117 protein-coding genes, 3 tRNA genes, 3 pseudogenes and 1 riboswitch (1 of these 124 cut by a window edge) are annotated in these 111,880 nt (G+C 57.4%); of the genes and pseudogenes, 57 read left to right on the top strand and 66 right to left on the bottom strand.

The window, feature by feature from the left end; all coding sequences use genetic code 11:
• A protein-coding gene (locus J3R80_RS06195) for an efflux RND transporter permease subunit (RefSeq protein WP_275392894.1) crosses the window boundary here: on the top strand, positions 1–1,508 show its 3' end. It extends 1,543 nt beyond the left edge of the window; 1,508 of the gene's 3,051 nt are visible here — the last part of the coding sequence; its start codon lies off the left edge, out of view; it ends in the stop codon at positions 1,506–1,508.
• 29 nt (positions 1,509–1,537) lie between these two features.
• Here the strand turns inward: J3R80_RS06195 and J3R80_RS06190 are convergent.
• Positions 1,538–1,611: transfer RNA gene (locus J3R80_RS06190), tRNA-Gly, on the bottom strand.
• Positions 1,612–1,649: 38 nt separating this feature from the next.
• Positions 1,650–2,438 (bottom strand): ABC transporter permease, encoded by a 789-nt coding sequence (locus J3R80_RS06185; protein ID WP_275392893.1) that lies wholly within the window; start codon positions 2,436–2,438, stop codon positions 1,650–1,652.
• Between the two features lie 104 nt (positions 2,439–2,542).
• Between J3R80_RS06185 and J3R80_RS06180 the strand changes: the two genes are divergently transcribed.
• Positions 2,543–4,615 carry a 4Fe-4S binding protein gene (locus J3R80_RS06180; RefSeq protein WP_275392892.1) on the top strand — a complete coding sequence of 691 codons (2,073 nt, stop codon included), beginning with the start codon at positions 2,543–2,545 and terminating at the stop codon, positions 4,613–4,615.
• A gap of 17 nt (positions 4,616–4,632) precedes the next feature.
• On the opposite strand, the gene J3R80_RS06175 is transcribed toward J3R80_RS06180, so the two are convergent.
• On the bottom strand, positions 4,633–5,532 hold the full coding sequence (locus tag J3R80_RS06175; protein WP_343075816.1) for a transporter substrate-binding domain-containing protein: 900 nt from the start codon (positions 5,530–5,532) through the stop codon (positions 4,633–4,635).
• 18 nt (positions 5,533–5,550) lie between these two features.
• The gene (pedF, locus tag J3R80_RS06170) at positions 5,551–6,234 is read right to left on the bottom strand and encodes a cytochrome c-550 PedF (RefSeq protein ID WP_275392891.1); all 684 of its coding nucleotides are present in this window, start codon (positions 6,232–6,234) and stop codon (positions 5,551–5,553) included.
• Between the two features lie 183 nt (positions 6,235–6,417).
• Between pedF and J3R80_RS06165 the strand changes: the two genes are divergently transcribed.
• From J3R80_RS06165 to J3R80_RS06145, 5 genes are read left to right on the top strand one after another with little or no spacing between them, the layout of a single operon-like run.
• Positions 6,418–7,584 carry an ABC transporter substrate-binding protein gene (locus tag J3R80_RS06165; RefSeq protein WP_275392890.1) on the top strand — a complete coding sequence of 389 codons (1,167 nt, stop codon included), beginning with the start codon at positions 6,418–6,420 and terminating at the stop codon, positions 7,582–7,584.
• Position 7,585: 1 nt separating this feature from the next.
• A complete protein-coding gene (locus J3R80_RS06160; RefSeq protein ID WP_275392889.1) occupies positions 7,586–8,542 on the top strand; it encodes a YVTN family beta-propeller repeat protein in 957 nt (318 codons plus the stop codon).
• Positions 8,543–8,563: 21 nt separating this feature from the next.
• Positions 8,564–9,010 carry a hypothetical protein gene (locus tag J3R80_RS06155; protein ID WP_275392888.1) on the top strand — a complete coding sequence of 149 codons (447 nt, stop codon included), beginning with the start codon at positions 8,564–8,566 and terminating at the stop codon, positions 9,008–9,010.
• On the top strand, positions 9,007–9,729 hold the full coding sequence (locus tag J3R80_RS06150) for an ABC transporter ATP-binding protein (protein ID WP_275392887.1): 723 nt from the start codon (positions 9,007–9,009) through the stop codon (positions 9,727–9,729). The genes J3R80_RS06155 and J3R80_RS06150 overlap by 4 nt, the downstream gene beginning before the upstream one ends.
• Entirely contained in the window at positions 9,726–10,517 is a 792-nt protein-coding gene (locus J3R80_RS06145) for an ABC transporter permease (protein ID WP_275392886.1), read from the top strand. Before J3R80_RS06150 ends, J3R80_RS06145 begins: the two co-directional genes overlap by 4 nt.
• A gap of 5 nt (positions 10,518–10,522) precedes the next feature.
• Here the strand turns inward: J3R80_RS06145 and J3R80_RS06140 are convergent, their stop codons facing one another.
• Positions 10,523–11,176 (bottom strand): ATP-binding cassette domain-containing protein, encoded by a 654-nt coding sequence (locus J3R80_RS06140; protein WP_275392885.1) that lies wholly within the window; start codon positions 11,174–11,176, stop codon positions 10,523–10,525.
• 2 nt (positions 11,177–11,178) lie between these two features.
• Complete coding sequence (locus tag J3R80_RS06135) at positions 11,179–12,156, bottom strand: ABC transporter substrate-binding protein (protein ID WP_275392884.1); 978 nt, start codon at positions 12,154–12,156, stop codon at positions 11,179–11,181.
• 154 nt (positions 12,157–12,310) lie between these two features.
• Here J3R80_RS06135 and J3R80_RS06130 point away from each other — a divergent pair, with 154 nt between their 5' ends.
• The 6 genes from J3R80_RS06130 (at position 12,311) to J3R80_RS06105 (ending at position 20,664) form a co-directional block, all read left to right on the top strand.
• Positions 12,311–12,733, top strand: a complete 423-nt coding sequence (locus J3R80_RS06130) for a c-type cytochrome (protein ID WP_275392883.1) — start codon at positions 12,311–12,313, stop codon at positions 12,731–12,733.
• A 235-nt stretch (positions 12,734–12,968) separates the two neighbouring features.
• The gene (locus J3R80_RS06125; protein WP_275392882.1) at positions 12,969–14,735 is read left to right on the top strand and encodes a PQQ-dependent methanol/ethanol family dehydrogenase; all 1,767 of its coding nucleotides are present in this window, start codon (positions 12,969–12,971) and stop codon (positions 14,733–14,735) included.
• Between the two features lie 178 nt (positions 14,736–14,913).
• A complete protein-coding gene (locus J3R80_RS06120; RefSeq protein WP_275392881.1) occupies positions 14,914–15,609 on the top strand; it encodes a response regulator transcription factor in 696 nt (231 codons plus the stop codon).
• Positions 15,610–15,638: 29 nt separating this feature from the next.
• Positions 15,639–16,817, top strand: coding sequence for an FIST N-terminal domain-containing protein (locus J3R80_RS06115; RefSeq protein WP_275392880.1), 1,179 nt, complete (start codon positions 15,639–15,641; stop codon positions 16,815–16,817).
• Positions 16,810–19,035, top strand: coding sequence for a PAS-domain containing protein (locus J3R80_RS06110; RefSeq protein WP_275392879.1), 2,226 nt, complete (start codon positions 16,810–16,812; stop codon positions 19,033–19,035). Before J3R80_RS06115 ends, J3R80_RS06110 begins: the two co-directional genes overlap by 8 nt.
• Before the next feature lie 105 nt (positions 19,036–19,140).
• Complete coding sequence (locus J3R80_RS06105; RefSeq protein ID WP_275392878.1) at positions 19,141–20,664, top strand: aldehyde dehydrogenase family protein; 1,524 nt, start codon at positions 19,141–19,143, stop codon at positions 20,662–20,664.
• 62 nt (positions 20,665–20,726) lie between these two features.
• On the opposite strand, the gene J3R80_RS06100 is transcribed toward J3R80_RS06105, so the two are convergent.
• Positions 20,727–21,557 (bottom strand): alpha/beta hydrolase, encoded by an 831-nt coding sequence (locus J3R80_RS06100; protein WP_275392877.1) that lies wholly within the window; start codon positions 21,555–21,557, stop codon positions 20,727–20,729.
• 3 nt (positions 21,558–21,560) lie between these two features.
• Positions 21,561–23,183, bottom strand: a complete 1,623-nt coding sequence (locus tag J3R80_RS06095; RefSeq protein ID WP_275392876.1) for an alpha/beta fold hydrolase — start codon at positions 23,181–23,183, stop codon at positions 21,561–21,563.
• A 314-nt stretch (positions 23,184–23,497) separates the two neighbouring features.
• On the opposite strand from J3R80_RS06095, the gene J3R80_RS06090 reads away from it, so the two are divergent.
• On the top strand, positions 23,498–23,782 hold the full coding sequence (locus tag J3R80_RS06090; protein WP_275392875.1) for a hypothetical protein: 285 nt from the start codon (positions 23,498–23,500) through the stop codon (positions 23,780–23,782).
• Between the two features lie 48 nt (positions 23,783–23,830).
• Here the strand turns inward: J3R80_RS06090 and J3R80_RS06085 are convergent.
• Positions 23,831–23,917: transfer RNA gene (locus J3R80_RS06085), tRNA-Leu, on the bottom strand.
• 140 nt (positions 23,918–24,057) lie between these two features.
• Here J3R80_RS06085 and J3R80_RS06080 point away from each other — a divergent pair.
• Positions 24,058–25,044 carry a complex I NDUFA9 subunit family protein gene (locus J3R80_RS06080; protein ID WP_275392874.1) on the top strand — a complete coding sequence of 329 codons (987 nt, stop codon included), beginning with the start codon at positions 24,058–24,060 and terminating at the stop codon, positions 25,042–25,044.
• A gap of 48 nt (positions 25,045–25,092) precedes the next feature.
• On the opposite strand, the gene J3R80_RS06075 is transcribed toward J3R80_RS06080, so the two are convergent.
• Positions 25,093–25,896, bottom strand: a complete 804-nt coding sequence (locus J3R80_RS06075; protein ID WP_275392873.1) for an undecaprenyl-diphosphate phosphatase — start codon at positions 25,894–25,896, stop codon at positions 25,093–25,095.
• A gap of 221 nt (positions 25,897–26,117) precedes the next feature.
• Between J3R80_RS06075 and J3R80_RS06070 the strand changes: the two genes are divergently transcribed.
• From J3R80_RS06070 to queG, 5 genes are all read left to right on the top strand, one after another.
• Positions 26,118–27,551, top strand: coding sequence for an NAD(P)-dependent oxidoreductase (locus J3R80_RS06070; RefSeq protein ID WP_275392872.1), 1,434 nt, complete (start codon positions 26,118–26,120; stop codon positions 27,549–27,551).
• A gap of 58 nt (positions 27,552–27,609) precedes the next feature.
• A complete protein-coding gene (gene gltB, locus J3R80_RS06065) occupies positions 27,610–32,148 on the top strand; it encodes a glutamate synthase large subunit (protein ID WP_275392871.1) in 4,539 nt (1,512 codons plus the stop codon).
• Between the two features lie 104 nt (positions 32,149–32,252).
• Positions 32,253–32,993, top strand: coding sequence for a monofunctional biosynthetic peptidoglycan transglycosylase (mtgA, locus tag J3R80_RS06060; protein ID WP_275392870.1), 741 nt, complete (start codon positions 32,253–32,255; stop codon positions 32,991–32,993).
• Positions 32,994–33,047: 54 nt separating this feature from the next.
• A complete protein-coding gene (locus J3R80_RS06055; RefSeq protein WP_275392869.1) occupies positions 33,048–33,713 on the top strand; it encodes a glutathione S-transferase family protein in 666 nt (221 codons plus the stop codon).
• Positions 33,710–34,747 (top strand): tRNA epoxyqueuosine(34) reductase QueG, encoded by a 1,038-nt coding sequence (gene queG / locus J3R80_RS06050; RefSeq protein WP_275392868.1) that lies wholly within the window; start codon positions 33,710–33,712, stop codon positions 34,745–34,747. The genes J3R80_RS06055 and queG overlap by 4 nt, the downstream gene beginning before the upstream one ends.
• Here queG and J3R80_RS06045 read toward each other — a convergent pair.
• Positions 34,744–35,181 (bottom strand): hypothetical protein, encoded by a 438-nt coding sequence (locus J3R80_RS06045; protein WP_275392867.1) that lies wholly within the window; start codon positions 35,179–35,181, stop codon positions 34,744–34,746. The genes queG and J3R80_RS06045 overlap by 4 nt on opposite strands.
• 65 nt (positions 35,182–35,246) lie before the next feature.
• Complete coding sequence (locus J3R80_RS06040) at positions 35,247–36,113, bottom strand: branched-chain amino acid aminotransferase (protein WP_275392866.1); 867 nt, start codon at positions 36,111–36,113, stop codon at positions 35,247–35,249.
• 177 nt (positions 36,114–36,290) lie between these two features.
• Here J3R80_RS06040 and J3R80_RS06035 point away from each other — a divergent pair, with 177 nt between their 5' ends.
• Genes J3R80_RS06035 through dxs form a run of 6 tightly spaced genes read left to right on the top strand, consistent with a single transcriptional unit; the run spans position 36,291 to position 41,522 of the window.
• The gene (locus J3R80_RS06035; protein WP_275392865.1) at positions 36,291–36,797 is read left to right on the top strand and encodes a MarR family transcriptional regulator; all 507 of its coding nucleotides are present in this window, start codon (positions 36,291–36,293) and stop codon (positions 36,795–36,797) included.
• Entirely contained in the window at positions 36,790–37,491 is a 702-nt protein-coding gene (locus J3R80_RS06030; RefSeq protein ID WP_275392864.1) for a response regulator, read from the top strand. Before J3R80_RS06035 ends, J3R80_RS06030 begins: the two co-directional genes overlap by 8 nt.
• 58 nt (positions 37,492–37,549) lie before the next feature.
• A complete protein-coding gene (locus J3R80_RS06025) occupies positions 37,550–38,485 on the top strand; it encodes a histone deacetylase family protein (RefSeq protein ID WP_275392863.1) in 936 nt (311 codons plus the stop codon).
• Positions 38,482–38,724, top strand: coding sequence for an exodeoxyribonuclease VII small subunit (locus J3R80_RS06020; protein WP_275392862.1), 243 nt, complete (start codon positions 38,482–38,484; stop codon positions 38,722–38,724). Before J3R80_RS06025 ends, J3R80_RS06020 begins: the two co-directional genes overlap by 4 nt.
• A complete protein-coding gene (locus J3R80_RS06015) occupies positions 38,725–39,579 on the top strand; it encodes a farnesyl diphosphate synthase (protein WP_275392861.1) in 855 nt (284 codons plus the stop codon).
• A gap of 14 nt (positions 39,580–39,593) precedes the next feature.
• Complete coding sequence (gene dxs / locus J3R80_RS06010) at positions 39,594–41,522, top strand: 1-deoxy-D-xylulose-5-phosphate synthase (protein ID WP_275392860.1); 1,929 nt, start codon at positions 39,594–39,596, stop codon at positions 41,520–41,522.
• Here dxs and J3R80_RS06005 read toward each other — a convergent pair.
• A complete protein-coding gene (locus tag J3R80_RS06005) occupies positions 41,519–42,352 on the bottom strand; it encodes an SDR family oxidoreductase (RefSeq protein WP_275392859.1) in 834 nt (277 codons plus the stop codon). The genes dxs and J3R80_RS06005 overlap by 4 nt on opposite strands.
• Before the next feature lie 95 nt (positions 42,353–42,447).
• Between J3R80_RS06005 and ade the strand changes: the two genes are divergently transcribed.
• The 6 genes from ade (at position 42,448) to J3R80_RS05975 (ending at position 48,316) form a co-directional block, all read left to right on the top strand.
• A complete protein-coding gene (gene ade, locus J3R80_RS06000) occupies positions 42,448–44,253 on the top strand; it encodes an adenine deaminase (RefSeq protein WP_275392858.1) in 1,806 nt (601 codons plus the stop codon).
• Positions 44,253–45,737 (top strand): AMP nucleosidase, encoded by a 1,485-nt coding sequence (locus J3R80_RS05995; protein ID WP_275392857.1) that lies wholly within the window; start codon positions 44,253–44,255, stop codon positions 45,735–45,737. The genes ade and J3R80_RS05995 overlap by 1 nt, the downstream gene beginning before the upstream one ends.
• A gap of 139 nt (positions 45,738–45,876) precedes the next feature.
• Positions 45,877–46,164 carry an HU family DNA-binding protein gene (locus J3R80_RS05990; RefSeq protein WP_091427903.1) on the top strand — a complete coding sequence of 96 codons (288 nt, stop codon included), beginning with the start codon at positions 45,877–45,879 and terminating at the stop codon, positions 46,162–46,164.
• An 84-nt stretch (positions 46,165–46,248) separates the two neighbouring features.
• Positions 46,249–47,124: a DMT family transporter gene (locus J3R80_RS05985; RefSeq protein WP_275392856.1), complete on the top strand. Its 876-nt coding sequence runs from the start codon at positions 46,249–46,251 to the stop codon at positions 47,122–47,124.
• Positions 47,125–47,181: 57 nt separating this feature from the next.
• Complete coding sequence (locus tag J3R80_RS05980; RefSeq protein ID WP_275392855.1) at positions 47,182–47,895, top strand: cytochrome c biogenesis CcdA family protein; 714 nt, start codon at positions 47,182–47,184, stop codon at positions 47,893–47,895.
• A gap of 13 nt (positions 47,896–47,908) precedes the next feature.
• Positions 47,909–48,316, top strand: a complete 408-nt coding sequence (locus tag J3R80_RS05975) for a thioredoxin family protein (RefSeq protein ID WP_275392854.1) — start codon at positions 47,909–47,911, stop codon at positions 48,314–48,316.
• Between the two features lie 66 nt (positions 48,317–48,382).
• Here J3R80_RS05975 and aroC read toward each other — a convergent pair whose 3' ends face one another.
• A complete protein-coding gene (gene aroC / locus J3R80_RS05970; protein WP_275392853.1) occupies positions 48,383–49,492 on the bottom strand; it encodes a chorismate synthase in 1,110 nt (369 codons plus the stop codon).
• A 63-nt stretch (positions 49,493–49,555) separates the two neighbouring features.
• A complete protein-coding gene (locus J3R80_RS05965; RefSeq protein ID WP_275392852.1) occupies positions 49,556–50,512 on the bottom strand; it encodes a DMT family transporter in 957 nt (318 codons plus the stop codon).
• Between the two features lie 97 nt (positions 50,513–50,609).
• A riboswitch (TPP riboswitch) is annotated at positions 50,610–50,715 on the top strand.
• Positions 50,716–50,751: 36 nt separating this feature from the next.
• Between J3R80_RS05965 and J3R80_RS05960 the strand changes: the two genes are divergently transcribed.
• The 3 genes from J3R80_RS05960 to J3R80_RS05950 all read left to right on the top strand — a co-directional run bounded on the left by J3R80_RS05960 (position 50,752) and on the right by J3R80_RS05950 (position 54,016).
• Positions 50,752–51,738 carry a thiamine ABC transporter substrate binding subunit gene (locus J3R80_RS05960; RefSeq protein ID WP_275392851.1) on the top strand — a complete coding sequence of 329 codons (987 nt, stop codon included), beginning with the start codon at positions 50,752–50,754 and terminating at the stop codon, positions 51,736–51,738.
• A gap of 81 nt (positions 51,739–51,819) precedes the next feature.
• The gene (locus J3R80_RS05955; protein WP_275393256.1) at positions 51,820–53,307 is read left to right on the top strand and encodes a thiamine/thiamine pyrophosphate ABC transporter permease ThiP; all 1,488 of its coding nucleotides are present in this window, start codon (positions 51,820–51,822) and stop codon (positions 53,305–53,307) included.
• Positions 53,294–54,016 carry an ATP-binding cassette domain-containing protein gene (locus tag J3R80_RS05950; RefSeq protein WP_275392850.1) on the top strand — a complete coding sequence of 241 codons (723 nt, stop codon included), beginning with the start codon at positions 53,294–53,296 and terminating at the stop codon, positions 54,014–54,016. Before J3R80_RS05955 ends, J3R80_RS05950 begins: the two co-directional genes overlap by 14 nt.
• Here J3R80_RS05950 and J3R80_RS05945 read toward each other — a convergent pair.
• The 9 genes from J3R80_RS05945 to dapF form a co-directional block, all read right to left on the bottom strand.
• Positions 54,013–54,396, bottom strand: a complete 384-nt coding sequence (locus tag J3R80_RS05945) for a DUF6547 family protein (protein ID WP_275392849.1) — start codon at positions 54,394–54,396, stop codon at positions 54,013–54,015. The two genes, J3R80_RS05950 and J3R80_RS05945, sit on opposite strands and share 4 nt — an antisense overlap.
• 119 nt (positions 54,397–54,515) lie before the next feature.
• Positions 54,516–55,313 (bottom strand): cytochrome c1, encoded by a 798-nt coding sequence (locus J3R80_RS05940; protein ID WP_275392848.1) that lies wholly within the window; start codon positions 55,311–55,313, stop codon positions 54,516–54,518.
• A 14-nt stretch (positions 55,314–55,327) separates the two neighbouring features.
• Positions 55,328–56,641 (bottom strand): cytochrome b, encoded by a 1,314-nt coding sequence (petB, locus tag J3R80_RS05935; protein ID WP_275392847.1) that lies wholly within the window; start codon positions 56,639–56,641, stop codon positions 55,328–55,330.
• A gap of 11 nt (positions 56,642–56,652) precedes the next feature.
• Entirely contained in the window at positions 56,653–57,216 is a 564-nt protein-coding gene (petA, locus tag J3R80_RS05930; RefSeq protein WP_275392846.1) for a ubiquinol-cytochrome c reductase iron-sulfur subunit, read from the bottom strand.
• 218 nt (positions 57,217–57,434) lie between these two features.
• Entirely contained in the window at positions 57,435–58,037 is a 603-nt protein-coding gene (locus J3R80_RS05925) for a glutathione S-transferase (protein ID WP_275392845.1), read from the bottom strand.
• Between the two features lie 3 nt (positions 58,038–58,040).
• Positions 58,041–58,319, bottom strand: coding sequence for a hypothetical protein (locus tag J3R80_RS05920; protein WP_091427927.1), 279 nt, complete (start codon positions 58,317–58,319; stop codon positions 58,041–58,043).
• 78 nt (positions 58,320–58,397) lie between these two features.
• On the bottom strand, positions 58,398–58,736 hold the full coding sequence (locus tag J3R80_RS05915) for a hypothetical protein (RefSeq protein ID WP_275392844.1): 339 nt from the start codon (positions 58,734–58,736) through the stop codon (positions 58,398–58,400).
• Between the two features lie 20 nt (positions 58,737–58,756).
• Positions 58,757–60,019 carry a tRNA (N(6)-L-threonylcarbamoyladenosine(37)-C(2))-methylthiotransferase MtaB gene (gene mtaB, locus J3R80_RS05910; protein WP_275392843.1) on the bottom strand — a complete coding sequence of 421 codons (1,263 nt, stop codon included), beginning with the start codon at positions 60,017–60,019 and terminating at the stop codon, positions 58,757–58,759.
• Position 60,020: 1 nt separating this feature from the next.
• Positions 60,021–60,857, bottom strand: a complete 837-nt coding sequence (dapF, locus tag J3R80_RS05905; protein WP_275392842.1) for a diaminopimelate epimerase — start codon at positions 60,855–60,857, stop codon at positions 60,021–60,023.
• A 110-nt stretch (positions 60,858–60,967) separates the two neighbouring features.
• Between dapF and J3R80_RS05900 the strand changes: the two genes are divergently transcribed.
• A tRNA-Lys gene (locus tag J3R80_RS05900) sits at positions 60,968–61,043 on the top strand.
• A 123-nt stretch (positions 61,044–61,166) separates the two neighbouring features.
• On the opposite strand, the gene J3R80_RS05895 is transcribed toward J3R80_RS05900, so the two are convergent.
• Positions 61,167–61,844, bottom strand: a complete 678-nt coding sequence (locus tag J3R80_RS05895) for an SOS response-associated peptidase family protein (RefSeq protein WP_275392841.1) — start codon at positions 61,842–61,844, stop codon at positions 61,167–61,169.
• Positions 61,845–61,968: 124 nt separating this feature from the next.
• Here J3R80_RS05895 and J3R80_RS05890 point away from each other — a divergent pair, with 124 nt between their 5' ends.
• The gene (locus J3R80_RS05890) at positions 61,969–62,271 is read left to right on the top strand and encodes a hypothetical protein (RefSeq protein WP_275392840.1); all 303 of its coding nucleotides are present in this window, start codon (positions 61,969–61,971) and stop codon (positions 62,269–62,271) included.
• Between the two features lie 675 nt (positions 62,272–62,946).
• Here the strand turns inward: J3R80_RS05890 and J3R80_RS05885 are convergent.
• From J3R80_RS05885 to J3R80_RS05870, 4 genes are all read right to left on the bottom strand, one after another.
• Positions 62,947–63,336 (bottom strand): hypothetical protein, encoded by a 390-nt coding sequence (locus J3R80_RS05885; RefSeq protein ID WP_275392839.1) that lies wholly within the window; start codon positions 63,334–63,336, stop codon positions 62,947–62,949.
• 101 nt (positions 63,337–63,437) lie between these two features.
• Complete coding sequence (locus tag J3R80_RS05880) at positions 63,438–63,677, bottom strand: hypothetical protein (protein ID WP_275392838.1); 240 nt, start codon at positions 63,675–63,677, stop codon at positions 63,438–63,440.
• The gene (locus tag J3R80_RS05875) at positions 63,674–63,883 is read right to left on the bottom strand and encodes a hypothetical protein (protein WP_275392837.1); all 210 of its coding nucleotides are present in this window, start codon (positions 63,881–63,883) and stop codon (positions 63,674–63,676) included. The genes J3R80_RS05880 and J3R80_RS05875 overlap by 4 nt, the downstream gene beginning before the upstream one ends.
• Before the next feature lie 175 nt (positions 63,884–64,058).
• A complete protein-coding gene (locus J3R80_RS05870; RefSeq protein ID WP_275392836.1) occupies positions 64,059–64,643 on the bottom strand; it encodes a hypothetical protein in 585 nt (194 codons plus the stop codon).
• 97 nt (positions 64,644–64,740) lie between these two features.
• Between J3R80_RS05870 and J3R80_RS05865 the strand changes: the two genes are divergently transcribed.
• Both J3R80_RS05865 and J3R80_RS05860 read left to right on the top strand, forming a co-directional pair.
• Entirely contained in the window at positions 64,741–64,980 is a 240-nt protein-coding gene (locus J3R80_RS05865) for a hypothetical protein (RefSeq protein ID WP_275392835.1), read from the top strand.
• Positions 64,970–65,170: a hypothetical protein gene (locus J3R80_RS05860; protein WP_275392834.1), complete on the top strand. Its 201-nt coding sequence runs from the start codon at positions 64,970–64,972 to the stop codon at positions 65,168–65,170. Before J3R80_RS05865 ends, J3R80_RS05860 begins: the two co-directional genes overlap by 11 nt.
• 270 nt (positions 65,171–65,440) lie before the next feature.
• Here the strand turns inward: J3R80_RS05860 and J3R80_RS05855 are convergent, their stop codons facing one another.
• The 24 genes from J3R80_RS05855 to J3R80_RS05740 all read right to left on the bottom strand — a co-directional run bounded on the left by J3R80_RS05855 (position 65,441) and on the right by J3R80_RS05740 (position 86,958).
• On the bottom strand, positions 65,441–65,695 hold the full coding sequence (locus J3R80_RS05855) for a DUF1902 domain-containing protein (RefSeq protein ID WP_275392833.1): 255 nt from the start codon (positions 65,693–65,695) through the stop codon (positions 65,441–65,443).
• Positions 65,696–66,545: 850 nt separating this feature from the next.
• On the bottom strand, positions 66,546–67,106 hold the full coding sequence (locus J3R80_RS05850; RefSeq protein ID WP_275392832.1) for a hypothetical protein: 561 nt from the start codon (positions 67,104–67,106) through the stop codon (positions 66,546–66,548).
• Complete coding sequence (locus J3R80_RS05845; RefSeq protein WP_275392831.1) at positions 67,090–69,003, bottom strand: hypothetical protein; 1,914 nt, start codon at positions 69,001–69,003, stop codon at positions 67,090–67,092. Before J3R80_RS05845 ends, J3R80_RS05850 begins: the two co-directional genes overlap by 17 nt.
• On the bottom strand, positions 69,000–69,467 hold the full coding sequence (locus tag J3R80_RS05840) for a hypothetical protein (protein WP_275392830.1): 468 nt from the start codon (positions 69,465–69,467) through the stop codon (positions 69,000–69,002). The genes J3R80_RS05845 and J3R80_RS05840 overlap by 4 nt, the downstream gene beginning before the upstream one ends.
• Complete coding sequence (locus J3R80_RS05835; RefSeq protein ID WP_275392829.1) at positions 69,464–70,138, bottom strand: hypothetical protein; 675 nt, start codon at positions 70,136–70,138, stop codon at positions 69,464–69,466. Before J3R80_RS05835 ends, J3R80_RS05840 begins: the two co-directional genes overlap by 4 nt.
• Entirely contained in the window at positions 70,139–70,396 is a 258-nt protein-coding gene (locus tag J3R80_RS05830; protein ID WP_275392828.1) for a transcriptional coactivator p15/PC4 family protein, read from the bottom strand.
• Positions 70,386–70,523, bottom strand: coding sequence for a hypothetical protein (locus J3R80_RS05825; protein WP_275392827.1), 138 nt, complete (start codon positions 70,521–70,523; stop codon positions 70,386–70,388). The genes J3R80_RS05830 and J3R80_RS05825 overlap by 11 nt, the downstream gene beginning before the upstream one ends.
• Positions 70,520–70,876, bottom strand: coding sequence for a hypothetical protein (locus J3R80_RS05820; RefSeq protein ID WP_275392826.1), 357 nt, complete (start codon positions 70,874–70,876; stop codon positions 70,520–70,522). The genes J3R80_RS05825 and J3R80_RS05820 overlap by 4 nt, the downstream gene beginning before the upstream one ends.
• A 105-nt stretch (positions 70,877–70,981) precedes the next feature.
• Positions 70,982–71,170, bottom strand: coding sequence for a helix-turn-helix domain-containing protein (locus J3R80_RS05815; protein ID WP_275392825.1), 189 nt, complete (start codon positions 71,168–71,170; stop codon positions 70,982–70,984).
• 103 nt (positions 71,171–71,273) lie between these two features.
• Positions 71,274–71,969, bottom strand: a complete 696-nt coding sequence (locus J3R80_RS05810; protein ID WP_275392824.1) for a hypothetical protein — start codon at positions 71,967–71,969, stop codon at positions 71,274–71,276.
• Positions 71,970–71,971: 2 nt separating this feature from the next.
• Positions 71,972–73,195 carry a site-specific integrase gene (locus J3R80_RS05805; RefSeq protein WP_275392823.1) on the bottom strand — a complete coding sequence of 408 codons (1,224 nt, stop codon included), beginning with the start codon at positions 73,193–73,195 and terminating at the stop codon, positions 71,972–71,974.
• An 882-nt stretch (positions 73,196–74,077) separates the two neighbouring features.
• Complete coding sequence (locus tag J3R80_RS05800) at positions 74,078–75,439, bottom strand: hypothetical protein (protein ID WP_275392822.1); 1,362 nt, start codon at positions 75,437–75,439, stop codon at positions 74,078–74,080.
• 307 nt (positions 75,440–75,746) lie between these two features.
• The gene (locus J3R80_RS05795; RefSeq protein WP_275392821.1) at positions 75,747–76,586 is read right to left on the bottom strand and encodes a M48 family metalloprotease; all 840 of its coding nucleotides are present in this window, start codon (positions 76,584–76,586) and stop codon (positions 75,747–75,749) included.
• Between the two features lie 403 nt (positions 76,587–76,989).
• The gene (locus J3R80_RS05790; protein ID WP_275392820.1) at positions 76,990–77,619 is read right to left on the bottom strand and encodes a hypothetical protein; all 630 of its coding nucleotides are present in this window, start codon (positions 77,617–77,619) and stop codon (positions 76,990–76,992) included.
• Complete coding sequence (locus J3R80_RS05785; RefSeq protein WP_275392819.1) at positions 77,504–78,079, bottom strand: hypothetical protein; 576 nt, start codon at positions 78,077–78,079, stop codon at positions 77,504–77,506. The genes J3R80_RS05790 and J3R80_RS05785 overlap by 116 nt, the downstream gene beginning before the upstream one ends.
• Before the next feature lie 219 nt (positions 78,080–78,298).
• Positions 78,299–79,588 (bottom strand): L-fuconate dehydratase, encoded by a 1,290-nt coding sequence (locus J3R80_RS05780; protein WP_275392818.1) that lies wholly within the window; start codon positions 79,586–79,588, stop codon positions 78,299–78,301.
• Positions 79,588–80,430, bottom strand: coding sequence for a fumarylacetoacetate hydrolase family protein (locus J3R80_RS05775; protein WP_275392817.1), 843 nt, complete (start codon positions 80,428–80,430; stop codon positions 79,588–79,590). The genes J3R80_RS05780 and J3R80_RS05775 overlap by 1 nt, the downstream gene beginning before the upstream one ends.
• A gap of 19 nt (positions 80,431–80,449) precedes the next feature.
• Positions 80,450–81,199 carry an SDR family oxidoreductase gene (locus tag J3R80_RS05770; protein WP_275392816.1) on the bottom strand — a complete coding sequence of 250 codons (750 nt, stop codon included), beginning with the start codon at positions 81,197–81,199 and terminating at the stop codon, positions 80,450–80,452.
• A 5-nt stretch (positions 81,200–81,204) separates the two neighbouring features.
• Complete coding sequence (locus J3R80_RS05765; RefSeq protein ID WP_275392815.1) at positions 81,205–81,537, bottom strand: L-rhamnose mutarotase; 333 nt, start codon at positions 81,535–81,537, stop codon at positions 81,205–81,207.
• Positions 81,534–82,646 carry a mandelate racemase/muconate lactonizing enzyme family protein gene (locus J3R80_RS05760; RefSeq protein WP_275392814.1) on the bottom strand — a complete coding sequence of 371 codons (1,113 nt, stop codon included), beginning with the start codon at positions 82,644–82,646 and terminating at the stop codon, positions 81,534–81,536. The genes J3R80_RS05765 and J3R80_RS05760 overlap by 4 nt, the downstream gene beginning before the upstream one ends.
• 4 nt (positions 82,647–82,650) lie before the next feature.
• Positions 82,651–83,745: a sn-glycerol-3-phosphate ABC transporter ATP-binding protein UgpC gene (ugpC, locus tag J3R80_RS05755; protein WP_275392813.1), complete on the bottom strand. Its 1,095-nt coding sequence runs from the start codon at positions 83,743–83,745 to the stop codon at positions 82,651–82,653.
• A gap of 4 nt (positions 83,746–83,749) precedes the next feature.
• Positions 83,750–84,613, bottom strand: coding sequence for a carbohydrate ABC transporter permease (locus J3R80_RS05750; protein ID WP_275392812.1), 864 nt, complete (start codon positions 84,611–84,613; stop codon positions 83,750–83,752).
• A 5-nt stretch (positions 84,614–84,618) separates the two neighbouring features.
• Positions 84,619–85,512: a sugar ABC transporter permease gene (locus tag J3R80_RS05745; protein ID WP_275392811.1), complete on the bottom strand. Its 894-nt coding sequence runs from the start codon at positions 85,510–85,512 to the stop codon at positions 84,619–84,621.
• Between the two features lie 69 nt (positions 85,513–85,581).
• Positions 85,582–86,958: an extracellular solute-binding protein gene (locus J3R80_RS05740; protein WP_275392810.1), complete on the bottom strand. Its 1,377-nt coding sequence runs from the start codon at positions 86,956–86,958 to the stop codon at positions 85,582–85,584.
• An 80-nt stretch (positions 86,959–87,038) separates the two neighbouring features.
• On the opposite strand from J3R80_RS05740, the gene J3R80_RS05735 reads away from it, so the two are divergent.
• The 3 genes from J3R80_RS05735 to J3R80_RS05725 are packed head-to-tail and all read left to right on the top strand — an operon-like array spanning position 87,039 to position 89,690.
• Positions 87,039–87,833, top strand: coding sequence for an IclR family transcriptional regulator (locus J3R80_RS05735; RefSeq protein ID WP_275392809.1), 795 nt, complete (start codon positions 87,039–87,041; stop codon positions 87,831–87,833).
• A gap of 1 nt (position 87,834) precedes the next feature.
• Complete coding sequence (locus J3R80_RS05730; RefSeq protein ID WP_275392808.1) at positions 87,835–88,857, top strand: aldo/keto reductase; 1,023 nt, start codon at positions 87,835–87,837, stop codon at positions 88,855–88,857.
• The gene (locus J3R80_RS05725; RefSeq protein ID WP_275392807.1) at positions 88,854–89,690 is read left to right on the top strand and encodes an amidohydrolase family protein; all 837 of its coding nucleotides are present in this window, start codon (positions 88,854–88,856) and stop codon (positions 89,688–89,690) included. Before J3R80_RS05730 ends, J3R80_RS05725 begins: the two co-directional genes overlap by 4 nt.
• A gap of 288 nt (positions 89,691–89,978) precedes the next feature.
• On the opposite strand, the gene betI is transcribed toward J3R80_RS05725, so the two are convergent.
• Positions 89,979–90,557, bottom strand: a complete 579-nt coding sequence (betI, locus tag J3R80_RS05720) for a transcriptional regulator BetI (RefSeq protein WP_275393255.1) — start codon at positions 90,555–90,557, stop codon at positions 89,979–89,981.
• 36 nt (positions 90,558–90,593) lie between these two features.
• Here betI and J3R80_RS05715 point away from each other — a divergent pair, with 36 nt between their 5' ends.
• From J3R80_RS05715 to J3R80_RS05670, 10 genes and pseudogenes are all read left to right on the top strand, one after another.
• Positions 90,594–90,986 carry an alpha/beta hydrolase gene (locus J3R80_RS05715; protein ID WP_275392806.1) on the top strand — a complete coding sequence of 131 codons (393 nt, stop codon included), beginning with the start codon at positions 90,594–90,596 and terminating at the stop codon, positions 90,984–90,986.
• Positions 90,920–91,570, top strand: coding sequence for a choline ABC transporter permease subunit (locus J3R80_RS05710; RefSeq protein WP_275392805.1), 651 nt, complete (start codon positions 90,920–90,922; stop codon positions 91,568–91,570). The genes J3R80_RS05715 and J3R80_RS05710 overlap by 67 nt, the downstream gene beginning before the upstream one ends.
• Positions 91,571–91,573: 3 nt before the next feature.
• Positions 91,574–92,626 carry a choline ABC transporter ATP-binding protein gene (gene choV, locus J3R80_RS05705; RefSeq protein ID WP_275392804.1) on the top strand — a complete coding sequence of 351 codons (1,053 nt, stop codon included), beginning with the start codon at positions 91,574–91,576 and terminating at the stop codon, positions 92,624–92,626.
• A 36-nt stretch (positions 92,627–92,662) separates the two neighbouring features.
• Positions 92,663–92,824: pseudogene (locus J3R80_RS05700) on the top strand (betaine-aldehyde dehydrogenase); the annotation flags it as partial.
• 12 nt (positions 92,825–92,836) lie between these two features.
• On the top strand, positions 92,837–93,316 hold the full coding sequence (locus J3R80_RS05695; RefSeq protein WP_275393254.1) for a nuclear transport factor 2 family protein: 480 nt from the start codon (positions 92,837–92,839) through the stop codon (positions 93,314–93,316).
• 195 nt (positions 93,317–93,511) lie between these two features.
• Positions 93,512–94,708, top strand: a complete 1,197-nt coding sequence (locus J3R80_RS05690) for a glycosyltransferase family 2 protein (RefSeq protein ID WP_275392803.1) — start codon at positions 93,512–93,514, stop codon at positions 94,706–94,708.
• Positions 94,709–94,727: 19 nt separating this feature from the next.
• On the top strand, positions 94,728–95,735 hold the full coding sequence (locus J3R80_RS05685) for a lysylphosphatidylglycerol synthase transmembrane domain-containing protein (RefSeq protein WP_275392802.1): 1,008 nt from the start codon (positions 94,728–94,730) through the stop codon (positions 95,733–95,735).
• On the top strand, positions 95,732–96,676 hold the full coding sequence (locus J3R80_RS05680) for a glycosyltransferase (RefSeq protein WP_275392801.1): 945 nt from the start codon (positions 95,732–95,734) through the stop codon (positions 96,674–96,676). The genes J3R80_RS05685 and J3R80_RS05680 overlap by 4 nt, the downstream gene beginning before the upstream one ends.
• A 1-nt stretch (position 96,677) precedes the next feature.
• Positions 96,678–97,304 carry a class I SAM-dependent methyltransferase gene (locus J3R80_RS05675; protein ID WP_275392800.1) on the top strand — a complete coding sequence of 209 codons (627 nt, stop codon included), beginning with the start codon at positions 96,678–96,680 and terminating at the stop codon, positions 97,302–97,304.
• 91 nt (positions 97,305–97,395) lie between these two features.
• Positions 97,396–98,811 (top strand): glycosyltransferase family 39 protein, encoded by a 1,416-nt coding sequence (locus tag J3R80_RS05670; protein WP_275392799.1) that lies wholly within the window; start codon positions 97,396–97,398, stop codon positions 98,809–98,811.
• A 502-nt stretch (positions 98,812–99,313) separates the two neighbouring features.
• On the opposite strand, the gene J3R80_RS05665 is transcribed toward J3R80_RS05670, so the two are convergent.
• Positions 99,314–99,529 carry an SDR family oxidoreductase gene (locus tag J3R80_RS05665; protein ID WP_275392798.1) on the bottom strand — a complete coding sequence of 72 codons (216 nt, stop codon included), beginning with the start codon at positions 99,527–99,529 and terminating at the stop codon, positions 99,314–99,316.
• On the opposite strand from J3R80_RS05665, the pseudogene J3R80_RS05660 reads away from it, so the two are divergent.
• Positions 99,437–99,649 (top strand): annotated as a pseudogene (locus J3R80_RS05660) (transposase); the annotation flags it as partial. The gene J3R80_RS05665 and the pseudogene J3R80_RS05660 sit on opposite strands and share 93 nt — an antisense overlap.
• A gap of 738 nt (positions 99,650–100,387) precedes the next feature.
• Here the strand turns inward: J3R80_RS05660 and J3R80_RS05655 are convergent.
• The 6 genes from J3R80_RS05655 to J3R80_RS05630 form a co-directional block, all read right to left on the bottom strand.
• Positions 100,388–100,558 (bottom strand): hypothetical protein, encoded by a 171-nt coding sequence (locus J3R80_RS05655; RefSeq protein ID WP_275392797.1) that lies wholly within the window; start codon positions 100,556–100,558, stop codon positions 100,388–100,390.
• Positions 100,559–100,754: 196 nt separating this feature from the next.
• Complete coding sequence (locus J3R80_RS05650; protein WP_275392796.1) at positions 100,755–102,230, bottom strand: phospholipase D-like domain-containing protein; 1,476 nt, start codon at positions 102,228–102,230, stop codon at positions 100,755–100,757.
• Between the two features lie 296 nt (positions 102,231–102,526).
• Positions 102,527–102,919, bottom strand: coding sequence for a hypothetical protein (locus J3R80_RS05645; RefSeq protein ID WP_275392795.1), 393 nt, complete (start codon positions 102,917–102,919; stop codon positions 102,527–102,529).
• Positions 102,919–103,215 (bottom strand): hypothetical protein, encoded by a 297-nt coding sequence (locus tag J3R80_RS05640; protein ID WP_275392794.1) that lies wholly within the window; start codon positions 103,213–103,215, stop codon positions 102,919–102,921. Before J3R80_RS05640 ends, J3R80_RS05645 begins: the two co-directional genes overlap by 1 nt.
• A gap of 36 nt (positions 103,216–103,251) precedes the next feature.
• Positions 103,252–103,458 (bottom strand): hypothetical protein, encoded by a 207-nt coding sequence (locus tag J3R80_RS05635; protein WP_275392793.1) that lies wholly within the window; start codon positions 103,456–103,458, stop codon positions 103,252–103,254.
• 127 nt (positions 103,459–103,585) lie between these two features.
• Positions 103,586–103,741 (bottom strand): DUF1328 domain-containing protein, encoded by a 156-nt coding sequence (locus tag J3R80_RS05630; protein WP_275392792.1) that lies wholly within the window; start codon positions 103,739–103,741, stop codon positions 103,586–103,588.
• A gap of 149 nt (positions 103,742–103,890) precedes the next feature.
• Between J3R80_RS05630 and J3R80_RS05625 the strand changes: the two genes are divergently transcribed.
• Positions 103,891–104,085, top strand: coding sequence for a CsbD family protein (locus tag J3R80_RS05625; protein WP_275392791.1), 195 nt, complete (start codon positions 103,891–103,893; stop codon positions 104,083–104,085).
• 99 nt (positions 104,086–104,184) lie between these two features.
• Here J3R80_RS05625 and J3R80_RS05620 read toward each other — a convergent pair whose 3' ends face one another.
• From J3R80_RS05620 to J3R80_RS05605, 4 genes are all read right to left on the bottom strand, one after another.
• Positions 104,185–105,249, bottom strand: a complete 1,065-nt coding sequence (locus tag J3R80_RS05620) for an AI-2E family transporter (protein ID WP_275392790.1) — start codon at positions 105,247–105,249, stop codon at positions 104,185–104,187.
• Positions 105,250–105,435: 186 nt separating this feature from the next.
• Positions 105,436–106,263, bottom strand: a complete 828-nt coding sequence (locus tag J3R80_RS05615; RefSeq protein ID WP_275392789.1) for a PRC-barrel domain-containing protein — start codon at positions 106,261–106,263, stop codon at positions 105,436–105,438.
• 65 nt (positions 106,264–106,328) lie between these two features.
• Complete coding sequence (locus J3R80_RS05610; RefSeq protein WP_275392788.1) at positions 106,329–107,108, bottom strand: Crp/Fnr family transcriptional regulator; 780 nt, start codon at positions 107,106–107,108, stop codon at positions 106,329–106,331.
• 65 nt (positions 107,109–107,173) lie between these two features.
• Positions 107,174–107,437: a hypothetical protein gene (locus J3R80_RS05605; protein WP_275392787.1), complete on the bottom strand. Its 264-nt coding sequence runs from the start codon at positions 107,435–107,437 to the stop codon at positions 107,174–107,176.
• A 328-nt stretch (positions 107,438–107,765) separates the two neighbouring features.
• Here J3R80_RS05605 and J3R80_RS05600 point away from each other — a divergent pair, with 328 nt between their 5' ends.
• Positions 107,766–108,314 (top strand): sigma-70 family RNA polymerase sigma factor, encoded by a 549-nt coding sequence (locus J3R80_RS05600; protein WP_275392786.1) that lies wholly within the window; start codon positions 107,766–107,768, stop codon positions 108,312–108,314.
• 115 nt (positions 108,315–108,429) lie between these two features.
• Here J3R80_RS05600 and J3R80_RS05595 read toward each other — a convergent pair whose 3' ends face one another.
• Entirely contained in the window at positions 108,430–109,497 is a 1,068-nt protein-coding gene (locus J3R80_RS05595) for an AraC family transcriptional regulator (RefSeq protein ID WP_275392785.1), read from the bottom strand.
• A gap of 81 nt (positions 109,498–109,578) precedes the next feature.
• Between J3R80_RS05595 and J3R80_RS05590 the strand changes: the two genes are divergently transcribed.
• Together J3R80_RS05590 and J3R80_RS05585 are read left to right on the top strand one after the other, a co-directional pair.
• Positions 109,579–110,592, top strand: a complete 1,014-nt coding sequence (locus J3R80_RS05590; protein WP_275392784.1) for a hypothetical protein — start codon at positions 109,579–109,581, stop codon at positions 110,590–110,592.
• Between the two features lie 1,122 nt (positions 110,593–111,714).
• Positions 111,715–111,880 (top strand): annotated as a pseudogene (locus J3R80_RS05585) (integrase); the annotation flags it as partial.

Here is a 111,880-nt window from a genome sequence, read left to right as displayed (position 1 = left end):
GATCCCTGACTTTCCGCTGGCCAGTGATTGCGGGGTTGGTTGCCATCACGATGGTTTGCTTTGTCGGCTTCGGGTCAGTGAAACAGCAGTTCTTCCCAAATTCGAACACGCCGCTGTTTTTCGTCTATTACAAACTGCCGCAGGGCAGTTCGATCCAGCAGGTTTCGGACGATCTTGAGGTGATGGAAGACTGGTTGCTGAACGAGGAGAACGTCACCTCGGTTGCCTCCTATGCGGGGCGCGGGGCGGTGCGGTTCATGCTGACCTATGACGGTGGCAAGGACAATCAGAGCTATGGCCACCTGATCATTCGCACCGAGGCGTTGGATGACATTCCCGACATCCATGCGCGGCTGGAAACGTTCGGGAAGGAAAACTTCCCCGAAGCTGAATTCCGTGTGCAGCGGCTGGTCTTTGGTCCCGGTGGCGGCGACCCTGTTCAGGTGCGTTTTTCGGGCGCTGATCCAGCCGTGCTGCGCGAGCTGGCGGATCAGGCCATGCAGGTCATGGCTGACAGTTCTGAAAACCTTCTGAACCTCCGCACAGATTGGCGCGAGCAGGAACTGGTGATCGAGCCGATCTATGCCACCCAGCGCGCCCAGACGGCCGGGATCAACCGGGATGATGTGGCGGCCTCGCTTCTTTATGCAACGGATGGTTTGCGTGCGGGCGTGTATCGCGAGCGGGAACGGCAAATCCCCATCATCATGCGCCGGCCCCAACCTGACGAGTTCAACCTGAACGACCAGCTTGTATTCTCGCCGATCACGGGCACCTATCTACCGATTGAACAGCTGATCGAAGGTTTTGACTATCGCGTCGAAAACACCTTGGTGCAGCGGCGCAATCGGGTGCCGACGATTTCGGTTGGTGCGGATGTCGCGACAGATGTGACGGCCGCGCAGGCGCATACCGAAATTCGCGCTGCGGTCGAGGCAATCGAGCTGCCAGCCGGATATTCGATGGAATGGGGCGGCGAGTTCGAAAATGCGTCGAAAGCGCAGGCCAGCCTTGGGGCGCAACTGCCGCTGAGCGCATTGATCATGGTGATGATCTCGATCCTGCTGTTTAACGCGATCAGGCAACCCATCATCATCTGGCTTCTGGTGCCGATGTCCGTGAACGGGGTGGTTGTCGGCCTGTTGGGCACGGGATTGCCGTTCAGCTTTACCGCCTTGCTTGGGTTACTGAGCCTGTCGGGGATGTTGATCAAGAACGGTATTGTGCTGGTCGAGGAAATCGACCTTGTTCGCGCCGAAGGTGTGCCCTTGCGACAGGCGATCATCGAGGCATCCGCGTCAAGGGTGCGCCCGGTCGTCCTGGCCGCCGTGACCACAATCCTTGGCATGGCCCCGCTGTTGTCGGACGCGTTCTTTGTGTCGATGTCGGTGACGATCATGGGCGGTCTGGCGTTTGCCTCGGTCCTGACCCTGGTCGCTGCGCCAGTCTTCTACTACGTGTTTTTCAAACGTGACGAGGCACGGGAACTGGCGGCGCAACCAGCTTGACGGTGTGTGTTCAGAGTTCGGAAAATGACTGGAGCGGGCGGCGGGAATCGAACCCGCGTCATTAGCTTGGAAGGCTAAGGTCTTACCACTACACAACGCCCGCCCAGTAGGATGACGACATATGTCATGCGCATTTGGGCGTCAAGTCTGTGCGACGCTTGTTTTCGCCGAAAAGGGCCGCCGCGACCGCCCCTCAAGCGGCACCAGAATTGCGTATTCAATCAGCAGCATCACCGCGACAAACGACAGCGAATAAGCCATGACATAGCCCGTCTCGAACAGCTGGAAATACATGTGGATTTGGAACCCGATGCCATTGCCGCGCCCCAGAAACTCGACCACCAGAACAATCTTCCAGATCACCGCCAAACCGTTGCGCGCACTGGCCGAGATATAGGGGGCCAGTTGCGGCAGGATGACGTGACGCAGGATGGTCAGCCGCCGCATCTTGAACACTTGCGCCATTTCGCCAATCGGGCGGCTTAGGTTCTGGGTGCCTTCGCGCAGCATGACGACCACCATCGCGGTTTTGTTAACCGACACCGCGATCAGCGCCGCCACTTCGTTTAACCCAAGCCACAGGTAGCAAAGAACGATAACAACAAGAGCAGGGACGTTCAGAAACACCACAATCCACGGGTTAACCCACCGGTTCAGCCGGGGTGACAGGCCAAGGGTGATGCCCAAAGCCATGCCGATCACCATTGCCAGAAAGAACGCGATCAGAACGCGGCCAAGGGTGGCGGCAAGGTGATAGGGCAGAGCACCGGAAAGTGTTTGGTCCCACATGATCCGCAGCACCGCCATGGGTGTGGGCAGGACCGTCGGGTCTGCCATCATCCATGCCGCAAGCGCCCACATTGCGACCAGTGATGACAAGGACAGGGCGACGACACCCGTGTCAGATATATGTCCCTTGTTTCCCTGCATTCCAAAATCAAACGCGCCCTTCTTGAACCTGTCAACGTCGAACACAGGCGTTTGCGACCAACGTCGTATGTCGCAAGCGCGGGCACGCAACTAGTTTGAAAGACATGATCTATCGGTTGCTCTTTGGACTTCTTTTGACCCTGTGCCTGCAAACCACCGCAGCGCAGGCAGGGCCGATGGAACGGGCCGAGCTTGAGGGCTATATCGTGCCGCCGTTTTCACTGGGTGATCCTCTGAACGATAACGGGGTTTGGTCGCTTCTAAACTCCGGTGGGGCAGAGGCGGGGTATGTGTTTGAAACCGAACCTTTGGCGCCTTTGCCGGGGTTTTCAGGAGCCGCGATCAATGTTCTGGTGATGCTGGATCTTGATGGCCGGTTCATGGATGCCCGGCTGATCAACCATAACGAGCCGATCTTTGTTTCGGGTCTGGGCGAGGCGCCGTTTCACCGGTTCTTCGAACAATATGCAGGGCTGTCGATCTCGTCTTCAATGGTGGTCGGGTCACCATACGGCGGCGGTTCGGGTGCGTCGTCGCTGGTTTATCTGGATGGAGTGACCAAAGCCACCGCCAGCGTGCGGATCGCCCATGAATCTATCATGGCCGCGACGCTGGCCGTGGCACGGGAAAAGATGCAGGGGCTGGCTGCGCGATCATCCGCCGCCCCAGACCCGGATTATGATGAGACGCTGACATGGCAGGATCTGGTGGATCAGGGGATCGCTACGCATCACGTGGTATCGAACGCCGAGGTGGACGCGCAGTTTGCGGGCACGCTTTGGGCGGATGACGACCCGGATGGGCGGGCTGATCCGGACGGTGCCTATCTGGACCTCTGGCTTGTGGATATCGGCCCGCCGTCGATTGCGCGGGCGGCGTTGTCATCTGACACGTTCGACGAATTGCAGGCGTTCCTGCGCATTTCGCCCGAGGCCGAGCCTATCTTGCTGATAGAACGGGCGCGGCACGGGTTGGTGTCCGAGGATTTCGTGCGCAATACCTCGCCCGATCTGATCCTCGCGCAACAGGATGGATTGCCGATTGCCCTGCGAGACGCCGATATTCTGGTTGAACTCGCCGCTGATGTGCCGGACGGCACCGCGCTTATCCTGCGTACGGACCGGCGGTTGGGGTTTGACCCGACATCCGAATGGGTTTTGCAGCTTCAGGCGCAGCGCAGCCACGGGATGTTTCAGCCCGAAATTGGCGCAGTGACGCTTGAGGTTCCGCACGCCACCGACGCGCGGTTCTTTCATCGCCCGGACGAAGTCAGCATTACTCCGCCATGGCTGGATGCGATCCGCAATCGGCAAGGTGATCTGATCGTTCTGGGAGGCTTCCTGACGCTGTTGGTGGGGGGGCTGGCGCTGGCCCAAAGCCCGTTGGCGGGTCTTGCAGCCTTCACGCCCCTGCGGCTGACCGTGTTGGCGTTTGTCACCGGTTTCATCGGCTGGTGGGGGCAGGGTCAGCTGTCCATTGTCACCGTGTTGGCCAGCTTGCGCACCTTGGTCGAGGGCGCCAGTTTCGCCTATCTGCTCTATGATCCGTTCTCGCTTCTGGTCTGGGGCGTGGCGCTGGTGGGGTTGATCCTGTGGGGCCGTGGATTTTTCTGCGGCTGGCTGTGCCCCTTCGGGGCGTTGCAGGAGTTCATGCACCATATCGGGCAAGCTCTGCGCCTGCCGCAGGTCGAGCCGTCCGCCCCTTGGGATCGGCGCTTGAAGCGGGTGAAATATGTGCTGCTGGCCGGGTTGGTGGCCACCGTCTTTATCGCCCCCGATCACGTGGATACCGTGGCCGAGGTCGAGCCGTTCAAGACCGCCATCACCGTCTTCTTCGTCCGCGACTGGTATTACGTGGTCTATGCTGCGTTCTGGTTGGGTCTGGCACTTGTCACGTTCAAGGGGTTCTGTCGCTATGTCTGCCCCTTGGGGGCGTTCATGGCGTTGGGCGGGGTGCTGCGGGGCCGGGACTGGATCCCGCGTCGCGTGGATTGCGGCAGCCCTTGCCAGCTGTGCAAGGTGCGCTGCAAATACGGGGCCATCGAGCGTAGCGGCGACGTGACCTATAGCGAGTGTTTTCAATGTCTGGATTGTGTCACCATCCATGACGATCCGGCACAATGCGTACCGCTGATTCTGGCGCGGCGGCAAGCCGAGCGGCGGCAGGCGGCCGAGTAACGGGAAGGCGTCTTCGATCAGCGCAGTTCTGGGGGGGAAAAGGTCAGCCCGTAATCGGCAAAGATCCGGGCCATTCGACCATCGCTGATCGCCGCCTGGATGGCGTCATCCACACTATAGGCCAGCGGGCGATACGCAAAGTGAACGCCGACGCCCAGCGTCCACTTGCCCACACCAAAGCCCGGCATCGGTGGTTCGTGAACGACGCTGTCACCGGTCAGCCCATATTCCAACTGGCTGCGTGGCCCCATGGCGGCACCGATCTGCCCGTCCGACAGGGTCGCCATCGCATCGCCCATTGTGGGAAAGCGGTGGATGTTCGGTCCGGCCTGCGGCCCCAGAAGATTGGTCAGATAGAAATCGGCAATCGTGTCATTTTCCACCGCCACCTGATCATATCGGAAATAGGCCGGCACCGGCGCGTCGTCGGGATAGACATCCTTGCGATAGGCGATGGCGATGCCTTCAACGTGATACTGACCGGTGAATACCACCTGTTCAACACGGCAGGCATAGTTGCTGTCATAGGGGACATGCAGCATCACATTGGCGACGCGACCGCTTATGATTGGACCTTTCCAAACCCAATTGCGCAGATCCTCGTCCAGATTTTCGCCAGCGGCGACCAGGTTGAACCGTGCGTCGACACCAAGGTATTCAGCGATCACTTTGCCGATCTCGATGTCGACTCCGGTGGGTTTGCCATCCTTTTCAAACGACCAAGGGGGGAAGTCGCGATAGGCGGCAAACTCGATGAAACCGCGCTCGACGATCGTGTCCAGATCGGTGCCGACAATATCGCGCGCGGTGTTCTGAGGTTTGGCTTGGGGCACATGATCTTCACAACGCGCATGGGCAGCACCGCCCAGGACCGTGAACACGGTCGCCATCAGGCAAAGGCTCAACCCATTGCGCATCATATGCTTCACCCCATCTTATTCGGCTGCGGACAACCCAATGGTCAGGGTCTCGGCCGCCTGCTTGAATTTTGGCTGATCGCCAGAAATAAGCGCCGCCGCACGATAAGCGACGCTGTCAGCAATCGGGGCGCCGGATCCGGTTTCAACCTTTGCGGCAATTGCCGCCAGCTCTTCTTGCAGCTGAGATACCTCGTTAGCTTCCGGGGCGTTGTCCGACCACGCCGCAAGCTGGTCGCGGAAGGTCTTCAGCCGATCCTCAAACTCATCCAGCGCGCCGTCATCCGGGCGGGCTTCGATATAGGTTCGGATGGCCCACGCGGCTTTCTGGCCCAGCAATTCGCCAAACGCAGGCATCTTGGTGATTCCGTTCTGGGTCATACCGTGCTGGAATCGCTCAACGTACCATTCATCACCATATTCCGCCGCTTCCAGATAGCGCAGATCGGGGGCCAACCCGCCCGACACGACACCCAGCCCATGACAGCGCGCGCAGTTCTGGGTATAGCCACTGTTGCCGATATCGACGGCCAGTTGCCAGACCTCGGGTCCGGCATCGCGATACGGGTTTTCGATCAACCATTCCTCGCCCACATCTGGCAAAGCGTCGGTGTCAACCGGCTGCGGTGCAACGTCACCATGCGCATAGGCAAAACCAGCCAGCGCGATAAAACCGATGGTCAGCAAATGCTTGTTCAGCATCTTCTTGTCCTCCCAAATTCTCGTTCATTCGAGATTGTTTTACCGCTGGTGTCATTGCCCCGGTATTCGACCTTGGTTTTAGGTCCACGCCCGCGCCGGCTGGAATGGGACCTTGGTCGTATGTCGGGGGGCAATTGCCGCTGCTAACGTGGGTGTTGAACACTCTTTCGGTAGGAAAACACCATGCGGCTGATTGCTTACACCAGCGTCATTTTCTGGCTGTCGGTTTCGTCATTGCAAGCCGAGGTTTCGGTCAAGGTGGGCTATCTGCGCCAGATGCTCGACCGGCCACCTGTCTTGTCGAATCTCGATCCGGTGCCGGACGATCTGGGGCTTGCGGGTGCGCAGGTGGGTTTGGCTGACAACCAGACGACGGGTGGCTTTCTGGGCCACGAATACACCCTGAGCCATACTGATGTGCCGGTGGGAGGGGATGTGCTCGCCGCTGCTCGGGATATGTTGGCAGTCTCATCGCTCTTGATAGTAGACGCGCCTGCTGCCGCGCTGCTGCGAATTGCCGATATGCCCGAGGCGCAAGGTGCAATCCTGCTGAACGTGGCGGCTGCGGACGTGGCGCTGCGCAATGCCGATTGCCGCGCCAATGTGTTTCACACGCTGCCATCAGATGCGATGCGCGCGGATGCCCTGATGCAGTTTCTCGTAAAGAAGAAATGGGTGCGGTTGGCGATGATATCGGGTGCCCATGACAAGGATGCGGCGCTTGCAGATGTGTTTCGTGCATCAGCCGAGAAATACGGGCTGAGCATCGCGGCCGAGAAAGCGTGGAACTTTGATACTGACATGCGTCGCAATGCCGCCCAGGAAGTGCCCGTCTTTACGCAAGACCTTGGCGATCACGATGTGCTTTTGGTGGCAGATACGCGCGATGATTACGGGCGGTACATTCCCTACAATACATGGCTTGCACGGCCTGTTGTCGGCACCGAAGGCGTCGTTCCGGCGGCGTGGTCCCCGGTGGTAGAGCAATGGGGCGCGGCCCAGTTGCAAAGTCGCTTCACAGATGGTGCAGGGCGCACGATGCGCCCACAGGATTATGCCGCATGGGCCGCCATCCGCACGATTGGCGAGGCTGTGACGCGCACCGGAAGCGCCGCGCCAGATGTCCTGCGGGCCTACATTCTGTCTGATGAGTTCGAATTGGCGGGTTTCAAAGGCCGCTCCATGAGCTTCCGTAAATGGAACGGCCAGCTGCGCCAACCCATTCCCTTGTCCACGTCCCGTGCGCTGGTTGCCCAAGCCCCGCTAGAGGGGTTTCTGCACCAACGCAACGAGTTGGACAGCCTGGGTCTGGACCAGCCCGAAAGCCAATGCACCGCATACGAGGACTAGTATGAAAAAGACACTAACCTTGCTTGGAATGCTTCTGGCGACCCCTTCATACGCTGAAGAAATTTGGGTCACGAACGAGAAGGACGACACGATCAGTGTGATTGATGTCGCCACGCTGGAAGTCACGCGCACCATTCCAACCGGTGAACGCCCGCGCGGTATAACGTTCTCGCATGATTTCAGCCGAGTCTATATCTGCGCGTCCGACAGCGATGCGGTTCAGGTGATGGACCCCGAGACCGGGAAGATTCTGAATGATCTGCCCTCGGGCGAAGATCCCGAACAGTTCGTGCTGCACCCTGATGACCGTCACCTTTACATCGCCAACGAAGACGACGCCGTCACCACGGTTGTGGACGTTGAGACCCGGAAAGTCGTGGCCCAGATCAATGTGGGGATTGAGCCTGAAGGGATGGCGGTGTCGCCCGATGGCAGCACCGTGATCGCGACTTCTGAAACCACCAATATGGCGCATTGGATCAACACCGAGAGCCACGAGATTTTCGCCAACACGCTGGTCGAAAGCCGCCCGCGCCACGCCGAGTTCACACATGACGGCGCGGCGCTCTGGGTCAGTTCTGAAATTGGCGGCACGATCTCGGTCTTTGATACGGAAACGCAGGCCGAATTGGCAGATATGAAGTTCGAGGTCCAGGGCGTGCATCTCGATCGGGTGCAGCCCGTGGGGTTTGAATTTACCGAAGACGGCAAGACCGCCTTTGTCGCCCTTGGGCCGTCGAACCACGTCGCGGTGGTCAACGCCGAAACCTATGAGGTCGAGGATTACATCCTGGTCGGCCGCCGGGTCTGGCACATGGCGTTTTCCGCAGACAAATCCCTGTTGTTCACCACCAACGGCGTGTCGGGTGACGTCACCGTCATCGACGTGGCCCGCCGTGAAGCCGTCAAATCCATCAAGGTCGGGCGCTTTCCGTGGGGTGCAGCCCTTCGTCCATGAGAATTTTGAAAGGAACCCATCATGCGTATCTCCACTTTCTTGCTGTCCGCGTGCCTCGCCGCCTCCCTCGGCGGAGCACGGGCGTGGGCGGATCAGGACAGTTTCGGTCTTGCCGGGGTCTTGTCCGCGAATAACAAAGAAGACCTGCCGCCGATTCAACTGTCGTCTGGCATGCCCTTGGCCGATGCGCCTTTGCTGTTGAAATCCGGCACCTATTACGAGATCGAGATCGAGGCGGATGGCAGTCAGGAACTTGCCCTTGAAGGCGCTGGCTTCTTTCGCGCAATCTGGATTGATGAGATCGTGATCGAAGGGTTGGAAATCCGCCCATTGGGCCTTGATAGTGTCGAATTCGATGAAGCTGGCACCATGGAAATAGGTTTCCTAGCCATCAAGCCGGGGCGCTACGCGCTGTCCGTTCCGGGGTCTTCCGGTGACACACAGAGGCTGGATATCACCATCGAATGAACGGTCTCAGGGTTCATAACCTGAGCCATCACTACGGCCAAAAGCAGGCGTTGAAAGACGTCTGCTTCTCGGTTGAACCGGGCGAATTCTGTGCGCTTCTCGGGCCGAACGGGGCAGGCAAATCCACGTTGTTTGGCCTAATGAGCCGACTGTTCACCACTGATCGGGGGCGGATCGAGATTGCTGGCTTTGATCTGGGGAAAAACCCGCGCGCGGCACTGGCGCAGATCGGGATCGTGTTTCAGCAACAGACGCTGGATCTTGATCTGACGGTGCGCCGAAACCTTCACTATTTCGCCGCGTTACATGGGATTGGGGGTCGGGACGCCGCGCGGCGTACCGATGCGGCGCTGGATCGTCTGGGCATGGCTGAACGGGCGCAGGAACGGGCCCGTGATCTGAATGGTGGCCACCGCCGCCGGGCCGAGATTGCCCGCGCATTGCTGCATGATCCGGCGGTGTTGTTGCTGGACGAACCCACGGTTGGGCTGGATGCGGCGTCGCGTAACGGGATCGTAACTCACGTGCATGAGCTGGCTGCGGAAAGCGATTTGACCGTTCTCTGGGCCACCCATCTGACGGATGAGGTTTGGACGCGGGATCGGTTGGTGATCCTTGATCGTGGGCAGGTGCGCGCGGAAGGGCAGGTTTCAGATGTCACCTGTGGCCGCCCGCTGAAAGAGGTGTTTCTTCAGATGACGGGTGAGGAAGCAACATGACCCCCGCCCTGATCGCCCTGCGGGCCATCGTGCTCCGCGAAGCTCTACGATTTGTGCGGCAGCGGGGGCGGTTCATCTCGGCCCTTGTGCGCCCGCTGATCTGGCTTTTGGTTTTCGCCGCCGGGTTCCGCGCGGCGCTGGGCCTGTCGATCAGTCCGCCCTATCAGACCTATATTACCTACGAGGTTTATATCGTGCCCGGTTTATGTGGCATGATCCTGTTGTTCAACGGCATGCAATCGTCTCTATCCTTGGTCTATGACCGCGAAATGGGGTCGATGCGGTTGCTTATGACGTCGCCTTTGCCACGCTGGTGGCTGCTGACATGTCGATTGATCGCAAGTACTTTGATCTCGATCTTACAGGTCTATTGCTTTCTGGCGATCGCCGCTGTTTTCGGCATTCAACTGCCGATGCTTGGTTATGCGTTGGTGTTTCCAGCTTTAATCGTTGCCGGGATGATGCTGGGCGCACTGGGGCTGGCGCTATCCTCTCTGATCAAGCAATTGGAGAACTTCGCGGGTGTGATGAATTTCGTTATCTTCCCGATGTTCTTCCTATCTTCGGCGCTGTATCCTCTGTGGAAGATGGCCGAAAGTTCGCGGGTTCTGCACGATATCTGCGCCGTGAACCCGTTTACTCATGCGGTCGAGTTGATCCGCTTTGCCCTTTACGCACAATTCAATCTGATGGCGGCGGTATGGACCGCTGTGGCGGGACTGGTGTTTCTGTTGCTTGCGCTTTGGGGTTATGACCCTGCGCGTGGGATGATCCGGCGGAAGGTCTAGTCGATCTACACAAGCAATGCCGGCGATCCGTGCAAGGTCAAGATGCGGTCGGCCAATCTGTGTGCCTCGTTTGTTGTGTGTGTCACCAGCACAGTTGCCACATTTGACCGGGCGCGGAGACGTTCGAACACCCGCATCATCTCGTCGCTTAGGTCTGGGTCAAGCGATACGAAGGGTTCATCCAACAACAGGAGCTGTGGGCGCAGTGCGAAGGCACGCGCCAGTGCCACGCGCCGCTGCTGGCCAAGTGACAGCTGATCGGGCTGCCGGTCGGCGCAATGCGACAATCCGACATCAGCCAGGGCCGCGTCAGCTTCTTCGGTGCTGATCTGAGTGGTCAGCACAAGGTTGTCCCGCACCGACCGCCACGGCAACAAGATTGGTTCCTGAAACACGAAGGCCAGACGGTCGGGCGTGTTAATCTCACCGCAAAAACCAGTCTCTAATCCACCCAGAATACGCAAAAGAGTAGACTTTCCGATACCGGATGGCCCGCATATTGCCACCGTTTCATGGGGTTTGAGCCGCAGTTTAATTTTGCCCAGAACTTGCGTGCTGCCATAGCTGGCAGATGTCAGATCCAAAGACACGACGTCGGCGCCAGAAGGCGTAATTGCCCCCTCTGTGCTGCCGAAGACAGCGTGATCCGCCGCGGTCATGGTCAACTTCCCGGCGTCAGGAACACCCCTGCCGGTAATGATTCGACATCACCCAACAGGTCCGTTCCGCCCAGCTTGGCCATCAGGCGCAGAATCTTGTCAGCGGCGCCTTCATCGACCGGGCCGGGGTCGGGGATGCCAGCGCGAAATCCGGCGATCAGTGCTTTGAACTGTGCATCCGTTTTGGCCCGCATCCGTTCGCGCAGTGGTTCCCACGCCGCGTCTTGCATCAAAAGCTCTTTCGCCGCCCGGGATGCAGCAGACAGACCAGCGACCAAATCGGGGTTCTCCCGCGCCATGTCACCACGCAGCACATAGCCCAGTAGGGGCGTGTTAGGGTCTAATCCAAGCGCTTCAGCGGCTTCAGAGACGGACACCAGCTGGCGCATCCCTCCCGCTTCCATCTTGGCCATGAAGTGCCAGAAGTTGATCGCACCGTCGTAGTCGCCGGAGGTGGCGGTTTTGAAAATCAGGGGCGGCGCACCGAACACTTGCTCGGTTTCTTCCACAAGATCCAGCTCGTATTGCTGATCCGCATAGGCGCGCAGGATCAACCAGCTTTTGTCCAGCGGACCACCCGCGATGCCGATCTTGCCACCTTTAAGGTCGGCCAGGGTCTGCGCGGTGCTGTCTGCTGGCACCATCAATCCGCCAACCGCTTTGGAATAGGGCAGGAACACAAAGTCACGTCCTGCCGCTCGTTGCCGGGCAACCCACAGCCAGTCGGATACGATGACATCTGTCTCGCCTGCTTCAAACGCGACCTTGGCGGCGGCACCCCCTGCGACACCCGTCACCTCCAACGTGAAACCGTTCGCGGTGTCCAGCCCGTTAGACTTGATTGTATCAAGCTCCCAATTCACGGTCCCAAACTCCAGAACCGACGCCCGAAGGACATCGGGTCCGGCAAAAGCGGGGGACAGCGCGGTGGTCAGGGCGACCGAGAGCACGGCGGTCATTCTTTGCAAGATGGTTTTCATGGAATCCTCCCAATTGGGACAAGGATACCGACTTCGCGCAGGTCACAAATACGACCAAAGCACGATATGCAAGCCGTCTGTGTTGCTGTTCTACATCGGATGAAAGCGCGAATAACAAACCGGCTCTGCCGGGTGATGCATATTGGAGATTGATATGAAGCAAACCCTGACCTCGTTGTTATTTGGCGTCGCGCTTGCTGGCGGGGCACCCATCGAAGCGGCGGCGGAGTCCGCATTCGACGACATCAAGATCGAAGCAGGAGAAAAACTGTTTGTGGCCGAGTGCCGACGATGTCACGCCCCGGATGCAGATCACGACAGCTATGGCCCGCCGTTGGAAAACATTCTGAATCGAGCCGCAGGCAGCTATGACGGCTATGATTACTCGGTCGCGCTTGAGGCGTCCGGCATTGTCTGGACGCAGGCTGCATTGCGCGCGTGGATCGAGGATAATGACGGGTTCATGCCCGGAACCAAGATGCGTCACGTCGGAATTGAAGATCGGACCGTACAGGATTTCATCCTGGCTTACTTGGACAGCATTTCAATGCGCGATGGGACTGCGATTTCCGAATAGCTGCCCGGATAATTGTAATATTGGGCTTGATTAGTCACTAGTTCAATGGGGAACCGGAGCAGCTGCTATCGGTTCCCTTACCCTTGGTTGCACGGAAAGTCGACGGGTGCCGCTCACCTCTACGACCTTTGTGCAATTTCGCTGCTGCACATCACTTCCAATAATACCCGCAAGCCGAAAGCCGTGCGGTCGCAAGGTGGATCCGGCTGGCTTGGAATGGACCGGGAGGAAAGACATGAACAAGTTTTTAACAACTGTCACGGTTGGCCTGATTGCGGCGGGGATCGCGCAGGCCGAGGTGACCGAGGATGATCTTCGAAATGATCAGACGATTACCAACCAGATCGTCACCAACGGTATGGGGCGGCACCTTCAACGCTATAGCCCGCTGGATATCCTGAACAAGGACAACGTCAATAACCTGGTGCCCGCCTGGGCCTTTTCGCTGGGTGGCGAGAAGCAGCGCGGTCAGGAAACGCAGCCGCTGATCTATGACGGGGTGATGTACATCACCGGGTCATATTCGCGGCTCTACGCGATTGATCTTTTGACAGGGCAAGAGCTTTGGCAGTACGACGCGCGTCTGCCCGAAGGCATTTTGCCCTGCTGTGATGTTGTGAACCGCGGTGGTGCCATTTATGGCGACAAGATCTATTTCGGCACGCTGGACGCCCGGATTGTGGCGCTGGACCTGAAAACGGGTGATGTGGCGTGGAACAAGAAGATCGCCGACTACAAGGCTGGATATTCCTATACGGCCGCCCCATTGATCGTGAACGGTTTGGTTATTACCGGCAATTCCGGCGGTGAATTCGGCGTGGTTGGCGAGGTTCAGGCACGCGATGCCGAAACCGGTGACCTGGTCTGGACCCGTCCGGTGATTGAAGGTCACATGGGCACGTTGAATGGTGAAGAAAGCACCATGACCGGCGAACTGAATGCCACATGGCCCGGCGATATGTGGAAAACCGGTGGCGGGGCAACCTGGTTGGGCGGATCCTATGATGCGGACACCGACACGCTTGTGTTTGGCGCAGGCAACCCGGCCCCATGGAACAGCCATTTGCGCAACGCAGGCACCCCGGTGGAAGGCAACAAGGGCGATAACCTCTATGCCGCCAGCCGCCTTGGTATTGACCCCGCAACCGGCGAGATCAAGTGGCATTTTCAGACAACCCCACGTGAAGGCTGGGATTTTGACGGTGTGAACGAGGTCGTCGCCTTCACCGGTCAGGATGGGAAGGACTATTTCGCCACTGCCGACAGGAACGGGTTCTTCTATGTCCTGAACCGCGAGGATGGGTCGTTCGTGACGGCCAACCCCTTCGTCAAAGACATTACGTGGGCTTCGGGTATCGATGAGACCGGGCGTCCGATCTACAACGAGGATAATCGCCCCGGTGATCCGACGGCCGCGACCGAAGGCAACAAAGGCGAGACAATCTTTGCCGTTCCGTCCTTCCTTGGCGGTAAGAACTGGATGCCGATGGCGTTCAGCCAGAAGACCGGGCTGTTCTATGTGCCGTCAAACGAATGGGGCATGGATATCTGGAACGAGCCGATTTCCTACAAACAGGGCGCGGCCTATTTGGGCGCGGGCTTCACCATCAAGCCGCTGTTCGAGGATCATATCGGGTCGCTGAAAGCAATTGATCCGCTGAGCGGTGAGATCAAGTGGGAGTTCAAGAACCCGGCACCGCTTTGGGGTGGTGTGATGACCACGGCGGGTGGGCTGGTGTTCACTGGCACACCGGAAGGCAAATTCATCGCGTTCGATGATGAAACGGGCGAAGAGCTGTGGTCGTTCCAGACCGGATCCGGCATCGTCGGTCAGCCTGTGACCTGGGAGCAGGATGGCGAGCAATATGTCTCGGTTATTTCCGGCTGGGGTGGTGCTGTGCCGCTCTGGGGTGGCGAAGTGGCGAAAGAGGTCAGCTTCCTGAACCAAGGCGGAATGCTCTGGACTTTCAAGCTGCCACGTCAGTTGGCTGCCGCCAACTGAGCACTAAAAACTATGACAATCAGGCACGCGTTCGGTCTCCGAGCGCGTGTTTTTCGTTCAAGCCCCGACCGAGGCGGTGCATAGTGAGGCTGGGCGGTCCCTACTTCTTTGGTCGCAAGGCGGGAAAAAAAGAACTGTGTTAGCATTGAATGAAGCACCCTAAGAAGGAGCCGGTTCCATGGCGTCTATTCAACCAATTCACCGTCCTGCGTTGAAGGAGGTTCTGGTTGTCGATGATCACCCCCTGTTTTGCGAGGCGCTGTCGATGACCTTACGCGGCGCGTTGTCGGTGCCAGAAGTGATTATGGCCAACAATCTGACCGAGGCTCTGAGCCTTCTCAAAGGGCGGGACGCCCCGGATATCGTGTTGTTGGACCTGAACTTGCCGGATGTCGATGGTCTGGACGGGCTGGTGCGCCTGAAATCAGCCATTCCGGATACACCGGTCATTGTCGTCTCGTCCCTGTCGGACAGCGCGATCGTCACAAGTGTTCTAAGCGCCGGTGCTTCGGGCTTTATTCCCAAGGATTCTGACAAGGCAATGATTACCGAGGCATTTCGACAGATCCGCGATGGTGGCATCTACACACCTGCCGACTACATCGCTCCTGTCGATAATGACGGGTCGGACACAGATGACGCGCCGGCCCGTCTTGCATCCCTGACCCCGCAACAAGCCTGCATTCTGCGCCTGATTTGCGAAGGCAAGCTGAACAAACAGATCGCCTATGACCTGTCGATTGCTGAAACCACGGTCAAGGCGCACATGACCGCCATCCTGCGCAAGCTGGGTGTGCACAGTCGGACTCAGGCGGTTCTGGTCGCGCAGAAAGCCAAGTTCGACACGATCGCGAATTCGGATAAGGTGGTCTGATTGAAAGACCACAACGGAGGCGGGTGGCCGTGATAGCACCGCGTCAAACACAATCTGCGTTGCCCGACTTTGGCCGTTTGGTGCAAAAGGCGTCTTCCGATAAAACCGACAGCCTTGCCGCCGTGCAGGATCTGCGCACGCAATTGGGCGATGCCACCTTCGCCCTTGTCGCTGTGTTTTTGTCGCCCGAATTTCTGAACCAGGATACTGCTGATGCGCTGAACAGTGTTTTCGAAGGGGTGAAAGTCATTGGGTGCACCACCGCCGGAGAGATCACGCCGGACGGTATTTCAGAACATCAGATCGTCGCAGTCGGGTTTCCCGCCGCGCATTTCTGCGCCTCGGTCCAGTTTTTCGATCATACAGAAAAGGACGCCCAAAGTGCGGTGCCGCTGCGTGTACTGGATCAGTTGAATGATGTGGCGCGGCAGGCCCCGGATTGGACCAGCGAGTTTGCATTTCTGTTGAATGACGGGTTGGCGCGCAACGAAGACAGGATTGTGTCTTTGATCAACCCGGCGCTGGGCACCGTACAACTGTTTGGCGGGTCAGCCGGGGATGGCCTGAACTTCACCGAAACCGCGATTTTCCATGGTGGGAAATTCCACCAGCGGGCCTCGATCCTGACGGTGTTTCGCACGCGCTGCCGCATCAAAGTCTTCCATTTCGACCATTTCCTGCCAACGGACACGCGGATGGTTGTCACCGGTGCCGACCCGGAAGCACGGTTGGTGCGCGAAATCAATGCCGAACCCGCTGCGGCAGAATATGCGCGCATGGTGGGCAAGGATCCCGGGCAGTTGTCGCCGTTCGTCTTTGCCGCCAGCCCTGTGATGGTGCAGGTCGGTGGGCGTTATCACGTTCGGTCGATCCAGAAGGTCGAAGCGACCGGCGAGCTGCGGTTTTTCAGCGCCATCGACGAAGGGCTGGTGCTGACCGTTGCGGTGGCCGATGACATCGTGGCGCATCTGGAGCGCGAGATGGCGAAGCTTTCTGAGAATGGCAAGCCGGATGCCATCATCGCCTGCGAATGTATCCTGCGGCGGCTTGAGATCGACCAGATTCAGGCAAAGGGTAAGATTTCGTCGATCCTGTCTGACAACAATGTCATCGGATTTCACACCTATGGCGAACAGATCAACATGCTGCACGTGAACCAGACTTTCACTGGCGTGGCGATTTATTCTGCGGATCAACCGGATGACTAGCGGCCTGTCCCCCGTCCCGCTTCTGCGGCCCGACGATGGGGCCGAGCGCAAGTTGGAAAAACTTCAGCGTATCGTTGATGTTCTGATGCGCCGTGTCGAAGCTGGGGGTGACGAGAGTTTTGACAGCTATGCCTATTTCCAGGCGGCGGTTGAATTTGAAGAGCAGGTCAAGGCGCGCACGCAGGATCTGGAAGTCGCGCTTGCCCAGCTGAACCAGTCCAAGGCGCATCTGGCGGATGCGAAGGTTGAAGCCGAAAACGCGCGTGCCGATTTGGCGGGCGCGCTTGAGGCCGTCAGGGAAGGGTTTGCGCTGTTCGATGCCGCTGGCCGCTTGATCCTGTCGAACCAGCGGTTCGCCCGCATGTTTCCCGACGTTGTGTCAGATATCGCGCCGGGGCTGACGCTGGATAGTTATTTCGAGAAAGTGTCGAACAGCTCGGCTTTGGTGCTTGCAAAGGATGTCACCCCTTGGGTCTGGCGTCGCGACAGGGCGACGAAGCTGACCCAGAAGCACGCGGATTTTGTTGTCGAGATAAAGGGCGATCGCTGGGTTCAGATCAGCCAGCAGCGCACACCCAATGATGGCACGGCCATTCTTCAGACCGAAGTGACTGACATGGTTCGGCAGGCGCGGCAGGAGCGTGACAAACTTCTGGACGATCAGGCCAAGATCGTGCGGGCGACTTTGGACCATATCAATCAGGGTGTGTGCATCTTCGATGAGGAAGATCGGCTTGCCGGGTGGAACGCCCGCTTTCAGGATCTGATGAGCCCACCGATGGAGTTGATGCGGGCTGGAACCAGCTTTGAACGGTTCGTGTCTTACTTTGCAGACACCCAGGGGTTTGCAATGCCCAAAGCGCCACAGACGCTGGTGCAATGGGTACAGAACCGCCGGACCCGCGATCCATTGAAAGTCGAACTGCACCGCGCGGATGGCACGATTCTGGATGTGTTCAGCGATATGACCCCCGACAACGGGTTCGTGATCAGCTTTACCGATGTGACGGACGAACGCGCCACGACCGCTGCCTTGCATGAAATGAACGAGACGCTGGAACTGCGCGTCCAGGAACGCACGACCGAGATGCAAAAGGCCCGCGATGCCGCCGAGCGCGCGAACACGTCAAAATCGCGGTTTCTTGCGGCCGCGAGCCACGATCTGTTGCAACCCTTGAATGCAGCCAAGCTGTTCATTTCGTCGCTTGAGGAAGCCGATTTGAACCCAGAGCAGTCACAGATCGCAGGCCGTGTGAAAAGTGCTTTTGACAGTGTCGAAACCATTCTGGGCGCGCTTCTGGACATCTCCAAACTGGACGCGGGCACGCAGGCAAATATCTCGGTCTTTCCGCTCAGCCGGTTGCTTGTGCCGTTGCGTGAAGAGTTTCAGGCGCTGGCCCGCGCCAAGGGGGTACAGTTTCATGTGGTTGACTGTGGTCTTGATGTCGAAAGTGACCCGGCCTTCTTGCGCCGGATCATCCAGAATCTGGCGGCAAACGCGGTGTCATACACGGACAGGGGCAAGGTTCTGGTTGGGGTGCGCCGTCGGGGAACGGACGCATTGATCGAGGTGATTGATACCGGGCAGGGCATACCCGACGACCAGCATGACCGGGTGTTTCACGAATTTCACCGGATCAAGCGCCCGGCCGAGACCGCACCGGGCATGGGTCTTGGTCTTGCCATCGTGCGCCGGGCCTGCGATTTGCTGGGGCATGATCTGACACTGCAAAGCGTCGAGGGTGTGGGCACCCGCTTTACCGTTCGTGTTCCCTTCCACAAACCGCAAGGCGCGGCAGATGTTGCCCCGCCGGTCGAGCCGGGCATCGACCGGGTGGCCTTGACGGACATGATCCCCCTTGTCATCGAAAACGAGGCTGCGGTCCGGCTTGGCATGATGACCCTGCTGGACAGTTGGGGCGCAAGCCCGATCGAAGCTGAGAATCTAGAGCAAGCGGATGTAATCATACAGGAAATCGGCGTGGTCCCGGATGTCATTCTGGCAGATTATCATTTGGACAACGGATATACCGGTATGCACGCGATCCGTGCTTTGCGCGCCGCTCATGGTCAAATACCTGCCGCCTTGATCACCGCCAATCGGTCGGATCACCTTGTGACAAAAACCGCCGAGGAAGACGTGAAGCTGTTTTACAAGCCGCTGCAACCGAAATTGCTGCGCGAGTATCTGGCACGATTGAAGACGCCCTCCGCTTAACACGTTCGGCGACGTATTAGCCTAAAGTCGCACAGACACATGCCCTCTGACGCGTCAAATTATGACGTAGCCCGATGGAGGTTTCGGGAATCAAGGAGGACAATCATGAACGACATGACTCATACCGAGGCAGGCACCTATGTGTCGCCTTTCGCTGACCGCTATGACAATTTCATCAACGGGAAGTTCACGCCGCCGGTAAACGGGCAGTATTTCGACAATGTGACCCCGATCACGGGCGAAAAGATTTGCGAATGTGCACGCTCTGACGCTGCTGATATTGAACTGGCTCTGGATGCCGCACATGCCGCCAAAGACGCATGGGGCGCAACCTCGGCGGCCGAGCGGTCGAACCTGATCCTGAAAATGGCCGATGCAATCGAGGCCAATCTGGAGCGTCTCGCCCAAGCGGAAACATGGGACAACGGCAAGCCGATCCGCGAAACAATGGCCGCAGATATTCCGCTGGCGGTGGACCATTTCCGCTATTTCGCTGGCGTCCTGCGCAGTCAGGAAGGCAATATGTCCGAGATTGACTCGGACACAATCGCCTATCACTTCCACGAACCGCTGGGTGTTGTTGGCCAGATCATTCCGTGGAATTTCTCGATCCTGATGGCGGCGTGGAAGCTGGCCCCGGCTTTGGCGGCTGGCAACTGTATCGTGCTGAAACCCGCCGAACAAACCCCGGCAGCGATCATGATCCTTGCCGAGATCATGAATGAATTCCTGCCAGCCGGTGTTCTGAACATCGTCAATGGTTTCGGTGCCGAGGTCGGCGACGCACTGGCCCGCAGCAACCGTATTGCCAAGATCGCCTTCACCGGCTCGACCGCAACCGGTCGCAAGATCATGGAGGCCGCAACGGTCAACCTGATCCCCGTGACGCTGGAGCTGGGCGGAAAGTCCCCCAACATCTTCTTCTCGGACATCATGGCCGAAGACGACGCTTTCCTTGACAAGGCGGTCGAAGGCTTCGTGCTGTTTGCCTTCAACCAGGGTGAGGTCTGCACCTGCCCGTCGCGTGCGCTGATCCAGGAAGACATCTATGACGAGTTCATCGCCCGCTGCATCAAGCGCGTCGAAGCGATCAAGCACGGCGATCCGCGCAACCCGGAAACCATGGTTGGTGCGCAAGCCTCGACCGAACAGCAAGAAAAGATCCTGTCCTATCTGACCATCGGTCGCGAAGAAGGTGCAGAAGTGCTGACCGGTGGCGATGCGGCCCGTTTTAACGGTGAACTTGCAGGCGGTAACTATATCCAACCGACGATCCTGAAAGGCCACAACAAGATGCGCGTCTTCCAAGAGGAAATCTTTGGCCCGGTCGTTTCCGTGACCACGTTCAAAGATGAAGAGGAAGCCCTGGCGATCGCCAATGACACGATGTACGGCCTTGGGGCTGGCGTCTGGTCGCGCGACGCCAACCGTTGCTATCGCTTTGGCCGTGCGATCGAAGCCGGTCGTGTCTGGGTGAACAACTATCACGCCTATCCGGCACATGCGGCCTTCGGCGGCTATAAGCAATCGGGCATCGGACGCGAGAACCACAAGATGATGCTGGGTCATTATCAGCAGACCAAGAACATCTTGATGAGCTACAACCCCAACAAGCTGGGCTTCTTCTAAGCCAACCGGAAGACCGCGCAAACAACCTCTCCGCCTTTCAATAAGGCGGGGAGGTATTCGTTTCAGCCGCCCAGAAATGCGCCGATGGTCACGCCCACATCCTTGCGCTGGGAATACATCAGCAAATGCCCGGCGGGATAAACCTCAAGCCGGGCATTCTGCATCATGTTGGCCAGCAGGATTTGGTTGGTGATCGGGATCAGCCCATCATATTGCCCCGCGATGATCAGGGTTTTTTGCGACAGCTGGCGCAGCCATGGCAGGCTGGTCCAGCTGCACATGGCGCGCACCTGCGTGAAATACCCTTCCGGGCTGGGCGCGATGGCGTGTTTTGAGTATTCGCGGAAATCGGCGGGGGCAAAGATCGCCTCGCCCCCATACATCAAAGGACCGATAAAGTTCCCGTAGGTTTTGCTGATATAGCGCATCGGAAACATGATTTCAGACAGGGCAATGGGGGTGCCCCACCAACTGCCGATACCACCCGCTGATGTGATCGCCAGCACCAGCTTGTTCACGCGGCTGGATGCGTCTCGCGCCAATTGCTGGGCAACCGCACCACCCCAGGAAATACCAAGCACATCGAAAGTTTCGATTTTCAGTTCGTCCAGAAGGCGCAAGGTAAACTTGGCATAATCGGGAATTGTGGTGATATCCTCGATCATCGGGGTGCGCCCGATGCCGGGCATGTCGAAGGCGACGATGGAGCGGTCTTTCAACTCGTCGATCAGCGGCAACAGAACTTCTAACGACTGGCCCAGCCCGTTGAAAATCAACAGGGGCGGTGAACCCGCCACACCGTCGCGCTGCAAATAACGGACAGAGGTATCGCCGACCGTGACGGTGTTGAATGTGATGTCAGGATGCGCGCTGGGGGCGTTCAGATCTTTCATGCGTCACACATCCTCAAGCACATATGTGCCGGGGGCCGGGTCCATCGGGGCATAGGTCTTGTTGCCAAGCGCTTTGGGCTTCGCACCGCGTTCCGCCGGGTTCTGTGCATCCAGCCAGTCCAGCCAATGCGGCCACCAGCTGCCGTCCGTCTGCTTTGCCGTGTCCTGCCAGTTTTCAGCATCGCCCGTTGTCTTCCCGCCTGTCCAGAACTGGCGCCGGCTTTTGGCAGGGTGGTTGATCACCGTGCCAGAGACATGGCCACCGGTGGTCAACACGAACTCGGTCGGACCCGAAACCAGTTTGGTCGCGGTGTACGAGGTCTTCCACGGCACGATATGGTCGCCATCTGCGGCAAGGAAATAGCATGGCAGGTCGATGTTGCGCGTATCAACGGGCGTGCCGCACAGGGTCAGCGCGCCCGGGTCTTTCAGCTTGTTCGCCATATACATTTCCTCGACGAAATAGCTGTACCATTTCGCGGGCAGGTTCGAGGTGTCGGCGTTCCAATACAGCACGTCAAACGGCGCAGGGGATTTCCCCATCAGATAGTTAGACACCACGAAGTTCCAAATCGACTCGTTGACATGAAGCATTGCCATCGCATTGGCGATATCTCGTCCGGGGGCGAGTTTTTCCGCCTTCAGGCGTTGGTCATAGGCTTTGACCTGCGGTTCGTCGATGAAGACCCTGATCTGACCGGGATCGGAAAAGTCGATCAACGACGACAGGAAGGTCGCTGTGCCCAGCTTGGATTTCAGATTCTTCGGCATGACGGCCAGGGCGGCGGTCAGCATCGTGCCGCCATTGCACCAGCCCAGAATGTCGATGGACTTGGATTTGCTGACAGATGATGTGACCTTTATCGCTTCGAATATCCCGTCCGCGATATAGTCATCCCAACTGTGATCCCCCATCTCGGGGCCCGGATTGCGCCAGGCGATGGTATAGACGCTCTGCCCTTGTTCCAGCAGATAGCGGATCATCGACTTCTTCTCACTCAGGTCGAAGATATAGAACTTGTTGACGCAGGGCGGCACGATCAGGATCGGGGCCTTGCGGGTCTTGGCGGTCATCGGCTCGTATTGGACCAGTTCGATCAGCTCGTTGCGGTAAATCACCGCACCGGGTGTTGTCGCAAGGTTCTTACCCACCTCGAATGCTTCTTCATCCGTGGTCGAGATATAGCCCTTCTCAAGGTCGGACAGCAGATTCCGATATCCATCAAACAGGCTCTGCCCACCGGTTTCTTTTGCAAGCTGCTGGGCTTCGGGATTGGTCAGAAGGAAGTTGGACGGCGCCATATTGTCAGCCGCAATCCGGGCATAGAAGCTGAGCTTCTCTTGTTCCTGATCGGGCAGTCCGGCCTTATCGGCCATATCCACCATCGCCTTGGATGTCAGCTCGTATGAATGTCGCAGAAGCGGAAAAATCCCTTCGTTCCATGCCTCACCTCCAAATCGACGGTCGCGTGTTTCTGCGGCGGCGGCTTCCCCATGCAGGGCGGCGCCCATCCACAGTTTTGCCATGTCATTCTGGTATTTGAGCATTGTGTTGGCCCAGTCTGCAAAGGCAGAACCGTTCGTTTTGCTCATCGCTTCGAACAGTTTGAAGAGATCTTTGGACATAGCTTCCACCTTTCCGCGTGCACCTTGGTCGCGCGCGACCTTGTCAGGGAAATGCTTCACGAATTTTGCAAGCCCCGCAACTGCGCGCGGTTTTTTGTATCAGCGACGTGCGGAAGAAAGAAGGCAACAGACATCGTCAAGACACAGAGGGTCGGTGGCAGCAAATCGTCGTGTCAGGGGCAGAAAGGGCAGCGATCCGGAAATGAACGAGCCGGTCGGAAGCTATCATTGAGATGTGATGCAATACCAGGCCGACTGTGTTTCAATTGGGCCCAAAGCCTTTGTGACATTTCCATTTCCGAACCGGAGACCTCATGATGACGATCCTGAAAATCAACCGCTGGCCCTCATTCCTTGTCTTCTTGCTTGCAGGCTGCACGGCGACGGTCTTTGCCTTCGTGTCGATAAACCTGTTCTCACAGTCGATGGCCAGCTTTGAATTTCTCAGCAATTTTGGGCGTGAGGCGGTTCGGCATGGTGTGCTTTGGCAATTGCTTGAATTGTTGGTCTGGGGGCTGCTTTCCCTGTCATGCTGGGTTCTTTTCAAGATCTGCGAGCATGAACTGGTGGACCGCTACACAGTTTGGGCGACGAAATAGCCAACCGCATTCAATGCACTGGGTTCCAACTGAATGATCTTGGGGAAATGGTGCCCAGAAGAGGACTCGAACCTCCACGTCCATACGGACACTAGCACCTGAAGCTAGCGCGTCTACCAATTCCGCCATCTGGGCACGGTTGGTGAAGCCGCGATGTAAAGTGCGTCGCCGATAGTGTCAACCGGATTCACGGGGTTTTTGCGAATTCGGTTTGCGCCTTGCTCTGGGCGGCTTGGAAAGCTATGCAATCGTCAAGGTTTTCAAGGAGAGCTACCATGTCCAAGCTTGTCACCATCTATGGCGGTTCGGGCTTTGTCGGGCGCTATATCGCGCGCCGCATGGCCAAGCAGGGGTGGCGCGTGCGCGTTGCGGTGCGTCGGCCAAACGAAGCCCTGTTCGTCAAGCCCTATGGCGCGGTCGGACAGGTTGAGCCGATTCTCTGCAACATCCGCGATGACGCTTCTGTGCGGGATGCGATGATGGGTGCGGATGCGGTGGTCAACTGCGTGGGTGTCCTGAACTCGATCGGCAAGAACAGCTTTGACGCGGTGCATCACGAGGGTGCCGAGCGTGTGGCGCGGATTGCGTCAGAGCAGGGCGTGGCCCAACTGGTGCAATTGTCGGCCATCGGCGCTGACGTGAACAGTGACAGCGAATATGCGCAAACGAAGGCGCAGGGTGAAGAAGGTGTGCAAGCGGCATTCCCGGGCGCTGTGATCCTTCGCCCGTCGGTCATTTTTGGGTCCGAGGACGAGTTCTTCAATCGGTTCGCCGGTATGACACGCTTTGGCCCGATCCTGCCGATCACGGGTGGGGATACGAAGTTCCAGCCGGTGTTTGTCGACGACGTGGCCGCCGCCGCCGAAAAGGCTGTTCTGGGGCAGGTTGAGCCGGGGATTTACGAGCTGGGTGGCCCGGATGTAGCGACCTTGCGCGAACTGATCGACGAGATGCTGGAAGAGGTTCAGCGCCGCCGCGCCGTTATCAATCTTCCATTCGGGATAGCGAAGCTGCAAGCGGCTGTGTTCGACTTTATCCAGTGGATTTCGGGCGGTCTGATCAAGGCTCCGCTGACCCGCGATCAGGTGCGGTCGCTGGCCCACGACAATGTGGTGGCTGACGATGCCAAGGGTTTTGCCGAACTGGGCATTACCCCCACGGCGATGGAGGCGATCCTGCCGGGTTACCTTTGGCGGTTCCGCCACAATGGTCAGTATGCGGCGATCCAGAATTCGGCCAAGAACCTGCGTGCCAACGGGTGATATCTGGCGGTATGAGATCGGAAAGGCGCGGCATGGTCCGCGCCTTTTTTATTGATAGGCAATGAACAGAAGTACGGCCCCAAGCACAATCCGATAGATCACATAGGGTGTGAAACTGACGGATTGCAGCAAGCGCATCATCAGGCTGAGCGCCAGAAGCGCCGATACGAAGGCCAGCACCGCTGCGATGGCTCCATCCTTGGCGACCTGCATGTTGGCGGTCGCCACGACCTCGGACCCCAGCAGGACGCCCGAGGCAAAGATCGTCGGGATTGACATCAGCATCGACAGTTTTGCCGCGTCATGGCGCGCGTATCCCAATGCGCGGGCGCCCGAGATGGTCGCGCCGGATCGCGAAGTGCCGGGGATCAGGGCCAGCGCCTGCCAAAGACCCATGACGATCGCATCCCGAAGCGTCCAGTCGTCGGCTTTCTTTTCCGCAGGGCCTTTCTGATCGACCCAATACAGCACCAGCCCGAACAGGATCATCGTCCAGGCGATGACTTTCACAGACCGCATGGCGTCGTTCAGCCCGGTCAGTTTCAGAACCAGGCCGATTGCGATGGCGGGGATCGTCGCGATGGCCAGCAGGAAGGCGAGTTTCGCGCCGGGCGTGTCAATCCGCCCGGTCAACATGCGCGGCACGCCTGCAAGCCCCATCCGTACGTCCTGCCAGAAGAACAGAACCACCGCTCCCAAAGTGCCCACATGCACGGCGACATCAATGGTTTGCCCCTGATCCGGAAGGTTGGTGAGGTGCGGGATCAAGGCAAGGTGCCCTGACGAGGAAACCGGCAGAAATTCAGTGATTCCCTGTATCACGGCAACAAGAAACAAATGGGCAAGGGTCATGCGCGGGCCTTCTGAAATGCGTTGTGGCGCAAGCTAAACAAGCCGTCTGGAAAGGAAAGGGGGATAAAAGGTAAATGATACTGACTTATAATTTGACATTCTTTAGCGGGATTGCGTAAAAAACTTCCTGAGAAAGGCATATAGGTCAGTAATACTGTCTTTTAATGTGCGAGCGCCTTCATTACAAGCGCAGGACCGAGCCAAATTGACGGAGAGCCAGGATGGCCAAGCAGCCTATGTTGAAATTTGTGGATGTCGCGCGGGATATGCCCGAAAAGCGGGCGGCTGACGACCGCAAGGAAGACTTCCACGAAATCTATGCCGAGTTTGCGGCGCAGAAAGCTGCCGAGCAAGCCAGCCGGTGCAGCCAATGCGGTGTGCCCTACTGCCAGACGCATTGCCCCTTGCACAACAATATCCCTGATTGGCTGCGCATGACGGCGACGGGCCGTCTGAAAGAAGCCTATGAGCTGAGTCAGGCAACCAACACCTTCCCGGAAATCTGTGGCCGAATCTGTCCTCAGGATCGCCTGTGCGAAGGCAATTGCGTTATCGAACAATCGGGCCACGGCACCGTCACCATCGGCGCGGTTGAGAAATATATTACCGACACAGCATGGGATAATGATTGGGTTGAGCCGATCAAACCCACCGCAAAGCGCGACGAAAGCGTCGCGATCATCGGGGCCGGTCCGGGTGGTCTGGCCGCGGCGGATGTTCTGGTGCGCGCTGGCGTGAACGTCACCGTCTATGACCGGCACGACCGGGCGGGCGGCTTGATGACATACGGCATTCCCGGCTTCAAACTTGAGAAAGATGTCGTCTTGCGCCGCGTGAAGCTTCTGGAAGATGCCGGGGTTGAGTTTGTTTTGAACTGCAATGTCGGAAAGGACATCAGCTTTCAGGATATTCGCGCCATTCATGACGCCGTATTGCTGGCGACCGGCGTTTACAAAGGCCGCGATCTGTCTGGTCCGGGGGCAGGTGCCAAAGGCATTGTGCCCGCTCTGGAATACCTGACCTGTTCAAACAAGCTGGGATTCGGTGATGCGGTGCCTGCCTTCGACAGCGGAGAGTTGAACGCCGAGGGTAAGAATGTCGTGGTGATTGGCGGTGGCGATACGGCGATGGACTGCGTGCGCACGGCGATCCGTCAGGGCGCCAAATCGGTGAAATGCCTGTACCGTCGCGACCGCGCCAACATGCCGGGCTCACAACGCGAGACACAGAACGCCGAAGAAGAGGGCGTGGAATTTGTCTGGTTGTCTGCACCAAAAGGGTTCACGGGTGATCCGGTCACGGGCGTGGTCGTGCAGAAAATGCGCCTTGGTGCGCCCGACGCCACGGGCCGTCGCAGCCCCGAGGTGATTGAAGGATCGGAATATACGGAAGAGGCTGATCTGGTGATCAAGGCGCTGGGCTTTGAACCCGAAGACCTGCCGACCCTGTGGGGCGAGCAAGCCCTTTCCGTCACCCGCTGGGGGACCGTTAAGGCCGCGTTCGAGACGCATCAGACCGAACTTGAAGGCGTCTGGGCTGTTGGCGACATCGTGCGCGGTGCCTCGCTTGTGGTCTGGGCCATTCGCGACGGGCGCGAAGCCGGGGCCAATATCCTTGCCTCGCTGAACGCTGCCCAAGCGCTTGCTGCCGAATAACGAATTTTCCGGGCCAGCCGGGTCACAGCACCCCCGCCCGTCCGAGAGGAGAACCGAGATGACGAAATATGATGCCGATTGGGTCCGCCGCGAGGAAGCCAAGCGCAAATTCATGGCCGAACACAGCCTGTATCGCGAAGAAGACGAGCACAGCTCGTGCGGTGTGGGTTTGGTTGTCTCGGTCGAAGGTAAAGCGTCGCGTGATGTGGTCGAAGCAGGGATCGCTGCCTTGAAAGCCATTTGGCACCGTGGTGCCGTGGATGCCGATGGCAAGACCGGCGATGGGGCAGGTATCCACATTCAGATCCCGGTTCCGTTCTTCTATGATCAGATCCGCCGCACCGGGCACGAACCGCATGAAGACCAGCTGATAGCGGTTGGTCAGGTGTTCCTGCCACGCACGGATTTTGGGGCGCAGGAAGCCTGCCGGACCATCGTGGAATCCGAGATTCTGCGCATGGGCTATCACATCTATGGCTGGCGTCACGTTCCCGTGGACATCACCTGCCTTGGTGAAAAGGCCAATGCCACGCGGCCCGAGATCGAACAGATCATGATCTCGAACTCGAAAGGCGTCGATGAAGTCACGTTCGAGCGCGAGCTTTACGTGATCCGCCGTCGGATCGAGAAAGCCGCCGCGGCGTCGCAGATCAATGGGCTGTATATCGCATCCCTGTCCTGCCGCTCGATCATCTACAAAGGCATGATGCTGGCCGAACAGGTTGCCGTTTTCTATCCCGACCTGATGGACGAGCGGTTCATTTCGACCTTCGCGATTTATCACCAGCGTTACTCGACCAACACGTTCCCGCAGTGGTGGCTGGCTCAGCCCTTCCGCATGCTGGCCCATAACGGCGAGATCAACACGCTGAAGGGCAACCTGAACTGGATGAAAAGCCATGAAATTCGCATGGCGTCGTCCGCTTTTGGCGACCTGGCCGAAGACATCAAACCGATCGTGCCCAGCGGGTCGTCTGACTCGGCCGCTTTGGACGCTGTGTTCGAGGTTCTGGTGCGCGCCGGTCGGTCCGCCCCCATGGCAAAAACCATGTTGGTGCCCGAAAGCTGGTCGAAGCAGGCGGTCGAACTGCCCGAGGCGTGGAAGGACATGTATTCCTACTGCAACTCGGTAATGGAACCGTGGGACGGCCCTGCCGCCCTTGCCATGACCGATGGGCGCTGGGTTTGCGCCGGGCTTGACCGGAACGGCTTGCGCCCGATGCGGTATGTCGTGACAGGTGAAGGGCTGGTGATCGCGGGGTCCGAAGCTGGAATGGTGCCGATCGACGAGGCCGGTATCGTGGAAAAAGGTGCTTTGGGACCGGGGCAGCTTCTGGCCGTCGATACGGTCGAGGGCAAGCTGTACCATGACACCGAAATCAAGGATCGTCTGTCCGCGTCCCAGCCATTCGGTGAATGGGTCGGTAAAATCAACGACCTGGACGAAGTGTTTACCGGGGTCGAAGAAAAGCCGATCTACTCGGGCGAGGAACTGCGCCGGCGCCAGTTGGCCGCAGGTTACACGTTAGAGGAGTTGGAGCAAATCCTTGCGCCGATGGCCGAAGATGGGAAGGAAGCCCTGGCATCCATGGGCGACGACACACCGTCTGCGGTGCTGTCGACGAAATACCGACCGCTCAGCCATTTCTTCCGCCAGAACTTCAGCCAGGTGACGAACCCACCCATCGACAGTCTGCGCGAATTCCGTGTGATGTCGTTGAAGACCCGCTTCGGCAACCTGAAGAATGTTCTGGATGAAAGTGGCACACAGACAGAAATCATCGTTCTGGAAAGCCCGTTCATCGCAAACGAGCAATTCAACAAACTGACCGAGTCGTTCAACGCCCAGATGGCCGAGATTGATTGCACCTTCCCCGTAGACGGAGGAGAAGGCGCACTGCGTATCGCGCTGGATGATATTCGTGCCAAGGCCGAAGACGCCGTGCGGTCGGGTGCGGGGCATCTTGTTCTGACCGATCAGGCGCAGGGCGGGGATCGTATTGCCATGCCAATGATCCTGGCGACATCGGCCATTCATAGCTGGCTGGTGAAGAAAGGTCTGCGCACCTTCTGTTCGATCAATGTGCGGTCGGCGGAATGTCTGGACCCGCATTACTTCGCCGTATTGGTGGGTTGTGGGGCAACCACGGTAAACGCTTATCTGGCCGAGGATTCGCTCGCTGATCGCATAAATCGCGGGTTGCTGGATTGCTCGCTGACGGAAGCCGTGCATCGATATCGCGAAGCTATTGATCAGGGCTTGCTGAAAATCATGGCGAAGATGGGTATCTCGGTGATCTCGTCCTATCGTGGTGGATTGAATTTTGAGGCTGTGGGCCTGAGCCGCGCGATGGTGGCCGAATTCTTCCCCGGCATGACCTCGCGCATTTCCGGCATCGGTGTGAACGGCATCCAGAAAAAACTGGAAGAGGTGCACGCCGCAGGATTTGGCGGTGGCAATCAGGTTCTGCCTGTGGGCGGGTTCTACAAGGCGCGTCGGTCGGGCGAAACACATGCCTGGGAAGCGCAAACGATGCACTTGTTGCAGTCGGCTTGTGATCGTGCCTCGTTCGAGATGTGGAAGCAGTATTCTGCACGGATGCGGGCCAACCCGCCGATCCATTTGCGCGATCTGCTGGACATCAAACCCTTGGGCAAGGAAGTGCCGATTGAAGAAGTCGAAAGCATCAACGCGATCCGCAAACGGTTCGTGACGCCGGGTATGTCGCTGGGGGCGCTCAGCCCCGAAGCGCACCGGACCCTGTCGATTGCGATGAACCGTATCGGCGCCAAATCAGACAGCGGCGAGGGCGGCGAAAGCCCGGATGATTTCACACCCGAACCCAACGGCGACAATGCCTCGGCCAAAATCAAACAGGTTGCTTCTGGTCGGTTTGGTGTGACCGCCGAATATTTGCTGAACTGCGAAGAGCTTGAGATCAAGGTCGCGCAGGGCGCCAAGCCCGGTGAGGGTGGCCAGCTTCCGGGGATGAAGGTCACGGACCTGATCGCCAAACTGCGCCATTCGACCAAAGGGGTGACGCTGATTTCGCCGCCGCCGCACCACGATATCTATTCGATCGAGGATTTGGCGCAGCTGATCTATGACCTCAAACAGATCAACCCGCGCTGCAAGGTGACGGTGAAACTGGTGGCGGCGTCCGGCGTGGGCACGATTGCCGCCGGTGTGGCCAAGGCCAAGGCTGATGTCATCCTGATTTCGGGTCATAATGGCGGCACGGGCGCGTCACCTTCGACGTCGATCAAGTTTGCGGGTCTGCCGTGGGAAATGGGTCTGACCGAAGCGCATCAGGTGCTTGCCATGAACAACCTGCGCGACAGGGTGACATTGCGCACCGATGGTGGGCTGCGCACGGGGCGTGACATCGTCATGGCCGCGATGATGGGGGCCGAGGAATACGGCATCGGCACCGCTGCCCTGATCGCGATGGGCTGTATCATGGTGCGGCAGTGCCAGTCGAACACCTGCCCCGTTGGTGTCTGCACGCAGGACGACGACCTGCGCAAGAAGTTCACCGGGAACGCGGACAAGGTTGTCAACCTGATCACCTTCTATGCGCAGGAAGTGCGTGAAATCCTTGCCTCGATCGGGGCACGGTCGCTGGACGAGGTGATCGGGCGCGCGGACCTGTTGAGTCAGGTGAGCCGTGGTTCGGCCCACCTGGATGATCTTGATCTGAACCCGCTTCTGCTGGTCGTCGATGGCGCGGACAAGATTGTCTATGACCGCAATCGCGATCGCAACGCGGTGCCAGATACACTGGACGCCGAGATCGTGCGCGACGCCCATCGCTTCCTTGAGGATGGTGAGAAGATGCAGCTGTCCTATACCGTGCAGAACACGCACCGGACGGTCGGCACGCGAATTTCCAGCCACATCGTGAAGCGGTTCGGGATGCGCAACAGCCTGCAACCTGACCACCTGACGGTGAAGCTGCAAGGGTCCGCCGGGCAGTCGCTGGGCGCTTTTGCGGCACCGGGCCTGAAGGTCGAAGTGTCGGGCGATGCCAACGACTATGTTGGCAAGGGCTTGTCGGGCGGCACCGTTGTCGTGCGTCCGCCGCTGTCCAGCCCGCTGGTGGCCAAGGACAACACGATCATCGGCAATACGGTGCTTTACGGTGCAACGGATGGTTATCTGTTCGCCGCCGGGCGCGCTGGTGAACGGTTTGCGGTGCGCAACTCTGGCGCACAGGTGGTGATCGAAGGCTGTGGCTCGAACGGGTGCGAATACATGACCGGCGGGGTTGCGGTTATTCTTGGGTCCATCGGGTCCAACTTCGGCGCGGGTATGACGGGTGGTATGGCCTATCTTTACGACCCGGACGGCGTTGCGCAGAAATACATGAACATGGAAAGCCTTGTGACCAACCCGGTCACGGTCGACCACTGGGAAGCGCAACTGAAAACGCTGGTGGAACGTCACGCGGAAGAAACCCGCAGCCAGTTGGCGACGGAAATCCTACGCCACTGGGATCTTGAAATCGGCAACTTCATTCAGGTCTGCCCGATCGAGATGTTGGACAAGCTGCCGGCGCCCCTGAGCATGGAAGCAGACGCAATTCCGGCCCAATAAGCCTCAATTCTTCAAAACGCCCGCCTTTTGGTGGGCGTTTTCATGTGTCGCCTCAACCAATCACTTACCTTGACCGGATGGGCGCATCATGGTCTGAAAGATACGTGGCACGAGCAGCAAAAAAGAAGCCGGCAGGCAAAAAGAAGGCGCCAAAGAAAAAGCGCATAAAGCTTCATCCAATCGAGTGGATCAGGCTTTGGTTAAGGCGTGTTGTTCTGGCTGTCCTTTGCTTTTTCGCGCTGGGCATCGTGGGCTATGCCTTCATCAACCCACCGACGACACCACACATCATAAGCGAGAAAATGCGCCTGGGCTGGGCAGATCGGCAATGGGTCGATCTGGACGAAATTGCCCCGGTCATGGCCCGGTCGGTGGTAGCGGCCGAGGATGCGAATTTCTGCCGTCACTGGGGGTTCGATATGCGTGCCATCCGGGCCGCGATTGATGATGGCGGGTCGCGCGGGGCATCGACGCTGACACAGCAGGTCGTTAAGAATGTCTATTTGTGGCACGGGCGATCATGGCCGCGCAAAGCACTTGAGGCAGCGATCACACCCTTTGTCGAACTGGTCTGGACCAAGCGCCGGATCATCGAGGTTTATCTTAATGTGGCCGAGTTCGATGAAGGTGTCTTTGGCGTCGAAGCTGCCGCACATCATTATTTCGGCGTCGGGCCAGACAAGCTGACCGCCGTGCAGGCCGCGCGTCTGGCAGCCCTTCTGCCCAATCCCAAGGAACGATCCGCCTCGCGTCCTTCGGCATTTGTGCGCAAACGGGCGCAATCTATTGTAGACGGGGCGGCTACGATCCGCGCGGATGGACGTGCTTCCTGTTTCGAGGATTGATCCCGTGACGCAAACGCGGCAATACGGACAAAAGAAAGATCACTGATACACACCATGAACCGACTTTTCCACGTCCCCCTCTCTCCGTTCTGCCGCAAGGTGCGCCTGTCGCTTGCCGAAAAGAAGATCGAGGTCGAGCTGGTCGAGGAGAAGTATTGGGAACGCAGTTCGGACTTTCTGCGCCGCAATCCCGCTGGGAAGGTGCCGATCCTGAAAATGGATGGACAGCTTTTGACGGAAAGCGGCCCGATCTGTGAGTATATCGAAGAGCGTTTTCCCGACCCCGCGCTTCTGCCCGCCGATCCTGACGGCCGATACGAGGTGCGCCGTCTGGTCAGTTGGTTTGACGACAAGTTCCACAACGAAGTGACGTCGAACCTTCTGTACGAGCGGGTCAACAAGAAGGTGATGGGCGCAGGTTATCCTGAAAGCCGCAACATCAAGGCGGGCGCCAAGGCGATCAAGTTTCACCTAGATTACATGGGTTGGTTGTTGGAGCAGCGCCGCTGGCTGGCAGGGAACACGATGACGCTGGCCGACTTTGCGGCGGCGGCGCATTTGTCGTCACTGGACTATATCAGCGATGTTGATTGGAACCGGAACGAGAACGTGCGCGAATGGTATGCCAAGATCAAATCGCGCCCGGCCTTCCGGTCGATCCTCGCAGACCAGATTCCCGGTTTCCCACAGCCGCCCCACTACGCGGACCTGGATTTTTGACCGCCGAGACACGGCAGAAGATCACTGACAAAGCCCTTGAAGAAGGTTTCGCGCAGGCCGGGTTCTGTCGGCCTGAGAGCGTGCCCCAGATTGCCGAGCGGCTGGAAACCTATGTCAATGAGGGTCGGCACGGCGACATGGGCTGGATGGGCGAGCGTATGAACTGGCGGGGTAACCCTGCCGCGTTGTGGCCCGAGGCACGCACCGTCATCATGCTGGCCGAACCCTACACCCCGTCGCATGATCCGATGGAGGTGATCGGAATGCCCGACCGCGCCGCGATCAGCGTTTATGCCCAGAACCGTGATTATCACGATATCGTCAAGAAGCGTCTGAAGCGGGTGGGGCGCTGGATGATCGAACAGTTTGGGGGCGAGATCAAAGTGTTCGTCGATACCGCCCCGGTTATGGAAAAACCCTTGGCCGAGGCGGCGGGTCTGGGGTGGCAGGGCAAGCACACCAACCTTCTGTCGCGCGAACTGGGCAACTGGTTCTTTCTGGGCGCGATCTTTACCACGCTCGATTTGCCCGTCGATGCGCGGGGGCGCGAGAATTGCGGGTCGTGCACCGCTTGCCTTGAAGCCTGCCCGACCGACGCTTTTCCGGCCCCCTTCCAACTGGATGCACGGCGTTGCATCTCTTATCTGACGATCGAGCATAAAGGTCCGGTGGACGAGCCGCTGCGGTCGCAACTGGGCAACCGCATCTATGGATGTGACGATTGCCTTGCCGCCTGTCCGTGGAACAAGTTCGCCGTCGAGGCGTCCGAGATGCGATACGCCGCGCGCGACGATCTGATCGCGCCAAAACTGGCGGACCTTGTGCGGTTCGATGATGCCGCGTTCCGGGCGCATTTTTCCGGCAGTCCGATCAAGCGGATTGGGTTGTCGCGGTTTTTGCGAAATGTGCTTTATGCGATCGGCAACTCGGGTGATCCGTCGTTGGTTGTCCCGGCGCGGGCGCATATGGACAGCGCCGATCCGGTCGTGGCAGATGCTGCGCGTTGGGCGGTGGGGAAGCTGTCCAAGGACTAGTTGCCCGGTGCTTCCAGCTCGTTGTTGGTCAGCATGTGAAAGGCTGCAATCGCTGCATTCACCCCTTTGACGGCCCTGTCTTTCGGAAAAGGACCGATCCGCGAAGCGCCAACAGTAAACAGAACCGTGGTGTCCGCCCCATTGCTGTCGGTCACGATGACACGCAGATCGACCTGTTTGATGTCGAAGGCTTGCACCAGTGACTGTGCGAAGTCCTTGCTGAGGCCAGTTTCACCCGTGGCGTTCCAGAACAGATGGGCGACCACTTCGGAAGACCTGGTTACTTCATGTTCGCTTAATGCCGCTTTGGTGATGCCAAGCGGTCGCAAGGTTGGATCCCGGGTGTGGTGATACCATACCAACGCGGCCACGCTGGGTAGGGCGATCACTCCGATGATCACAGCTAGCAATCTGACCCCGCGTCGCGCAAACATGCCCGTCCCTAACCTGCGATACAGGCAGGATAGGGACGGACATGTTCACGAAAGGTTAAATCACCTTAGCTGCGCACCAGCTTCTCATAGCTTTCCGCAATTTCGCGGGTCAAAGCACCGACTTCGAACGTATGCTCACCGATCTGGCCCACCGGGGTCACTTCTGCGGCCGATCCGGTCAGCCAGCATTGTTCAAACCCTTCCAGTTCTTCCGGCATGATGTGGCGCTCATGCACAGTGATCCCGCGATCTTTCAACATCCCGATCACGGTCTGACGGGTCAGCCCGTTCAGGATCGCATCGGGCAGCGGCGTGTGCACCTCGCCGTCTTTCACGAAAAAGACGTTGGCGCCGGTCGCTTCGGCCACATAGCCGCGATAATCCATGAACAGCGCGTCCGAGCAGCCTTTCGCCTCGGCCGCGTGTTTGGACATGGTGCAGATCATGTAAAGACCGGCGGCTTTTGCGGCGGTCGGGATGGTTTCGGGTGACGGACGTTTCCACTTGGCGATGTCGAGCTTCGCACCCTGCATTTTGGCGTCACCATAGTAATCCCCCCAGGCCCAGGCCGCGACGGCCATGCGCACCGGGTTGCGCGCGGAGGAAACCCCCATGTCTTCGCCTGCACCACGCCACGCCACGACCCGCACATAGGCGTTGGTCAACCCGTTCGCCTCGACCACGGCCTGCTTGGCGGCTTCGATTTCGTCGACGGTATAGGGGATCGGCATATCCATCAGCTCGCCCGATTTCAGCAGGCGTTCCGAGTGTTTGCGGCTCAGGAAAATCTTGCCGTCATACAGACGTTCGCCTTCGAAAACCGAGGACGCATAATGCAGCGCATGGGTCAGAATATGCACATTTGCATCACGCCATTCGACCAACTGGCCGTCCATCCAGATCTTGCCGTCACGGTCATCATATCCGCTCATCTTCCAGTCCTTTCCAGTCTGTCGCCCTTGGGCATGTTTGCAAAAGTTGCGCAGATTAGGTCCGTATCGGACATTAAATTACGCAAAATCAGCATTTCGCTAACAATTGATTCTTGGAAAGTCAACAACGCTGACATAAAACTGGAACCTGTAACATGAATTGTGATGAGGCCGGCAATGGCGGATACACAGACACCGGGTGGTCAGACGCTGCTGTTCCTGACGGACGAACAGCTGCGCAAAGGGATCGAGGCGATGTTCTTCGCCTATCGCGGATTTACAGCCGATCCCGACCGTATTCTTGACGAGTATCGGTTGGGGCGGGCGCATCACCGGGCGCTTCACTTCATTAGCCGTGCGCCGGGCACCACCGTGAACAACCTATTGTCCATTCTGGGCGTGACCAAGCAATCGCTGAACCGCGTGTTGCGTACGCTGATCGACGATGGGTTGGTTGAAAGTCGCGTGGGCACCCGCGACAAACGCGAGCGGCATCTGTTTCTGACCGAAAGCGGCACGGCGTTGGAGCAGGAGCTGTCCACCGCGCAGCGCGAACGAATGCGCCAGGCCTATCGCGAAGCCGGGCCGGAAGCGGTGCAGGGCTTTCGCACGGTGTTGGAGGCGATGATGGACCCCGAATTACGACATCACTTTAACCGGGCCAAGGATAGTAGCGATGAATGACCTGACCGAAGCCCATCTGTTGATCGTCGATGACGACGAACGCATTCGCAGGCTGTTGCAAAAATACCTGATCCGGCAGGGTTTCTGGGTCAGTGCCGCGCGGGACGCATCGCATGCACGACGGTTGCTGGAAGGGCTGGATTTTGATCTGATTGTCATGGATGTGATGATGCCGGGTGAAGATGGGATCAGCCTGACCCGGTCACTGCGCGAGAATTTGGCGACACCAATTCTGCTGCTGACCGCCAAAGGCGACACCGAGGATCGCATCAAAGGGCTGGAAGCCGGTGCGGATGATTATCTGGCAAAACCGTTCGAGCCGAAAGAACTGCTTTTGCGCATCAATGCCATCCTGCGCCGGATGCCGGTGGTGGCAGATGAGGTGACGCCAAAAGTGCTGAATCTGGGCGACAAGCATTATGACACCGAACGCGGTGAGCTTTGGTGCGGCGAAGATCTTGTGCGTCTGACAGCGACCGAGGCGCAGTTGATGCGGATATTCTCGGCGACGCCAGGTGATGCGGTCAGCCGGACCTCGCTGGTTGAACAGCTCGGGCGCGATCAGGGGCAGGCACAGGAACGCGCTGTGGACGTGCAGATCACGCGGCTGCGGCGCAAGTTGGAAACCGATCCCAAGCAGCCCCGCTATCTGCAGACCGTGCGTGGGGCCGGGTATATGCTTGCACCTGATTGATCGTCGCAGGGGTGCACATCGCCTTGTTGATCGGATCGGATTGTCCTAGCGTCGCGCCATGACAACTCTGCTGTACACGCACCCGGTTTGCCGCGAACACGTGACGCCACCGGGTCATCCCGAACAGGTGGCACGGCTGGACGCAATCGAAACCGCTCTGTCCGCGTCTGACTTCGCCGTGCTGGATCGGCGAACCGCACCCATGGGCACGTTGGACCATGTGCGCCTTGGGCATTCGCGACGGTATTTTGAAAAGCTTGATGACGCTGCGCCGGTCGAAGGCTGGGCGCAACTGGATGGTGACACGTTTATGTCCCCCGGATCACTGGAGGCTGCGTTTCGGGCGATAGGGGCGAATGTGGCTGCAATAGACACTGTTTTGGCAGGCGAGGCACAGAATGCCTTTGTCGCCTGCCGCCCGCCGGGTCACCATGCGGAAAAGGCGACACCGATGGGCTTCTGCCTGTTTTCAACCGTCGCCATCGCCACGCGATATGCGGCGGAACATCACGGGCTTGACCGGATCGCGGTGTTGGATTTCGACGTGCACCATGGCAATGGCACGCAGGATGTTCTGTGGCATGAAAGCCGGGTGCGGTTCGTATCTTCGCATCAGATGCCGCTTTACCCCGGCTCGGGCGGGCTGCACCAGAAAGGCGCGTTCGGCCAGATCATCAATATCCCCTTGGAAGAGGCGACAGGTGGCGAGGTCATGCAAGAAGCGTGGGAAGAAGTGTTTTCCGCTGTGTTAGAGCCTTATGAGCCGCAATTGGTGCTGGTCTCGGCCGGGTTTGATGCCCATCGCCGCGACCCTTTGGCGGGGCTTCAATGGGAAACCGAGGACTTCGCGTGGCTGGCGCATCGGATCTGTGATCTGGCAGATAAATGCTGCGAAGGCCGGGTGGTATCGTCGCTGGAAGGCGGCTATGATCTTCAGGCCCTTGGCGACAGTGTCGGGGCTTATGTCAAAGTGATGATGGAGCGAGGCGCATGAGCGACAAACCCGTAGGCGAAATGAGTTTCGAAGAGGCCATGCGCGCGCTGGAAACCGTGGTCGGTCAGTTGGAGCGCGGGGATGTCGCGCTTGAAGATTCGATCAAGCTTTATGAACGCGGGGCCGAGTTGAAGGCGCGGTGCGAAAAGAAGCTGAAGGAAGCCGAAGAAAAGGTGGCGGCGATCACGCTTGATCCCAACGGAAACCCTGCGGGAACGACGCCGGTCGAAGGGCTGTAAATGTTTCAAACACGGCTGATCGAGACAAGCGGGTTGGCGCGGGCTTGCCTGCATGGTGCTATTCGACCTGAAGGCGCGCTGGCAGAAGCGATGCGGTATGCGACGGCGGGCGGCAAGGGATTGCGTGGGTTTCTGGTGATGGAAAGCGCGCGATTGCATGGTGTCGATGACGCGGTCTCTGTCTGGCCCGCTGCGGCGATCGAGGCGGTTCACGCCTATTCGCTGGTGCATGACGACCTGCCCTGCATGGATGACGACGACCTACGCCGTGGCCTGCCCACCGTCCACCGGAAATGGGACGAGGCGACGGCGGTTTTGGTCGGGGATGCGCTTCAAACTTTGGCGTTTGAGCTGCTGACGCACGATGGCGTGGGCAATGCGCGGGTGGCGCTGATTGCCTCGCTTGCGCAGGCTTCCGGGCAGATGGGGATGGTCCATGGTCAGGCGCTGGACATCGCCGCAGAAACAGCGACCACGCCCTTGGGTCTGGATGAAATCATTACGCTGCAAGCCGGGAAGACCGGGGCATTGATCCGTTGGTCGGCTGAGGCGGGGGCGCTTCTGGCAGGCGCCGATCCCAAGCCGATGCGCGACTATGCCACCGCGTTGGGTCTGGCCTTCCAGATCGCTGATGACATTCTGGATGTGGAAGGGGATGCGGCGGCGGTTGGCAAGGCCGTTGGCAAGGATGCGGACGCTGGCAAGGCGACTTTTGTATCCCTGCTGGGCCTGCAGGCGGCAAAAACCCGCGCAGCCGAGCTGGTGGAGCAGGCCTGTGACGCTTTGGCCCCCCATGGTAAGGATGCCGAAACCTTGCGGGACGCCGCCCGTTTCGTTATCCAGCGCGACAGATAGGCAGCGGGGCGCATATGGCCGATAAACCCGAGACACCCATTCTTGATCGCGTGACGGTTCCGGCCGACATGAAATCCCTGACCGACCGCGAGCTTTACGCGCTGGCGAAAGAGGTGCGGGCCGAAACCATTTCGGCGGTATCGGAAACCGGCGGGCATCTCGGGGCCGGGTTGGGGGTCGTTGAACTGACCGTGGCTCTGCACGCTGTTTTTGACACGCCGCGCGACCGGATCATCTGGGATGTGGGCCACCAATGCTATCCGCACAAGATCCTGACCGGGCGCCGCGACCGCATTCGCACCCTTCGGGCCGAAGGTGGGCTGTCAGGCTTCACCAAGCGGTCGGAAAGCCCTTTTGACCCATTTGGGGCTGGTCACAGCTCGACCTCGATTTCCGCCGCGCTGGGCTTTGCGGTGGCGCGCGATCTGGGGGGTGCGCCCGAACACGGGATCGGCGACGCCGTTGCGGTGATTGGCGACGGGGCCATGTCGGCTGGTATGGCGTTTGAAGCCATGAACAACGCAGGTCATCTGGATCGCCGCCTGTTCGTGATCCTGAACGACAATGAAATGTCGATTGCGCCCCCTGTTGGCGCAATGTCCAGCTATCTGAGCCGCCTGTATGCAGGCGAGCCGTTTCAGGAATTGAAAGCTGCCGCCAAGGGCGCGGTCAGCCTGCTGCCCGAGCCGTTTCAGGAAGGGGCGCGCCGGGCGAAAGAGATGGTCAAATCCATGACTGTCGGCGGCACCTTGTTCGAGGAATTGGGCTTTTCCTATGTCGGTCCGATTGATGGGCATGACATGGAAAGCCTGCTGTCGATCCTGCGCACGGTGCATGACCGGGCCACCGGGCCGATGCTGATCCATGTGATCACCAAGAAGGGCAAAGGCTATGCCCCTGCGGAAGCGGCGCGCGATCGGGGCCATGCCACCGCCAAGTTTGACGTGGCCAGCGGCAAGCAGCACAAGGCGCCATCGAACGCGCCCAGCTATACCTCGGTCTTTGGCAAGGGTCTGGTCGATCTGGCCGGGAAGGATGACAAGGTTTGCGCGGTGACGGCGGCGATGCCGGATGGCACCGGGCTGAACTTGATGTCTGAACGCTATCCGTCGCGGTGCTTTGACGTGGGGATCGCCGAACAGCATGGCGTGACCTTCTCGGCAGCACTGGCGGCTGGCGGGATGAAGCCGTTTTGCGCGATGTATTCGACCTTCTTGCAACGTGGCTATGATCAGGTGGTGCATGATGTGGCGGTGCAGCGTTTGCCTGTCCGCTTCGCGATTGACCGTGCCGGTTTGGTTGGGGCGGATGGGGCCACCCATGCGGGTGCCTTCGATATCGGTTACATGTCTAACCTGCCCGGAATGGTCGTTATGGCCGCCGCGGACGAGGCCGAATTAATGCACATGGTCGCGACCGCACATTCCATCAACGATGGCCCCTGCGCCTTCCGCTATCCACGCGGTGAAGGGGTCGGGGTCGAACTGCCCGAGCAAGGCCGGGTGCTTGAGATCGGCAAGGGGCGGATGATCCGCGACGGGTCGCGCGTGGCGATCCTGTCCTTCGGAACGCGATTGTCCGAGGTCGAGAAAGCCGCTGAGGCGCTGGCCGCCCGTGGGATCACCCCGACGATTGCAGATGCCCGGTTTGCCAAGCCGCTGGATTGCGAATTGATCCTGAAGCTGGCCGCCGATCACGAGGCGTTGATCACCATCGAAGAAGGCGCGATTGGTGGCTTTGGCAGCCATGTCGCGCAGCTTCTGGCGGATGAAGGTGTGTTCGATACGGGTCTGAAATTCCGGTCAATGGTGCTGCCCGATACGTTCATCGACCATGCGTCCCCCGCGCGGATGTATGAAGAAGCTGGCCTGTCAGCCAAGGACATCGAAGCCAAGGTGCTGGATGTCTTGGGCGTGGCACAAATCGGTGAAAAGCGGGCCTAACCCTCGGTTTTCAGCAGCGCCGCCAATCCATCCTGATAGGTGGGATAGAGCAGCTTCACGCCCAGTTCGTCCTTGATCCGGTCGTTTCTTACCCTCTTGCTTTCGGCATAGAAGCTGCGCGCCATCGGGGTCATCTCGGCGGTCTCAAAATTCTCGGCCGGGGGGTGCGGCAAGCCCAGAAGATCGGCGGCATGGGCCAGCACGTCCTCTGGTGGTGCAGCGTTGTCGTCGCAGACATTGTAAATGCGACCGGGGTTTGGATTTGCGATGGACGCGGCAAGCACCTGTGCGATGTCATCGACGTGGATACGCGAAAACACCTGGTTTCGCTTGATGATCCGGCGCGCGGTGCCGCGCCGCACCTTGGCAAACGGTCCGCGACCGGGGCCGTAGATGCCTGCCAGTCGAAAGATGTGCAGCGGCAACTCCACCTCGGCGGCAAGCTCTTGCCACGCCGCCTCGGCCTCGACCCGTTGCTGGCCGCGTTTGGTTGACGGCGTTAGGGGTGTATCTTCATCCACCCAACCGCCATCATGGTCGCCATAGACCCCGGTTGTGGACAGGTAGCCGACCCACTCAAGTTGCGGGGCGATGCGAGCGATTTCGTCTCTAACCTGCCGCAAAACGGGGTCTCCGTCTGCATCTGGGCCGGCTGAAATCAGCAGATGCGTTGCCTGTGACAGGGGTTCGGAAATATCCGCGCCCGGCCATTGGATCACATCCGGCCCCGCCTCACGCGAGGTGCCGATGATGGTGAGCTCATCCCCCAGCAGACGCGCCAGAGCGCGGGCTGTGTACCCAAAACCGAAAACGAAAAGTGTCTTGTCCATGCGCGCAGTATCGCCGTCGTGGCGCAATTGAAAAGCGCAAATATCGAAGCGTTTTTGGGGGTTGCGCTAACATCGAAATTTAGAACAATGGGTCAATGGAAAACCCAAGTTTCAAATCATGGTCTACATCTGCGCCCCGTCTTGTCGCGGTGGCAGCAGGACGCGAACCTGCCGATCTGGTGATCCGGGGCGGTCGCGTGGTGAATGTTCATACACGCGAGGTGCTGGACGGCTGGCAGGTAGCCATTGCCGATGGACGTTTCGCCTATGTCGGCCCGGATGCGAGCCATTGTATCGGTGATCGGACCGAAGTGATCGACGCCGAAGGCCAATACCTGATCCCCGGTCTGTGTGACGCGCATATGCATATTGAAAGCGGGATGCTGACGCCGGCCGAGTTCGCGCGCGCCGTGATCCCGCATGGCACCACCACCATGTTTACCGATCCGCATGAGATTGCGAATGTGATGGGGCTTGAGGGTGTGAAATTGATGCATGACGAGGCGCTGATGCAGTCCGTCAATATTTTCACGCAAATGCCCTCCTGCGCGCCGTCTGCGCCAGGGTTAGAGACCACTGGCTATGAGATCACCCCCGAGGACGTGGCCGAGGCGATGGAATGGCCGGGCATCATCGGGCTGGGCGAGATGATGAATTTCCCGGGTGTGGTGAATGGTGACGCCAAGATGTTGGCCGAGATTGCGGCGACGCAAAAGGCGGGCAAGACCGTGGGCGGGCATTACGCAAGCCCAGACCTTGGCCCTGATTTTCATGCCTATGCGGCTGGCGGCCCGGCTGACGATCACGAAGGCACGTGCGAGGCAGACGCGATTGCCCGTGTGCGGCAGGGGATGCGGTCGATGATGCGGCTGGGATCGGCGTGGTATGACGTTGAAACCCAGATCACGGCGGTCACGGAAAAGGGTCTGGACCCGCGCAACTTTATCCTCTGTACCGATGACTGCCATTCAGGCACTTTGGTCAATGACGGCCATATGAACCGGGTGGTGCGCCACGCGATCTCGTGCGGGTGCGATCCGCTTATCGCGCTTCAAATGGCAACGATCAACACGGCCACGCATTTCGGGTTAGAGCGTGAATTAGGCTCTATTTCGCCCGGACGGCGGGCAGATGTGATCCTGACCGACAATCTGACGACCCTGCCGATCAGCCGGGTGATTGCGCGCGGTGTGACGGTGGCCGAAGGTGGAGAGGTCACGGTCGAGTGTCCACATCTCGACTGGCCCGAATGCGCTCGCAAGACCGTGCATCTGGGCCGCGTGCTGGACGCTGTCGATTTCGAGATCGCCGCGCCCGAGGGGGCAAATTCCGTCCGCGCCAAGGTGATCGGCGTGGTTGAAAACCAGGCCCCGACCAAGGCGCTGACCCGCGACCTTGGTGTGGTCGACGGTTTGGTGGAAACGGACGAGGCGCAGGATGTCTGCCAGATCGCGCTTGTCGAGCGCCATCGGGCCACAGGCGAAGTTGTGAACGGGCTTGTGTCGGGCTTTGGCTACAAGGGGCGGATGGCCATCGCCTCGACCGTGGCGCATGACAGCCACCACATGATCGTTGTCGGCACCAGCCGTGAAGATATGGCACTGGCCGCAAATCGTCTGGGCGAGGTTGGTGGCGGCATTACCGTTTTCAAAGACGGCGAGGAACTGGCGTTGGTTGAACTTCCCGTGGCAGGTCTGATGTCGGACGCCCCTGCGCGCCAGGTGGCCGCGAAGGCGGATGCGATGGTGGCAGCGATGGAGCGGTGCGGCTGTTCGTTGAACAATGCCTATATGCAGCATTCCCTTTTGGCGCTTGTCGTCATTCCCGAGTTACGTATTTCTGATCTGGGACTTGTGGACGTCACCAGATTTGAGCTGACCAATCTGATTGAGGATCATTGATGCTGTCGAACGGAAACTCTCTGCCCGTGATCACGCCGCCGCATGGCGCACATGAAACGTTTACGGATGCCAAGGCTGCCGTTCAGCGGTTGAAAGAGCTGTATGCAGAAGCCAGCGCCTTTCTGTGTGAGACCTTCGAACAATCCGTGTCCGGCGATCAGCCCGATACCCGCTATCGTGCCTTCTATCCGCAAATCAGCCTGACGACGACCACTCACGCGCAAATTGACACGCGCCTGAGTTTCGGGCACGTGCCGGCACCGGGCACTTACAGCACAACAATCACGCGCCCTGATCTGTTCGAGCACTACCTGACACAGCAGGTGTCTTTGCTGCTGGAGCATCACGGCGTACCTGTTCAGGTGGGATGGTCCAACACCCCCATGCCTGTGCACTTCGCCGTGGCCAATGATCCGAACATAACGGTGCCTCAGGAAGGCGCGATGGGGTTTCCCTTGCGCGATGTTTTTGATGTGCCGGACCTGTCCAGTACCAATGATGACATCGTTAATGGTGTTGCCCAGATGAGCGACGACGGGGCCTCTCCGCTGGCTCCTTTCACGGCGCAACGGGTGGATTACTCGTTGGCTCGGTTGTCCCATTACACCGCCACCAAGCCCGAGGATTTTCAGAACCACGTTCTGTTCACCAACTACCAGTTCTATGTCGAGGAATTTGAAGCCTATGCCCGGCAGATGCTGGCTGATCCCGAAACGGGCTACACGTCTTTCGTCGGTCCCGGTTATCAGAGCATCACGGCACCGGATCAAAAGCTGCCAGCGCCCGAAAAACTGCCTCAGATGCCGTCATATCACCTGAAACGGGCCGATGGGTCAGGCATTACCTTGGTGAATATCGGTGTTGGCCCGTCCAACGCGAAAACCGCGACCGACCATATTGCCGTGCTACGCCCCCACGCGTGGCTGATGGTTGGTCATTGCGCCGGTCTGCGCAACAGCCAGCGGCTGGGTGATTTCGTTCTGGCCCATGCCTATCTGCGCGAGGATAAGGTTCTGGACGATGATCTTCCGATCTGGGTGCCGATCCCCCCGCTGGCGGAAATCCAGATCGCGCTGGAAAAAGCCGTGGCCAAAGTCACTGAACTTGAGGGGTATGACCTGAAGCAGATCATGCGGACCGGCACGGTGGCGTCCCTGGACAACCGCAATTGGGAATTGCGCGATCAATCGGGGCCGGTGCAGCGTCTCAGCCAGTCACGCGCCATTGCTCTGGACATGGAAAGCGCCACCATCGCCGCCAACGGATTTCGCTTTCGCGTCCCCTATGGCACGCTTCTTTGCGTCTCGGACAAACCGCTCCATGGCGAGCTGAAACTGCCCGGAATGGCATCGGATTTCTACAAGTCACAGGTGGCGCGTCACCTGCTGATTGGCATCCAGGCGATGGAGACTTTGCGCGAAATGCCGATCGAGCGAATCCACAGTCGGAAGCTCAGAAGTTTCGAAGAGACGGCTTTCCTTTAGGGAAAGAAGCGCGAAAACAGGTAAAAAACCGCTATTTATTGGGGAAATCTGCACAACAAATCGTTGTGTCCCCCCGCTACATACAGTTAAATGCGCCCAATGAAGCCCAATCAATGGGCAAATGTGAGGAGTGTAATACATGTCGAAACCTATGACGAAGACCCAACTGGTCGCTGCCTTGGCCGAAGAAATGGGCTCGGACAAGAAATCGGCGTCGAGCGCGCTGGACGGTATCATCAACATCATCACCAAGGAAGTTTCCGGTGGTGGCGCCGTGACTCTGCCGGGCGTTGGCAAGATTTACTGCCGTGAACGTCCTGCCCGCATGGTGCGCAACCCCGCCACCGGCGAACAGATCCACAAGGATGCTGACAAGGTTGTAAAGATGACCATCGCGAAGGCCCTGAAAGACAGCGTGAACGGCTGATCTTCTGCCTGTCGGGGCTTGTCCCCGGATGGAATTTCGGAAAGGGTCGCCCACGTGGCGGCCCTTTTCTTTTGCGGAGGTAGCATGGATCTGCGCGCGATCTTTATGGGGCTGGCTTTTGCCCTGATGTGGAGCTCGGCTTTCACGTCGGCCCGAATAATCGTTGCCGATGCGCCGCCGCTTTATTCACTGGCCCTGCGGTTTCTGATTTCGGGACTGCTTGCGGTGATCATTGCCCGCGCGCTGGGTCAAAGCTGGTCGCTGACGCGCAACCAATGGCGGGCGGTTGTTGTCTTTGGCGTTTGTCAGAACGCGCTCTATCTGGGCCTGAATTTCGTGGCCATGCAATGGATCGAAGCCGGTCTTGCGTCCATCATCGCCTCCACCATGCCGCTGATGGTGGCTTTTGCGGGATGGATCCTGATGGGTGATCGAATGCGTCCCTTGGCGATGATCGGCCTGTTGGCCGGGATTGTCGGCGTCGCCCTGATCATGGGATCGCGCCTGTCAGGTGGTGTCGATGTGTTGGGTGTTGTGCTTTGCTTCATTGCGGCTGCCGCCCTGACAGCGGCGACACTGGCGGTGCGCACAGCGTCGTCCGGCGGCAATCTTATGATGATCGTCGGATTGCAGATGTTCGTGGGATCCGCCGTTCTTGCCATCGCTGCCCTGTTTCTGGAAAATCCAGCCTTTGAACCCAGCCTGCGCCTTGGTCTTGCGTTCAGCTATACCGTTCTTGTGCCGGGTGTTCTTGCCACGTGGGTCTGGTTCACGCTGGTCGGGCGGATTGGCGCCGTCAAGGCGGCAACATTCCACTTTCTCAATCCCTTCTTTGGCGTCGCCATTGCGTGGCTCCTGCTGGGCGAGGCGCTGACGGTCATTGATTTCATAGGCGTCGGGATCATTGCTTTCGGCATACTTGCGGTGCAGCTTTCGAAACAAAATCCCACACAGACGTGAAGCGGCGCGGGGCTATCGTGAGATGACACGGCGCTTCGTTTCCTTACGCTAAGCGCCATGGAACTGTTGTTTGGATATCTTGCGGGATTGCTGACCCTGATCAATCCCTGCGTTTTGCCCGTGTTGCCCATCGTGCTGGCGACCGCGCTTCAGTCCAGCCGGTTCGGTCCTCTGGCCCTTGCAGCCGGGATGAGCGCCTCCTTTGTCACGCTTGGTCTGATCATCACCGTTGCGGGCTACGCCATTGGGCTGACCGAAGACATGGTCGCGCAAGCCGGGGCGGTGTTGATGATCGGTTTTGGCCTGATCCTGATGACACCAGCGCTGTCCGAACGCTTTGCCACGGCCACCGCTGGCGTGTCGTCCCATGCGGATGCCAATCTTGACGATGTTGACCGGGCCAGCCTCGGGGGCCAGTTTTTGGGTGGCGCCCTGTTGGGCGCAGTCTGGAGCCCATGTATCGGCCCAACGCTGGGCGGAGCGATATCGTTGGCGTCCCAGGGCAAAAGCATCCCTTGGGCTGCAGCTATCATGTTGGCCTTTGCGCTGGGCGTCTCGACCATCATTCTGGCGCTTGGATACGGGGCGCGGGCGACCATCCTGCGCAGGCAGGCCCTGATGCGGCGCATCGCTCAGAAATCGCGCCCGATCATGGGGGCAGTCTTCCTGCTGGTCGGTATGGCCATCCTTTTCAGATTACACCACATCGCCGAGGCCTGGGCGGTTCAGAACCTGCCTGCCTGGCTCAATGACTTCTCAGTTTCCCTTTGAAAGGAGAACCCAAATGAAACGACGCGACTTCCTGACCCTGACAGCCGCAGCCTCGCTTGCTCCGTGGGCTGCTCAGGCCGCGGCGGACTATTCGCCCGGACTGGTCACCAAAGCGCTGAACGACGGCGCCACCGTGTTTCTGGACTTCAAGGCCAGCTGGTGCAGCACATGTGCGGCCCAGGAACGGGTCATCAACGCCCTGAAAGCCGAAAATCCCAACTATGAGAAAGCCATCACCTTCATTGATGTTGACTGGGATCAGCACGGCAAATCGGCGTTGGCAAAGTCACTGCGTATTCCACGCCGATCCACCCTTGTGGTTTTGAAAGGCGATAAAGAACTCGGTCGGATCGTCGCCGGAACATCGACGAAGGACATCAAGGCGCTGATGGATACTGCATTGGTCGCGGCCACCGCCTAGGGCTTCTTCTGGCCGGAAATATCCCCGCCGGAGGCATTGAATCCGCCGGGCTCTGCCCGGCTTCCCCTACCCGATCTTGCCGCGCGGACCATCGCCCATCTGGGCCCGGTGCAGCATCACGTGGTCAAGGACCACGCAGGCCGCCATGGCTTCCCCAACCGGCACCGCACGTATGCCAACGCAGGGGTCGTGGCGGCCCTTGGTGACGACTTCAATCGGTTCGCCCGATTTGGTGATCGACTGGCGCGGTGTCAGGATCGAACTCGTGGGCTTCACGGCGAAGCGAACCACGATGTCCTGACCGCTGGAAATGCCACCCAGAATGCCACCCGCGTGGTTGGAGGTGAACACCGGCTGCCCGTCATTCCCCATGAAGATCTCGTCGGCATTCTCGGTGCCTTTCAGGCCGGCCGCTGCCATACCCTCACCGATCTCGACGCCTTTCACGGCGTTGATTGACATCATCGCGGCCGCAAGGTCGGTGTCTAACTTGGCATAGATCGGTGCGCCCAGCCCGGCAGGTGCCCCGCGCACAACAACCTCGATCGCGGCGCCGACGCTGTCATGTTCCTTGGTCCGCAACCGGTGCAGATAATCTTCCCAGTCCTTGACCGCGGTGTTGTCAGGCAGCCAGAACGGGTTTTGATCAATGGCATCCCAGTCAAACCTGTCACGGTCCAGGTGCAGGGCACCCATCTGGGTCATATAGCCCTTGATCGCAAGCCCCGGCACCAGTGCCTTCAACGCTTCACGGGCAATCCCTCCGGCGGCAACACGCGCCGCGGTTTCGCGGGCCGAGGATCGCCCGCCGCCACGCGGATCGCGGATGCCGTATTTCTGCCAGTAGGTGATGTCGGCATGGCCGGGGCGAAAAGTCTTTTCGATCTCGCCATAGTCTTTCGACCGCTGATCGGTGTTTTCGATCATCAACTGGATCGGCGTGCCGGTGGTCTTGCCTTCATAGACACCTGACAGAATACGCACCTGATCGGGTTCGTTGCGCTGGGTGGTGTGTTTGTTCTGGCCGGGGCGGCGCTTGTCCAGCCAGACCTGAATCATCTCGGCCTCAAGCGGGATATTCGGCGGGCAGCCGTCCACCGTCGCCCCCAATGCTGGACCGTGGCTTTCACCCCAGGTGGTGACGCGGAAGATGTGACCAAAGCTGTTCATCGACATGGGGATGCTCCTTCGTTGTCAGGGTGATAGCGAAGCCCCGTGCGAAAGGGAAGCGTGACGGCGTCAGCTTGTCGGTCTGCGGTGTTTCGGTTTGGGGCTTGGCCCCGCGTCATAACGCGGATTGGGGTTGCGCAGGATTGGGTTGCGCATCGAGACCGACGGGCGGCTTTCGCGCCAGACGATAAAGATGCCCGACGCAATGATGACCGAGGCGCCGACGCCCACCCAGCTATCCGGCCATTCGTTGAAGAACAGGACGCCGAACAGGGTGGCCCAAAGGATCTGGCTGTATTGGCTTGGGGCGATCACCGCGGCTGGTGCGATCCGATAGGCGGCGATGATCATGAACTGCGCCAGCACCGACAGAACGCCGACACCGGCGAAAAGGCCAAGCTCTGCCACGTCCATGGGGTGATAGACAAAGGGCAGCGCCAGCGCCATGACCAGGATTGACGATAACATCGGGTATAGGATCATCACCGCTGTCCGCTCTTCTCCGCCGATCTTTCGTATGATGATCGACCCCAGGCTGGAACAGAACGCGGCGATCAGGGCGCAGATATGCCCGAACGATATCTGGGTGACACCGGGCCGCAGGACAATCAGAACGCCGATCAACCCGACCACGACAGCCGCCCAGCGTTGCACCCGCACGGTTTCCCCCAGCAACATGGCAGACATCGCCGTGATCAGCAGGGGGGTTGCAAACAGCAGGGCATAGACCTCGGCCAGCGGCAGCACGGTGAACGCATAGAATGCCGCCGACATCGCGATGACGGTCGTCACCGATCTGAGCAGGATAAGCCACGGGTGGTGTGGACGGAAGTTGTCGACCTGCCGGTCTGCCAGCATCAGGACCGACATCGGCACGAAGGCAAACAGCATCGCGAAAAAGATGATCTGGAACACCGAGAAACTGACGCCAAGCGCCTTGATGATCGCATCATGGGTGGCAAAGACGGCGAAGGCGGCAAAAGCAAAGCCCAGCCCTTTTACAGGGTTGTGAGTGGCGTCCGACATGTTCGGCTCCGATATGGCGGGTGTTAGCGTTCACATTGCCGATCGCTGCCTCAAGGTCAAGGGGGGCTTGCCAAGTTGTGCCAAACCCGTCAGGAATGGCCACACCTCGGGGGGCCGGAATGAACCGGCTGAGATGCAATCCATGCGGACCCGTTGAACCTGAACCGGCTAGAACCGGCGGAGGGAAGGTAATTTGGATGCCCCAAATGCCACTCCGTCCGGCGCATTTGGAGGATGCCATGAAACAGACCCTTTCATTTGTCGCAGGACTTGCACTGATGGCCCACGCGGCCCACGCGGATACGCCCGTGCTTCAAGTCTATGCGCCTGACTACTTTGCCTCGGAATGGGGGCCCGGCCCCGGAATCGAACAGGGCTTTGAAGCGCAGTGCAATTGTGACCTGCAATTCATCACCGGCGACGTGCTGCCGCGCATCCTGTTGGAAGGCGAGCGGACTGAAGCTGATGTGGTCATAGGCCTGAACACCGACGTCACCGCGCGGGCCCGCGCGTCCGGCCTGTTTGCGCCGCATGGGCAGGATGTCAGCGGTCTGACCATGCCGATTGACTGGACCGATGACGTGTTCCTGCCGTTTAACTATGGCTACACCGCGTTCATCTATGACAACACCAAGATGGAAACCCCTCCCGCCAGTTTCGAGGCGCTGCTGGACATGCCGGATGATGTGAAAATCGTTCTGCAAGACCCGCGCAGCTCGATTTCCGGGCTGGCGCTCTTGTTGTGGGTCAAGGCGATCTATGGCGATAACGCGTCCGACGCGTGGGAGCGTCTGGCCCCAAAGGTTCTGACCGTGACGCAAGGCTGGTCGGAATCCTATGGGATGTTCACGGATGGCGAAGCGGATATGGTGCTGTCCTACACCACCTCGCCCGCCTATCACATCATTGCCGAAGACGACATGACCAAGTCGGCGGCGATTTTCGAGGAAGGTCATTACCTGTTTGTCGAACTGGCCGCGAAGCTGAAAACCACCGATCAGCCTGAATTGGCCAGCGCCTTCATGGACTATGTGCTGAGCGAGGAGTTCCAGAAGGCAATTCCGACCGCCAACTGGTCTTACCCGTCGAAGCTGGACGCCGCCCTTCTGCCTGAGAAGTTCGATCTGCTGGGCGTGCCGGGCAAGGCGATCTTCCACCCCGAGGACGAAGCCGAAGCCCTGCGCAAGCCCGCGCTGGACGAATGGCTGACGGCGTTCTCGAAGTAAATGCAACGGTCGGGTCATACAGGGCGTCCCCTATGGGTGTCACATTGGCCCGGCCTTCTTGCCGTCCTGCTGCTTGTGGTGATGGTGTTTGGCACGCTGCTTGCCGTGACGCTGCGCGCCGACGGCGGCCGTGGTCTTGGGCCATCGGATTGGGCGGCCATACGGTTCACCTTGTGGCAGGCAGCTCTGTCGGCTGGGGTCAGCGTCGTGCTGGCCATTCCGGTGGCCCGCGCGCTGGCGCGGCGAGATTTTCCGGGGCGTCGCGTGCTTGTCACCCTTCTGGGCGCCCCCTTCATTCTGCCCGTTATCGTGGCCGTGCTTGGCTTGATCGCGGTTTTTGGTCGGACCGGCATCATCAGCGCGGCGCTGGGCCTGTTCGGGATCGATCCGATATCGGTCTATGGCTATCACGGTGTCATTCTGGCGCATGTGTTCTTTAATCTACCCTTGGCGACACGTCTGATATTGCAGGGCTGGCTGTCGATCCCCGCCGAACGCTTCCGCCTTGCCGCGTCGCTGGGCATGGGTCCGCGTGACATAGCACGGACACTGGAGCGCCCGATGCTGCGCGAGGTGATCCCCGGCGCGTTTCTGGTGATTTTCCTGATTTGCCTGACGTCGTTTGCCGTTGCCTTGGCGCTGGGTGGTGGGCCGCGGGCCACGACGGTCGAGCTTGCGATTTACGAGGCGTTCAAGTTCGATTTTGACCTTGGCCGCGCCGCGATGCTGGCCCTGATCCAGTTCGCAATGGGAGCAGGGGCGGCAATGATCGCGTTTCGGGTCGCCGTTCCCGGCAATATGGGCATCGGGTTGGATCGCGCAGTGCAACGATGGGATGACAATTGGCGTCAACGCGTTCTTGATATGACAGCCGTGGCTCTGGCGAGCCTGTTTTTGCTTCTGCCGCTGATGATGGTTTTCGTCGACGGTGTTCCGGGGTTGCTGACGTTGCCTGTATCCGTGTTTCAGGCGGCGTTCAGATCGCTTCTTGTGGCGTTCGGGTCGGCCTTTCTGACGTTGGCGTTGGCATTGCCAATTGCCGCCCTCGTTGTGCAGCGAAGTGCGTGGTTGGTCGAAGGGTTGGGGTATCTGACCATCGCCGCTTCGCCATTGGTGGTCGGGACGGGCTTGTTTCTGATCCTCTTCCCTTTCGTCAAACCTGCGGACCTTGCACTGCCGGTGACGGCGCTGGTGAATGCAGCGATGAGCCTTCCCTTCGCCCTCCGTGCCATCGTCCCAGCACTCAGGACCGTCGAGCGAGATTTCGGTGCGCTTGCCGATGGGTTGGGGTTGCACGGGCTGTCGCGGGTGCGGCTGCTGTGGCTGCCAAGATTGCGGCGACCGTTGGGGTTCGCGCTGGGTCTGGCGGCGGCATTGTCGATGGGCGACCTTGGCGTTATCGCGATGTTCGCTGATCCACAAGGTGTGACACTGCCCTTGCAGCTTTACCGCCTTATGGGGGCCTATCGTATGGATGACGCGGCGGCGGCGGCTGTGCTTTTGCTGGGGCTGTCGTTGCTTCTGTTCTGGATTTTTGACCGCGGGGGTCGCGTGAATGCTGACGATTGAAAACGCTCGGATCGAGATGGGGGATTTCACCCTCGTGGCGGACCTTCAGGTGCAAGAAGGCAAGCGTGTTGCGGTTCTGGGGCCGTCAGGTGCGGGCAAATCAACTTTGTTGGCGATGATTGCCGGGTTCCAGCCGCTGACAAGTGGTGTGATCAAGTGGCGGGGGGCGGTGATGCCCGATGATCCGGCAGATCGGCCGATCAGCATGGTGTTTCAGGACAACAACCTGTTTCCGCACCTGACAGTCGCACAGAATGTCGGGTTGGGTATCAGGCCGGATCTTCGGCTAACATCGGACGACAAAAAGCGGGTTGAGGCCGCTCTGGCCCGGGTCGGTCTTGCTGGCAAGGAAGCCCGGAAACCCGCCCAGTTGTCGGGCGGACAGATTGCGCGCGTCGCCTTGGCACGGGTGCTTCTGCGTGACCGGCCTTTGTTGCTTTTGGACGAGCCGTTTGGGGCGCTTGGCCCGGCCTTGCGGGCCGAAATGCTGGCGCTGGTGGACGAGCTGGCTGCCGAGACGCAAGCGACGCTGTTGATGGTCAGCCACAACCCCGAAGATGCGCGGCTGCTGTCGGACGACGTGATCCTTGTTGAAGGCGGACAAGCCCACGCCCCGGTTCCGACCGCAGAGATATTCGAAAACCCGCCAGACGCGTTGAGAGAGTATTTGGGGGGTGACAGGCATTATTTGGTCCCAAGCGACCTCTAATCGTCTGGCCAACTATCACCTTCTAATCGGCATACAAAATCAAACTCGTAGGATGCAAAAGGGCTTGTTGTAAGCTCGTCGTCACCCACTTGAATTGAGACATTCTTCTCAGAAATTTCAGCTTCAAGGAAGCAGGCAAGGTCGTGGACCGCTGAGATTCGAGCTTGTTCAATTAGTCGTGCAATCACTTCCCTAGCACTAGCGTCCAAAGAGAGAAGCACCTCCTTCTGGTCTCTTTCCTGTGCAGACAAAGGAAATTGGGGGCCATCGTTTGTGCGCACAGGATGCCCGTTTTTTCGAATCCGATTGGCCTGTACACTGTTCCTCGCAATTTCAACAAATTGCTCTATCAACCATTTGTAACCGGTATGCTTGGCCACTCTTTAACCCCTAGTCGTGTTGCCTAGTCTGTTTGCCTTTAAGCTACTCATGTCCAATCATCACTCAAGAAAAAAAGGGCGCCTTGCGGCGCCCTTCTCTATTCCATCAAACCCAACGCTTAGGCGTCGAATTTTTTGCCCTTGTGCGGTGCCCAGAGCTTCTTGTTCGTCAGATACAGAAGCGAGGTCAGCAGCACCAGCAGCAAGACCGAGACGAAGCCAGCTTGCTTGCGGGCCATCATCTTGGGCTCGGCTGTCCACATCAGGAAGGCGGCCACATCTTCGGCCATGTGATGCGCCGAGTTGTTGTGACCGTCGTCATAGTCGACCAGCCCGTCTTCCAATTGCGGCGGCATCGAAACCCAGCCGCCGGGGAAGGCAGTGTTGCCATAAAGGACAGAGCCGGCGACCTCGGTCTCTTCACCGTTAAAGCCGGTCAGGAAGCTGGCGATGTATTCTGCACCGCCGATCCCACGCAGCAACTGGTTCAAACCTGTGCCCGCCGGGCCGTGGAAGCCAGCGCGGGCTTTGGCCATCAGCGACAGGTCAGGCCCCATACCTTCGCCTGAAACTGCCGGGAAGAAATCCGCAGGCGTGCGCGCACGGTCGTCTTCCAGCTCTTCGTCGTAAATGGTGAAGTTCGCGGCCGCATAGGCGCGCACTTCGTCTTCGGTATAGTGCGGGCCACCTTCGTCAGCCAGCGAGCGCAAAGGCACATACTTCAGACCATGGCAGGCCGAGCAGACCTCGGTATAGACCTTGAGGCCGCGACGCAGTTGCTCTTGGTCGTATTTGCCAAACGGCCATTCGAACGAGAACGCGACATCTTCGATGTGACCTTCGTCACCGGCTGCCAATGCGCCACCCGTGGTAAGGGCCAGCGCGACGACGGCGGATTTTGTGAGTTTCTTGATCATCGTTTTCAATCCTCTCACTCGGCTGCGCCGGGATAGTGGGCGTTGAAGTCTTCCTCGATCGACGCTGGCGGTGTGGTCGGTTTTTCGAACAGACCCAGCAGCGGCAGGATGACAAGGAAGTAGGCGAACCAATAGGTGGCACCGATCAGCGAAATCCAGTCATGCGGGAAGTTCGTGTCACGCGCACCGACCCACATCAGAACGATGAAGTCGATGATCAGCAGACGGAACCACCACTTGAAGGCCGGACGATACTGACCCGAACGAACCGACGAGGTGTCGAGCCACGGGGCCAGCGCCATCACGAAGATCGCGCCGAACATCGCCAGCACACCGAAGAATTTCGCGTCGACAATGCCGCCGGTCAGGAAGCTGACCAGTTGCACGGCCCAAACGTCGGCGGTGAAGGCCCGCAGGATCGCGTAGAAGGGCAGGTAATACCATTCCGGCACGATGTGCGCAGGCGTCGCCAGCGGGTTGGCTTCGATATAGTTGTCGGGGTGACCCAGATAGTTGGGCATGAAGCCGACAATGGCGAAGAAAACGATCAGCACGACGCCCAGACCGACCAGATCCTTGATCACGAAATAGGGCCAGAAGGGCAGGGTGTCTTTCTCGGCCTCTTCTTTCGACCCGGTCCGCACATCAACACCGGTCGGGTTGTTGTTGCCCGTGGTGTGGAACGCCCAGATGTGAACAGCCACCAATGCGGCGATCACGAAGGGCAAAAGATAATGCAGCGAGAAGAAGCGGTTCAGCGTGGCGTTGTCCACGGCCGGTCCGCCCAGAAGCCAGGTTTGCAGGCCTTCGCCGATGAAGGGGATGGCGCCAAACAGGCCGGTGATAACCGTTGCACCCCAGAAGGACATCTGACCCCAGGGCAGAACATAGCCCAGGAAGCCGGTTGCCATCATCATCAGATAGATCAGCATGCCGATGATCCATGTCACTTCGCGCGGGGCTTTGTACGAGCCATAGAACAGGCCGCGGAAGATGTGGATATAGACGGCCACAAAGAACAGCGATGCGCCGTTTGCGTGGATATAGCGCAGCATATGACCGCCGTTCACGTCACGCATGATATGCTCTATGGATGCGAAAGCCATGTCGACATGCGGTGTGTAGTGCATCACCAGAATGATGCCGGTCACGATTTGCAGAACCAGACAGAAGGTCAGGACGATGCCCCAGATCCACCACCAGTTCAGGTTTTTCGGGGTCGGGATCATCAGGGTGTCATACAGCAGGCCAACAACGGGAAGCCGCTTGTTCAGCCATTTTTCGAACCCGGTCTTGGGTTCGTAATGATCATGAGGAATTCCGGACATGTAAGCCTCCCTTAGCCCAGTTTGATCGTCGTTTCGTCGACAAACTCGGCGACGGGAACGGGCAGGTTTTCGGGTGCGGGACCCTTGCGGATACGACCAGATGCGTCGTAGTGCGAGCCGTGGCAGGGGCAATACCAACCCCCGTAGTCACCAGCGCCGTCGCCCAGAGGCACACAGCCCAGGTGGGTGCAGACGCCCATCATGACCAACCATTCACCATTTTCGTCCATGGCGCGGTTTTCATCAGCGGCTGACAAAGCGGAATCGCGGTTGTCGTTCCGGGCGAACGCGTCTGGAAGAGCGGCATTGTCATCTGCACGGGCGGCGGCGATTTCTTCTTCGCTGCGGTGGCGAATGAAGACCGGCTTGCCCAGCCATTTCACGGTGATCTGGCTGCCTACCTCGACGCCCGAGATATCCACGCGGATCGAGCTGAGCGCTTTCACGTCAGCCGAAGGGTTCATTTGATCAACGAGCGGCCAAACTGCGGCACCGGCCGTAACGGCTGCGGCACCACCTGTTGCATAATAAAGGAAGTCCCGGCGGGTTCCTTGGTGGTCGTCGGCTTGTGACAAGAGCGCATCTCCCTAGCTAGGTCGCAGAATTGCAACCGACACGACAATAGACCGCCCAAGAAAGCAGTCCGTTTCGCGGCTGTTTATCCAAGGAATTGCGCCCAGTCCAGAAGTCATTAGGGCGCAGGGGCGGCTTTTCAAGGTTATGTTGCCGCATGTTAGCGCGCGAAGCGATGTAAATCACCGAGATTGGTGTCGGGAAGCCAGGTTTGGACGACTCAAGCGGGCATCGTCGCCTGAAAGCTGTCGCGCGTGGCAAACACCGCGAACCAGTCGTCCAGCGCATCGCGCCCTTTACGCCATTCCCGCGCCGCATGTCGGAAGTCAAGATAACCCAGCGCACATGCAACCGAGATCTGGCCCATATCAAGCGGTCCCGCGAGGTGGCTCATCCAACGGGTGTTCAGCGCATCCAGCGCGCCTTCGATCTTGCCCCATTGCGCGTCCATCCAGCCGCCAAACTGCATGTCTTCGGGGCGGCAGCGATTCTCGTAAACCATCAGAACGCCTGCATCCATGATTGCGTCGCCGATGGCTTCAAGGACAAGGACATCCCATATCCGACTTTCTGGATAAAGCGCGCCGCCGGTGCGTGCGTCCAGATACCGTGTCACCACGCGACTGTCGTAAAGCGTCGGCCCGTCGCTGCGGATCAGCGCGGGAATCTTCGACATCGGGTTTGCAGCGGTCAGTTGTGGGTTGGGCGCGGTGGGGGACGAGACGACCTCGATCAACTCCACATCGTCTTGTTGTTCCGTTTCGAGGATGACCATGCGGGCCTTGCGCGCAAAAGGCGACGCGGGTGACGTGATAAGCTGCATGGTTCAGACCTTGCGAAAGCGGATGCGTGTCAGGCTGACCGCGTCGATCTCGATCCCCGGCCCACTATCACCGAAGCGAATGACGCGGCGCATACGTGCGGTTGCGTTCACTTGTTCGTTGTCGCGGCGCGCTGTCACACCTTCAGGGGCATCGTCCAACGCATCTTCGTGACGCTGATCGCGTCGTCCGCGCTCGATCGAGCGGGCGAAGGCATATGTGGCAACGGCAACAGTGCCATAGCGGATGGCAAAGGCCGCAATCGGGGCAAGCGGTAGGGGCATGTGATCCTCCTTTACATAAAATGTAGGAAGCCTGCTATCAAATGTCCAATTCTCTCTGTTGGTCCGGGCTGATTAGGGCTATCGGTCACCCGAAGCCGATTTGAGCTTTTCGATATGCTCCAGACGCATCTTCGCTTCTGTCTCGATGCGTCGTTGGTTTTGTAATGCACGGGCTGCGTTGATGTCGCGTTTTGCCCGGGCATGCCAAAACACACCCACAAGCCCGCTTAGAAAAAGGCTGATCAACATCGCCTGAGGGATCGAGACTGAAACAAGCTCAAATTCCCACCTCATCGGAAAGCTGGCAGCCATGAATACACACCAGGCAAGTATCCAGAGCAGCGAGGCTTCGTTGGTGGCGTCTCGACGTGCGTGGCGGGCGAGATATGCATCGCTTTCTATTCTGTCGTGGTTCAAAACGTTCCCCTTCACACGGCTCAGGCAATGAGCCGCTCGGCGTCGAAGCGTTGTGGAGTCGCCGCCACCAGAGCGCCTTCTTCCTGTGGCGCGTCAAACACCACTTCCGTGAAATACTCTGTGCGCCCCATCGTTGGGTTTTCCATCAGGATACGGTGCTCACGCCCGACATGGGCCGCCAGATGGCGCTCCACCTGCGTTTTGCCAGCCGCCCGCAGACGCGCCGCGCGTTCCTTGATCACATTGCCATCCACCTTGTTGGGGATTTTCGCCGCCGGTGTCCCGTCGCGTTTCGAATAGGGGAACACGTGCAGCCAGGTCAGGTCACATTCGGTGATCAGCTTCAGACTGTTTTCGAAATGGGCGTCAGATTCGGTTGGGAATCCCGCGATAATATCCGCACCGAATGTGATGTCGGGGCGCAGGCGGCGGGCTTCTTCGCAAAAGGCGATCGCATCGTCGCGCAAATGCCGACGTGCCATGCGTTTCAGGATCAGATCGTCGCCATGTTGCAGGCTTAAATGAAGATGCGGCATCAGGCGTGGTTCGGACGCGATGGCCAGCATCAGGTTTTCGTCTGCTTCGATCGAATCGATGGAGCTGATACGAAGTCGCGGCAGATCCGGCACCAGACGCAGGATTCGCATGACCAGATCGCCCAAACGCGGCGCGCCGGGCAGGTCCGCGCCCCAGCTGGTCAGGTCCACGCCGGTCAAGACGACCTCGTTGAAGCCACGATCCACAAGGCGCTTGATCTGATCCACCACAACGCCCGCAGGCACCGACCGCGAATTGCCCCGGCCATAGGGGATGATGCAGAAGGTGCAGCGGTGATCGCAGCCGTTCTGAACCTGCACATAAGCGCGCGACCGGGTGCCGAACCCGTCAATCAGGTGGCTGGCGGTCTCGGTCACGGACATGATGTCGTTGACTTGCACCCGCTCGGTCTCGCCGATCAGGTCGGGGGCAAGGCCTGCCCAGGTTGCAGGCTCCATCTTCTCATGGTTGCCGATGACCGCGTCCACTTCATCCATCGCGGTGAAGGTTTCAGGCTCGGTCTGGGCCGCGCAGCCGGTGACGATCACCTTGGCATCCGGGTTTTCGCGCCGCAGCTTGCGGATTTCCTGACGGGCTTTGCGCACGGCCTCGGCCGTCACGGCGCAGGTGTTCACCACCACGGCACCCTCGACGCCCGCCTCGTCGGCCAGACGTTTCATGGCCTCGGTCTCATAAGCGTTCAGGCGACAGCCAAGCGTCGCGAAAATCGGGGGTTTCGCGCCCATCTTACAGACCCTTCAGGAAGGCTTGCGTCAGCTGGCCACTATATACAAAGGCGGTGGGGCCGGTCATCCAAACGCCATCTTCGCGCCAATCCAAGGTCAGCCAGCCGCCGTCCAGCTCCATCCGCACGCGCTTGTCGGTCAGGCCGCGCTGATGTGCGGCCACAGCGGTCGCGCAGGCGCCCGAGCCGCAGGCCAGCGTAATGCCGGTGCCGCGTTCCCAGACGCGCATGCGAATCTCGTCCCGCGACCGGATTTCGGCGAATTCGACGTTGGTGGCTTCGGGGAACAGCGGGTCGGTTTCAAAGCCCGGTCCGATCCCGGCGACATCCACAGCCTCGGCATCCTCTACAAAGAACACACAATGCGGATTGCCCATACCGACCGCGACAGGATCGCCATCAAGCGGCAGGTGTTGCAGGTCCACGTCCTGCGACAAGGGCACTTCCTGCCACGTCAGCTGAGGCTGGCCCATGTTCACAGCGACCAGATCGCCATCGGCTCGCGCTTCAAGCACCCCGCGCGAGGTGCGAATGGTCAGGGCATCCTTGCCCGTTTGATCCATCATATAGCGCGCCACACAACGGGTCGCGTTTCCACAGGCCCCAGCCCGGCTGCCATCCGCGTTCCAGAAATCCAGATCAATATCCGCCACGTCCGAGCTACGCAGCTCGGCAAGCTGATCAAAGCCAACGCCGCGATTCCGGTCGCCCAGCCCAGCCGCCAGTTCGCGAGTCACCACAGCATCGCGCCCCCGTGAATCAATGATCACGAAGTCATTGCCCGCCCCATGCCATTTCATGAAGTCGAGCGTTTGGGATGTGGTGTCGTCAGCAGTCATGTCGCGCGATATAAGCCCTTGTGAAAACTTTTGCCAGTGATCGAACAGATTCCATGGAAATTGGGGTTGACCTGCCAAGCCCACAGCTATAGTCACCGCGCTCACAGAGTGGGCCGTTAGCTCAGTTGGTAGAGCAACTGACTTTTAATCAGTGGGTCGAAGGTTCGAATCCTTCACGGCTCACCACTGAAATCAATGACTTAGCAGATATTTGTGTTCCAGCACCGCCTAGGAATTTGATTCTGGGGGACATATGGGGGACATTTGTTGCAGAATTTAGCCTAACTACCTGCTTCTGCCACCTGCTGCTCAGAAGTCGAAACTCGCCTGTGGCGGATCGTATGGCTCGATCAGTTCGGGGCCTTCGCTGTCTGATTTGATCGGGGCGACGCGGTGATACTCAAACCGGCCTTCCCAACCGGTGCCCATCTCGTTTTGTGCCTGCTCCTGGCTCATCGTGTAGGTCAACCAATTCTGTATTTGCTCGGGTGCCATGATCACGGGCATTCGGCTGTGAAGGTGCGCAATCTGTTCTGCCGGTTTTCGGGTGATGATGCTGCATTCATACTTGCCGTCTGATCCACGACCATAGAAGCCCGCGAAGAACAACAGCGGGTTGTTTCGTCTGATCGTAATGAAGTGGGGTTCCTTCCGTCCATCGACCTCGGACCATTCGTAATAGCCAATCGCCGGGATAACGCACCGGCCAGACTGCCAGTAGCGCGCCCAAAACTCTGCATTCTCAATCTTGGAATTGATCAGCTTCCTTGAGCTGCCTTGAGGTGTCATCTGCCATTTCGCGCTTGTCAGGAGAAACCCGTCTTCCTGTGACATAGCCATGTTGACCAAATCCGTGGGGTTGACCTGATAGCCCGGATTGGCGCTGGGCACCGACCCATCGGGTAGGAGCGTTCCATATAGGAAGTAGTTCATCAGATCAGCCATTTGGCGCTGGGTCAGGTGCCCCGCCGCAAACTTTCCACACATGCCGCAGACTGTGCGCAGCCGTGCTATTGCGTCAAGGTCGCGCGCCATTCTATTGACCCATCTCGGCTCAAAGAACGCGATGACTGATTGACGCCCTGACCGGATGTTCTCTATTTGTCCCCCAATGAGAACGCGGTCCAGATCACGAAAGAAGTCACACGACGAAAGCGAATTTCCCATACGGGTGCGGTATGTCGTGCCCGCGCTGGGCTTGGGGTCCACCTATGACCGCATCTATATCTGGTTGGACAAACATGTCGGTCGCGCCGACTATGCTGTAAATGCCGATAGTTTGCCGGGTGTGGTAGATGGGATTTCCTTTTACTTTCGATGCAGCCTGAAAGCTTCGCAATTTGCCGAGATGATGGAAGGTGAAGGGGTCGCGCTTGCCGACCCGCGTGTTGGTGGGTGGATCAGGTCGGGTTGAATGGTGAGGCTACAGTTTAAGCCCGTGCGATGAAATTGGCGACCATCCCCAGCATCTATTAGTGTTTCCCTCGTTGCAGTATGGTGCAGTGGTCCAATCTTCTGGCGGGTTAATGGCTTTGTTAGAAATAAACTTCTGTGGACCTACATTCGGTTCAAACCAACCCTCAATCTGGACAGTAGTTACCTCTTTGGTCTCGTCATTCTCTCTAAAAATTACATTCACAGTGATTTGGGTCACAACGTATTGGTCCGAATTGTTTTCCACAGTCCCAGAAAACACATTCTCGTTCGCATTCTTGCTTGGGCCAGCACGGCCATCCAGTGATCGAGTGACAGAGTTGGGAAGTTCCTTTTCAAATTTCTTAATACATGAAGCTCGAATGCTCTCATCAGAAATTAGACGGTTTGAGTTAAGTTCTGAGCAATATGCGGCCCCCGCGACTGTCCCGCCGTTCAAAGTTTGATTTATCGTTGCTTTGATTTGTTTACACCCGGTGAGAACGGTTAGCATAACTGCACAAGTAAGGATTTTCTTTAGCATATCACCTCGCAGCACTGCTGTTTCACCCGCTCGCCAATAAGGCGTAGTCAGTTAATTTCACACGCGCAAGAAACAAAACGGCAAGAGTTGGTGAAAGTAAGTACTGCAAACAATCTGAAACCAATGAGCCAATCATCGGCCCTGTGCCAACACCAACTTCGGCTCCTTTGGAAACGACCGAATATCAAACCACTTGAAGGCGGTCCCATCTGCGTTGCGCTTGTCGCCGCTGAGAATGCGGCACCCGTTTGTGGCCTGCCGGATCAGCCCAGCGCGGAACGCATTCAGATCCAGAAGCCACCAAGCGTCCAGCCCGGTGCCAGCGGCGTTGGCGTGACCGTAGAACATCCAGTCGCCCTTGCCATTCACAATCTTGGATAGCTCGGTTTCACCGCCATAGGCGGATTCTGCACGGATGGTGAATTGGTGGGGGTAGCGGTCGGCGTAACCATGACGGCGCACCCTTGCCGCTATGCGGGTGTCCCTGGCATCAAACAACAACAGGTCGGTTGCCTCTCGCATGTCCAAGAGGTCAGGGGCCTCCCTCAACAGGTGGCCCCCAACAATGCGCTTAATCTCTGGTAGGAAACGGTCAGACCAGCGCCGATTTACACCGTAGCAGTTCAACCAGCGTCCTGATTGATCTTTTCGACCTTGCGGCTTTCCGTGTCGATCCGCTCGGCCAGATCATAGGCTTTGCGCGCAATTTCCTCGAACAGGACTTCAAGCGCGCCGGACAGGTCGCGGAGATTTACCGCGCTGTCGCAAGCTGCCATTCCTGCGACAGCAAGCTGGCCGATGTGCAGGGCCTCGGTTTCAGTGTCATGACCTTTGAAGTTGTCGGCATAGATGCTGTCCATCATTCTGTTCCTTTCGGTGCGTTTACAAAATCAAGTGCCTTGTCGAGGCGTTCAGCGTGGTCATGGGCCAAATGAACAAGCCCGATTGCCTGTTCGTGGTCACCAGTGTTGTGAAGCGCCGCGACGGAATCTAGGAGGCTACGGATAATCATCGCCTCATTCTGCATTTGCTGGCGCGTCAGGTGGTCGGCTCGCTTCTGTTCATCCATCGTTGGTTCTCCCATTTGGTGAAGTATTGGCGTGTCCGGTGGGTGTTTCGACTGCCTCAGAGGTCATGGCGCGAAGGTGATCCTTGAAGCGCGCCTTGGCTTTCGGGGTGAGTTTCTTCCAAAGGCGCAAAGCCTCTGCTTGAAACTGTAGGTCGTTCATCTGCCGATCCTCCTGTCAGGCGTAAGTGTGAATAGTGCCGTTGGTGGCAATGCGGGAAATGGTTGCGAGGTTCACGGAACGCACAGCGGCCTTGTCCACGTCCCAGACGGGCATCAGGTGCGGGTGACGGGCACGGCGGGTCTGTGTCGCCTTTTGAGCGGCTTCTGAGGCGGTATCGCCCTTGATGTGATCCTTGAGCGCGGCGGGCTGCACACGCATGGTTCTGGCGGTGCCGTCCTTCTTGGTGAACACCACACCAACAATGCGACCTTTGGCGGCTTGGATCAGGTTGCGCTTTTCGTCCAATTCGCGCTGGGCGTCACGGGCCTCGGCCTTCACAAGAGCGGCTTTCAACGTGGTCAGACGTTCCCGGCCTTCGTGACCTTGGAAGGTCTTGTTTTCGAGTGCGATGATTTCCGCTTTCAGGGAAGCAACCGAGCGCTGGGCCAAGGCGTGAACTTCTTTGGCAGCGCGCCATGCCTTGATCAGTTCGGTCCGGAACACGCTGCGAAGCTGGCGCGGGGCATAGCCCAGCATATCCATCAACTCGCGGGTGTTGGTCCAAGCGGTGGTCATGATGTTTGCGCGGTTGATGGTCATTGCAAGCCCTTTCATGTGCTGTTAGCATATAAATAGTGCGCATAGCATGTGTTGTCAACACATTATATGTGCTAATAGCATAATTACGGGCGGTGATATGACAGCAGAACAGTTCAGAATGGCAAAAGCAGCGCTGGGGTTGAGTAATCCCGAGCTTGCAGAAAAAACGGGTTTGCACCGAAATACGCTCAACAAGCTGGACAAGGGTGAAGGAAAGGCTTCGACAATTCAGCACGTCAGGCTGGCCCTCGAAGCCCAGGGCATTCAATTCCTGGAAGGCGGACAGGTTGCGACCGGGCCAGGTGTGGCTTTGAAAGGGGATGCAGATGCAGACTGATGAACGCGACGATCCGGATTATTGGATGGGTTCAGAGAAAACTCCAACCGAAGAACTGCAAGAGCTAGTAAAGCGGGTGCATACACAACAATCCACCACACGAATAGAAATGCGAAGGATCAAAAATCTGGTGTATCTGGTATTGTGGGTATCGCTTGCCTGCGCTGGGCGGGTGTTTGGGTTTTTCTAAGCTGTTTAAATGGAAAACCCCGCCGAAGCGGGGTCTTTTACAATGCTTTGTAAGGGCGTATTCATGCGGCTATTTTAGATTTTGGGAAGCCCTGCGTTGCTCAGAATGCCGTTTGCTGTGTGTCTGCTCAGCATATTCTTAGGAACTGTTAGCGTTGGAAGGTCGCCATCGTGGCACCATTTCTCATGCGAGCCCTTACCACCTTTTACCTTGTAGTAGCCAACTTTCTTTAGCTGTTTGATCACATCGTTATAGAAGCCTTTAACCATATCAGGCTGATGCAGCGCCAAATGCAGGTTGCTTGAAGAAAATTGCGGGGATCATTTCGGCCCATGATTTCTGTGCCAGGTCTTTCTTGGTGATGTGGTTATCCAGCACAAGCGACGGTGCTAGTGACTTCATCACTTCTTCAAATTCTTCAATGGTCTCGGCCTCAATGTGAAGGCCGATAATGTTTGACTCGGAATAAAAGACTTTCGCGTCTTCATCCCAGAGCGCGCTCACATAAAAACTCATGTCTGCCATGCTACCATCCTTCGGCGTTGCTCTTTCCCTCGAACGCCACCCATGTTGCTCTGGGTTTGTGTCCTAGATATGGCGGTCATGGCGGCAATTGGCAAGGCCCGTCTTGTGCTCAAACGCTCTTGTGACACCCTGTGCACAACTATTTTTTGCAGATCACAAGCGGTCGAATTGTCATTCGATTCTACAACATCTACCCACCCAAACGCCCAACGAAACAAGAATTTTTCCAAGGCCTCTAGATATAGTGGCTTCTGACTGAACGCCGCGCAGGAGAGTTGGTGAAGCATCTTGCGCACGTGGCCCCGCAGGATAAAGCTGATATCAACTCGGGACGTGCGTCAACGCCTGTGACAAACGAAAAAACTTCACTACAGTGCCGATATATCCCGTTAGAAAACGGCATGTTTCCCTCTGTTGAAATAGGTCAAATCCACTCATTTGGTTTGCATGGTTGCTTCCTAGGCGTCCATACTGTGGACACCCTTGGCAGCATACAACACATACGTTCGTCCACTCGGGGGCTAGAATGCCGCCCTGCAGCACCGCTATTTCCCGCTAAGAACCGGTGACAAGACCACTGGTTCGCAAGTCGCCAGTCGTTCTCATCCCAATTTTGCCAACAGGACTGCGGCCTCTGCTATTAGCTTTCGTGACCGCTTGATTTCTGCGAGGGCTTCCTTTGTGCAGACCCCATGACGATAATTGCCATGCCGTTTCCCGGTAGGTGCGCCGCCTCTTGCACCATGGAACCTGCACACCTTCCACCCTCGCACAGCGGGGGCTTTACAAGGCTTCCGTGAGCGCTTTGAGGTGGCTGTGCATCGCGGGGCAAGGTTCATGTGGTAAACCGTCATTTCCGACCACCCCCCGGTGTGACGGAGCCGACAATCGCCTGACCACCTTCGTTGACCGTTACATGCTCAACAGTCACTTTTTGCTGCCCGCCATAGCGGTGCTTTCGCAGGGCTTCCATCTGAGCGGTGAAAGTGCGCGCGAGCTTGTTGAACACTCGTTCCTGCACCTCAAGCTGGGGAATATGTTCAACATTCGCCAATTGCCGTGAATGTCGCATCATTGCGAGATGCACCGAAGCCATTTGGGTTGCCAGCATGGCCTCAATACCGTCTTGCGGGGCGATTTCATTTACGATGGCAATGGCGTAGTTTTTATCGTTCGCCTTCTCGTCATTCTGTCCGGATACGTTAAGGCAGTGCGCGAGCATCGCATTGCTAAACTCCGAGGTGCTGCTACCAAACAAGTTTTCGACTTGCTCCGGAGAACTGACAGTCAGTTCAATTTTACCATCCGCCGCAGATCCAAATCGGGGGAGTGACGGTTTGGAGCGTTCAGAGATTGCCCCCTCAACGCTGTTTTCCTCGGTTTTTTTAACATCGTTATTTGTCTTGGGCATAGTTCATACCTCCCCCGGAAAGAGCGCTAAGAGAAGCCAACCCGTTTCGGGTTTTCATCAGTTCTTCGATAATGCGTTGTTGCGCTGGGCTTCGGGCCAGCATGTTGCGCACCTGATCGGCCCCTTTGCGGGTAGACGCCTTGGCCGTGGATTTGGCGGCAATGCCAGTCAGCGCAGACGAAACCGCCAGGGGCATGTTTCCCGAATAGGCCGCGCTGCCGGAAATCCCCATGCCAGAGAGTGATTGCGGAGACAGGCGCTTGCCGATTTCTTCCAGCACCCGTTGCACGGGACCGCCACGGGCCACCTGACGGATCGCGGCAATCTCGGCCTCGGAAAAGCCTGCGAGGTTCTTTCGAGGATTGCGCAGAAGCTGGCGAAACCGGGATTGAATGGATTTCTCGAAGTTCGGGTTATTCGCCGACTGTTCAATGATATCCTCGATGGTTTCCACGCGCTTCATCCGCCCCCAAAGTTCACGGGCTTCCGCAAGTTCTTTGGTTGCGCCGCCAAGACCGGCAACGCTTTCGTCAATCATTTCCTTGGCGATGCTGCCCAACCGCCGCTCATCCGGATCAACGGATTTTGCAACCTTCCCAGCAATACGGCGCAAGGCTTCCATCTGTTGCAGACTTTGGGGCTGTCCCACCATCTCGCTCAGTTCATCGAACAGGGCCGGGATACGCGGGTGAAGCCGCTCGTTGAAGCCTTCCTTGCGCAGTTTCGCAACCATGCCATTTGCCAGACCTTGCAGCCGATCCTTGGGAAACATCACCTTGCTTTCATAGACCCGCTTGTAGAGCGCATCAGCGCTGTCCTTGAGCTGATCCAGCGAGGGGGAGAGGCTTTTGAGCGAAGGTGATTTGCTGATGGCTTGTTTTGCCCTCAGAAAGCCTTGCCCGACACCGGCAAGGGCCGCACCCCCGATAAATCCAGCGCCAGCGCCTGTCTGGGCACCCTTTAGGCGGCTTTCGGGGTCTTCCCCTTCCATCGCCCCATAAGTGGCCCCAGACAGCGCGCCTGACGCCCCTGCGCGCAACATGCGGGCACCCGTGCCCTTGCCTGCATTGATAAACGCCCCTGCGCCCTTCACAGGCCCCACAAGCGCCCCGCCAATCTCGGCCCCAAGGGCCAAGCCGGGATGCTGTTCCCAAAGCTGTTCTTCCTGATCGCGATAGAACTCCGTGCGCTGATCGGCGTCACCACGCCCGATAAGCTGATCGAACCGCCCCGCGGCCTCGTCGCCAACAATACCACTGGTCATCCCTTCGCCACCTTTGTTCAACATCGCAGCGATGACTTCACCACGGTTGAAGGTGGTGGGATCATCATCACCAAACAGGTTTTCCCTGAGATTGCGAACGGCTTGGCGCGGGGAGGGAAGCACACCACCCATCAATTCATTAACGCGCGGAATGCCGTTTGCATCTTGGCTTGCCGAGCCACCAAGCAAAGCTGAAGTTTCCCAATCATGCGCAGGGGTCTGATTGCCAGCTAGGAGCGTTTTGACAGCATTGACGGCAGACTGCATGTCCGGCGCTTCGGCCTCGTAGATTTTCCCATCCGGTCCTTGGACCTCATAGATTGTTCTGGGTTGATCGGTCGTGACCCCCTGGGCGGGTTTTACCCCTGCTTGGGTTTCTTGCTGAACCCTCAAGGCCCAATCAACCAATCGCTTGGCATGATCAGGTTGCCCCGCTGAATGGGCGTTTCGGGCCGCGTCCATGAGCTGTTCATAACCGGGTTGGTCCGTGGGTGCAGCTTGGACCTGTGGGTTCTGCGACATGTCTGAGAGGGTTTGCAGCCCTTCATTGTGAACTTGCCGCCGCGCCAATTCTCGCTTGGCTTGCTCTACGCGCGCGGCTTTCAGTTGCTGTTCTCTTTGATCGGTATTCATTGCTCGATATCCTTTGCTGTGGTCGCCCCATATTCGACCGGGCGCGACATGAAGACGCTTTGAAGGCCAAAGCCCAGCGCCGAGATTTCTTCCTTCGCCTTTGTGATGTCCGAGAGGATCCCGAACCGAAGTTCCCTCGCCCCCATGCTTTCCGCCCATGCCTCAGCCGCCCAGACCAGATCAGGCCAAGCCCCATTCTCGGCCCATGCCAAGGTGAACGCGGCAACTGTGGTGTCGTCACCGGTCATAGCCTGTGAATTAATGCCAATCGCAAAGCTCTGCTCTGAAACAAGGACGACATAGCCCACGCGCTCGATGTGCCGTGCAAAATGCGAGGCGATGTCGCTCACGTCCCGGCTTGGGTCATCCAAAGAAAGGATGGGCTGAGCCAGTTCCACCAACAGCGGGATGTCCGCGTAGGTCGCTTGCCTTACGGCTCCGCTTTTTTCCACAATGTCTTTCATTGGTGCACCGCCTTGCTTTCGCCATGGCCGATTTGGCCCAGCGCAGTTTTGTCGTTTTCGTTGGAGTGATTTTGACCGCCAAACACGATTACGTTTTCCATGTCGGGGAATGGCGGCAAACCGTGGGGGATATGGCTAGATGTATATATGGCAGGATTTTCCGACACGGTAAGCGCCCAAAAACGGCCCAAAGCGGTAGGATTTTCCGACATTTGATCATGCAAAGGTTGGATTTTCCGACACCCCCTGTCGGATTTTCCTGCCAAGGAATGTCGGGTTTTCCTACGGGGGTTTTGTTTTTTCCATGCCATGAAATCCTTGGTGGCAGGCTTGCCGTCCAATGCTTCTTCAGTCAGTGCATAGGTGGCGGATTGCCCGACACCGGACGGGCCAAGGCAATGACCTTTGGTGACGATGACAAAACCGCGCTCGATCAGTTCCGAAAAGTATCCAGCGGCGGTATCACGACCAACACAAAGCGCCTTAGCTGCGTCCCGGTGGCTCAGAAATAGGTCGCCATTGTTGCCACCCTTGTATTGTCGTTTAAGCTCCACATAGAGCGCGCGTGGGCCGGGTTTCATGGTCTGCCATGCCTCAGAGGCTAACAGCCATTCAGGAAGCTGGACGAACCGCCCAGCCCCCTTTTTCTTGCCTTTGTATGGAGCAGCCATCTAAGCAGCCTCCTTTGGGTCAGTTTCCCCCATGGAAGCGGCCTTGCCTGCATCCTCCAATGCACGGGCCAATTCAGGCAAAAGCGCGGTGCGGATCGAAACGCCCTGTTTGCCGGGGCGCATGTCTCCGTCTTCGGCTTCGAACCAGACGCGCATGTTGATCAGGTCGTGCCCCTGGAAGCGATCCAGAGACACGCGAAGCTCCTGTTTGCCGTTCTTGCGAATGGTCGCAATGAGTTTGGAACTGTTACCGGCCATGGGTGATACCTCCATAGGCAAGCCCCGCAATGACGCGGGCGGTTGAAGGTGAACACCCGGTCTGCCAGCGCACACGACGCGCCTGCAGGTCACGAGGCGTCGGGCGGGATTGGTGCAAGGTCTTCATGCCGCCACCTCGCAATCGTCAATCCTGCGAATGTCGGAGGTGAGGAAATAGACGCCATACGCCCCCGCACCCGTGATCGGGTTGCCGGGATAGTATTTGGTATCGACCTCAAGGCCGTAGTCGCGTTTCAGGATGTGCACCACATCAGACAAGCGAACGGGAGAAGCGCAATAGACCGGTGCGCTGATCAACAAGTCCACAATCTGACGCTTGCGCTTGTCCAGCGTCACAATGCGGGGCTTGCTGTCGCCGTTGCGGATTTCATACCGCGCGGGCTTACGGTCTGATGGGAGGTCGGCCACGCGCATGATGCGCTGGGCGTTGCTCGGTGGGTTTTGGTTGGTTTCAGTCATTAGCCTGTATCTCCTTCGGAGTTGAAGGATCGGCCAAACTGCCCTATGCTCCTTGCAGTCACGCGAGAGAATAGCCCCAGTTCGGACAATCCGGCTGGGGTTTTCTTATGCGGCTGCATCGGTTTTGACGCCCGTTGCATCAAGATAGGCGTCAAGGTCGGCCTTCTCGATACGGGTGGCTCCGCCGAATTTGGTGAATACCAGCGCGCCGCGCTTGTTAGCTTCATACAACACACTGCGGCTGTGACCGCTGTATTCGACGGCTTCCGAAATTTTAAAGAAACGCTTGGTCATTACGCCCTCCATACTCCGCTCGCAGCGAGCTAAATCCCCTGCTTCTTGCGGATGTGAGGGCATCCTCACAGATAGTCTAAGGGTCGTATAAAGGAGCTTTCAGCTATTTTTTGTTCAAAAATTCCTTACATGCTTCTCGCGCCCAAACCTCCGCGCTTGCATTTATCTCAACTGCATTGAACGCGTCCGTTACCAAATCTAGGAATGGGCCATATGCTAGATTGCTTCGGTATGGGTCGGTGCTTACGGTAGGTTTTTTTCCGGTTGTCCTGTTGAACAGGATTGCCAGTTCGGTCGCGAAATCACGAGCGGCAGATTTTCTTTGTTTGCCTACTCCACTGAACTTCTCAAATGCAGGCCCCTCGCCGAAAGCTGTGTTGATAGATTTCCCGTGTGGATCAACGGAATTACGGACTGCCGAGATATGGGTTTCAATTTTCTCGATCAGTTCCACGAGTATATCTCGTGCAGGCTCAGATGAGCCGGAGATTCCAATCCCAATTCCCCATCCGCTCAAGCGCAATTCCTGCACTAAATTTGCCATGTCGGCGCTGCCGTGCATGCCGACGAGCCTTAAGTGTTTTGCGGCCTTGTTGAGGGATCTTGCCACCAAAGCCAAATTTTCGATGTCCTTCTCTGGCGGTTTGTCTTCGCGATCCAGTTTTTCCATTGCCGTAGAAATGCTAAAATCGGAAAGCAGATGTCGGGTTGCTTCCTGCACATCTTCAATACAGGGAAGGTGCTTCTGCAACACTTGTTCCATCTCTAACTTTGTTCTTTCGTAACTGTCGTAATCCATAATTATGCCATTCGGACAACAAGAGATGCTTTTCCCGACACAATGTCAGACCACCGATCCAATGCAGCGGCGCGTTGCGGTAGGAGTTCTGATTGGTTGTAGACCCGTGCAACGGCGCTTGGGGCCGATCCGCTGGCCGAGTGGTTAAGCACACGGTCGGCAATCGCTTCCGCGACACCCGCATCAGCCATCGCGGTTGCAAACGCGGTGCGAATGTCGTGAATGCGCCATGGTTCGAAATCCTCCCCAAGCAGCTTGTCGAGGCGGGCTTTAGCTTTGCTGACACCCGAAACCGGTGTCTTTCCTGTAGTCGTAAACAGAAGGTCTGTCTCTTGTTCATCTTGGGTGCATTCAACTCTTAGCCGAACCTCAAGCAATGCAGGCTCAGACAGGTGTGTGATATGCGCCTTGCCATTTTTGGTCAGTGACCCTGGCTTAACAATTCTTGAGCGGTCAAAGTCGATTTCGGACTGCTTGAGATTGAGAATTTCACCACGCCTCTGCGCTGTCAAAAGCAGCAGTCTGAAGAATGGCCCCCAAAGGTCTCCCATCTCAAAGGAAGCTGTCCAGATTTCTCGAATTTCACCAACAGACAAAACACGTTCACGCGCCGTTTCGCGAACCGCCTTCGAAAGCGATGCACCAATATCCTCAGCCAAGTATCCGCGTTTCCAGCACCAGTGGGTAAATGCCTTGAGTGCTGCCCTAATCCTGTTGGCGTAAACCAATCGTCCTTCACGGGCCTTGGCATCAATCGCCGTCTGAGCCATCGAGCGCCGCAAGCTAGCGACAGGAAGATTCAAGTGATCTCTGAGGGCGGACTCCAACTGCCTTTTGCGCTCAGATCCGGTTCTAAGGTTATTCAAGTGCAGGTCATCATATGCAGATATTGCGTCTGCTATGCTGATCGCTTCTGCCGTCGCGGTTTCTTCCTTGATCCGCTGCGCCTCTGCAATTTCAATACGATCAATCCCCTTTGCAGCCTCGGCTTCAAGTTCCAGCGCCATCGCGCGCGCCTCTGAAAGCCCAATGGGTTCCGGCCATGTTCCAAGCGTGTGTTTGCGCTTGAGTCCACCTTTGATGCGCTTTTCATACATCCAGACCGCGCGACCAGTTTCAGAAAGTCGAAATCTCAAGCCGGGACGCCTTGTGTCAGATATTTCGACCCTTCCAGTTGCGGGCGGTTTAAGTGACCTGAGAAAACGGTCTGTCAGTTCCTTTTTCATACTCCGCGCCTATTGGGGGACAACTGGGGGACAAAATGACCCGGATTGTGGCGGATCATCATGGACGACTATAGACGCATTTTGATCAGGGGACAACTAAAACTGGGCTGAAAAATCATAGCTAATAGAGGCTTAATCGAATAACTGTGGAAAGCCGTGGACAGCTAGGGTAAGTCTGTAGAAGTTAGCATGCTTCGGACTTTTAATCAGTGGGTCGAAGGTTCGAATCCTTCACGGCTCACCACTTTCATCTTAAATATCAAGATGTTACGAGCCGCGCCATCGTGCGCGGCTTTCGTCTGTCTGTCTGCCGGAAGCTATACGGAAGCAGTGGAAGTCGAGACGTTTACTAATGCGGCGTGACTGATCTGCAACGCAGTCTCGATTCGTTTGTTTATGAGGTATGCAGCAGTTGCAGCTACCTTGGTACCGAAAACACCAATCCACGGGGGATGGTCTCTCCATCTGAATCTATGGTGCATACTGCATCAAGGCGTGCACCAGTCATTCTCGTTTTCATTTCTTGAGGCATTGAGTCCCTGATTGCATTTGCCTCTGCATCTGACGGTGCACGACAATATGACCATCGGTCCTCAAACCATGAGGCTACTTGATAAGGGATGCCGATATAGCGCCGATCCGGGGTGGCGGTCGATAGCCGTCTGAAGAACTGCGACTGGGATCGTGCCTGCGATCTTTTGTAAATAGGGACATCCACATCAACCACAATCGCGCGCAATCCGTTTTTGAAAGAAACTGGATACTCTCCATCTTTTAGCACGGGCATAGAATAATACCCGCCACGATAGCTACCGTATGCGGCAATGAGAAACACGCAAATGAACCCAGCCCCGATTATTCTCAGCAACCACTTTAACAATCTCATGTCTCAAAGCTCTCAGCATCTTCAGCTATCCCGCTAGGTGAAACATCTTGACCGGTTGAGCGTTCAGACTTGATTTGAGGAGCTTTACGCAGCCAAGCAGACAAGTTTGCGCCTGTTTCTCCATAAAACTTGGGCACAACCCTTTCCAACTCGGCAATGAAATTGGTTTGCTGCGTGAATTTCGCTCCAAGCCTCTCGGATAGGAATACGTGAAACCCGTTCACAGTAAGGTGCTCTTTGCCAGTTGACGATAGTTCCGGGTTCTCTCGAAGTTCTGCAACTGAGTACTGCGTTGGTTCGCTAGTTCCCGGCCAGAATAAACGAATGAACAAACCCTCTGTTTCTGAACTCTTGATCTGGCGGAGCAGCCAATTGACACGCGCCTTAGTGGTTTTCTTGTCGTCCGGTGCGCGTAAAGTCATACCCACATCGACCGAGCGGCGCATCACGTCTGCTGTCACATCAACAGGAGCAGCTGCATCAGGGATAGCCAAAGTGCAATTCAGACAGTGTTTTTCGCGTAGATTGTTCAATTCGTCTTTCTGGCGCTGAGTGGGATTACCCATATGTTTTCGGGGCAGCTTTTCTGAAACCGTCATGCCTGTCATTCGGCTTAGGATTAGCGACAGGTCGCGCGTTTCCTGATGCCACGCTTCCAGAACAACTTGAACCATTGGTGACTTTGCAGGGACTGCGCCACCGCTGGAAATGAGCTTGTTCAGCTCTGACCATTCCTTTGGCATACGGTCAAAGCCTTTCACTCCTGCACTCTCATGTGTCAGGAAGCGGCGAAGTTCATTGAGAAGCAAAAGCTGATCAACATCGGCAACATCTTCGCCAGACACAAGCAAATCGGCAGTCGTCAAAATATGCATCCACGACCAATGGAAAACGGGAATTCTAGACCTACTCTTGCGAACCGCCTCAATGGGATGACTGTCAGGTGATGTAGCGAACTGGTTAGAGATTGAGATAACACAGTCCACGTCATTGTCTTTTGCAAGAACGCGGTAGCGTTCAATTTGATCAGGGTCGAGTTCACTGTTCCCGATCTTTGCTTCGACAAGCGCACGCCATTGGCGACTTCCGACCTTTAAGGTGATCAATCCATCTGGGCGGTCTTTAATAGCCGCCGACTGCTTTTGGAAAACAACTTCTGTGAAGGTTTCGATTGTAGCACGCTTGCCGACTTTTTGCCCGACCGATGCCAGAAGCTGTGCACCGAATTCATCAATCCTACAAAGACATGCGAGTACTATTGAGGTTGTGCGACCTTCTTTTGATGTCGTTGACAAAACCGGGAACAACCGTGCGGATTCACCTTGCTTGAGATAATCAGGAAGTTGTTCGGTGCTCATGCTTTAATTCCTTAGATTTCAAAACTACTCCAAAGCATTGAAACAGAAAGAAATTACATCCGTCAACCTTTAGGCGATCTCCAATCCCTGCCAAGGATCGACAAAGCCAATGTGGAAATACAACAGCGCGGTGTGCCGTCGATGGTGCGGACAGTCGTTGAGTACCGTCTGCTTTACAATACGCTTCTAGTTGAATGCCAATCGCATAGCGCGCCAACACCTGAAACTATGTACTCCACATATTGGGTACACAAGGGGCTTCGGGTTATTGATTGACCCAGACAGCCCCTTTTTTGTCTAGCCTGAGTTACTTTCGCGCTAGTGCCCGTTGTGCCTTGATCTGCTCCATCGTTGCGATCACGATCTCCATCCGTTTTTCGTCTGCCGGGTGGGTGCCCCAGAACGACAACTGACCGGCAGAGGACCGCGCTGCCTCGTCCCGCGCGAAGAATTGTGCACCTTTTACAGGGTCATAGCCTGCAGCTGCCGCTATGCGTGTGCCGATCATGTCGCTTTCCAGCTCATAGGTCTGCGAAAAGGCCCTTTGCCCCAAGGCGGCGCCCAAACGGACCGAGTTGTCTACGCTGTTGGGGTCGTAGTAGGCCCCCACCGATGCCGCCTGCGCATTCCCATAGGCCGCGATGGCCCCAAGGATCAGTGCGCCCGCCATCGCCTGCTGTTCGCCCTTCTGGATGTGTTGACCGATCAGGTGTCCGTATTCGTGGCCCATGACAAAAGCCACCTCATCGTCACTTGCAGCATCGCGCAGTATCGGAACCGAGAATCGGATGACAGGTTTTTGATTGTTTTTCTCCAGGTAAGTGAAATAGGCGTTCCGCACCTCCATCTCGGTGTCAATCTCGATCCGAACGTTGCAATCTATGTTTTTGCCTTGCGCCAATTCCGTTTCGCACAGTTTTCGTGCGACGGGCTGTACCCGCCGCGCCACACGGTGAAATCGTGCGGTGCCGGTGGACGGGCTGGCCAGCGTGCGGGGCGGTGCTGACTTCGCTTGGGCAAAAAGGCTGTTCGCCCGGCTTGTCACAGTCTCGTTGACCTTTGGCATCTCATACGTCGTTCCGCAGCTGATAAGCACCACGGAAGTGGCAAACATGGCGATCAATTGAGCCGTGCGACGTTGGGGCATTCAGTATTCCTTTGGTTGGATTGTCAGGTTGTGCAATCTAAAGTCCTCACACCGATCTTTACGTGTGTTTCTTCAATAACATCTAAGATAGCGTGTATAGTGTCGGCGGATTGACACTGTGTTTCGTATTCAGAAACGAAGGTGATAACGAAATGGGAAACGGGAGCGGTGTGGTTTAGCGATTTGACTGTTCATGATCGTTTGCGGTGTTAGAGCGTATTGCTGCACTCCCGAGTAATTGGAATTGATACAGTCTCGTTGGTAGGTTTTTTATCTCCGCCATTGACCCTCACATAAGATAAGCGCCCTATGTAACATTACATAAGGCGCTTTGTTTGTTCTGACCGTTCCTATGTAATGTAAGATTAAGTAGGCGCTTGGTGGGCCGGCCCCTAAGTATACGTTACGTAGTCGGCGCGCCCGCTTCCCGCACAAACACATACCGGTCCTTGGCGTCCTGCAACTGCTTGGCGGATCGTTCGGGGTTGTCGCTGGCGGCAGCGGTCATGCGTTCGGCAATGCTGTTGAACGCAGTGGGCAGTTCTTCGTGGTTCCACCCTTCCAGTGCCGCCATGGTGATGCAGGTTCCTGTGACCTGTTTCAGCAGGTTGGCGATGTGTTCCGTGCGGTGGACCTCTTTCATCGGGTTGGGGTCCGCCCCGCTGCGCATCTCGGTCAGGTCGTCATTCATCTCGGCACAGACCACGTCCCAAAGCGGATGATTGGGCCAGCGGGAACGGTTCGTGTCGGACGGGTCCGGCTCGGTGTATCGGACCAGCTCACCCGATGATCGGCACAGGTCGCCGTAGCGGTCAAAGAACTGTTCCCATGTGCGTATGCCCCAGCGGTCTTTCAGAAGGTCTTTGCCCGCGCGAAACTCGACCCGCCAGACTTGGTTCTGCTTGGCCTTGGCGGGGTCAGGTGTCAGGGGGCCGGTGGGGCTGTCCCTTATGTAAGGTAACCGCCGCGTTCGTGTTCGCCAGACCGTTACGTAACGTATGGTTCCAGATGTCCCACCAGTGGCTCTTGCCACGGGCGATGACCTCAGACCGCTTGTTATAGATAATGACCTGCCGGTTTGCGACGCTGCCCGCTGTCACAGACGATACCCAGCCCGACTTGCCATGCACGGCAATATCATCCTGCGCGACATGGTCCCGCCGCCCGGTGGAACTGTGCATGACCAGATGGTCCGGTTTCAGCGTCAGGCCGTTTGCCAACACATCCACGCAGAAATCCGCCCGTGATATGCTTACATCATCCGGGCCAAAGCGGATACCCAGACGGTCCAGAACACGCTCACAATGCGCCTTGGCCGCGCCCAGACCATACATGCTCATAAAGAATGACCCGAAGGTGATCCGAATGCCCCACTTGTCGCGCGCATTGGGTTTCTTGATCGCCCAGCTTGCGCCTTCCGACCCTCCGTCCAGCAAGAAGCGATAGCCTTTCCCGCCATAGGGCTTGGCAGACGACCCAAAGCAGCCGTCCAACGGCCTCGTGTGTTTCCGCAATGCGGCCCGCCGAAGCTGCCGTTCGCTGCGGATGCAAAGTCGCAGGCCAACATAACCTGCGGATCGCGGGGTAATCCGGACTTTCGCCGCAACCATCACCAATGATTTCTTTGTTGATAACAGGCCTCTCAAACCAACGTGAGCTCCGAATAACCGTCGTGACGGCAGGCGACGAGAACTTCCGGCCCGACCTTCCGTTTACTCAGCCACAAGATGGTATTCATACCTGAATTCGCGAAGTGTTTCGGGCTTCATCTGGATCGAAAACCCCGGCGCTGAGGGAGCCAGGTAGGCGCCATTTTTGACCACACAGGGGTCTATGAAGTGTTCGTGGAGGTGATCTACGAACTCGATACGCTTCGAGTCTTTTTCGCCAGTGATCGCAACGTAGTCGATCATCGAAAGATGCTGGACATATTCGCATAAGCCCACCCCGCCAGCATGCGGCCACACCGGCAGATCATACTTGGCGGCCATCAGTTGAACCGCAAGCACCTCGTTCAAGCCACCAAGGCGGCAACTGTCTATTTGGACGAAGTCAATCGCTCCATTTGCGATAAACTGCTTGAACAGTATGCGATTTTGGCACATTTCGCCGGTGGCGACTTTGATCGGCGCAATGGCATCACGAATTTTGCGATGACCGATCACGTCATCAGGGCTGGTTGGTTCCTCGATGAACAATGGCCGGGCAAAGGCCAGCGCATTCACCCAATCAATTGCCTGGTCAACCTCCCAAACCTGATTGGCATCAATCATGATATTCATGTCTTCGCCCAGTTCTTGGCGGGCAATCGTCAGGCGACGGATATCGTCGTCCAGATTATGCCCCACCTTGAACTTGGTGTGGGTGAACCCGGCGTTTCGTGCTTCACGGCAAAGCCGCCGCAGCTTATCGTCCGAATAACCAAGCCAGCCCGCCGATGTGGTGTAGCACGGATAGCCTTCGGCCTTGAGTCGGGCGATCCTTTCCAATTTTGCCGGTTCTGCGGCCTTCAGGATATCAAGCGCCTCGGTTTCCTTCAGAACATCCGTCATGTAGCGAAAATCGATCAGGTTCACGATCTCTTCAGGGGACATTTCCCCGACCAGAAGCCAGACCGGTTTGCCCGCTTCTTTCGCTATCAAGTCCCACATCGCATTGACCACAGCGCCGGTGGCCAGATGGATCGCACCCTTGTCGGGGCCAATCCAGCGCAGTTGGCTGTCGCCGGTGATATGGCGCCAGAAGCGGCGCATATCCTGACGCACCCAATTGATATCCAGCCCGACCAGAAGATGTCGCATGGCGTTGATGGCGGCCACGCAAATCTCGTTGCCGCGTCCGATTGTGAATGTCAGCCCGTGGCCTTCATGCGCCCCGTCGGTCTCCAGCACCACGTAGGCCGCTGAATAGTCCGGGTCGGGGTTCATCGCATCCGATCCATCCAAACTGTCGGAGGTTGGAAAGCGAAGGTCATGGGTCGATATGTTGGTGATTTTTGTCATCAGCCCGCCACAACATTCTGCTTCTGGACACCCAAGCCTTCGATCCCCAACTCTATCTTATCACCGGGTTTGAGATAGGTTTCCGGCGTCTGGCCAAGTCCGACGCCCGGGGGCGTCCCGGTCGAGATCACATCACCGGGCTGAAGGCTCATGAATTGCGACAAATGCGACACAACGGTCGCCACGCTGAAGTGCATCGTTTTGGTCGATCCATCCTGATAGCGATGACCGTTGACCTCAAGATACATCGGCAGGTTCTGCGGATCGGGCACTGCGTCGCGTGTCACCAGCCACGGGCCGATTGGGCCGAACGTGTCGCAGGATTTGCCCTTTACCCACTGGCCCGAACGGTGGATCTGGAAGTCGCGTTCGCTCAGGTCATTCACCACGCAATAACCTGCAACATAATCCAGCGCGTCCTCGACCGAGACGTATTTGGTGTGTTTGCCGATCACCACACCCAATTCGACTTCCCAGTCAGATTTGACCGAGGTTCGCGGGATTTCCACATCGTCATTGGGACCACTGATGGCAGAGGTCGCCTTGAAGAAAATGACCGGTTCCTCAGGCAATTCCATTCCGCTTTCCGCCGCGTGATCCGCATAGTTCAATCCGATACAGATGAATTTGCCCACACGACCGACACAGGCGCCGATGCGGGGGGCGCCGTCAACCAGTGGCAAGGTCGATGGGTCGATCTCGCGCAGTTGCGCAATGCTGTCATCCGCCAGCACATCTCCGGCGATATCATCGACTACTGAAGACAGGTCACGAATGTTTCCATCCGGGTCCAGAAGACCGGGTTTCTCTGCGCCCAAGGGGCCAAATCTCAAAAGCTTCATGTGTTGGTCTCCTTGAGGGTTAGATGGACCAGCCGCCGTCAATGGCGTGGGTTTGCCCGGTTGTGAAGGCGCTGTCGTCGCTGGCAAGATAGAGCGCCAGTGCCGCGATCTCTTCGGGGGTGCCGATGCGTCCCATAGGCTGCCGCGCGATAAAGTCGCTGAGTGCCTGGTCGTAATTGCCCGTGGCGCGTAGGCGACCATGCATTGAAGGGCTGTCGACCGTCCCCGGACAGATGGCGTTGCAACGAATACCGCGTGTCACATAGTCAGCGGCGACGGATTTGGTGATACCGATCACCGCAGCCTTCGAGGCACAATAGGCAAAGCGGTTGGGTACGCCTTTCAAAGACGACGCCACCGACGACATGTTGATGATTGACCCGCCGCCCTGATCCAGCATGTCGGGCAGAGTGAGCTTGATCAGCCGGTACATCGCTTTGACATTTAGATCAAAGCTGAAATCCCAGTCCTTTTCGGTGCATTCCAGGATTGTGCCATTGGCAACATAGCCCGCGCAGTTGAACAGGACGTCCAGCGTGCCCATGTCGGCCACTGCGGCCTCAACCGCGTCTGCGTCGGTCACATCAAGTTTTAGCGCGGTAATCCCGTCAATCGCATCCAGTTCTGCTAGAGCATCGTCGTTGATGTCGCTGGCAATGACCTGCGCGCCTTCAGCGGCCCAAAGTTCAGCTGTTGTGCGTCCGATGCCTTGGCCAGCAGCCGTGATCAGTGTTTTTTTTCCGGCCAAGCGGCCCTGTTTCTCGGTCATATCTCTCAATCCGTGTGAAATACTTCTTCCATCATCGACCATTGTTCGCCCGTCGCACGTGTCGCGAGCGGGGACTGGCAGGGGTCGGTGTGCGTCCACCATTCCCGTGTTCTCGGATCCTCGGCCATGCGGGCCATATCGCCCTCAAAATCCGTGCCGTGATATTCCCAATAGCCAAACAAGAGGTTCTCTGGCTCGCGCAGGAAAATCGAGTAGTTGCGAATATTGCTGCCTTTGATCTGAGCCAAAACATCGGGCCAAACAGCGGCGTGCAACCGCTTGTAGTCGTCAATCTTGTCGGGTTTGACCCCAATGATCATGCCCATACGTTGCATCATGAAGCCTCGGTGATTGTTTTGGAAATCAGGGATTTAGCGGATATCACCTCCCAATCCCAGCGAATGCCAAGGCCCGGTTCTTCCGAGGGTATCGCGTACCCGTCCGAGATTTGCATCGCCTCTGTCGTGACGCTGTCCAGCTGCGGAATATATTCCAGCCATTTGGCGTTCGACACGGCGCATACCAGCGGTAGGTGCAGTTCCATCAGGAAATGCGGGCAGACCATGATATTGAAGGCTTCAGCCATATGCGCGACTTTCAGCCAGGGCGTGATGCCCCCAACGCGGGCCACATCGACCTGAACGATGCTGGCCGCAGCGGCATGCAAATAGTCTTTGAACTGGCTGAGCGAATACATGCTTTCGCCCACGGCAATCGGGACCGATGTATGGCGGGCAAGCGCGGCGTGGCTGGCGACGTCATCGGCGGGCAGGGGTTCTTCAAACCAACCGACGCCATGATCCTCAAGCATGCGCGCGCGCCGGATGGCTTCTGACAGTGTGAAGCTTTGATTGGCGTCCGTCATGATCTCATAGGCGTCGCCAACGGCCGCGCGCACGGCGCCAAGGCGTGCCGCATCTTCGCTGACATGTTCACGACCGATCTTGACCTTGGAGCCTTTAAAGCCCTTGGCCTGCATTTCCAGCGCGTCATCCGCCAGTGCCTGGGTTTCCAGATGCAACCAGCCGCCTTCGGTGGTGTAAAGCGGGACACGGTCGCGGCTTCCACCGGCTGCCTTCCACAACGGCAGGTTGGCCTTCTTGCATTTCAGATCCCACAATGCGGTGTCAATCGCTGCCAGCGCAAGCGAGGTGATCGCCCCCACCGAAGTGGCATTGGTCAGGCGCAGAAGATCACGCCAGATGCCGTTGATCCGATCAGGGTCACGCCCAATCAAGGCCGGGGTCAGCGTGTGTTCCAACAGCGCCATGACCGACGGCCCGCCAGTGCCGATGGTGTAGCTATAGCCGGTTCCGACCGCCCCATCACTGTCATAGATCGTCACCATGGGGGTTTCCTGGCTAACGAATGACTGAATGGCATCGACCCGTTTCACTTTGGGAACGAGGTCGATCATCTGTAGCTCTATTCGGGTAATCTTTGCCATGACCTTAACCCCGGATGGCTTCTGCGCTGGCGGCATCAAACACGTGGCATTTATCCAGCATCAACTGAAATTTCAGAACCTCACCGGGCCGGACCGGGCGCGGGTTCAGCATCTTCGCCTGTACTTCGTTGCCCGCAATTTCAGTGAACAATACGGTTTCTGTACCCAATGGCTCCGTCAGCGTGACTTTCAGCTCCAGATCGGCTTTTTCGCCTTCTTCCTGAACCGAATGCCCCACGGGCATCAGATTGTCCGCACGGAACCCGAATTTCACATGTTGCCCGTCGCTGATCAATCCACGCGCTGCGGCGGGCACCGGAACGCTCAAGCCGCCGTAAAGCTCGATTGTTTCAGCGCCCACCACTTTGCCGTCGACCAAATTCATCGGGGGTGAGCCAATGAACGTCGCAACGAACGTGTTATTCGGTTTGTTGAACAGCTCCAGCGGTGTTCCAACCTGAACAATATGCCCGTCCTGCATCAACACGATGCGGTCGGCCAGGGTCATGGCTTCCACCTGGTCATGCGTGACGTAGATAATCGTGTTGCCGACCCTTTGGTGCAGCTTCTTGATCTCAACCCGCATCTGTGTCCGCAGTTTTGCGTCGAGATTTGACAGCGGCTCGTCAAACAGGAACACATCCGGGTGGCGCACGATGGCGCGCCCCATCGCAACGCGTTGACGCTGACCACCAGACAACTCGGCGGGCTTGCGATCCATCAACTCGTTCAGGCCCAGAATTTCTGCGGCCTCGTCCACCGCCTTGGCAATCGCGGCCTCATCGGCCTTGGCAATCACCAACGAGAAACCAAGGTTTTCGCGTACAGTCATATGCGGATAAAGTGCATAGTTCTGGAACACCATCGAGATGTTGCGCTCGCGCGGTGGCAGATCATTCACGACCCGGCCCGCGATGGTCACTTCGCCATCCGAGATATCTTCGAGCCCGGCAATCATCCTGAGCGTTGTCGACTTGCCGCATCCTGATGGGCCAACCAGCACGACGAACTCGCCATCATTGATGGCAAGATTGATGCCGTGCACAGCCCGGTGTTTGCCGTAGTATTTGACAACATTGGAAAGAGTAACTTCGGTCATGGTCTTATCCTTTGACGCCGCCGAATGTGAGGCCGGCAATCAGGTGTTTCTGTACGATGAAGGTAAGGACCAGCGCTGGCACGATCATCAACACCGCAAGCGCACACATCCCCCCCCAGTTGATGGTGAATTCGGCCGTGAAGTCGAGCAGACCCACTGGCATGGTCTTGGACCCCACCGATCTGGTCAGTTGCGAAGCCAGCGCAAATTCGTTCCACGAGGTGAGGAAGGCGAAGATCGCAGCCGAGGCAACGCCAGAGCGCGCCACAGGGAACTCAACCCGCCAAAAGGCTTGCCACCGGGTGCAGCCGTCGATCTCGGCGGCTTCGTGAAGCTCTTTGGGGATCTGGCGGAAGAACCCGTCGGTCAGCCAGATGGTGAACGGCACATTCATCGCGACATAGACAAGGATCAGTCCGAAATGGGTGTCGATGATCCCGACTTTCGCGAAAACGATGAACAGTGGCAGCGACAGAGCGACACCCGGCACCGCACGAAACAGCATCAACCCCACAAAGTAGCCAGCCTTGCCCTTGAAGCGATATCGGGCAAAGGCATAGCCGCCCGACATCCCGATCAGAATAGCAATCAAGGTCGAGACCACGGACACGATCAACGAATTGCGGAAGTAGGAGAATACCGGCACGCCGCCTTCGCCAGTACCTCCAAACATCGCACGGTAATGGTCCAGCGTGAACGAAGGTGTCCAGACCGGTGGCTTCGCCATGATCTCGACCGTTGGACGGAACGAGTTTAACACGATCCACAAGCCGGGGATGCAGATAATGGCCATGGTCAGGAACAGCGCGATGAAATGCAGGGCTTTCAGGGCGCGTTTGCGATTGCGGTGGGTCAGATTGCGATCCATTAGACTTATCCTGCCATGCCAATTTGGCCGCGTGCAGCGCTGAGTTTGCGGAAAAAGTAAACGGTGAACAGGATCGACAGGATGATCGAGACATATCCCATCGCGTTCGCCAGTCCCATGCGGGCGTCGACATAGCCTGTGCGGCTCATCAAGGTCCACAGAAGCTCGGTCCGCCGCGCTGGACCGCCGCCTGTCATGATTTGCACGATGTCATAGGCCCGCGCCACATCCAGCGAGCGAATGGTCATAGCGATATAGATAAAGGGCATCAGAAAGGGCAACGTGATGTGGCGGAAGGTCTGCCAAGCGGTGCAGCCATCGACCTTGGCGGCTTCCAATGGATCGCGCGGCATCGCAAACAGCCCGGCCAGGATCAGGATGGCGAAGACGGAAGTGCTCATCCATATCTCAGCAAAGATGATCGAGAACATCGCAAGCTTGCCGTCCACCAGCCACGGCAGCGCGGCATCAGAGCCAAGGGATTGCAGAACATTATTCACCAGACCGATATTGTCATTGAAGATGAACTTGAATTGAAACCCGACAAGGATCGGCGAAAACATCATTGGAAACATCAGGATGGTGCGTAGCGTGCGCTGACCCCATGTGACCTTGTTCATCATCAGCGCAATGCCAAGGCCCAGCAGAAGCTCCAGGTTCAGCACGATGGTCAGGAACAAGACGGTGCGCCCGAATGCCGACCAGAACTTGGCATCGGACAAAATCTTCTCGTAGTTGAAGGTTCCGACCCATTTCCACAAGGTTGACGGTCGCGTGAGCTTGTAGGGTGTGAAGCTCGAGTAGAGCGAGAAAATCAGAGGGATCAGCACGACTGCGGCGATCACGATGAACGCAGGCAACAGAAGGACGAACCACTCGGGCAAGCGGCGGCGGGTCATTGTACACCTAACTGTGGCTGGAGTGTGTGTCTCGGGGGCGGCCAGAGCCGCCCCAGTTCGATGTCGTACTTAGTAGTAGCCGGACTCTTGCATCAATTCGTCAACCGCTGCGGCGGCATCGTCCAATGCTTCCTTGACGGTTTTATCGCCAACGATTGCGGCCTGAAGCTCTGGGAACACCAGGTTGGTGCTTTCGCCCCATTCCGGGATCGGCGGTACGGCGAAGGCGTATTTGGCCCCTTCTGCAAAAGCCGCCAGACTTTCAGCGCGGAAGGCATCATCACCCGCCTTGGCAGCGGCCACGTTCGCTTCCCAAACCGCCGTCCGCGTTGGCAGGGAACCACCCGCGCTTTCGGCCAGCTGGCTTTCTTCGCTGGTCAAGAACATGACAAGGGAGGCAGCGGCCTCTTTATTGGCGCAGTCACTTGTGACCGAGAAACCGTGGTGGCCCGACCAACCCGTGCGCGTCACCGATCCCATCGGTTGAACAGCCACACCGACATTGCCAGCCGCTTTCGAACTTTCAGGATCGTTGAAGAAGCCAGCCCAGCCCGGCCAGTCAAGGTTTAATGCCACAGTGCCGGACGCAAAGCCCTGCCCCAGATCATCCCAGACATAACTTGTAGTGCCAGCGGGGACGGCCTTGGCGGTATACAGATCCACGAACCACTGAAGGGCGCGTTGACCGGCGTCAGAGTTGAAGATCGGCTTCTTGTTTTCGTCAAGGTAGTTGCCACCCTCCGCGACAACCATCTCGTAGAAGCGGCCAACAATGGCTTCGTCCTTGCCCGCATATTGCGTGCCATAGAAATTAGGCGGATCGGCAAAGAACATCGCCTGATCCTTGACCTGCTCCCACGTGTCCGGCACAGCCAGATCATAGCCATATTCAGCTTTGAACGCAGCCGCCTTGTCGGCATCTTCATAGTTCGATTTCAGATAGTACAGAACCGAAACGTCAAACTGCGCACGTGGCAGCATCAAAAGCTCGCCGCCAACGGTCGAGGCATTGATGTTACCCTCTACAAATTCCGCAATGGTCTCGGCGGGAACCAGTTCATTCAAGTCTACATAGAGACCTTCATATTGCGGCGCAAATGACGAGTGGTTTGAACCTACACACCAGGAGGTGGTTCCAGCCGCCATGTCCGATTTGATTTCCTTGTCGATTTCAAAGTGGCTCTTCTTTGAAATGATATCGACCTTGGCACCGGTGGCCGCTTCCCAATCGGCGATGCGCGCATAAAGACCTTCGTACTGCTCGCCTCCGATGAGTTTCGCCTCAATCGTCACGCCTTCGAAGCTCCCCCAATCCTGCGCGACCGCCGATTCGGCAACCGCGATCATCGCTGTGCTCGCAAGCAAGCCCTTTAAAACGTTAATTCTTTTCATTTCTTCCTCCCATGGCGCGAAGTTGAGTTCGCCATCCATTCGTATGTAAAACATTTATTTATCAATAAATCAAGCTTGACTTCATGACCGAGTTGATCAGACTGTAAGGAACCAGAATTTCAGAAAGTACGCCCATGGATGATGCAGGCGACAAGTATCGCGCTCCCGCCCTGGAAAAAGGCTTGGATATCATTGAGTTGCTGGCCAACCACGGAGAGGGGATGACACAGCGTGAGCTGGCGCGGTCCCTTGAACGGTCGCCCAACGAGATTTACCGGATGCTGTCCACGCTGGTACGCCGCGGATATGTCATCAGGTCTACGTCAGGCGATCATTATTCGCTGAGCCTCAAGATGTTCTCCATCAGCCAGCGGCACCCGCCGATCGGTCGCGTTATCGAGGCCGCTTTGCCACGGATGCGTGCGCTTACACGGAAGGCTTGGCAGTCTTGTCATATGGGTATGGAAAGCAATGGGGACATCGTGATTGTCGCCACGGCTGAATCACCTGGCAACTGGGGGCTTGCGCTGAAGACGGGGACAGTTGTTGGGTTGTGGAACACTGGCACAGGACGTGTTCTGGCTGCGTTTCGTTCCCCGGAAGAGATCGACGATCTGATTGCACAGCACAGGCGCGCCGCCGGTGAACCCGAACTGGACCGCGCAGAATTTGACGCACACCTCGCGCGCATCCGCGACGTGGGATATGAAAAAATGCCATCCGCCACCGCCGTTGGCGTCACCAATATCGCGTTCCCGGTGTTCAGCCCGTCGGGCAACGTCGTCGCTGCATTGAGTTGCCCCTATCTTGAGCGTGTCGATGACCTTGTCGTCCCGACTTTGAACGAAATTGCCGAAAGCTATCAGGCGTTGGCCAACGAACTCACATCGCTATACGGCGGCACCAACCCATTCCAGAACGGCTCATGACATGTTGAAGCTTCGCACACGCCCCGTGGGCAACACCGACCTCCGCCTGTCCACGCTTGGGTTCGGCGCGGCCCCGTTGGGGGGGCTGTTCGATGCCGTCGACGACACGGAAGCCGCGCAGACCCTTGCCGCTGCCCTGACCGGCGGAATGCGCTATGTCGACACCGCTCCCTTCTATGGCTTTGGCCTGTCCGAGCGCCGGGTGGGTGATCAGCTTCGCGGGAAAGACATACAGATTTCCACGAAAGTCGGCAGGCTGCTCGCCCCCGGCGCTGCTTCCGACCCGGCGGCTATGGGCTGGCCTGACGCGCTGCCATTTCATCCGGTCTATGATTACAGCTACGATGGCATCATCCGCTCATTCGAGGACTCGCTTCAACGTCTTGGTCTTGATCATGTGGATATCCTCTATGTGCATGACATTGGGGAAATGACCCACGGCCCTGACAATCATCTTCACTTCAAAGATCTGGAACAAAGTGGTTACAGGGCGCTGGATGAGCTGCGTCGCTCGGGTCGTGTGAAAGCGATCGGGCTGGGTGTGAACGAAACCCAAGCCTGTCTTGACGCCCTGAACATCGGAGATTGGGACGTCTTTTTGCTGGCAGGGCGCTACACTCTGCTGGAGCAAGAACCGCTTGATGACCTGTTTCCCGAATGCGCAGCCCGCGGCGTTTCGATCGTCGTTGGTGGCCCCTTTAACTCGGGTATACTTGTCGGCGGCGACACCTGGAACTATGGCGCAGCTCCCGATCACATCCTGACCCGTGTTCGAGAGCTTTCCGACATCTGCAAAAGCTTTGACGTACCCCTACCCGCCGCTGCGCTTCAGTTTCCACTGGGCCACCAGCTGGTTTGCTCTGTCATTCCCGGATTGCGCAACCGCGCGGAGCTTTCGGACACGATCGGCTGGCTCACGTGTGCCGTTCCCGACGAATTGTGGCGGGACTTGAAAGACCACGACCTGCTTCACCCCGCCGCCCCTATCCCTTCGATGTTACCATTCACCGAGGTCACATCATGAAGATCGACACACACCAGCATTTCTGGAAACTTGACCGTGGCGACTATGGCTGGCTGACCCCAGACCTTGCCCCGCTATACCGGGATTTCTTGCCAGAAGATCTGGAGCCTTTGCTGAAAGCCAGCGGCATCAGCGCGACGATCGTTGTCCAGGCCGCCGATAGCGAAGCGGAAAGCGAATATCTACTATCACTCACGGATCGTTTTGACTGGATCATTGGTGTGGTTGGCTGGGTCGATCTGGAGGCGCAAACCGCCGTCTCCAGCATCGAAAGACTGGCGCAGCATCCCCGACTTGTCGGGCTGCGTCCCATGATCCAAGATCTTGCGGACGATGCATGGATGTTGCGTGATGCTTTACGTCCCGCGATTACCGCTATGGTCGCCCACAACCTGACGTTCGACGCACTGGTTATGCCGCGTCATTTGGGCCATCTGAAAACGTTCCTGACCCGCTATCCCGACCTAAGAGTTGTGATCGACCATTGCGCCAAACCGGAGATCCGCAACGACGCGTTCGAGCCTTGGGCCACGCAAATGACAGAGCTTGCAGACTTTCCGAACGTGTTTTGCAAGCTTTCAGGTGTGGTGACCGAAGCTCGCGAGGATTGGACGCCTGACGACCTGAAGCCGTATCTCGCGCATGTTTGCAGGCAATTTGGCTGCTGCCGTGTTCTTTTTGGCAGTGATTGGCCTGTGGTCAATCTGGCGTCCAGCTACGAGCAATGGCATGAGGTTTTCCAGTCTTTCAATCAGATCGACGGTGGGCAGGACCGGCTTTCGCCTGATGTCGCGCAACGAGCCTATCCGCGCATTTCACTATCGCTCTTGTAACGATTCTATGCTGGCCAAACATCCCGATCGCTGGTTCCGGGCAAAGATAGGATGTCTGTATCGAACCATACTCCGCCGCCTCCCAAGCACCCATTCGTGCATCGCGTGGTATCAAGACATCTGGGTTCTCAGCGGTCATGCGGTGGCGCAGCGATGATCACAAAGACCAGCCAAACCACCCTCTGACAACGGCCCAAACCTGCCATTCGCCATCACCCCCAACGCCGCGGCGCAGCATTCGGAAATCCGCCCTACGTCCTTCGAGCAGAATACGCAGTTGCAACATTCTCATCTTGTCTTTGGCGAACTTGCGTCCGTGTCATCAGGAAAGTGAAGTCCCACGACACCTTCAATCTGGACTATCGCCTCCTCCCGGTTTAGCCCGCCAATCTGAAGACCGCATCGCAGCCACAGTCGGTCGATCAAAAGGCTGACCGTGTGAGCCACCGACTTGGCCTCGGTTTCGGATGCGCCCGTATCTTTCAAGGCCGAATAGAGGTTCGTGTTCAAACGCCGGTATATCGCCGTCTGCAACCGCTGAAACTGGGGGTTGTGGGGCACCTCGGCGCACATGGCGATCCAACCGTGCGCCACCTCTGCATGAAATGTTGTCGGCGAGAAGTTCGCCTCGACGACGGCATAGAACCTTTCCCATGGAGTTTCCGCAAGATTCAGGAAGGCCACCGCCTCCAGTCGCAACATTGTATTGGCGCGACGCAGTGCGGTTTCGATCAGATTCTGCTTGTTTGAGAAGTAGTGAAGCACGCTGGCCTTGGACACGCCCGTGTGTTCCGCGACTCTTTGCAATGTGGTGCCTTGCATTCCGTGCGAGGACAGCACCTCGAACGCCGCCGTGACAACCGCGATGCTGGAAGGTCATTTCATTGCGGCCCTGATATTGACATGGCAGCCGTCGACATGCTCGACGGAAACCCCGCTGCATCGACGCCTCCCTACACGCTGTTCGACATGCGCGACGACGTATTGCGTTGCGTGAATGCCCTCGAAATCGAACACTTTGCGTTACTTGGGTTTTCGATGGGTGGGATGATTGCCCAACTGGTTGCCGCCGAGACTGGCGATCGCGTGACCGGGCTGATCCAGATTTGCAGCAGCGGCGGAGAGGCCACGCTGCCGACATCGAACAGTGGTTGGACGCGCATACTTCGCACAGCTCAGCCATTCAAATCCGAACAGGCGCTTCTCGAGTGGCTGGCCGAGGGCCTGACATGGAATGGCTGGAGTCACAAAAAATACCAATCGGCAATTGGGCCAGAGCCTTTGTCGATTGGCTGACTGACAACTTCTTCTGGTTCTTCGATGGTCTTTCGGCCGTGTTGGAGGCGATCATCCTCGCCCTGCTGTGGCTGCTTCAGGCGCCACATGCATTTGTCGTGATCGCCGTTATCACCAGCTTGTCGTGGGTCGTGCGCCGGTCGGTCGGCTTCACTGTATTCACCGCCCTGGGCCTGTTGTTGATCGTCAATCAGGGCTACTGGGTGGAAACCACCGAAACACTGGCGCTGGTCTTTGCGGCGGCGGTTGTCTGCATGGGCGTCGGGGTGCCGCTTGGCATCGCGGCGGCACGTCGGCCCTGGCTGCACCGGATCATGGAACCGATCCTTGACCTGATGCAAACAATCCCGACATTCGTCTACCTGATCCCTGCGCTGCCCCAGATCATGGCCGGGCTGACACAGACCATCATGTTGTCCCTGTCCATGGTCGTCATCGCCGCGCTCGTAGGCGCTGACGGCCTCGGTGTGCCAACGCTCAGGGCCTTGAATTCCGTCAACATTGCGAAGGGGTTCGAAGTCGGCATCGCGATTGTTCTGGTTGCCATTATCTTCGACCGGATGTTCAAGAGAAGGAGCACGTAAGCAATGTCCGATACGATGGTGCAATTCGACAACGTGAACATTGTCTTCGGCAACAAACCCGAAACGGCACTGCCAATGATGGATCAGGGCATGTCACGGGCGGAGATTCAGGAGAAGACCGGCCAGGTGCTGGGCGTCCACAACTGTTCAATCGACATCAAGAACGGTGAAATCCTCGTTTTGATGGGCCTGTCCGGATCGGGAAAATCAACCCTGTTGCGCGCCGTCAATGGCTTGAACCCGGTGGTCTGTGGCAAGGTGCAGGTGGCAACTGGCAGCGGGTTGGTCGATGTGGTGCAGGCCTCCGAGAGTGAGTTGCGCGCTAACCGACGCGACAGGATCGGTATGGTCTTCCAGCAATTCGGCCTGCTGCCTTGGCGAACCGTGATCGACAACGTGGCCTATGGGCTCGAAGTGGCGGGCATCGACAAGGACGTGCGATACCGCAAGGCACGCGAACAGCTTGAACTGGCTCATCTTCAGGACTGGGCGGATCGCGAGGTTCAGGAACTGTCCGGCGGGATGCAGCAGCGGGTCGGGCTTGCCCGCGCCTTTGCCGCCGAAGCGCCGATACTTCTGATGGACGAACCCTTCTCGGCTCTGGATCCGCTTATCCGTAACAAGCTGCAGGACGAGTTGTTGGAGTTCCAACAGAAACTCGGACGCACCATCATCTTCGTCAGCCACGATCAGGACGAGGCGCTAAAGATCGGCTCGCGCATCGCCATCATGGAAGGCGGGCTGATCGTGCAATGTGCCGAACCGCAGGATATCGTCCTGAACCCCGCCACGCCCTATGTGGCGGAATTCGTGGCCCACATGAAACCGCTGAACGTTCTGCGCGCAATGGAGATCATGGTGGCTGTGGATGAACCCATTGCCAGCGACGCCCGCACCATCCCGGACACCACGCCCCCGAAAGACGTCATCTCGATGCTGATCGACGAGCAAAGCGATATCGTGGTGATCAGTGCAAATAGGCCGGTCGGCAAGATCGACATCAAGGCAGCGCTGTCATGCCTGCTGAGAACCCAGCAATCCGGGGCTGCGGCCTAGCGCCGCGCTTACCCCGGAGTTTTCAACTTGCTGGCACAACCCATCAGGAAACGACTGGTAATCGACGCCAGCTCGCGTGTCGATGCGCTGGAATACTTCGGAGGGCTGACCGGCAGTTGGACCGGCGAACACATCCAGATTGGCGAAAACTGGGTATACACGCGGCGCGAACCGCTCGCGCTTCACGTCGGGATCGGGACGTAGAACTAACTGAAACAGGACCACTGGTCAGACGACGAGACCCGGAATGCGGCTGCCGTTGTCAAATTCTTTCAACGGCTCATGAACGACCATGACTTCGATCACGTGCTGCGCACCTATCGCGAAGGTCCCTACATCCAGCACAACAGGGCGATCCCGCCAGAGATTTCCGGTGTGGTCGGTTATGTGAAAACACTGACGAAGCGTTTCCCGGGCTACAGTTATGACGTCAAACGGATCATTGCGAGCGGCGACTTTGTCGTGCTTCACAGCCACGCAACGTTGAAAGCGCAACACCGGGGGAACGAACGGAAGGGCTTTGTCATATCGGACACGTTCCGCTTGGAAAACGGGCAGTTGCGCGAACACTGGGATGCAATGCAAGCCATAGATATGCTTACAAGATTCCTGATGCTTCTGACAGGAGGGAGCGTCGCCAACGATAACCCCACCTTCTGGACAACAACACCTTGCCTAACTGAACGCTGATTTGACTCTCTCCACACAAAAAAGCAGACAGTCGATTGCGGCGCGACCTCAGTTACATCGCGTTCTCGAAACAAAGGTGCAACCTCAGCCCGTAAACCTTTAATTGGTACCATTCCCGCCCCAATCTCGACACAAGAATTCGCAGTATCGGAAACGAATTGTTTCGAGATTTAGCGTTTAGCGAGTGAGGGGCTCATGCAAAATCAAACCATTTCGGTCGCTTTTGTCCTGCCGTGCTTGAATGAGGCAGCCACCCTGGAAAAGTGCATTCTTAGAGCGAAAGAGGCTCTGGATGGAGTTCGGGAAAAATACGGCCTCTCCGGTGAGGTGATTGTTGCGGACAATGGAAGCGACGACGGCAGCCAAGATATCGCACTGGGCGCAGGCGCGCGGGTTGTGCATGTGTCCGAACGTGGCTACGGCGCGGCCTTGATCGCCGGGTTTGGCGCTGCGAAATCGCAATACCTGGTGATGGGCGATAGTGATTGTTCCTATGACTTTGTTGAAGCTGTTCCGATGATTGGGGAGCTGTTGAATGGTGCAGATTTGTGCATGGGCAACCGGTTTCGTGGCGGCATAAAGCCCGGCGCAATGCCATGGAAGAACCGTTACATCGGTAATCCGGCGCTGTCTGGTATTTTGCGGATTCTCTTCAAAACCGATATTGGTGATGCCCATTGCGGCTTGCGCGCCCTGACCGCGCCTGCGTTGGAGCGCCTCAACCTGTCGTCTACGGGTATGGAGTTTGCGTCTGAGATGCTTCTGAAATCGGTCTTGCTGGATTTCAAGATCGCGGAAGTGCCGGTCACACTATCCCCCGATGAGCGTGGCCGCCCGCCGCATCTGAACCCTTGGCGCGATGGGATGCGGCACCTTATCTACATGCTTTTGCTGAGTCCAAGCTGGCTTTTCATGGTGCCGGGCGTCACGCTGGGCCTGCTGGGGTTTGTCATGATGGCAGCCTTGCTGATTGCCGGGGGTGATGAGCTCGTGCAGATCGGCGGGATATTCTTTGGTAGCCACTGGGCTGTTATGGCCAGTGCCGCAATGATCATTTCCGTGCAGACCATAGCCATGGGGATGTTTGCTCAGCTTTATAATTACAAAGAGCTTATCAGGCGTCCCAGCAGGCGTGCTTTGGCCTTTCTCAACGCGTCGCGGCTTGAATACTGGCTCTTGGCGGGCATGCTGTTGATTGCAGGCGGATTGGCTTGGATCAGCACCATTACGTTCGGCTGGATCGCATCGGACTATGCCGGCCTCAGCGCGATGCGGGCGATGATAGCGGCCGGAACGATGTGTGTGATAGGCGCGCAGGTGTTCTTTTCCGGTTTTCTGATGTCGGTGGTTTCTGGAAACCGCTCCCGGCATCAGTTCGCGATAGGTGAATAATCAAATCAGGCATAACAACATGATGAGGGGTGCAAACATCATCGAAGGAGCCGAGACAAAACAGAGCCGGGTCTGGATGGTGTTGTTGATCACAGCTGCTGCGGCCCTGGGATTGATCGCTCTTTTCCTGGGCAGCGGGGCGTCTTTCGCTGACTTCATAGCCTTGTGCGTCCGCATCCCGCTTTGGACCTATGTTGCCATTGCCTTTGCACAAGCGGCAATCGTCATCTTGGCGGCTGTACGCTGGAGAATGTTGCTGAAAGCCGTGTCGCCTCAGGGGCAGACCCTGTCTTTGCGGCATGCGACCGCGGCGACAACATTGGCCGCGATCGCAGGGCAAATACTGCCAATCCAGCTTTGCACCCCGATCATTCGCGCCTGGTTTGCGTCACGTTTCGATATCCCGATCATGCGGTCACTGGGCACATCGGCTTTGGAGCAGACATTTCAACTTCTCGTACTGGTCAGCGCAGCCGTTCTGAGCTTTTTGTTTTTGGTGCCAACGGTTGGCTGGGTGTTTGATGCGATTGTCCCGATCCTTGTTTTGGCCGCCATGGTTGTCTTCGTGAGATTTGCCATTCAACTTGCATCGAAACTGCTGGCAAGTATCGCGGATCAAGGTGCGTCACTTTTGGCCCGAACTGCCACCCGCCTGCGTCTGGGTTTTGAAAGAGCTGCGCAGTTGCCGGACCGCATCCTGACGTCAGTCACCGCGCTGAGCCTTCTTGGCTACGCCTTCCTTGCCGCACTGAATGTCTTGCTGCTCAACGCCATTACGGGCGTGGACATCCTCCCTCTTCTGATTGCCTATCCTTTGGTGTTGTTTCTGATGTCACTGCCCGTGTTCCCTGGTGGACTTGGAGTGGTGGAAGTGACTTGGGCGGGCGTGCTTGCGCGCGAAGGCCTGCCGTTTGATCAAGCGGTCGAGGCTGCTTTGGCGCTCCGGGTGACCTCAACCCTAGGGTTCTTCCTGATTGCACCGCTTCTGCTCGCGGGCCTCTACCCCCCTAAGCGGAGTGCACCATGACACAGGCTTGGCTTTCTGTGATCATGCCTGTCTTCAACGGTGGCACGACGCTTGGTGCGGCGCTGTCATCCCTTGTGGGACAATGCGACGGGCTCGAGATCATTGCCATCGACCAAGGATCAACCGATGGAAGTCGCCAGATTCTGGAGGAAGCGCAAGACCGTCTTCCGATCCGGATCATCGACAATCCTGACGGCAGCTCGTGGACAGAAAACACAAATATCGGCCTGCGTGAGGCACACGCACCGCTTATCACAATGTTGCACCAAGACGATATCTGGTTGCCCGGGCGTGCGGCTCTTCTAAGAGACATCAGCACCCAGCATCAGGAAGTCGACATCTGGGTGCATGGTGCTGATCTTATCGACGCACAGGGGAAAACCGTCGGACAGATGTGCCCGCCATTTGGGAATGTGCAGTGTGTCGTATCTTCCGAAGAGGCGCTTTCGCACCTGATCGTGCAAAACACCCTGGCGCTGCCAGCAGTCATGTTCCGACGCAACGCCGCGTTGCGAAAGGGTGGTCTTGATGAAGAACTTTGGTACACGGCAGATTGGGATCTTTGGCTGAACCTCGCGCAGAATGGATTGGCCTGGGATCCCACACGTGCCTCGGCGTTTCGGATTCACGGAACATCCCTGACCATAACCGGATCGCGAGACTTGCAATCCTTCAAACGCCAATTGGAAATACCGCTCGACCGTCATCTGGCGCATTTACCGGATCGGCTGGCGACACGCGCCCGAAAGCGCGCGGAAGCGGCGAACGCGCTCAACGTCTGCTTGGCAGGCCTGCATCATCGAAATTTGCGTGGTGTTGCTTCAGCACTACGAGCATTTTTTTTGCTCGGCCCATTCGAATGGCGCGATTTTTTCACGAGCACTCAGATAGTGAACAGATTGGTACCCCGGCTGAAGCTGGGGCTGAAAAGAGGAATATGACATGGGTTCGATTGGAGCAAGTGTACGACGCGCTTTTGGTCCTTATGAGAGGCAAGTCTCGGAACTATACCGCCGTATTTTCATCGACTTAGAGAACCTGGCGGACTGCATCCAGAACTGGTCAGACCCGACCGCAATCTGTGAAATCGGGTGCGGAGAAGGCGCATTGGCAGAACGTCTGTGCAGGGATTTCCCTGATGCGTCCTATCTGGGTATCGACATTATCCCACATTTGGGACGCATGTATGAAGGGGACCGCGCCGAGTTTCGCCAGATCGACGCTCAGGATCTTGCCGAAGAGCGCGCCGGGCAGTTTGATCTGATAGTGATAAACGATGTCATGCACCACGTGCCGGGCGCGATCCGTGCGGATATCCTGGAAGCCGCAAAGAAGCTGCTGATGCCAGGCGGCGTTCTGGTATTCAAAGATTGGCTGAAACGGAAAACACCGATCCATGCAGCCTGTTACATTGCCGATGTTCACATTGGCGGCGACAAGAATGTGGCCTACATGGCTATGGAAGAGCAGTTGGATCTGATCACATCGGTTTTCGGACCCGGTGCAATCGTAGCAGAAAAGTCGATCAAACCCTGGTCACAGAACCACGCGTTCAAAGTTGTCAAATAGGGCACAAGGGATGACAGCACTTGCCCGCATCCTGCCGACAGGCATTAGCCAAGAACGACGGCTATCACTTGCGATCAGGTTATTTGTGCTTATGAAAGTCGCCATTCTGCTTGTGCTGGCGGTCAATACACGTTTCGTGATGGATGAATTCTGGCACTTTACGCAGCCGGTGTATCTGTTCGACGGTACGTTCGAGACGATCTGGCCCAAAAAAGCGGTCGGATACGCACTTTTTTACGAGCTTTCGCACCTGATTGGCTGGGATGCCAGCTCTATGTTGATGACGGGCCGACTGACCACAGCATGCCTCGCATTGGTGCTGACCTGGTGCATCTATCGGTGCGCCCGTGCCTTGGGATATGAGCGCGTCACGGCTATTTTGGCCGTGGCGCTTTTGCTTAGCTTCAGCAACTTTATCGAGCGTGGGTTTCGCCTCAGATCCGAGCCACTTGCGACTGCATTTGCAGCTTTGGCCGTGTTGGTCGTCATTCGGTATGAAGCCGACCGCGCCAAAACCCTTTTGATCGCCGGCCTGCTTTGTGGACTTGCGTTCGTGACGACACAGAAATCGGTCTATTTCAACTTCGCCTTGGGGGCCGCACTGGTAGTGGATGCAATTTGCATGCGTTCTGTCACGCGCGCGATCAAGCGCGGAGGGCTGCTTGTTCTGGGTTGGGCCGTCGCTATAATTTTCTATGGTGCCCTGCTTGGCGGCCCGGCGATGTTACAGGTTCTGGAGGTTCTGTTCCTGGGACCAGTCGAACTTGCCCGCTACGGCGGTAGCTACTATGAAGGGCTGGACGCTTATGTCTGGCAAACGCTTTTGCGTAACCCATTGCAATATGGATTGGTTGTCGTTGGGTTCCTTCTGTCTGTCACCCATCTTCGCAAACTCGACGGTGCCGCTCGTATATTCCTTGTTTACACGACCTTGCTCACCGCACTTGTTTTCTTTCACAATCAGACATGGCCATACGTGTTCACCATGGCATTGCCATTCTTGGCGGTCTACGGCGCTGCAGCAGTAACCCATTATCTACAGCATTCAAAAAGACGGGCCGCGATCATACAGGGAATTCTGATGGCCATCGCCATACAGAGCACTGTTCGAAATGTGCAGTACCTGAATCATGACAACCACGCTCAACTGGCGCTTGTTCGGTTCGCAGAGGCGCAGCTTGGGAAGGACGACACCTATTTCGACGGCATCGGCATGATCCCCAGCCGCCGCATGGAGCCCCGCCTTTGGCTCGATGCCCAAGGCGTCCGCAAAACCAGGGACGAAGGGCAGAGTTCCGACCTCTACAGTGCGCTCCTGGGTGCTGAACCGCATCTTGTGATTTCAACCTATCGCACAGACAGTTTGGGCGAAGTGTTCACCTCTGTTCTAGAGGCCAAATACGGTTTTCTGTCGCCCCATATCATGCTGCCCCTCGAAACCAACCCAAAGCTCTCACCAGCAAAGATCGAGCGTGCCCCGCTTTTCAACGGCGTCTATGACGACTAAAGCGCCTTCCGATCATGCGTCCCCTGCGCTTCGACGACCGTCGTTTCGGAAAATGGGACGTCGGGTGAACGTGATCAGTGTAAAGGCGGATCAAGGCTCGACCGGGGCGGGCTTGTTCGAAGCGCTCTACGGCGAGGCACCAGACTGGCATACTGCGGGTTGGCGAGAGCTGGTCGTATTCTCATCCTGAGTGTTGCGACCGATATCTGTTCCGTGAGGGTGCCACTAGGTAGGACACTGCACAGCTTGCGCATGGCGGCCCCAAAAAGAGACATTCTACCAATTCTTTCGATGCTGAGGTCGCAGCTCGTATAACTGCCGTTCGCCGCGCGCGCCAAATCCTGTAGAATATCAACTCGTAGATCGCGGGACGAAGCTGCTGCCGACAGTAGAATGCCCGCCTACAAATAAGTACAGATTACCGCTGGGGCGAACAGTTTTGACATCCTGTCAGCGTCGGCTTTCGCATTTTGACATTACGCAACTGTTCCCTCTCGGAGCGCTATTGCGCGGTCCAGCCACCATCGACCGGGATCGACGTGCCCGTGATGTTATGCGCTTCCCGCGCACAAAGCCACAGCGCAGGCGCTCCAATTTCCGACGGGTCCGAGGTGCGGCGCGAGGGTTGCTTTACATCCAGTCGAGCAAGCCCCAGCAGAACGCTTATATCGAGCGCTACAATCGGACGGTTCGCACCGAATGGCTCGGGCGATACCACTTCGAAAGCATTGAAGACGTGCAGGATCACGCAGCGAAATGGCTCTGGACTTACAACAACGAAAGACCAAACATAGGCATCGGCGGTATGACCCCGATGCAGAAACTGAAAGCAGCTTAGATTCTACTGATACGCCCCTCTAAAAATGGGGGGATTACCGGAGTATCAATCGATCTCTTTCGTGCCAGGCATCTTCGAGTGCAGATGATTGAAACAGCCAATGGCAGGAACAGATGCGTGGAGCGAACCTTGAACATCGCCGAAGGGGTGTTATGTGAACCGCCCCTAGGTCGAGCGGCGCCCGTCATGAAAGACGACCCGCTCAGATCAGATATCGCCCCACATCTCATCCAGATAGGCTTTCATATCAAAATCAGGATCGACCTTCCCGTGCTTGTCGGCCGCCTCCAGTAAGGGCGCAAGCGGTCCAGCAGAGGGGCTGAATTATTACCCTCCACGCCGTCACCGGTGTTCACGGCATTCAACAAGCGCTCCTTCTGGCCCTCGTCAAGGTTCTCAGAAACCTGAGCGATCAGTTTCTCAAGGTCTTGCCTGTGGTCATCACACATTGCGGTTCTCTTCCCAGCCAACGGATTTTCTGTCGTATACGCGGACCTGTTCCTTTCCACAGGTAATCGGATGGATGTCATCTCTGTCCAGTTGCCGCGCCAAATGTATTGAAGCCACCTTCTGTCGCGACACCATCTGGCCGAACGTGACATAGTTTCATTCAAGTTTTTGAATGCTCGCTTTGGATAGATAGCTTTTCAGGTGGTCGGCGTCGGGGTTTCGGCGCTGGATCTGCGCCAGATACCGATGATCCCTCAGATGTCGGATCGAGATCACACTGATTTTCAGCTAGCTGGCAGTTTCTGGCAGCGTCAGGTCGCGATCAAGCCGCACTTTCATTTTGTCGCAAAGCGCGTCCCAGTCCACCTCAATGGCTTGTAACCCTTTTCCATTACCACGGCAGAACTCTTTCAACGGTGCAACTGATCTTCCCGTCAATGTGTCGGACAGATTGTCCAATTGGGTAACGAGTTCGGCAAGTCGGAATGGGTGGCCTGTGCCAAGCTACCCTTCGGCGGGCCGCAGGTTGTACCTGCCGCCCTTGTGGCAACGAGACCTCGTTCAAAGATCAGGGTTCGAGCTGGATAAGCGGACCCACAACTTGCAAGTGGTCAACACGGCATTCACCCTTGGGCCGCTTTCCTGTCGTCCCGCCTCAGACGAGATCTTCGGTTATCCCTGGCAGGGGCTGGGCAATAGTCTCGCCTTGATGCACATCCAGAGGCACCAGAAGCCCGCTGCGGTTTTCTGGAAGACTGACGCCGTTCTTCACGATGTTGCTGGCCCACCAGCCCTGTAACGTCGCGGGATTTTGAGCCTCCATCGGCAGTGGCTCATGCCACCAGTGCTGCATAAGCCGGTCCCTGGCCCGGGACACGCGTTTCGGATCAGTTAATTCGAGGGCAATTTCCGTATCCCATCGCATCGACCTGCCATTGAGATTGGCCGATCCTACAAGTACGTATCTGTCATCCTGTACCAGAACCTTGTTGTGTACGTGGATCACCGGCGATCCTGCCAGTGTAGATCGGGTCTCTCGCGCGGCAAGACGAGGTTGCACAGGGACCGCGAGCGTCAGACGATTCCCGAATGCCTGCTGCAAGATCTGGATCGCGTTCTGTCGCCGGGACAATCCAAATCTGGCATCTATTCCGATGTCGTCCTCAAAGGCAATGTCGTCAGGCAGCGTGGGCAGTATGATGACCGAAGTCAGATCCGGATTCTTGCTGCCCGCTTCTGCCAGGGCTTCGGCAATAACCGATGAGCGGACATATTGGGTCTCGATATAGATCAGATGCTCGGCGCGGCTGAAGGCCGTGATATGTGCCTCCTCGATCTCGCTCAGAATTGTGCGAGGAGACAGGAAGGGCAGTTGAAACCGCCGCGGTGCCGAGAGTGTACGCTTGAGACCCGGACATGAAGGCGGTTTGGTTCTTCCGGCAGTTGCGGCCTCAAAGGTTTCCAGATGCAGCCTTGCGGCTTTCGCTTCCGGTCCACGCACCAGCAATTGCACGTCCGACCACGTCGCCTCGGCCGGTCGATCATGGTCGGGTGTATCAAACCGCCGCTCGTTCAGATCAAGCCCGCCAATGTAGAGCAGCTCGTCGTCGATCACGGCAACCTTCTGATGGTGTGTTGCAGGGTGGATGGACGGGAGTCCGCTTGATTCCAAACCACCCCTCTGACGCTTCAGCCGCACGCGATCGACTTCCCGGCGCGCTGCCTGTTGTCGGCGCCGGACCAGTGGAAAGAACGCGACCCTTGGAACCAGGCCAGCCCTGGCCGGATGCAGATGTGACCTCACCTTCAGCAGGTCTTTCGGGGCATCGGTAATCTCACCGAGGGCCGCGCCTTGCCTGACGGTGGTGCAGGCAATTTCATGCAGCTCGGTTGCCATGACAGGATCGAAATCACTCACGACAAGTGACAGTTTCACACCCTTGCTCAGGATATGAGCCAGAAGATCGAACCAGGTTTCTCCGATGGCGCGACCTTCTTCGCTTCTCAGCTTTGTGCTCATATCGAAAATCCGGAACCCCGCCACGACAGACGATTTTGCGCCGAGTACAGCGCGTTCAAACGCGGGCCATGCTTCCTCAGCCGTTATGAAAAGGTCGAAGTCGTCCGTCATTAGCTTCTTCGTCTCGGGCAAATCACGACGCTCATTGGAATCTGTAATGCGCGTCCTCTAGGTATAACAGATCATCGAAAGGGCCACCGCCTCGAGTGCTTTCCGTCTAATCTGTGTCAGATTCAATGGAATCCGTTCTGAATAGTATCTGTTGATAGAGTGGTTCCCATTCGATCCTTGCAAGATAGAACGGGAACCGGTTTTGGCAGTCTCGGCAAGCAACCGGAGGGCAGTCTGTTACTCATCAGACTCCGAACCTGACTGAACTCAGGCGTGTTGCACCCGGCGCCATTAGGCTACTTCTTGCCTTTAATCAGACCGAGAACGAACGCCCCGAGCACCAGGTAGGGGCTGATGGTCTGGAGTTCATTGGCTGCCTGGGACGCGATCGCTTCGACGCGCTGCTTTTGCGCAGCAAGGTTTGTGCGTTTTTGTACCCTGAGGGATATGAGCAGGGAAAGAACTGCAATCAGCAGGCACCCGCCTGCAAGACAAAACGCCGCCAGAACCGCGCCAATCTCGGATTTCAGCAGGATATAGAGGCCGACCAGCACGAAGACCATCGTGGCGAGCAGGAACACCGCTGCGATCACGCCAAATACCACTTTCAGAGCCGCAACGCGTGTGACTTCTTTCGCCTCTTCCTGCGCAACGCGCGCCGCTTCCCGTGCGATAAAACCGAAACGCATCAGCGGCGATTGATAAATGCAGCGACGACCATGCCGAGCAGGAAGGCAATGCCGGTCGCGGCCAGCGGGTTGGCCTTGATCTGATCCTGTGCCGCCTGGCTGGCTTTTTGGCCTTCTTTTATGGCGTCAAGATAGACCTGCCGCGCGTCCTCCGACAGGCTTTCGATCTGTGCGGATGCTGAACCGGCGGCATCGACGGCAGCTTCCTTGACGGTTGAGCCCGCCATCGCAGCGAGTGTTTCAATGTCTTTCCTAGCCAGTTTCAACTGTGCTTCGAGTTCTTCAATCTTGGCCATCTGGTGTCCCTTCGTTGTAAACTTTGATCCTCAGATTCAGCGCCATTCATTCGGAGATACCACGAAGCCCGGCACGCCGCGGAAAGGGCTTCGCAAGATACTGGTTAATTCTAGACCATAGGAAAGCGTATCCACAACTTTTGCCCCCGGAAACAGAAGTGTGCGATCATTTCCCAAAACAACAAGGTTGTACCGCTCGCGCTGCCTCCTGAAGTCAGACTGTTTTGCTAATTCTGCTGCCATTCAGTTCGCCAGTCTAACCCACACCGGAGGTGTCCAGTTGCAAGACGCGCCGACAAATTTCCATGCCGACCTCAACTGCCGATGCTCATACCAGTTTCCATTCAGATCAAGAGGTGACAACAGCGCGTCAAACGTTTCGTCGGATGAAAGCGATAATCGCCAGAACGACGAATATCACGAATATGATTTGCGCGATCCACGACGCGGTGCCGGCAATGCCACCAAACCCAAGCACAGCCGCCACGATAGCAACCACGAGAAAAATTAGAGCCCACTGAAGCATAGTCTTCTCCTTTTGCGATCATCACCAACGCACCATCGGAGGAATGGTTCCAAAAGCGGCCAACAAACAGAACTGTTTTTTGCGGAACCTCAGCCTCGCAACAACGTTGATGTGTATCTGAACCTTAGTGCAAAAAAATGGAGTGGACCATGAACTGGGACCAAATTGAGGGCAAATGGAAAGAAATCAAGGGCAATGCGAAGGCGAAGTGGGGCGAACTGACCGACGACGAACTTGACGAGATCGATGGCAATCGTGAAGCGCTTGAAGGAAAGATTCAGGCCAAATACGGCAAATCGAAGGAAGAAGCCAAACGCGAAGTTGACGAGTGGTTGAATTCATAACTCTTGCGGTGTTTGGTGGAACGAAGCGTGGAGCGTGATGCGGTTTCGTCGCGCTTTGCACGCTTCGTTCTCACGTGATGTTCAGCTCTGAGCGACCCTTCACCGTCCCAGGAAATTGCCAACCGGCTTGAGACCGTCAAACTCGTCAGCAATTGCCTTGAAGACAAGAAGGAACGGCACAGCGAGCAGGGCGCCAGACACCCCCCAAAGCCACGTCCAGACAACAACCGCGAGAAACACCGATACAGTGTTCATTTCAAGTTGACGACCGACGAAGTAAGGGGTGAGGAACTGGCCTTCGAGTGTTGTGAGCGTCTGGTAACATATCGGAGCGATGAGCGCATAGGCGACGCTGTCAAATGTGATGATTGCATAGGCACCGACAAGAATCGTTCCGATCAGTCCGCCAATAAATGGAAGATAATTCAAAAGGAACGCCGCTATGCCCCAGATGACGGCGCTTTTCAGACCAATCATCCACAATGTCGTGCCGATGGCCACCCCAAGGGCTGCGTTTATCACGGTGATCGTCAACAGATAGCGCGATACCCGCCGTTGAATTTCGTACACGACTGTCAGCGCCCGCTTTTTCTCTTTCATTGATGAAAACGACTGCACAAGCTTGGTGTAGAACAGCTCTCCTGACGCGAGAAGAAAAAATGCGAGGATCAGAGCCACGGCTATGGTTGTCGCGGAACTGGCAAAGCCGGCCACGGCAGAGGTCAGCAACCCTGGCCGCTCAACGGCGAGCGGTTGGGTCTCTTCACCACCACCGCCCCCTGTATCCTCGCCGAGTCGCTCCACTTCTTTCGAGGCTTCCTGGACGGCTTCAAACGCGTCCGAGAGACCACGCAGCTTGATCTCCAGTTCTCTTCCGATATTTGGCGCGTCTTCAACCCAGGTGGCGACGGTTCCTCCGGCCAGGTAGATAACGGCGATGATGGCGCACCCGGTTGCCATCACCAGAAACCCTGCCACTAATCCGGACGGAAACCCGTTCCGAATAAGGGTTCGGGCGATGGGGCTCAGGGTGATCGCAATGATAAACCCGAGCATAACCGGAAGGATGAGATCGCGCGCGAAATAGATTACCGAAAATACGCCGATCACGGCAAGTATACCGGCACTTCGACGCAGCGCCTTTATGTGGTTTTCTTGTTCCATGGGTTCCGCAATTATCGGAAGTTTAATCACCTTGTCACGGGAGTTTTGACCCGTGACGTCTGTCTTGCGGCGATACCACCAGTGACCTGATGGCGCGTTGCCCAGCGAACGAGGCCCCGAACACCTCCGCGCTACTCAAAAAAACAGGCCCCCTTTGAGGGCCTGTCCTTCGAGTGCATTGTTGCATCACCCTTCGTATTCAGGCCGCTTCTCAAGCGCCTCCTGCGTTGCGTCAATGTAGACGCGAAAATCGTCGCCTCCTTCATTGCGCAGTATCGTCAACTCGTCAAAGGTCAGCGCCACCGGGCGCTCGCCAATCCCGAGAAAACCGCCGACATCAATCACGACGCTCTCGATCTGACCATCATCAGAAATCAATATCTCGGACACCTCGCCGACATCTTCATCATTTGCCCCGTACACCCGTGCGCCGGTCAGCATCTCGGCAGTGAGTTGCTCACGCTCAGCGATAGCATATCCTTCACGCTCGACCTTTGGTGCTGCCATCACTGGCTGCTCCATCGCGTTTTCCGCTGCCTGGGCATTCTCACTATCGCTCATTTCGGTTTCGGCATTTCCCATCTCGGCGTTCTCAAAGGCCGGGGCATTTTCTACCATCTCGCGCGACGACTGCACGACGAGGAAAAAATCGTCGCTTTCGCCATCTTCGTGCATAACGCTCAATTCAGCCATGTTGATGGCCACATCCCGTTCGCCAATCCCGAGAAAACCTCCGACGCCCACGATCACGGCGGCCACTTGTCCGTCGCGCGTGAGGACGATCTCATTGATTTCGCCGATGTCGTCCCATTCTGCGCGAGCGCCCTCGGATACAGGCGTGGCGGCGTCCATATTGGCCTCAGCAGCATAAACACGCATGCCAATGAGCTCCGATGCAAAGAGATCGGTTTCAGACGTCACCTTGTATTCAATGAAAGCACCGGAGTGATTGTCGGCGTATCCGGCAGTGCCGATGATCGCGATGAGTGCGGTGGTGCTTAGGAAATGTTTCATTGGGAACTCCTTTCTGCAGTTCCCTTCGTCAACGCCGGTTCATCGCCCCGGTTCCGCGACAGGCCCTAATATCTTTTCGGACGCCAGGCGTTTCGATCTTCCCGACGTGCGAAATGCAAGTAACCGTTGTCAAAACCAGCCTCTATCTCAAGCTTTTTGCGGTCTTGCACCATCAATATCGCATTTCTGAACGAGACAACGCCTTCACGTTCGAAAGTTCGAAGCGTCTTGTTCATGTGCACAACCGAAATTCCAAGAATGTCCGCGAATTCCTCTTGGGACATTGGAATGACGAACATTTCGGGGTCCATGATGCCAATGATCTCAAGCCTTGAGATCAACTCGCAAAGCACATGCGCGGTTCTTTGCCTGGCGGACCTGCGACCGAGCGAGACGATACGCTCGGCTAGAAGGCTTTCCTCGTGGGCGTTCACCCAGAACAAAGCTGCAGACAACATCGCATCGCGGCTTAGCGCATTGCCAAGGCGATCAGCAGGTAACCGGAAGGCGGCGACATCCGTCTTGCAGCTCAGTTCGAAATCAGAGGTCGAGAACAAGAGCGCGTTCATGGCCACAAAATCCCCGGGCAGTGCCACATTCACGATCTGGCGCGCCCCGTTTTCAAGATGGCGTGATCGAACAACCCATCCGCGCTCCAACAGGAAAATATCACCATAATCGCCGCCTTGTGGAACAATGACGGTGCCGGCATCGAATTCTTCCAGGTCGGTGCAGATCTCGTAAAATGTCGCTCTGACTTCATCGTTCACTTCGAAGAAACCAGCGACTTTCTTTAGGAGAATCTCAGTCAATTGAACCAGCTCTGTTTCTTCGGTAACTGCCATCGCGGCATCCTCTCCGTGACTCCGACAGCACAGTGCGATCACATCTCATAGGAGCATCGCAGGCACTATATGTCCAGCCTGACTGAATTTCCCTCGACCCGTATTCTGCTGAGGATGTCTGCGGCATGGTCATTCTCTGCTGCCGTGTGCGCCTCATGGCGATGATGATGCGCTGAAATCGCGGCGTCGAACGCTTCATCGACCTCGTCGGTGGACAAAAGGCCTTTCGATTGCAGTGTCAAAATGATCGCCTCAAGCAAGGATAACGCTGCTATTCCATAGACGCTCGGCGGTTTGGATGCGTCGCTTTTGCGGCGACTCGCTGACATGAGTTTGACCTCCTTGCTTTGGTCTGAACGCGCTCGAAATGACCTGGTGCTTTCAGAGCGTCGTAACAGGAATTGTGCAGCCACCGCTGGTACACTCTGCACGCTACGTTCGGATCGTTTCCATCGGATCGATCACACGAGCTGAGTACATAGAACGCATGCGGCGGATTTTCGTTCCAATTTTTGATCGGACGGCACCTCCCGAGAACCGCCTGCGCTATGTCATTGTTAAAAGACGCAACCCTCCCTTCCGCACGACAGTGCTAACGAAATCAAAGCTGCTGTGCTCTTGGCATCTGTTCTTGGGCCCGGCGCTCAAGGGGGCAAAATGCTAGATGGCACACTTGCAAATATACCGACATCGACCACGCGAAACGGCACGAAGATAAAGCTTTCTGACCGCGAGCGCTTTGATCTGGGGTTGCTTGAATATCGCAAGAACCTGAAGGCCTATGCCTGTAGCCTGTCCCGGGACGCCGAAACCGCTGACGAACTGGTACAGGATACCTTGCTAAAGGCGGTCGCGAACCGGGACAAGTTCGATTGCGATACAAACCTCAGAGCCTGGCTGTTCACGATCCTCAGGAACGTGTTTCGCAGCAAATTGCGCCGTGAAAAGCATGAGGTTGAACTGACCGACGCAATGACAAGGACCGCTCTCTTTGCAACCAAGGGTGCGCAGGAAGATGCGCTCCTTCTCAAAGAGGTGGCGCAGAGGATGAGTGTGCTGCCTGAGAGTCAAAAGATCGCGCTCATTCTGGTTGGTGCGCACGGATATTCGATCAAGGAAGTCGCACGCCGCGCAGGTTGCAAACCCGGAACCGTCAAAAGCCGTGTCAACCGCGCGCGACGGGCAATGATGAGCAATCTGGACTGACGGCAGCGACGCACAGCCGCGGGTAGCGGCCAAAACTCATAGGTTCGTGCCACTGGCACATAAGACCGTCTTAGGCGCATAGATTCTGGCTGGGGGTGTCCATCCAAGCACCACCCTACGGCGTTCTTTTGGTCTTACCGATCGAGGTTACATTTGAGGAGGATTGCACTGCTTCAGGCCATTTGCTTGGCGCGATGCCCGTCTCTCGCAGGAACTCCCGGTTGAAATTGGATTTCGTGTTGAAGCCGCTGTCCAGCATCGCCTCGGTGATGCTCATGCCAGCCTCGATCCTTTCGCACGCATGACGGATGCGCCATGAATTAATGTAGCGCGAGACGTTGCTTCCCGTCGCGCGATTGACCGCCATGGACAGCCGCTTTTCCGGCAGATGCAGACGGCGGGCGAGACGTGCGAGCGTCAGATTAGGATCAAGGTGCATCGGTTCTCGCTTCAGGAAATCCTCCAGCTTCGCGACGATCTCGACATCTTCCTGACTGGTTTGAGGTGCAGGATCAGGGGCCGCCGGCCCCTCATCCCCTGCAGTGCCGGATGCAGACGGGCTGCCACTGAGCATTCCAACCAAGAGCAACACGAGCGACGAGGACACCGTAATCATCCAGCCGGTCCACCCTGCGTTCCCCGTGGCAAATGCCACTGCGATCAGAATATCGCTGACAGCCGAGACAATCAGAGCCCACCCGAGGACCTGCCAGATCACTGCTGGAACGTGCCCGGCATCCAAACGCGCCAGCGGCATGTCGGAGGCACCGCGCAACTGGACAAGGATCGCGCATCCGTAGCCTGCAAAAACAAGCGGTACGATGACATCGGTCGTTTCGGGCGCAAAGACCCTGCAGAACAGGGTAAACGCCGGGGCCGCAAGGTGGCCCGCCATCACCTGCACGGAAATACGGCTGACAAGCGCATCCTGGAACGTGACCCACGCCAGCGCCGGAACGAGTGTGGCGCTGACCGGTAGAACGGGTCGCAGCCATTCGATGCCATAGCCCCCGACAAGTGTGACAAGAGAGGATTGCAAAGCGCAGGCGGTGAGAAAAGTCACCAGAAGCGGCCGCCCCCCGGATAGGAAGCTGCGCAGTGCAAGATAGCCAAGAACAAGAGCGACAAAAGCGGGGATCGGAAGCATAGGCATGGCGCGACTATCGTCCAAAAACCGGATCATGACGACCTGAATCCCGGAAACAGGACGCAGAGGCGTGCTTTTTCTCACATCCGTTGGGCAGCGTTTAAAACGGAGGTTCCCATGAAACGTCTTGCTCTTCTTTCCATCCTTGCCCTGTCCCATGCCGCCCCAGCAGCGGCGGACATGCTTCCGGGCTATGACCGGTTTGACCTGAGGGCCGATCATCGCGCTCGGCCCGTCGCTGCCTCGATTTGGTATCCGGCCGCGAACCCAACTTACCGGGCCCCGGTCGGGGATGGTCCGATCTTCGATCCCACCTTTGCCTTCATCGGTCCCGCCGTTGCCGAGGGAGAGCACCCGCTTGTGCTGCTGTCGCACGGATCCGGCGGCAACTCGGATAGCCTGGGCTGGCTAACCAGCGGTCTTGTGGCGCAGGGTGCGATTGTGCTGGCCGTCAATCACCCCGGATCGACCAGCGGGGACAGTTCTCCGCGCCGGTCCGTCGATCTTGAAGCGCGGGCGATGGACCTGTCGGCTGCGCTCGACATGCTGCTCGCAGATCCCGCTTTCTCACCGTTCATCGACGAGAAACGCATTGGTGTCGTTGGTTTCTCCCTCGGCGGCGCGACAGCGCTTGGCCTTGCCGGTGTTCGCTTCGACGGCGCGGTTCAGGATGCGAACTGCACAACGGGACCCGATGCCGCTGACTGCGTGTTCTTCCGGCTGGGGGATGTGCGGTTTGCAGACTATCCCGGATACGAGGCGGATGCGCGGGATCCTCGTATCACACAGGCTGCAATCGTTGACCCCGGGTTCGGAGGCTCGGTTGATCCCGATAGCCTTGAAGATGCGCTTGCTGGAATGACGCTCATCAACCTTGGCGATGCAGATCGCCTGGGCGCGGCCGATGTCGGACCGGACGGCAACGATCTGGCAAACCGGCTTCCCGATGCAACTTATATCGAGATTGCCCCGGCCAACCACTTCACCTTTCTGGGCACCTGTAAGCCGCGCGCGGCCGAGCTGCTACAAGAGGAAGGCGATGATCCGATCTGCACCGACCCCGATGGTGCCGACCGGGCCGTTGTTCACGGCCAGCTCGTTGACGTCATCGCTAAAGGCTTGGGCCTCTAGGCCGGTCCGCTTTCTCCCCATTAAGCACTTTTGCGGCCTCCGGTTTCAACGCCCGGAGGTCGCACGACGTGACCAAACTCAACCGTTTCTGTCACCCGCGAGAAGGATCGTTTTTGCCCTCCCATCCGCAAGCGGCCATAGGCGCTGTTGCAGCGAATGGCGGCTATGCGGGCGCGCGCAGAAAGCCAATTGGGTGCCGAATGCCTCTTATGGGCCGTTTTTTCAAACCTCGCCATTCATGTGAAACTCTCGTCAACGCGCGATGCAGAGTTCGCTTTATGCGACCTGCCGTCTCAATCGCCGCAGGCTGCATACAACTCCAGCTTTTGTTTCGTGGGCATCGGGATTTGGGCAAGCCAAACGCCCCTGGACGTCAGAGGGAAGACGCCGCTCTCCCCCTCGGGCAACCCGATTAGACAGGGCCGTGTCCTCGGCTGCGCCTGCGGGTCGCACCACTTTTGTCGAATGCATTGCCTCGCCCCCATCCGCGTTCGCCACGTGGCAGATCAGCAGGAACAGGCGGCTTCGCCGTCTGACCTGCAAATCAGCCCTGATTTTCCAGAAGGGGAAGTCAGATCAACGCAACAGGCCGCACGGGTAAAAACGGGAATTGGGTCACGTTATGACACTTGGGTCAGGTTCGTATGACATTCAACAAAAGTTGTGGAACGTCACAAACCTTTGACTCTTTTGGCATCCAAAACATCAGGAAACACGAAAATCACGTCATTCAATATTGACCCAAACGTCAAGCAATTCTGACCCAATACTAAAAGCGGCCTTTAGTGCATAGCGCAGCGAAGGTCCAGAACGAGCCCACAGCCGACATGCCGATTTCTCGCTGCGTGCGCTCGCAGCGGAGAGTATTCTGCAATTGCACAGAATTCCATGACGCAGCGCGGCGGTGGTTCCGGTCATTCGTGCATAGTGTGAAAATTCTGGAGGGGTGAATCTACAGGACTCGCAACTTAGCTGACCTCAGAAATGTGCACCCATGCCCGGATTCAAGGCGCGCTTTGCGCGCCGCCGGTCAGCGCCCGACCGCCCCGATGGCAGGGCGCTTCTGCAACGTATCCGCATTGAACAACCACCCGATGTGGCGGAAAGATTGGAGAGCAAACCATGCCAAGCGTCCAACTTCCCGCTCTCGCCACGAAACGAAGAGCCTGGAACAAGGGGCGGATCATCGGCCAGAAACGGCCTCTGTTACCAAAACAGGTCTGGGCGATCCGCGCGCGGCTCGAACTGGCACGCAACCTGCGCGATCTTGCTCTGTTCAACGTGGCGA

It is taken from the genome of Aliiroseovarius sp. Z3 (genome assembly GCF_029105185.1).
Lineage (GTDB): Bacteria > Pseudomonadota > Alphaproteobacteria > Rhodobacterales > Rhodobacteraceae > Aliiroseovarius.
The sequence above is the reverse complement of the archived record's forward strand: the minus strand, read 5'-3'. Positions and strand labels throughout refer to the sequence as shown.

Excerpts from the sequence above, each read along its gene's own strand:
- J3R80_RS05590 (WP_275392784.1), top strand. The coding sequence starts at position 109,579 with ATGAAACGTCTTGCTCTTCTTTCCATCCTTGCCCTGTCCCATGCCGCC.
- J3R80_RS05865 (WP_275392835.1), top strand. The coding sequence starts at position 64,741 with ATGACAGCAGAACAGTTCAGAATGGCAAAAGCAGCGCTGGGGTTGAGT.
- J3R80_RS05990 (WP_091427903.1), top strand. The coding sequence starts at position 45,877 with ATGTCGAAACCTATGACGAAGACCCAACTGGTCGCTGCCTTGGCCGAA.
- J3R80_RS05940 (WP_275392848.1), bottom strand. The coding sequence starts at position 55,313 with ATGATCAAGAAACTCACAAAATCCGCCGTCGTCGCGCTGGCCCTTACC.
- J3R80_RS05780 (WP_275392818.1), bottom strand. The coding sequence starts at position 79,588 with ATGACAAAAATCACCAACATATCGACCCATGACCTTCGCTTTCCAACC.
- J3R80_RS06180 (WP_275392892.1), top strand. The coding sequence starts at position 2,543 with ATGATCTATCGGTTGCTCTTTGGACTTCTTTTGACCCTGTGCCTGCAA.
- J3R80_RS05820 (WP_275392826.1), bottom strand. The coding sequence starts at position 70,876 with ATGACTGAAACCAACCAAAACCCACCGAGCAACGCCCAGCGCATCATG.
- J3R80_RS06160 (WP_275392889.1), top strand. The coding sequence starts at position 7,586 with ATGAAAAAGACACTAACCTTGCTTGGAATGCTTCTGGCGACCCCTTCA.
- mtaB (WP_275392843.1), bottom strand. The coding sequence starts at position 60,019 with ATGGGCGCGAAACCCCCGATTTTCGCGACGCTTGGCTGTCGCCTGAAC.
- J3R80_RS06140 (WP_275392885.1), bottom strand. The coding sequence starts at position 11,176 with ATGACCGCGGCGGATCACGCTGTCTTCGGCAGCACAGAGGGGGCAATT.
- J3R80_RS05805 (WP_275392823.1), bottom strand. The coding sequence starts at position 73,195 with ATGAAAAAGGAACTGACAGACCGTTTTCTCAGGTCACTTAAACCGCCC.
- J3R80_RS05635 (WP_275392793.1), bottom strand. The coding sequence starts at position 103,458 with ATGGCAGCAGAATTAGCAAAACAGTCTGACTTCAGGAGGCAGCGCGAG.
- J3R80_RS05925 (WP_275392845.1), bottom strand. The coding sequence starts at position 58,037 with ATGCAGCTTATCACGTCACCCGCGTCGCCTTTTGCGCGCAAGGCCCGC.
- J3R80_RS06100 (WP_275392877.1), bottom strand. The coding sequence starts at position 21,557 with ATGAAAGATCTGAACGCCCCCAGCGCGCATCCTGACATCACATTCAAC.
- J3R80_RS05895 (WP_275392841.1), bottom strand. The coding sequence starts at position 61,844 with ATGTGTGGAAAGTTTGCGGCGGGGCACCTGACCCAGCGCCAAATGGCT.
- J3R80_RS06105 (WP_275392878.1), top strand. The coding sequence starts at position 19,141 with ATGAACGACATGACTCATACCGAGGCAGGCACCTATGTGTCGCCTTTC.
- ugpC (WP_275392813.1), bottom strand. The coding sequence starts at position 83,745 with ATGACCGAAGTTACTCTTTCCAATGTTGTCAAATACTACGGCAAACAC.
- J3R80_RS05975 (WP_275392854.1), top strand. The coding sequence starts at position 47,909 with ATGAAACGACGCGACTTCCTGACCCTGACAGCCGCAGCCTCGCTTGCT.
- J3R80_RS05860 (WP_275392834.1), top strand. The coding sequence starts at position 64,970 with ATGCAGACTGATGAACGCGACGATCCGGATTATTGGATGGGTTCAGAG.
- J3R80_RS05815 (WP_275392825.1), bottom strand. The coding sequence starts at position 71,170 with ATGACCAAGCGTTTCTTTAAAATTTCGGAAGCCGTCGAATACAGCGGT.
- J3R80_RS05825 (WP_275392827.1), bottom strand. The coding sequence starts at position 70,523 with ATGAAGACCTTGCACCAATCCCGCCCGACGCCTCGTGACCTGCAGGCG.
- J3R80_RS06055 (WP_275392869.1), top strand. The coding sequence starts at position 33,048 with ATGAACCGACTTTTCCACGTCCCCCTCTCTCCGTTCTGCCGCAAGGTG.
- J3R80_RS06175 (WP_343075816.1), bottom strand. The coding sequence starts at position 5,532 with ATGCGCAATGGGTTGAGCCTTTGCCTGATGGCGACCGTGTTCACGGTC.
- J3R80_RS06020 (WP_275392862.1), top strand. The coding sequence starts at position 38,482 with ATGAGCGACAAACCCGTAGGCGAAATGAGTTTCGAAGAGGCCATGCGC.
- J3R80_RS06080 (WP_275392874.1), top strand. The coding sequence starts at position 24,058 with ATGTCCAAGCTTGTCACCATCTATGGCGGTTCGGGCTTTGTCGGGCGC.
- J3R80_RS06025 (WP_275392863.1), top strand. The coding sequence starts at position 37,550 with ATGACAACTCTGCTGTACACGCACCCGGTTTGCCGCGAACACGTGACG.
- J3R80_RS05605 (WP_275392787.1), bottom strand. The coding sequence starts at position 107,437 with ATGTCAGCGAGTCGCCGCAAAAGCGACGCATCCAAACCGCCGAGCGTC.
- ade (WP_275392858.1), top strand. The coding sequence starts at position 42,448 with ATGGAAAACCCAAGTTTCAAATCATGGTCTACATCTGCGCCCCGTCTT.
- J3R80_RS05730 (WP_275392808.1), top strand. The coding sequence starts at position 87,835 with ATGTTGAAGCTTCGCACACGCCCCGTGGGCAACACCGACCTCCGCCTG.
- J3R80_RS06110 (WP_275392879.1), top strand. The coding sequence starts at position 16,810 with ATGACTAGCGGCCTGTCCCCCGTCCCGCTTCTGCGGCCCGACGATGGG.
- J3R80_RS06125 (WP_275392882.1), top strand. The coding sequence starts at position 12,969 with ATGAACAAGTTTTTAACAACTGTCACGGTTGGCCTGATTGCGGCGGGG.
- J3R80_RS05950 (WP_275392850.1), top strand. The coding sequence starts at position 53,294 with ATGCTGACGATTGAAAACGCTCGGATCGAGATGGGGGATTTCACCCTC.
- J3R80_RS05880 (WP_275392838.1), bottom strand. The coding sequence starts at position 63,677 with ATGATGGACAGCATCTATGCCGACAACTTCAAAGGTCATGACACTGAA.
- J3R80_RS05800 (WP_275392822.1), bottom strand. The coding sequence starts at position 75,439 with ATGAGCACCGAACAACTTCCTGATTATCTCAAGCAAGGTGAATCCGCA.
- J3R80_RS05775 (WP_275392817.1), bottom strand. The coding sequence starts at position 80,430 with ATGAAGCTTTTGAGATTTGGCCCCTTGGGCGCAGAGAAACCCGGTCTT.
- J3R80_RS05670 (WP_275392799.1), top strand. The coding sequence starts at position 97,396 with ATGAAAGTCGCCATTCTGCTTGTGCTGGCGGTCAATACACGTTTCGTG.
- J3R80_RS05630 (WP_275392792.1), bottom strand. The coding sequence starts at position 103,741 with ATGCTTCAGTGGGCTCTAATTTTTCTCGTGGTTGCTATCGTGGCGGCT.
- petB (WP_275392847.1), bottom strand. The coding sequence starts at position 56,641 with ATGTCCGGAATTCCTCATGATCATTACGAACCCAAGACCGGGTTCGAA.
- J3R80_RS05675 (WP_275392800.1), top strand. The coding sequence starts at position 96,678 with ATGGGTTCGATTGGAGCAAGTGTACGACGCGCTTTTGGTCCTTATGAG.
- J3R80_RS05855 (WP_275392833.1), bottom strand. The coding sequence starts at position 65,695 with ATGGCAGACATGAGTTTTTATGTGAGCGCGCTCTGGGATGAAGACGCG.
- J3R80_RS05760 (WP_275392814.1), bottom strand. The coding sequence starts at position 82,646 with ATGGCAAAGATTACCCGAATAGAGCTACAGATGATCGACCTCGTTCCC.
- J3R80_RS05885 (WP_275392839.1), bottom strand. The coding sequence starts at position 63,336 with ATGCGAGAGGCAACCGACCTGTTGTTGTTTGATGCCAGGGACACCCGC.
- J3R80_RS05710 (WP_275392805.1), top strand. The coding sequence starts at position 90,920 with ATGGAATGGCTGGAGTCACAAAAAATACCAATCGGCAATTGGGCCAGA.
- J3R80_RS06165 (WP_275392890.1), top strand. The coding sequence starts at position 6,418 with ATGCGGCTGATTGCTTACACCAGCGTCATTTTCTGGCTGTCGGTTTCG.
- J3R80_RS06075 (WP_275392873.1), bottom strand. The coding sequence starts at position 25,896 with ATGACCCTTGCCCATTTGTTTCTTGTTGCCGTGATACAGGGAATCACT.
- J3R80_RS05995 (WP_275392857.1), top strand. The coding sequence starts at position 44,253 with ATGCTGTCGAACGGAAACTCTCTGCCCGTGATCACGCCGCCGCATGGC.
- J3R80_RS05735 (WP_275392809.1), top strand. The coding sequence starts at position 87,039 with ATGGATGATGCAGGCGACAAGTATCGCGCTCCCGCCCTGGAAAAAGGC.
- J3R80_RS05620 (WP_275392790.1), bottom strand. The coding sequence starts at position 105,249 with ATGGAACAAGAAAACCACATAAAGGCGCTGCGTCGAAGTGCCGGTATA.
- J3R80_RS05920 (WP_091427927.1), bottom strand. The coding sequence starts at position 58,319 with ATGCCCCTACCGCTTGCCCCGATTGCGGCCTTTGCCATCCGCTATGGC.
- J3R80_RS06145 (WP_275392886.1), top strand. The coding sequence starts at position 9,726 with ATGACCCCCGCCCTGATCGCCCTGCGGGCCATCGTGCTCCGCGAAGCT.
- J3R80_RS05625 (WP_275392791.1), top strand. The coding sequence starts at position 103,891 with ATGAACTGGGACCAAATTGAGGGCAAATGGAAAGAAATCAAGGGCAAT.
- J3R80_RS05835 (WP_275392829.1), bottom strand. The coding sequence starts at position 70,138 with ATGGCTGCTCCATACAAAGGCAAGAAAAAGGGGGCTGGGCGGTTCGTC.
- J3R80_RS06070 (WP_275392872.1), top strand. The coding sequence starts at position 26,118 with ATGGCCAAGCAGCCTATGTTGAAATTTGTGGATGTCGCGCGGGATATG.
- J3R80_RS05680 (WP_275392801.1), top strand. The coding sequence starts at position 95,732 with ATGACACAGGCTTGGCTTTCTGTGATCATGCCTGTCTTCAACGGTGGC.
- pedF (WP_275392891.1), bottom strand. The coding sequence starts at position 6,234 with ATGCTGAACAAGCATTTGCTGACCATCGGTTTTATCGCGCTGGCTGGT.
- J3R80_RS05795 (WP_275392821.1), bottom strand. The coding sequence starts at position 76,586 with ATGCCCCAACGTCGCACGGCTCAATTGATCGCCATGTTTGCCACTTCC.
- J3R80_RS06150 (WP_275392887.1), top strand. The coding sequence starts at position 9,007 with ATGAACGGTCTCAGGGTTCATAACCTGAGCCATCACTACGGCCAAAAG.
- J3R80_RS05685 (WP_275392802.1), top strand. The coding sequence starts at position 94,728 with ATGATGAGGGGTGCAAACATCATCGAAGGAGCCGAGACAAAACAGAGC.
- J3R80_RS05750 (WP_275392812.1), bottom strand. The coding sequence starts at position 84,613 with ATGGATCGCAATCTGACCCACCGCAATCGCAAACGCGCCCTGAAAGCC.
- J3R80_RS05740 (WP_275392810.1), bottom strand. The coding sequence starts at position 86,958 with ATGTTTTACATACGAATGGATGGCGAACTCAACTTCGCGCCATGGGAG.
- J3R80_RS06130 (WP_275392883.1), top strand. The coding sequence starts at position 12,311 with ATGAAGCAAACCCTGACCTCGTTGTTATTTGGCGTCGCGCTTGCTGGC.
- J3R80_RS05980 (WP_275392855.1), top strand. The coding sequence starts at position 47,182 with ATGGAACTGTTGTTTGGATATCTTGCGGGATTGCTGACCCTGATCAAT.
- J3R80_RS05850 (WP_275392832.1), bottom strand. The coding sequence starts at position 67,106 with ATGCCCAAGACAAATAACGATGTTAAAAAAACCGAGGAAAACAGCGTT.
- J3R80_RS05610 (WP_275392788.1), bottom strand. The coding sequence starts at position 107,108 with ATGGCAGTTACCGAAGAAACAGAGCTGGTTCAATTGACTGAGATTCTC.
- J3R80_RS05870 (WP_275392836.1), bottom strand. The coding sequence starts at position 64,643 with ATGACCATCAACCGCGCAAACATCATGACCACCGCTTGGACCAACACC.
- J3R80_RS06030 (WP_275392864.1), top strand. The coding sequence starts at position 36,790 with ATGAATGACCTGACCGAAGCCCATCTGTTGATCGTCGATGACGACGAA.
- J3R80_RS05615 (WP_275392789.1), bottom strand. The coding sequence starts at position 106,263 with ATGAAACATTTCCTAAGCACCACCGCACTCATCGCGATCATCGGCACT.
- J3R80_RS05960 (WP_275392851.1), top strand. The coding sequence starts at position 50,752 with ATGAAACAGACCCTTTCATTTGTCGCAGGACTTGCACTGATGGCCCAC.
- J3R80_RS06040 (WP_275392866.1), bottom strand. The coding sequence starts at position 36,113 with ATGAGCGGATATGATGACCGTGACGGCAAGATCTGGATGGACGGCCAG.
- gltB (WP_275392871.1), top strand. The coding sequence starts at position 27,610 with ATGACGAAATATGATGCCGATTGGGTCCGCCGCGAGGAAGCCAAGCGC.
- J3R80_RS05600 (WP_275392786.1), top strand. The coding sequence starts at position 107,766 with ATGCTAGATGGCACACTTGCAAATATACCGACATCGACCACGCGAAAC.
- choV (WP_275392804.1), top strand. The coding sequence starts at position 91,574 with ATGTCCGATACGATGGTGCAATTCGACAACGTGAACATTGTCTTCGGC.
- J3R80_RS06005 (WP_275392859.1), bottom strand. The coding sequence starts at position 42,352 with ATGGACAAGACACTTTTCGTTTTCGGTTTTGGGTACACAGCCCGCGCT.
- J3R80_RS05645 (WP_275392795.1), bottom strand. The coding sequence starts at position 102,919 with ATGCGTTTCGGTTTTATCGCACGGGAAGCGGCGCGCGTTGCGCAGGAA.
- J3R80_RS05770 (WP_275392816.1), bottom strand. The coding sequence starts at position 81,199 with ATGACCGAGAAACAGGGCCGCTTGGCCGGAAAAAAAACACTGATCACG.
- dxs (WP_275392860.1), top strand. The coding sequence starts at position 39,594 with ATGGCCGATAAACCCGAGACACCCATTCTTGATCGCGTGACGGTTCCG.
- J3R80_RS05715 (WP_275392806.1), top strand. The coding sequence starts at position 90,594 with ATGGCAGCCGTCGACATGCTCGACGGAAACCCCGCTGCATCGACGCCT.
- J3R80_RS05690 (WP_275392803.1), top strand. The coding sequence starts at position 93,512 with ATGCAAAATCAAACCATTTCGGTCGCTTTTGTCCTGCCGTGCTTGAAT.
- J3R80_RS06045 (WP_275392867.1), bottom strand. The coding sequence starts at position 35,181 with ATGTTTGCGCGACGCGGGGTCAGATTGCTAGCTGTGATCATCGGAGTG.
- J3R80_RS06015 (WP_275392861.1), top strand. The coding sequence starts at position 38,725 with ATGTTTCAAACACGGCTGATCGAGACAAGCGGGTTGGCGCGGGCTTGC.
- J3R80_RS06035 (WP_275392865.1), top strand. The coding sequence starts at position 36,291 with ATGGCGGATACACAGACACCGGGTGGTCAGACGCTGCTGTTCCTGACG.
- J3R80_RS06120 (WP_275392881.1), top strand. The coding sequence starts at position 14,914 with ATGGCGTCTATTCAACCAATTCACCGTCCTGCGTTGAAGGAGGTTCTG.
- J3R80_RS05890 (WP_275392840.1), top strand. The coding sequence starts at position 61,969 with ATGAGAACGCGGTCCAGATCACGAAAGAAGTCACACGACGAAAGCGAA.
- dapF (WP_275392842.1), bottom strand. The coding sequence starts at position 60,857 with ATGACTGCTGACGACACCACATCCCAAACGCTCGACTTCATGAAATGG.
- J3R80_RS05725 (WP_275392807.1), top strand. The coding sequence starts at position 88,854 with ATGAAGATCGACACACACCAGCATTTCTGGAAACTTGACCGTGGCGAC.
- J3R80_RS05765 (WP_275392815.1), bottom strand. The coding sequence starts at position 81,537 with ATGATGCAACGTATGGGCATGATCATTGGGGTCAAACCCGACAAGATT.
- J3R80_RS06095 (WP_275392876.1), bottom strand. The coding sequence starts at position 23,183 with ATGTCCAAAGATCTCTTCAAACTGTTCGAAGCGATGAGCAAAACGAAC.
- aroC (WP_275392853.1), bottom strand. The coding sequence starts at position 49,492 with ATGTCGATGAACAGCTTTGGTCACATCTTCCGCGTCACCACCTGGGGT.
- J3R80_RS05640 (WP_275392794.1), bottom strand. The coding sequence starts at position 103,215 with ATGGCCAAGATTGAAGAACTCGAAGCACAGTTGAAACTGGCTAGGAAA.
- J3R80_RS05840 (WP_275392830.1), bottom strand. The coding sequence starts at position 69,467 with ATGAAAGACATTGTGGAAAAAAGCGGAGCCGTAAGGCAAGCGACCTAC.
- J3R80_RS05810 (WP_275392824.1), bottom strand. The coding sequence starts at position 71,969 with ATGGATTACGACAGTTACGAAAGAACAAAGTTAGAGATGGAACAAGTG.
- J3R80_RS05595 (WP_275392785.1), bottom strand. The coding sequence starts at position 109,497 with ATGATCCGGTTTTTGGACGATAGTCGCGCCATGCCTATGCTTCCGATC.
- J3R80_RS05830 (WP_275392828.1), bottom strand. The coding sequence starts at position 70,396 with ATGGCCGGTAACAGTTCCAAACTCATTGCGACCATTCGCAAGAACGGC.
- J3R80_RS05985 (WP_275392856.1), top strand. The coding sequence starts at position 46,249 with ATGGATCTGCGCGCGATCTTTATGGGGCTGGCTTTTGCCCTGATGTGG.
- J3R80_RS05650 (WP_275392796.1), bottom strand. The coding sequence starts at position 102,230 with ATGACGGACGACTTCGACCTTTTCATAACGGCTGAGGAAGCATGGCCC.
- J3R80_RS05875 (WP_275392837.1), bottom strand. The coding sequence starts at position 63,883 with ATGGATGAACAGAAGCGAGCCGACCACCTGACGCGCCAGCAAATGCAG.
- J3R80_RS05955 (WP_275393256.1), top strand. The coding sequence starts at position 51,820 with ATGGTGTTTGGCACGCTGCTTGCCGTGACGCTGCGCGCCGACGGCGGC.
- J3R80_RS06135 (WP_275392884.1), bottom strand. The coding sequence starts at position 12,156 with ATGAAAACCATCTTGCAAAGAATGACCGCCGTGCTCTCGGTCGCCCTG.
- J3R80_RS05745 (WP_275392811.1), bottom strand. The coding sequence starts at position 85,512 with ATGACCCGCCGCCGCTTGCCCGAGTGGTTCGTCCTTCTGTTGCCTGCG.
- J3R80_RS06185 (WP_275392893.1), bottom strand. The coding sequence starts at position 2,438 with ATGCAGGGAAACAAGGGACATATATCTGACACGGGTGTCGTCGCCCTG.
- J3R80_RS06090 (WP_275392875.1), top strand. The coding sequence starts at position 23,498 with ATGATGACGATCCTGAAAATCAACCGCTGGCCCTCATTCCTTGTCTTC.
- J3R80_RS05845 (WP_275392831.1), bottom strand. The coding sequence starts at position 69,003 with ATGAATACCGATCAAAGAGAACAGCAACTGAAAGCCGCGCGCGTAGAG.
- J3R80_RS06155 (WP_275392888.1), top strand. The coding sequence starts at position 8,564 with ATGCGTATCTCCACTTTCTTGCTGTCCGCGTGCCTCGCCGCCTCCCTC.
- J3R80_RS05965 (WP_275392852.1), bottom strand. The coding sequence starts at position 50,512 with ATGTCGGACGCCACTCACAACCCTGTAAAAGGGCTGGGCTTTGCTTTT.